This is a genomic window from Niastella caeni (genome assembly GCF_004834005.1).
Taxonomy (GTDB): domain Bacteria; phylum Bacteroidota; class Bacteroidia; order Chitinophagales; family Chitinophagaceae; genus Niastella; species Niastella caeni.
On sequence record NZ_STFF01000007.1, the window covers coordinates 1 to 115,343 of the forward strand.

The following is a 115,343-nucleotide window of genomic DNA, read 5'->3' on the forward strand; positions in this document are numbered from 1 at the left end:
CCCGGTATGAATGAAAATAGTAATATACTCTTTGATATTTCATAATAACAGAAATAAAAATGAAATATTGTGAGCGCCTCGCTTACTTTAGCCGCTTCTTTTCTTGTTAACCTAAGGATTGCCGTAATAGACATACGTAGCTTCTTTATCCCCTTCGCCAACACACATATATACTTATGCTATCATTTGAATCGTTCTGAGATACTTATTATAAAAATCTACTATTTTTATAAGATCCTCCCCTCATGGGGATCAGTGTAGCTAATCCCTCAGGCTATGCAATTTTCGCTGCTTTTATAGAAGAATACAACGATACGCAAAAAGGCGTGACATAGGTTAGTATGATCCTTATAACATTTCTTATGTTGAAATTTCCGTACCAGAAAACATCATAGCTGTTTATGCCATTTAACAAGCTTCCCACCACAATGGCCACCAGGATTGCCCTTTTAATATTCTTCTTAGTCATGCTTATAATTTTAAAGTACTGATAGTATTTGTATGGCGGCAATCGGAAATAGTATGTGTGTGATGTAATCAAATATAGAAAATGCCGAAGATTAAATTATGTCGGCTGCATGACAAACTGGTAGCCTAACGGTAGGGTAATGGCCTGGGTATTGCCTGAGAATTGCCTGAGAATTGCCTGGGAATTGCCTTACAGAAGTGGGATCCCAGGGCAATGCCTGGGGGATCTGCGTGCAGTAGGTAGGCCATTAAGCTACCTGTTTCGTACAATACCGGTACCATTACAGTACCATCTGCGACCTGAATAGACAGTTTTAGAACGGGCGAAGCTTTAGAATGGAATTTATGTCCGTTTCTGACGCCCTGCTGTCTGTCAATGCCTTTCAAATGTTGGTATTTTTGCTATAACAAACCTGGTTTATGGAAAAAATAGCGTTTATAGTACCCCCATTTGTTGAAATACTCGACCTGGCGGGTCCTGTGCAGGTGTTTACCGAAGCAAGGTTCTATGGTTTCGAAACTGAGCTTGAATTTTATTGTTTAGAAGAAGCCAGTGTAAGTTCATCAGGGCTTCCGTTTGGTAAAGTCAGTCATTTCAGTGAAGCTAATCTGTGTAACGGGGATTATCTATTTGTGCCGGGTATGGATTTTCAATATCTAAGCAGCCCTGCTTTCAAAACGCAGCATGCATTCTTTAATTGGCTGAAACAATGTTCCGATAAAGGCACTTTTATTTGTTCGGTCTGTAACGGCGCCTTCGCGTTAGGTTATGCGGGCTTACTGAAAAACACCGAGTGTACTACACATTGGAGAAGAATAGAAGCGCTTCAGCAGGCTTTCCCCGATGCAAAAGTACTAACGGATATTTTGTTCAAAAAAAGCAACAATGTATATACCAGCGCGGGCATCAGCGCCGGCATCGACCTTGCGCTGGCTATCATGGAAGAGTTGAAAGGCGCCTTGTTTACACATAAGGTGGCGCGCGGGCTGGTTGTTTACCACCGCAGAAGCCAGCACCATACACAGCAAAGTGTTTACCTCGATTACCGCAACCATATCAATCCAAACATACATATCGTACAGGATCATCTTATTGAGCATCTCGCCGATGAAAACTCCATTGAAGACCTGGCGAAGATGGTTGCCATGAGCCCGAGAAACCTGAGCCGCGTGTTTAAAGAAAAGACCGGTACCACTATACTCGAATATCTGACGCTTTTGAGACTGGAACTGGCAAGGACCATGCTTAATAATCCTAATTTCACTATTGAATATATCGCATCACGCTGCGGTTTCAAAACAGCCAGGCAGCTTCAGCGGATCTTAAAAAACAATTCACAACATTGAAGCGGCATATAAACTACAGACTAATGAAAAAGTATTTGCTTTTAGTCCTTCTTAATTGTGCGATTACCTGTTACTGTCAGAAAATTCCCTGGAAAATAGCTGAACCGGAAGCACAGGGGATGAGCTCGCTGACACTAGCCAATGGTATCAGGGAGTTACAACAGGCCGGCACAAATATCCATAGCCTTTTAATCATCAGGAACAACCATGTGGTGCTCGATGCGGCTTTCTACCCTTACCGGCAACAGTATGCGCATGATATGGCGTCGGTTACAAAAAGTGTTCTATCGCTCCTGATCGGAATTGCAATTGACAATGGGTTTATCAGGAGTGAACAAGATCCGGTTATTAATTATTTTCCAGGGCATACCATAAAAAACAGCGTGCTTAAAAACCTGGCCATAAAAGACCTGGTGAATATGGCATCGGGTTTCCAATGCAGTTGGGCCAATGGAGAAAAAGAACTGGAGCAGATGCAGGACCAGGCTGACTGGGCCGGGTTTATGCTTGATCTTCCTTTCTCTTCAAAACCAGGGGAAAAATTCTCTTACTGCAGCGGTAATTTCTACCTGCTCGCAGAGATATTGCAAAGGGCAACGAAAATGAAGAGCCACGATTTCGCCAGGAAATACCTGTTCAATGTACTGCAGTTTGGTAAAACATACTGGGATGAAAACAAAAAAGGCGTCAATCATGGCTGGGGCGATCTTTATCTGCTTCCTTATGATATGGCTAAGATTGGCTCTTTGTTATTGCAGGAAGGAAAATGGAACGGGAAACAGGTTGTTTCAGCGGGATGGATACAAAAGATTAAACCCTTGTATTATATAAAAGGCACTGAGTCGTATGGTTATGGCTGGTGGCTCGACAGCGAGAGCCCAAATGAAATACAGGCTATGGGAAGAGGCGGGCAGCGCATGTTCGTGCTGAAGGACAAAAATGTGATTATCGTGACCACAGGCGGCGGATTTGATGCCGGAGAAATGGACAACCTGGTTGAGAATGCCATTGCAGCCTATAAACCGGATGAGAACCATTATGCTGAATTACTGCAGCGGGTAAAGCAGATCCAGATGCCTGACACGGGTAGCAACCACGAAAACAATTTTTCACCAGGCATGCTCAATAAAACTTTCCGGCTTGAAAAAAATGACCTCGAGATAACTGCTTTCCGGTTCGAAAAGGGCAGTAAGGATTATTATCTTATTCTTGACCTTGAAGATGGCGGAAAACAAAAACTGGCCATGGGAATGGGTAACCGATATGTGATCTCCCGCGAACATCTGTTTGGTTTACCCGTTGCGCTAAGAAGTTCCTGGCAAAAGGATAAACTTCATGTTGAATATAATAGCCTCTCCGGCATTAACCTGTACAGATTTACTTTCGTTTTTGATAACGACAGTGTTGATTTCAAAGCCGACGATATAACCAATAAGCGAAAGATATCTCTAAAAGGCAGAGCTACCAATTAATTGATCGGCATGTTGTCGATGCAAAATAATGATTAATTCAAAAACGCTAGGCTACCTATTGGCAGCCTAGCGTTTATCATATAAGTGACTTAAATTAAAAAGCTTTATATGTGGTGTTAAATTGACCATCTTTAATAACTACACTGTCGGGGCCGCCAAATGCATTGTAGATTACGCCCTCAAATTTACCTGCCACCTTTTTATTAGTTTTATCTAATGTGGTAACAGTAACAGAACCATGTGATCTGCTATCGTTGCCACTGTAGAGTTTTGAGGTGGTAAATGTTGCCAGTTGCAGGTCTGCATGGTCAAAGTTAAGTTTGGTGTTTACTTTCGAGGTGTCAGGGAATGTAACATCCAGGAATACAGAGTCTCCTGGCAGGGTTTGTCCACCCACTACAGAGATATATCCATTATGAGACGTGCCCGTTACAACTCTTGGTTTAAAAGCATTACCGCCGATAGTAGCAGATAATGCAGCCGATGAACCGTTGTCATCTTTGTCTTTTTTACAACTGCTAATACCTATGGTTAATGCAGCAGCCATTACGGTTAATAATCCCAGTAAGCGTAAATTTTTGTTCTTCATACTTTGTTTTAGGAGTGATAAATGTTTTTGGGCTATAGAAACGAGGTAGGCTACCGTTTATTGTTACGGGTTATTGTTTTGCTGCCGGGTGTATTTGATATGCATATGCTAAACAGGGTGGCTTTCAAAGATCCTGACTGATAAAGTTTTTCAGGTGCGTGCACACTTTTTGGCAATAACAACGCGCTTATTGCCAAAAACTGCACAGTTATTGGTTTTGTGAAACGATCTAAAAAATTTTTATCATCTTATGGTGGTCAATTATTTCATTGTCTTTTTCCCAAAAAAAAATTTTTTTTGGAGCTGCCTCAACTGTTGAAGCAACCTTTTTTTCCGGCCCAGCGTAAACGGTGGTATTCACGATAAATTTCCCCAGGTATTCAATTATGGATTGTCCTATTTGCAACTCCACCATCATTGCAACAAAACACGCAATTGGAAATGAGCGCTCCGTGCTGCGGTGCGCACAGTGCAGCGCAGAGTTCCTGTTTCCCCAACTGGATGACGAAGCATTACAACAACTGTACTCTGAAAGCTATTATGCCGCATGGGGATTGAAAGGCGATGCCGACAATGAAGCTACGCGGCAAATGAAGATGGCTACATTTGCACTGCGCCTTGACCTGCTGGCCCGCCTGGGAAAGCAGGACCGCCTGCTAGACGTGGGCTGCGCCACAGGATACTTGCTGGAAGCCGCCCAGGCTCGCGGATGGACGCCTTACGGAGTTGAATATGCGGCATGGGCTGCCGCCATTGCGCAAAAGAAGTTCGGTCGAGAGGCCATCTTTAACGGCACGCTGGAACAATGCAATTTCCCGGAAAACTTTTTCAACGCCATCGTCATGTCGGACCTCATTGAGCATGTGCGTCGCCCGCAGGAAACACTGCTCAAAGCAAGGAAGTTGCTGAAAGACGAAGGTCTGCTGTTGATAGTTACACCAGATACCGCCGCATTGTCGAACCGCCTCATGGGCAAACGCTGGACACATTACAAACCGGAACATTTCTTTTATTTCAACCGCCGCTCATTTCAATACCTTGCCGACAAGGGCGGATGGGAAATAATTCACTATGAAAAAGCAGCCAAAGCGCTTAACATCGACTATTTCCATACTCAGTTCAATGTATATCCACATTGTCTACTGACGCCGCTGGTTAATACACTCCATGCCCTGCTGCCACGCAGCGCCGGGAGGCGCAATTTTTTCCTGTCTATTGGAGAGATGGTGCTGGTATTGAAAAAGAAGAAAGAATAAAATATTTTTGTAGTTTTTATCTTTATTTAAATCTTAACCCTAGGTCAATTTCCGCACTTGGGTTGAATAATAAGGAAATGCAACCGGTTCTGCTTAAGGCGTGAGGTGGTCACCATGGCAGCAATATGCCGGATAAGAGGAGTATGTGTGCATCTATGCTGTAACTATCCTGAAAATTCGATTTTTTTGCACTAAATTTATCTTGCATTAAACCAGCATTATCCTTCCTTCTCCTATCATTTAGTCACATCCCAACAACACATAATTTCCCGGTTAAGGTCTGATCACTCTATATGGCAGGCCCCAATATGCTATGTGCTCCCGCCCATCTATCCTGGAATTACCGATAATTAGTATGAGCAACAATTTAGACAGTACTATTTTAACAGGCTTTCAGCAAGGGGATGAGCGTGCCTTCCGGCGAATATTTGATCATTTTTATCCTGCCCTCTACAACTTTACCCAAAAGCTCACCGGCAACCATGAGGAAGCCAAGGATATTTCGCTTCACGCTTTTCAAAAGTTGTTTGAACGGTGTAAACTATTTGAGACCGTGCCCAACATCAAAGCGTTTTTATACATCACCTGCCGCAACAGAAGTCTGGACTACCTGTATGCCCAAAAAAGGCAGCAGGAAAAACAACAGGAAATGGCCCGTGAAATGAGCAATGATACCCTGTTGCGCTATGAATATGATATCATGGATGAACTGGTAGACAGACTCAATGCCGCCATTGAAAACCTGCCCGAAGAGAACCGGAAAATTTTCAAGCTGCTTTATTATGAACAGATGACGCCTGCGGAAATTGCAGACCTGCTCCGTATTTCCGTGCAAACCGTTTATACGCAAAGGTCCAGGGCGATCAGGGCCTTGCGCCTGATGCTCGCCGACAATTCGCTGTCTATAACCTGGTTATTGTATACTATTATCCATGTGAAATGAGTCAACCACTTTTTGACGGCTTGAAAATTTTTTTCAAATTTTTCCCATTCCTGTAATAATTCAGAAACATTGGATCGTTTCTAATAGTAAGAAACCATTTCCTGCCTGTTAATAACGATTATTCAAGCAAACTACATTAACCACTTATCTCTGATTGAATGGAAAAGATGAATGAGGTAATAAACCTGTTATATAAGCACATACGGGAGGAGCTGACTGGTGAAGAATCTATTCAATTACAAAATTGGGTGAATGAATCTGATGAAAACCGGAAGTTCTTTGATAAAGTAACCGACACAAAAAGGTTGCTGATCAATGCAAGGATCAAAAGCGATAACCTGGCAACGATTGATCTTGACGAGGCCTGGCAGGAGTTGAAGAAAATGGGATGGGAACAGCCGGCCGAACCAAAAGGAAAACTAAGGTCCTTTAACTGGCGCTGGTATGCCGCCGCAGCAGCGATAATGCTGCTGATTGCCGGTTACTGGTGGCTTGCACCACGCGATGCAAAGGAAAGTAAACCGGAAGTAGTACAGCACGAAACACCAAAAAACGACATTGAGCCAGGAAAATATAAAGCAATGCTAACGCTGTCAGATGGGCGAAAAATTGTGCTCGACAGCGCTATGAAGGGTGAGCTGGCAAAGCAAGGCAACACGGCTATTGTAAATAAAGATGGCCAGTTAGTGTATGATGTTTCAAAAGCCAATTCTAACGGTAGAAGTTTGGAAGGAGCCTTCAATACCCTCACCACCGTCAAAGGCGAAACATATGCAGCCATTCTTTCCGATGGAAGTAAAGTGTGGCTGAACTCCGGGTCCTCTATCCGGTATCCTGTGGTTTTTACCGGTGGGGAAAGAAAGGTGGAAATAACCGGTGAAGCTTATTTCGAAATAGCCAAAGATGCCTCAAAACCCTTTATGGTAACTGTGAAAGATCTGACTGTTCAGGTTTTAGGCACGCACTTTAATATTAATGCGTACGATGAAGAAGCAGCAATAAAGACAACGCTGCTGGAAGGAAGTGTAAGCGTACAGTTAAAAGCAAATAGTCAGAGATCAATAGTGATAAAGCCTGGTCAGCAGGCAATACGTACTACGCACGATCTTCGCCTGCCCGATGGAACTTCCCTGAAGGCTGGACTCACGACTTACGATTCTCCCAACCTTGAAGCAGTAATGGCCTGGAAAGAAGGGCGATTTTATTTTGACGGTGCTGATATAACAGAGATCATGCGACAACTGGAAAGATGGTATAATATTGAAGTAGTGTATGAAGGGCCAAAGCCCACGCATTTTTTTGGCGGAAAAATGGAACGTAACCTGAACCTCTCCCAGGTATTGCGGGCATTGGAATACGCGGGAGCAGCATTCAGGATTGAAGGGAGAAAGCTGATTGTAATTCAGTGATCAGCAAGATAATGAATGAAAATGCCAACTTCGCATTGACGGCAATGCAACAACAGCCTTATCCCGATAAAAGGGGATACAGATAATCCCTGATGATAAGAGAGGCCTTCCTTGAAAATTCATCATACCGGCTGCCATATAAAAAATAACCATGACTATTGAACCCATCCGCCGCAGTTGACCTTATTGCCTTTTTCCCTATTCCTCCCTTTGAGTGGGGAGGTTTAGGTGAAGGGCAGAAAAAAGCCGCCAGTGTTGGTACCACTGCCGGCTGTAAAAAGGTTGACGAAATAAAAACTTGTTGGAATCCTTATTTAATCACCTTTCAAACCGAAGGTATGCAATTTTTATGCAATTACCTGTCCATGTCTTCTTCCCTTACGGGAGCGAGAAAAAGAGGGCCTGGCAAACCAAAACGCTGCTTTAACCCCGGTATCGTAAGCCGGCAAATATTACTTACGATGAAACTCACTGCTATTTTATTAACTGTTGTCTTTCTGCAGGTAAAGGCCGATGGGTTATCCCAAACGGTTACTTTCTCCGGCAAAGATGTGCCGTTGAAACAGGTATTTACTGCTATAGAGAAGCAGACCGGATATATATTTTTTTACAACCTGGATATCTGGAAAGATGCAAAGCCGGTGACCATCAAGATCAAGAACATAATCATAGAGGAAGCGTTGAAGCTTGTATTGAGAAACCAGCCATTTACTTATATAATTGAGAATAGGACGATTATTATCAGGAAAAAGGAAACGAAAGTAGAAGAGCCAGGTGTCGATAATGCTTTATCGCCACCCGACCCAATTGAAGTGCGCGGTGTAATTACAGATGAAAATGGCGCACCGGCGCAGGGAGTTAATGTGATGGTGAAAGGAACGAGTAAGGGAACTACGACGAATTTAAAAGGGGAGTTTGTTTTGACGAATGTAGATGAGAATGCTGTGTTGCTCATAACATCGGTTGGGTATGACAGACAGGAGATAGCAATAAAAAACAAAACGCATATTACTACTCAATTAAAAGTGGCAGTGGGGAATTTGGATGAAATGCAGGTGATTGCGTATGGGACGACGACTAAGAGATTTGCGACCGGGAATATTGCGACGGTGAAAGCGAAGGATATAGAAATGCAGCCGGTGAATAACCCGTTGTTGGCGTTGCAGGGGAGGGTGCCGGGGTTGTTTATAACGCAGGCGAATGGATTGCCGGGAACCGGTGTGACGGTTCAAATTCAAGGACGAAATAGCATCGGAAGCGGTAACAATCCTTTATATATAATTGATGGAGTCCCCTATGCTTCTCAAATGTTGCCAACTGTATATGCACCCCAATTTGGCGGCTTTGGTGCTGGATCTCCATTTAACTTTATTAACCCTGCAGATATCGAAAGTATTGATATATTAAAGGATGCGGATGCCACTGCAATATATGGATCCCGCGCTGCCAATGGAGCAATTCTCATTACTACTAAGAAAGGAAAGGCTGGAAAAACAAAGGTTGATATTAATTTACAAAGCGGTGGAGGAAAGGTAACACGGAAATTAGACTTATTAAATACACCGCAGTATTTAGAAATGCGCAATGAAGCTTTGAAGAATGATGGTATTGCTTCTCCGTCAGCTTCTGATTATGATATCAACGGAGTATGGGATACAAATAAAAATACTGACTGGCAAAATACATTAATAGGTGGAACTGCTCATTATACTGATATACAAAGTTCAGTTTCAGGAGGTAATTCTAATATGCAATTTATAGTTGGAGCAGGGTATCACAAAGAGACGACTGTATTTCCTGGTAATCTTGCTGACCAAAAAGGTTCTCTTCATTTTAGTATAAATAATATTTCTACAAACCAGAAGTTCAGGATACAATTGTCAGGGAATTATTTAGTAGATAAAAACCAATTGTCAAGTACTGATCTAACCAGTTATGCAACAACGTTGCCGCCAAATGCTCCTCCATTGTATAATGAAGACGGCAGCCTTAATTGGATGCTCAACTCTAATGGTTCCTCTACCTGGAGGAATCCTCTTTCTTCTTTGTCTCAAACCTATGAAGGCAAGACAAATAATTTAATCAGCAATGCCATTATAAGTTACCGGGTTTTACCGGAATTAGATATTCGAAGCAGTTTTGGCTATACTAATTTACAAACAAATGAATTTCTTGGTTTTCCCCTTATTGCAGAGAGGCCTGAAGATCGACCGTTCTCTTCAAGATTCGCAACGTACACTAATGCTAAGATCAGCTCATGGATTATAGAACCGCAAGCGAATTATAAAAGAACTATCGGGAAAGCAAAACTTGATGTTCTGGTGGGAACTACCATTCACCAAAACAACAATAAAGGAGACGTTTTGGGAGGCAACGGTTATAATAGTGATGCGGTGTTGAAAGACATCCGTTCTGCATCAAGTGTTACAGTCAATTCCTCCGTAGCCTCAGTATATAAATACAATGCTTTATTTGGCCGTATTATTTTCAATTTTAAGGATAAATACATTTTAAATCTTACAGCTCGCAGGGATGGGAGCAGCCGGTTCGGATCGAGAAATCAGTTTCACAATTTCGGCTCGGTAGGTGTTGCCTGGATATTTACGCAGGAAGAGTTTATCCAAAAAAACTTATCTTTTTTTAGTTTTGGCAAGCTGAGAGGAAGCTTTGGTACTACAGGTAATGATCAAATTGGCGATTACCAATTCATGGATTTATTTAGTCCATACACTGATAACGTCGGTGTACCCTATCAAAATACGAGCAGTTTAACTGTTAATGGCTTGCCTAACCCTTATTTGGAATGGGAAGAAACCCGGAAATTGCAATTTGGAATTGATCTAGGTTGTTTGAAAGACAGGATACTTCTAACCGCTAATTACGTTCGCAATCGGTCTTCTAACCAGTTATTGGCATATAATTTACCGACAATTACTGGCTTTGGATCTATTATTGAAAATTTTCCAGCTACTGTTCAAAATTCAGCCTGGGAATTCTTGTTGAACGTTACGACTATAAAGGGAAGTAATATTACATGGAGCAGCAGCCTGAACCTGACCCTCCCTAAAAATAAATTAAAATCATTTCCCAATTTAGCCACATCAAATTATGCTAGTTCCTTGATTATAGGTCAACCCATTAATGTTCAAAAAGCTTTTCATTTATTGGGTGTAGATCCTGCGACAGGTGTTTATCAATTTGCAAACAAAGATGGAAGCGCTACATCATCGCCAGACTATTCAACCGATCGAACAGTCATAATCAATACTTTGCCAAAGTTCTATGGTGGATTCCAAAATAGCTTCAGGTACAAAGGTTTTCAACTGGATATACTATTTCAATTTGTAAAACAAATAGGTCCAAACTATAATTTTGGTTTCATATTGCCCACGGGATTCTCAGGATATAATCAACCAGTTTCTGTGTTGAACCGTTGGCAAAAGCCGGGAGATAACAGGCCTATTCAACGCTATAGCTCCGGTTTTAATTATTTCTCTCAACATTTTAATGCAAAATTAAATAGCGATGAGTCTTATTCAGATGCTTCTTACATAAGGCTTAAGAATGCTTCTCTATCCTGGCAATTGCCCGAGGCGTGGAGACGAAATATACATTTGCAGGATTGCAGATTGTATATACAGGGGCAAAATTTATTGACTATAACACATTTTAAAGGAATGGATCCTGAAAATCAAAGCACCACTTCACTACCACCGTTAAGGGTGTTGACAATTGGTTTTCAGGTAGTCTTGTAGGTATGATTTAAAAATAATGAATTATGCAATCAATATATAAAACTACAGACAAAAAAAGTTCTCTTTATTCAGGAGATCACTTTCTGAGTCGTTTCTACATCTTTTCAATAGCAACCGTGTTAATACTGGTGTTTGAATCAGGTTGTAAGAAATTAGTAGATGTAGATCCTCCAGATACCACTATCACAGGGTCAAGCGTGTATGCCTCAGATGCTACTGCAATAGCAGTGCTAACTGGAATTTATACAAGGTTGAGTTCAACAGCTAATTATGATGGAAATACTGGATTTACTACAATATCGCTATTCACTGCGTTGTCAGCCGATGAAATGGCACTTTTCGACCTTAATAATGCAAATTATCTTTCTTTTTATAGAAATTCATTGTCCGCTTCCGGCGCAGGTTCTGAATTCTGGCCCACTATATATTCCTATATTTTTACCTGTAATTCCGCGATCGAAGGATTGAAAAAGTCTACTACATTGGCCCCTGCTGTAAAACAGCAATTAACAGGAGAGGCCAAATTTATGAGAGCCTTTTTTTATTTTTATTTGATAAATCTTTATGGCGATGTACCACTGGTTCTAAATATTGATTATAAAGTAAATTCTTTGCTTTCCCGCATTCCAAAGGCTCAAGTTTATCAGCAGATCATCAATGATTTAAAAGAGGCACAGGATCTGCTTACTTCTGATTATGTAAAGGGAGACGTCATTAGCAAAACAACTGAAAGAGTAAGACCCAATAAATGGGCAGCTACTGCTTTACTTGCAAGAGCTTATTTATTTAATGGAGATTATATAAATGCTGAATCACAAGCTACTTCTGTTATCAACAATTCTTCAATGTATTCCTTAAGTACATTGCCTGATGTTTTTCTAAAAAACAGTAATGAAGCCATTTTGCAACTACAGCCAGTTTTTCCAGCAACTGTTGTTTCAAATACACATGATGCTGTTCAGTTTATTATTCCTGCAACTGGGCCAAGTAATAGCTGGCCAGTATATCTAAGTACAAGCCTTGTTAATAGTTTTGAATCAAGTGATCAGCGAAAAATAAATTGGGTAAGTAGTGTGATTATGGGAACCGACACTTTTTATTATCCATATAAATACAAAATGAATACTCCAAATGATCCAGTTACAGAATATCTTATGTTGCTAAGATTAGCAGAGCAATATTTTATCCGTGCCGAATCAAGGGCGAAGCAAAATAAGTTAAATGAGGCAATGAACGATCTGAATGTTATTCGCACAAGAGCTGGGCTTGCTAATACAACAGCCACTACTCAATCGGAGCTTATCATAGCTATACAACACGAACGGCAGGTGGAGTTGTTTATGGAGTTGGGACATCGCTGGCTCGATCTGAAAAGAATGAATGTGATAGATGCCGTAATGACTATAGTAACCCCAAAAAAAGGAGGGACATGGAGTACAAACTGGCAGTTGTATCCAATACCTGTTGGGGATATCCAAAAAGACCCTAACCTGATACAAAATGCGGGTTATTAGTTCTAAACAGTGATTAGTTTTTGATATTAGATTTTATTTATATAAAATTATTAGACCCATTGGTGCAACTCAAAAGCACAAAGTGTTTGCAGATGAAAAAGCAAATGAAGAAGTTATTATTCCTAGTAATGCCGATTTATTTAATTGGGAATGCTCAGAATAAAGGAATTCAATTTGAACAAGGATTAAATTGGCAGCAAATAAAAGAGAAAGCAAAGACAGAGAATAAATGCATTTTTGTAGATTGTTATGCTACATGGTGCGGACCTTGTAAATATATGGATAAGTACGTCTATGAAGACGAAAGCGTCGGAAGCTTTATAAATAGAAGATTCATTTCTGTGAAACTGCAGACGGATACTTCAAGGCAAGATAATGAGGAAGTGAAAAAGTGGTATTCAGATGCCCACACTTTTCAAAAGGAATATGTAATAACTGCCATTCCTGCGTATCTATTTTTTTCAGCGGATGGTAATATTATACACCGAGATATTGGCGTAAAGGAAGTTAGTGATTTTCTTATTACCATAAATCATGCATTAAATCCAGAAAAGCAATATTATACACAGTTAAAAGCTTATAAGCTAGGCAAAAAAGATTACTTATTGATGCCTTACCTCGCGCTGATGGCTAAAAGTTTTAATGATAATGAATTAGCTAATACCATTGCGCGTGATTATTTTACAAACTATCTCTTTACATTAAAAGAAAGCGAACTTTGTTCCAAGAAAAATATTGAGTTCATTTATAGTTTCAATCAAATATTAACCTCAGAAGATAAAGGATTTGATATATTTTTTCGGTACGGCTCGCAAATAGATGATACAATGAACTTTAAAGGTCTTTCACAAATGATTACAGATTACATAATTACCAAGGAGGAAATCGATCCTGTTATGGAGAATATTAATAAAAGTAAAACTTATCCGAGTTGGAGTCGTGTTACAAAAAGAATCAAAAGAAAATATGGAGTTATTTATGCAGAGCGAAATGTACTAAATGCAAAAGTGTCATTTTATGAAAAAATAAAAAGCTGGAAAGAATACTTAAAGTATGCTATAAAAAAGCAAGAGAAATCAGGTATTGACACAGCTAATGTGTCAAATGTTATTAATACGAATTATACTGCCTGGATGATATTTTTACATAGTAGTCATAAAAAGCAGATCAATATTGCAATCAAATGGATGGAGTCTTTAAATATGAGTACTACGAATCAAGCTGGATGGCTTGATACATATGCAAATTTGCTTTATAAAGCTGGTAGAGTGGAGGAAGCCCTTAAATGGGAAGAAAAAGCTTTAAGGATGGCTCCTACAGATAAAGATATAGAGGAGGCATTTGCGAAGATGAAAAAGGGTAAAAAGACGTGGTAATTGGAAAGTAAATTGAACTTTCCAGATATTCCTGTTTAATTTTTGTAAGTATCGCAAAAAGTATTGCCTAAATGCTTTTATTCTTCATTTTAGTGTTTCTGCTTACTTCGTTTTCTATTTTTTCAATAAGTTAATGAATCTGAATATTTTTTGACATGTACTTTTTAGAATTCAATATATAAAGTCAAAAAAAATAAATGCAATACTCTGCATAGTGGCAGTTTTTTGTTTAACTTATATAATTATGATATGAACTTACATTTAAAGGCAGACATGGAAATAACCGTTATAAAACCGTAAATACAATGAAGCTCTATTTTCTGACCTTTACATTTTTATTATTTATTTTGAACATATTTTGTCAGAACTATAAACAGGTAGTTAGTAAACCACCCCTTGACATTTCCGCTATAAAAAAGTGGCCCAAATTAGAAAGCCCTGCAATAAGTAACAATGGGAAATATATTCTCTACAGTATTATAAACCAACCAGTAGGCAAAAGAACTTTAGTAATACAAGCGGTGAACAATATTTGGAAAAGAGAAATTGTTAATGCTACGCCTATATTATTTACTCAAAATAGCCAAAAGCTTATTTTTAAAAGCAATGATACCCTGTATATTTTAAAACTTGAGACCAATACCTTAAATTTTATACCGGCAATCAATTCTTTTAAATGGACTCGGTCCCATAAAGGAGATTGGTTATCTTATCAGCAAATGTTCCAAAGTAATAAGTTAATTTTATGGAATTTGCTTACTGAAAAGCAACAAACCTTTGATTCCGTCTTTGACTATTCATTTGATAATAGAGGAAATGTATTATTGATTGAAACTAAAAGAATGCAGTATAACCTTTCAAGCATTTCTATACAGTTAGTGGGGCTGGTTGACAATAAAACATATGTGATTTGGAATGCTGACACAAAGTCCGGTGTAGAAACTAAATTTACGAACGTTACTTTTGATAATGATGGTAATCAACTGGCATTTATCGAACAAAAGCAAATTGATGGCCAATTCACTAATGCTATTTGGTATTATAAGAGGGGTATGGACAAAGCAGTGATGCGAATAAATAAACAGTCTTCAGGAATATCCCCAGATATGTTAATAGCTAACTCAACATTGAGATTTAGTGAAAATGGACGATGGATGTTTTTTCAATTACAAAAAGTGCATGAAAAACTAATTCAAGATCCAAATTTGGTAAAAGTAAATGTGTGGAGTTATAAAGATGTAATAATACAAACAGATCAGCAAAAAGAAGCGAACGAAAAAGCATATGATGCAGCTTTAAATGTACAGGATAATAATATTATTAAAATTACGCAGGGAGAAGAGAGAATTATAAAATCAAGAGGAGATTATGTTCTTATTGAAAATAGTGAAGTAGAAACAAAATTTTGGTGGGATCGTACTTTTAACTCTAATTATTTGTTTTCACTCAAAGATGGATCAAAAAGGTTTTTGGTAAATGGAACAAAAAATATTGGATATGCTTTCTCCTTTTCTCCAAACGAGAAGTTTCTCGTTTATTTTGATCAAAAGCTTAATAAATATTTTAGCTATGATTTGACTACAGAAAAAAAATATAATATTTCACTTTCTATCCCTTCAGAATTAGATAATGAATACATGAGGGAAACCGAAGGATTATTTTTTCCTGTGGGTATTGCAGGATGGTTTGAAAAAGATAGAGCCCTGCTTATTTATGATAATTATGATATTTGGCAGGTAGATCCAACTTCTAAAATGCCACCAATAAATATCACAAATGGGTATGGATTAAAAAATCATATAAAATTTAGATTAGTTAATGAACCAGAATTGGAGGGTAATGTTATTAAAAATAATGAATCACTACTCTTGACTGCCTTTAATGTTCAATTGAAAGATAATGGCTTTTTTCAGAAAACAATGGGCAAGGGAGGAAATCCTGAATTATTAACAATGGGGCAATTTTATTATTATGTAAATTTTTCACAGATACCCAATGGCATTCCTGGTGTAAGCACTATTGCTCCAATCAAAGCAAACGATTCACAAACCTGGATAGTAGAACGTATGGCAGCAAACGAAGCGCCAAATTATTTCCTTACACAGAATTTTAAAAGCTATACGCAAATAACCAATTTACAGCCGCATAAAAGTTATAACTGGCTCACTACTGAACTCATAGATTGGAAACAATTAGATGAGACTTTTTCTCAGGGTATTTTATATAAGCCAGAAAACTTTGACCCAGACAAAAAATACCCAATTATTTTTGAGTATTACGACCAAAGATCGTTTGCATTGAATGCATACTTACAACCAGAGCTAACTAGTGCGTCTATAAACATTCCCTGGTTTGTGAGCCATGGGTATTTGGTATTCAGACCGGATTTTCATTTTTCTATAGCCAGTACATCCGGAAAAACAAATGGCATGAATGCATATAATACTATAGTATCCTGTGCGAGATTTTTGGCAAATAAACCTTGGGTTGATTCTAGTAGGATGGCAATTAACGGGCATAGTTTCGGTGGAGGAATAACTAATTATTTGATTACACACACACAGATATTTGCAGCGGCCGCCGAAGCAGCCGGTGTAAGTGATGGTATTAGCTCTTACTTAGATGGAAACTATGGCGACAGGCAGGAAGGGACGGAAATTGGCCAGGGCCGTCGTGGAACAACTCCTTGGCAACGTCCGGATTTATATGAAACCGAAGTTCTTAGGGCAAACCAAGTTACCACGCCTTTGTTAATCATGCACAATAAAGCAGATTATGCAGTTCCCTGGATACAGGGAGTAGAAATGTTTATGGCATTACGCCGGCTTGGTAAGAAAGTCTGGATGCTTCAATATGATGATGAAGGCCATGTTTTAAGTGAAAAAGCTGCGGAAGATTATACCTTACGACTTACCCAGTTTTTTGATCATTATTTGAAAGGATATTTTCCTCCCAAATGGATGACGGAGGGTATTTCCGCGAGATTAAAAGGTATAGTAACGGGATATGAGTTGGATAAGAATGGGAAAAAAAATTGATAGAAATAATATTTGATTGAATTCTTAAAGTACTCTCATTAAGAAGGGCCAACCTTTCAATTGGCCCTTACATAGTGTCTGAACTAATGATAAATATTAAAACTCAGTACTTCTTGTATAAAACGTTGAGCATGCAGCATCATCGACTGTAGTTGCCGAAATTGCTGTCCCGTTGTTTGAGTTACTGGTAGTAAAGGTAACAAGTTGTACAGTGCATGTAGAACCGCCTCCTTTTGTATAAAGAATTGTAGATCCAGTACGATTATTTGCTTTAAAAGCTAAAGTTCCGCCTACTACTGTAAAAACAGTGATAGCTGTTAAGATAATTTTTACTTTTTTCATAATAAAAGTGCTTTTTAAATTAAAAAGCAAAATTTTTGTTATAAACAATTTGCCTACTCAGTTTTAGTGGTTTTCGGCTTCCCCACTTTGCCAGCTATATCAATCTAATAGATGAATATACTGGTCTTTATTCACGCTAGTTTTCCTCCGCCATGCATCAGCAAGGATTAAGCGCTGAGTGAATCTTCTTACTTTGTTCATCCCTCCATGGATTAGGATAAACTTTTTCAGATGCTTCATTGGCTGGCAATCCACTGTACCTTTGTTAAAGCTCTAGCGCTATATTATCGAAGCTTCAGCAAAGCAAGGCCGGCCAACAAAGGTTCGTCAATATCTGCATTGCCTGATCAGGACATCGCTTGTATTGTACACAACCTCTTATTTAAAAGCTATTTCTTTTATCACATCAGTACTAACTTTCCCAGTAAGCACTTGTTTTAACCGTTTGTCATTACTATAAATAGCTATATATGGTACTCGTTGTACTTTGAAGTAATTTCCGAAATCAAGATTATAGTCACATCCTAATGTTATATTTCGGTATTTTTTCAGTTTATAACGGTCATAATAAATTTTAATTTGCTCTAAAGGAAAGTGTGTAATGATGTAAAATTGAATATTTGCGAGTGATTTTATGTTTGTAACAATTTCTTCAGTTTCTGCACGGCAAATTGGACACTCTGGTGAAAAATAAAATATTACTATTGGCATTCCTTTCGGTATGTTGTTTGTGTTAAAATGAGCACCACTATCTAACAACAAAAGGTTAAATGAAGGCATAAGTTTTCCTTCCAATTTTGTTTTTTCACGTTTCTTGCTAAGGCAACTGGATAGACAGACTAAAATTATTAGAAGTGCTGTGTGTTTCATGCATGATCGTTTTAATAAAGATTCAGCATTCGACATTTCTTTCTATTAATGACAACTCTATATTGTGATGCCAATTTTTCACTTCCACTATTTTTTTATGCAGTGTTATCGCACCTATTCTACACAAAGGATTTTGTTAACATTTCGGAATCGTTATTTTTCTCTTCAGGTTGTATGCTTTTGACGTCAGACTTTGCAATTCCCATCCTTACCAAACAATCCACCAATAGTAAGGCAAATGTAGAGATCAACATTATTGGAAAGGCTAAGAATCTTAATGCTGCAGAGGATGCAAAGATGGTAAACCCTAAATTTATTAACCATACTGCACTAATTAAGATTATTCCTTTGCTGAATTGTATATTGCTTTGTAAACCATTCATTATTATAAAACCCAGCAAACTACACAAAAACATAACATTCATTACACCACTGAGAATAGAATAATAGTCAAGTATAGTCACCTTCATATTCTTCATGCGAGTGGTTACTTTATGACTTTTGTATCCAAACCAGGCTTTTGCAATGGGTGCTACATAATCTCTGCCAGAATTGTAAGCTTGAAAAAATTCTATAGGTGGTGCATAGTATTTATTAGCATTAGGCCACAGGAAATACCTGGCAAATTGCAACGGGTAATGCTTAATTAACCAAATGCCATAATCGGCATACAAAGGCCCCATACTGGCCCATCTTTTCATTTCATCAGCAGTGGAATCATTTTTAAACTGTATGTTCATATATTTATATAAAGGCAGCCCTGGCGACCACATATATACAGTGTTGGCTTGCAGCGCTTCGTGGGGATACTTATTCACATCACGGGTACTGTCGAAATAGGTACAAACCATTTTATCTAATACTTTAAATCTTGCTGGCACAGGCTTACGTTTGCCGCTTTCTACATATCGGTAAGCATACATAGCGTTATTGGTTAGTTGCCAGCCGCTGAAGGGGGAGTATTGCCAATAGCCGGTAAGTTTTTTGTATTTGTAGCTGGTATAACATACAAATAATCCACAGAACAACACAATTGAAGTTAAACTCACAATTTTTTTACGTAGCGAAAATGGAGAAAGCCATAATGTTAGCGCTGTGATAAAAGGATAGATTAGCGCATTATAACGAACAGTAAAAGCAACAATTAAAATCAATACATGCCATAAAATAAGACGCGTGGATGGTCTGTGAATGATCCACAGTAATAAAGTAACCCATATAAGACTAAGAGCTAAAAATAAACCATCGCTGGATATATGATTAGCCAGGTGCAAGAACAAAGGATTTACCACCATAAAACACACCAGAATGATCTGTAAGGTTTTCCCTGGGTTATAGAAATAAAACAGGGTGAACAAAAAGAATAAGGCGCTGCTTTGGATTAGTAAATATTGAAAAGCCACCAATGCAGTGTCAGAGCTAGTAAAAACACTGAAAAGGCGAAGAAATCTGGGATAACCAACTGGGTATGTATAGATATCTAAATTATAATATGCAATCTTTAAATAATCGAAAGAGTCATCATGGATAAAACTAGCATATGGGTATAGATACTTAAACACTGCAAACTGGATTATGATAGCGCCTGCTGCCAGCAATAGAATGATTTGGTTACGGCGGTTGTTGAACAGAAATTCTTTAAATGAATATTGTGTGCCTAATAAAGTGTTATTGTCAGTCATAGAAATGCATTGCTTTTATCTTAAAGTTGTATCGGAGTATTTTATTTCCTTGCCGAGGAAAAGGTATGTCACACCGCTCTCTCGCGGCAGTTAGGTGTGGTACATCGGATTATTACTTGGTTATTAATCAATGAATACTTCACCACACACCAAACCGCCCTACACCCATCTTTCCACCCAATCTTCTTCCCCTCCGCAAATGTTCTCCCATAATAACTAATGCCCACCTCATAGATCCTTATCCCTGGTACCATCGCAATCTTTGCCGTCACTTCAGGCTCGAATCCAAAACGTTTTTCCTTCAAGCAAATCCTTTGAATAATATCCGTCCTGAACATCTTATAGCCCGTCTCCATATCTGTAAGGTTAAGGTTGGTAAACAGGTTGCTTAAGAACGTAAGGAACCGGTTGCCGATGCTATGCCAGAAGAACAGGATGCGGTGTGGATTGCCGCCCATAAAACGTGAGCCATAAACCACATCTGCCGAGCCAAGTACAATGGGTTTCAAGAGTGTATTGTACTCGCCCGGATCGTATTCAAGATCGGCATCCTGTACCAACAGGTATTCGCCGGTTGCCTGGGCAATACCTGTGTGGATAGCCGCACCCTTTCCCTGGTTTACATCGTGCCTGATATATTTGAAATAGTTGATCGAAATGGTAGCTGCATTTGCGATATAATTTTGTATCACAGTTCCTGTGTTGTCTGTAGAACAATCGTTTACAATGATCACTTCCTTTTCAATATTCCTGATGAGCTTTACCTGATTGATGCGGTCAAGTATCAATGCTATTGTTTTTTCTTCGTTATAAGCCGGTATAATAATGGATAGCCGGTGAATGCCTACTGCTGCCGGACTTCCATTTTGTATGACCATGCCTGTCAACACATTTTCCTGCGAAGCAGTGTCACCCTGGCTTTGTGACATTAAGTTGTTGTTTTGATCTATCATGCTTGACATAATCTATCTTTTATCAATTAGGGGAATTCAGATCTTATTCATCGACCGGCGTATTTGTCTTTCCAATAGTACTCCGGTGAAAGCAAGTAGTATAAACAGGCTATTAAATATCAGATGCCCCTGCCAGGATAGCAATGAAATAACCCCTCCACAACTACAGGGCAGTTCTTTATTGAATGTCATGATAGCGCCAATATATACAGTGAATGCAATCATCAGGGCAAGTGAAGCGTATAATCCCTTCAATCGCCAACGGGGAATTATTAATAATGCCGATACCAGAAATTCAGTTAGTGGCAACGACCAGGCTATAAAAGGCGCTATGGGTTTTAAAAGGGGTGATTCGGCTATCTGTTCTTTAAAAACAGCATACTCCATCAGTTTGCTTATTCCTGTGTATAAGAAAAGTATGATAAACAGAAGCGCGATAATTTCTACGATTGTAGATCTTGATAGCCAGGTGAACGAGATAATTCTCGTTACGGTGTTCCGATTTTGAATGGTTCTACCTTCCATTGTTGAATGGTTGATAATGTTTAATGGTTTATGATCGACTGCACCCGACAACAGAGCTGGTGATGGATGTAGCGATCATCCTTTATTCGACAATTTTATATCGATATCGCATCACTGACCCTCGATTTAGTTTATTAAAAAAATTGTCTCACCAGCCTGTGGGCCGGGTAATACTCCGCCAACCTTTTGCCTATCGGCGGAGTGGTTTTTACAGTCGTTTCAGTTTGGAATATTATTTACAGATCTCTTCCCTTTAGTCATTTAATATTTACCGTATTTGCCCCGGCTAAAAAGCTACGGCGTACCGGCTGAAACCTTATCCATAAAATCTTTGTATTGCCTATATCATAAAACAGGTTACTAAAGGATCAAGCAATAAATAGTAATCACGGAAAGCACTTTGGATATTTACTTATCTTTCTTCATTCATCCTACACGCAAGGTACACTCATAAAATACGCCGTTCTGGTCAAAGTATACGCCATTCCGGTTTTTCGTGTACATGGTTGGTTTATGTTGTGATGTTTGTTGAATGCATAGAGGAATTCTTTTTACGCCATTCCAGTGGTGACATGCCTGTTGTCTTTTTAAATTGCTTTTCCAGGCTCTTAACGTCATAGCCAACATGATAAGCTATGCACTTAACAGATTCGTCTGTGCCTGCCAGCAACTCTTTTGCTTTTGCAATACGAATGCTCACCTGGTATTCATAAATAGGAATTTGATAAACGCATATAAAGCCCTTGCGTAATTTACTTTCATTAATGTAGAAACGATTGGCTAACTGTGCCTGTGTGTAGCGGTATTTATAATCTTTCTCTAAAAGATCTTTCACTTTTTGGAGCATTTCAAGATCTGATGGTGATAGCCTCATGAGAATAAGGTTTTGATAAAGGTTTACCTGTCGCAGAAATTCCTGCGATGGCCAACTACCATTACTAAATACCATGCGAAATATTTTTATAGGAACGCATTTTGGTCGAGAGGTAATTGTTACATGCTAGTGACTGCTATCCAATAAATGTGGACTTGAAAGATATTTGTCGTAATAAAAAGAGATGGCTACAAATTATGGTAAATGGTTCTTTTGATATTTCCGGGGACAAATTACCGTGGCAACCATTCCATGTGCAAGTTAAAACGAACCAGGCCGCAATGCAAATGCATCTTATATGAGTTTAGTCCTTTTTTATATGACTTTAGGGCAAAGAATAAAGGTGATGACTATTTAACTGGTTCCATATTTTTTTTGCCAGGCCTGTGGCGACATATTCTTTACCTTTTTGAATGCATTGCTGAAATTGTTTTGATTGCTATATCCGCATAAAGCGGCAATTTCTTTTTTGGTCATTTTTGCCGCTAAAAGCATTTCACACGCAGCGTCAATTCTTTTCAGTTTCTGGTATTCACTTATTTTTTTCCCATATTGTTGCTTGAAACACTTTTGCAGGTCTTTCCTGTTTACACGCTGCCTTACAGCATGCTCATTTACGGTTATCCATGCAAGCGGATGCCTGTCAATATATTCCTTTATTTCAACAGTGGCTTTAAGCACGTAAATACTGAAACGCTCTTCGCAGTTCACGACTATAGTATGTTTAACTTACAAAATCAGGTTCCCGAAGCTTCAAAGGGATAGAACTATGTTGTATAGATAGTAAGTAAAGGTTGTTGTAAAATAGCGGTTATCTTATTTATCGCCTATAGATAATTGGTGCCCATCAGATGAAATAAATTTACCTATTGCAAAGGAATCCATTAAATTTTATAAATATTCCTATGTAAATGAATGTTAGCAAATCATCTGCATCGTTATAACGAAGGTATCTCTACGAAAAAGGGCCTTTAAGTCATATTTTGTTTACGAAAACGGGAATGCAGATATATAAGATTGAGTAAATGCCGCGCTTTTAGAACTGCCCAGGTCTCTGTTCTTTACCCCCTGCGAAACGAAAAATACTGTTCCTGCTTAGCGGCTGATATTTTTATCCTTACATATACCTTTTTTTAACTAACTTAGATGAGGATCTTTATCCTTCCTACTCATTGACAAACTTCCTGATCAAGATTCTATCCTTAATAACGTAAGCTGTTTTTATGGCTGAAATACGTTTAACTGATATACGACGGGGTTTGGGTCATACCAACCGGAAGGATGCATGGTGGGCGCGTCCACTGCTCATCTTTATTTGTCTCACCATTTTCCTCATTTACGTAACCTGGGCTGCATTCCAGGGCAACCATTACACATTTGGCCCTTATCTTTCGCCGCTTTATTCGCCCGAACTTTTCGGTGATTCAACGCATAGTTGGTTTGGTGCAAAACCCGGCTGGTGGCCCGGGCAATTACACTGGTCGCCTGCATTGTTGGTATTATGGGCGCCAGGAATATTTCGTTTAACCTGTTATTATTATCGGGGCGCGTATTATAAATCATTTTGGGCAGATCCGCCTGCCTGTACAGTTACGGAACCGCGTAAAAAGTATCTGGGTGAAAATTCGTTTCCGTTGATCATTCAAAATATACATCGTTACTTTCTTTATCTCGCCTTATTCTTTTTGCTTTTTCTTTCCTATGATGTTTGGAAGGCGCTGTGGTTTATGCCGCCTGGGGCAACTGATACTGATGAAAGATCATTTGGCATTGGTATTGGCACATTGGTGCTGGCCATCAATGTGGTTTTACTGGGTGGTTATACATTGGGGTGTCATTCTTTGCGTCACCTGGTGGGTGGGTTTATGGACCGTCTTTCCGGGGCTCCCATCCGTGGCAGGGCATACCAGTGCGTAAGCTGTTTAAACAGGCGACATATGTTGTGGGCATGGATGAGCTTATTCTGGGTTATGTTTTCAGATATCTATATCCGCTTGTGCTCTATGGGTGTGTGGAATGATTTTAGAATTTTATAGCAATATTATTTTTCATGTCATCATTCGATACATACAATTACGATGTACTGGTTATCGGTGCGGGTGGCGCAGGTTTGCGCGCTGCCATAGAAGCCACTGCCAATGGCGTTTCTGTGGCATTGATCTGCAAATCCTTACTGGGAAAGGCGCACACCGTTATGGCAGAGGGTGGCATTGCCGCCGCATTATCAAACGTTGATGAGCGAGATAACTGGCGGGTACATTTTGCTGATACCATGCGCGGCGGTCAATATTTGAACGATTGGCGCATGGCGGAACTGCATGCCAAAGAAGCACCTGATCGTGTGCGGGAGTTAGAGGCATGGGGAGCGCTGTTCGACAGAACTAAAGATGGCCGCATATTACAGCGGAATTTTGGCGGGCATAAATATCCTCGACTGGCGCATGTTGGCGACCGTACCGGATTGGAAATGATCCGTACGCTACAGGACCACGGCATTCACCAGGGCATAGATGTTCATATGGAATGCACCATTATCAATCTGCTGAAAGATGGTGAAAGGGTAGCAGGGGCGTTGGGTTACGAACGGGAAAAAGGACAGTTTAAATTATTTCGTGCTAAAGCGATCGTAATTGCTACTGGTGGCATTGGCCGCGCCTATAAAATTACCAGTAACAGCTGGGAGTATACGGGCGATGGCCATTCCCTGGCATACCATGCTGGTGCAGAACTGATGGATATGGAGTTTGTACAATTTCATCCAACCGGTATGGTGTGGCCGCCCAGTGTTCGCGGCATCCTTGTAACGGAAGGCGTTCGGGGCGAAGGTGGAATTTTGCTCAACAGGGAGCATAAGCGATTTATGTTCAATGAAATTCCTGAATTATATCGTCTGCAGACTGCCGACAACGAAGAAGAAGGCTGGAAATATACACAGGGCGACCGCCTCGCAAAACGGCCACCGGAATTGCTCACGCGCGATCATGTAGCGCGTTGCATCGTTCGTGAAATTAAAGAAGGAAGAGGCAGCCCGCACAACGGTGTATTTCTTGATATCTCCTGGATCAAAACCAAAATTCCCAATGCCGCTGAGCACATAAAGAAAAAACTGCCCAGCATGTATCATCAGTTTAAAAAGCTGGCAGATATCGATATCACCAAAGAGGCTATGGAAGTGGGCCCCACTACGCATTACATGATGGGTGGTATCCGGGTAAATGCCGATACACAAATGTCAACGGTGCCTGGTTTGTTTGCCGCAGGTGAAGCGGCCGCTGGTTTACATGGCGCCAACCGGTTGGGTGGTAACTCGCTGTCAGACCTGCTTGTCTTCGGTAAACGGGCGGGTGAATTTGCAGCCCGGTTTGCAAAAGAAAACAGCCAGGGTGTAATTGATGATCGCAAAGTGGAAGCATTCGTGCAGCAGGCATTGGAACCATTTGAGCGAACTGCCGGCGATAATCCTTTCCAGGTGCAATACGACCTGCAGGATGCAATGCAGGACCTGGTTGGTATTGTTCGCAAGGAAGATGAACTGGTGAAGGCGATGCATGAATTGAAAAAACTGCGGGAACGTTTCAGTAAAGTGCGGGTGATTGGTAACAGGGAATATAATACCGGCTGGCATACTGCGCTTGACCTGCAACATTTATTAACCGTTTCGGAAGCAATCACCAGGGCGGCCATCGAACGAAAAGAAAGCAGGGGAGCGCATTTTCGGGAAGACCACCCGCAAAAAGACGAGCATTCAGGTAACTGTAACCTTATTATTGTGAAAGGAGAAGACGGACAGATGCTGGTAAAGCGTATGCCCCTTCGGGATATGCGACCGGACCTTATACAGATCATTGATGAGATGAAATGATATTATAATGAAAGCCGATTTTCAAATATGGCGCGGCAATGCTTCGGGTGGAAAATTCGAAACCTATTCCACTGAAATTGCTGAAGGCATGGTGGTGCTCGACGCAGTGCATCAGATCCAGGCAGCGCATGCCAATGATCTGGCAGTACGCTGGAATTGTAAAGCTGGTAAATGCGGCTCCTGCTCGGCTGAGATCAATGGCATACCCAAACTCATGTGCATGACCCGCCTCAGCGAACTTCCGCTCAATAAACCGGTCCTGTTGCAACCTATGAAGGCGTTTCCATTGATCAAAGACCTGGTAACGGATGTTTCCTGGAATTTCACTGTAAAGAAAAAAATAAAAAAATTCAAGCCTCGTCCGCCCGATGCACAAGACGGCACCTGGCGCATGTTACAACAGGATATTGACCGGGTGCAGGAATTTCGCAAATGCATAGAATGTTTTTTGTGCCAGGATGTGTGTCATGTGCTGCGTGAGCATCAGCTTCATGCTGCATTCATCGGTCCGCGGTTTTTAGTTCATGTTGCTGCACTGGAAATGCATCCGCTCGATATAGAGGACCGGGTGGAAGAATTAAAGAAAGCAAATGGGATTGGCTATTGTAATATCACCAAATGCTGCACTACCGTTTGCCCTGAAGATATTACAATTACTGACAATGCCATTATTCCGCTGAAGGAACGGGTGGCTGACAGGTTTTATGATCCTTTGAAAAAATTATTCAGGATTTTTCGATCAATCAATAAATAATAAGCCATGTTTCATATTAAACGTATCGCCCGGGAAAGTATTCCGGCGGCTCTTGAAAAAGCAGAACGCTACCGGCTGCTTGGTGAACCTGGGCTGGCTGAAAGCATCTGTCTCGACATACTGGATGCAGATCCACAAGATGCCAAAGCTATTATTGTTCTGCTCCTGGCAATAACAGATCAATTCGGCGCTTCTTCATCGGGCGGTGTTGAACGGGCGCGTAAATTACTGCCCCGCCTTCAAAATGAGTATGAAAAAAATTACTATGCAGGTATCATCTGTGAACGGGAGGGGTTGTCCATTTTTAACCAGGGAATGAAAGGCGGTCAATTTGCTGTTTATGAATGGCTAACGGAAGCGATGGAATTCTTTGAGAAGGCGGAAGCGCTTCGTCCACCCGGTAACGATGATGCTTTGCTGCGGTGGAACACCTGTGCCCGTCTTATCATGAGCCATCAGTTGGAACCAATAAACGAAAAATATATTGAACCGCCGCTAGAATGAGTACACTTCAATAGGTAACATTCGCTGTACAGTTGGGTTATTACTTCTATACCGAATTCCATTCAGAGTGGCCGGAATTCCTCCTGTTTTCGGTTGAATACTTAATTATTCGATTATGCATGCCGTTATGCGGATAATTGAAATAAATTTACGGTACTCGCATATTTACCATTACAAAGTTTCAGCATTCATGTGAATGCTTTTCTTATTTTCTAACATAAAACTTATGCTATGAAGATTGTAGTCATTGGTCTGGTTGTCAATTTTCTTTCATTATTTAACTCCTTTGGGCAAGAGGCGCCGCCCTATTCACAATGCGGGGGTATTGGCTGGACCGGCCCAAAGATTTGTACAGCCGGCTTTGCCTGTACCGGGATAAACGAATATTTTCATATGTGCCTGCCAGGTGGATAATAAAACAGCCGTTCGATCATACCGGGCGGCTGTCTTAATTATATTTTGCCTCACCTCCTGAACTTTCCATTGCATGAAAACCTTATTCGTTTTGCCTGTATTCTTTTTGCTGATCGCTTCCTGCCGCCACAGCGGCATTCATTACGAAAACGGCACAATTGAAGAAGTGTTCGCCAGGGCGCTGAAAGAGAATAAAAAGGTGTTTGTACTTATCAGCAATTCTGATTGCGGGCAGTGCGACTTATTTAAAAAAAAGCTGGGTACGGAAACCGCTACTGCCCGGATACTTGCAGCCGATTATCTATGTTATTACGCGGATGTATTGGATTCCGGACAAAAGAACATCGCCCAAATCGTCAAATGCCCTTCTTATCCTTTTCCTTATTTCTTCGATAAGAACGGTAACCTTGAAGCCTTTGGTTTTCCCAATAGTAAAGATTATGATATCAGCGACCTGTCCCGGATAGGAATAGACGAGTACAAATTCCGCGAACTATTCCGTTTGCCTGTTACTACAACTGCCTACAAGCAGCTTGTTTCACATAACCTGCAGGCGTACTTGTTAATGCATCAGGGTCAGTCAGATCCGCGTCTTATCGATTCTGCTTATCGCCTCGCTGCCGCATCGATGGATATTGCGATATATCCATATAATATATACATGGTTCATACCCTCGGTAAGCGGGTTACACATCCCTCCTTGCCGCAACATCCGATCCTGGCCCATCCTCCATATACAAAATCCGATCAATTGATTTATGGTAAATTACTGGAAGGCATTCCTTTCAGTTCCCTATTGGCCGATAGCCTGCTTCCCACAACAAAGGCCGTAAATGGCATCACCTATGCATTTGAAAAGGATATTCGTGAATGTGGGGATATTCCGCTGGGAACCGATTATGATTTCCGCTTTTTATTTAAGAATACGGGCACGAAGGAGCTCATTATTGCCAATGCCGAACATTCCTGTTCCTGTATCGAGCTTCAATGGCCCAAACGCCCCATTGCTCCCGGGCAAACCGGCTTCATTACCGGTGTATTTCACGCCGGTGAAAAGGGAAAATTCAAGAAAGAGATCTATGTTCATACGCCTTCCCCACAGGTGCCGATGAAAATTATTACATTAACCGGAGTCGTACGCTAAGCTACTCCCAAAACATGATTATGAAAAAACAGTCACAACAATTACCGCTTACCATTTTCGGAATGGTTATCCTGTCTTTTTTAACTCTTTTTATCGCCGTATGCAATAAAAAGAATGCTTTTGCCACTACAGAGGAAACTCTTCAAACAACCCTGGCTCAGGACCAGGGGGAAATATTTACAGGTCATACTTATATAAAGGTGAGTGAAAACAACGAAGTGCTGATCATGCAAATTAAAAATGATCCGGCGATCGTTGAGAATATTTTTGTGCTCGCTCTTGAGAAAAAGGATCTAATTACCATCCAGCCGGGTGATCTGGGGCTGTCAAGCGTCATTTATTATAGAGACAAAAGAGCTGTGGTATTGCATTCCTCCAAAAGCAACAATCTGCATTTCCTTGGTTTAAGGGAAACAGCTTCGGGCATAAAAATGGAGCGCCTTAAAGCGGATCATACATTGAAAAACGAAATGCGGTCTGCGGTCCTGGGCTACGGTCTGTCAATGATGAAGGGAAAATGGGACGCCAAAACCCTGCTGAACACTAATAAGAAATATATTTTTAATCTCATTGCCCTTGCCGATCGGTCGGGAAGGACGCTAACGCCTGCTCAAAGGGAAGCCGTTACCGAGGACATTGCGTCTGGCTGCACTTCGGGCGGCCCAGGTTCGTCCAGTTGTAGCATTTCTGAGCCATTACCACCACAGAGCTGTTCCGTTACCTGCGGTTCAGGCTATTATGCCTGTTGTCAGTCCAGTACAGTTTCCTGTAACTGTGTGGCTAATAGTACTAACCCGGGCGACGATGATGATGATCATCCCGCTCTTCCCCGGTGGGCACAGTGCGGCGGCCTGGGTTATAACGGGCCTGGCAATTGCGCTGCACCCTATAGCTGTGTCTATGTAAATGATTTCTTTTCTCAATGCCAGTAACAGCATTCAGGTTATTGCCGTAAATTTACAGATTGTAATTGTTTGTGGCGCTGCATGCCCCCTGCCTGTAACGTCACAAACAATTTTTATATAATCTCTATTTACCCAACCTTATGTCCATAGAGAAATTCCTTATCCCTCACCGTGATACCATTCACGTGGTTGATTATTCGTCTATCCTTTTTTTTAAATCCGATAACTGTTATACCCACGTGTTCCTGGCAGGTGGGGCGCAATTTGTGCTGGTGAAGTCCCTTTCAAAGCTTGAAAAAGAGATCAACAGCCCACGCTTTATTCGCATCAGCCAGTCGTTCCTGGTAAACAGGCATTTTATTACCAGCATTCATAAAAAGAAGAAATCTATTTTACTTGAGCAGCAGCACGTTCTGCCTTTTACCATTTCCATTAAAACCCTGCTCCACCGGATGGTGGGATGAGCGCCCTGGTATACAGTGAAGTTATTTTCTATATAGTCTAAGCGCAGGTTTATACAACATCACGGCTGTTCCGTTCGTTTCGGCCTTTAATCTGAAGCGTATGTTTATTGGGCTTTTGGGAAACTCATTAACAATATTAACTGTAGTAGCCTTCAATTCATACGTTAATGAGTTTGACGTGAGTAAGGTATTCCGGCAGGACCTTCTTTTACACATCCGTAAAAAGACACACTTGCCATAACCAGCAGGGTTATGTACGGTTTAATTTTCATTTGTGGGTAATTGATTGAGTTTATAGTCCAGTAAAATTAAAACGTTTACAACTGACCTGCCGGTGAACTTTATATCTGTGTTGTTTTGGGGAATATCTGCGTTGTTTTAGCCAATAAGTGCGTAGGGAACTTATGAAAATAATTGGGGAAGCACCATTTTTACGTAAAAGCATAGTGAAAATAATTATTGCCAAATGTCGAAGCCATTGAATTTCAAATGAATACAATCAGGTATGCCTGGTATTTCCGCCTGCCGGCCCATAAAAACGGCCAACAAATGCGTACTTCTTTTGATCCTCCGCCTATTTACTGCAATTTTGCACCCGAATGGTGCAGATAGGTAATATACAACTCCCGGATTTTCCCCTGCTGCTCGCGCCCATGGAGGATGTGAGCGATCCGCCTTTTCGCGTGGTTTGTAAAGCCAATGGCGCTGACCTGGTGTTCACAGAATTTATTTCCAGCGAAGGACTCATTCGCGATGCCATCAGGTGCCGCAGAAAGCTGGATATTTTCGATGAAGAACGCCCCACCGGCATTCAGCTTTTTGGCGGCGACGAAGCGCGTATGGCCATGGCGGCAAAGATCGTGGATGTTACCCAGCCTGAGCTGCTGGATATTAATTTCGGTTGCCCGGTTAAAGGCATTGTGGCGCAGGGCGCCGGTGCAGGGGTGTTGAAAGATGTGTCGCTCATGGTACGGCTCACCGAAGCCTGTGTAAAGTCGACCAACTTACCGGTAACCGTGAAAACGCGCCTGGGTTGGGATGATGCTACTAAAAATATTGAAGAAGTGGCCGAGCGCCTGCAGGATGTAGGCATTAAAGCGCTCACTATTCACGGGCGCACGCGTTGTCAGTTGTACAAGGGAGAAGCAGACTGGAGCCTCATTGCCAAAGTAAAGAACAACCCGCGCATACATATTCCTGTTTTCGGGAACGGAGATATAAACAGTCCGCAAAAAGCATTGGAGTACAAAAACCGGTATGGTGTCGATGGCATTATGATCGGCCGCGCCGTTATCGGTTATCCCTGGCTATTCAGGGAAATACGTCACTTCCTGCAAACGGGAGAACAATTACCGGCGCCTGGCGTGGATGAACGCATTACAGTGTGTAAACAACAGCTTCATAAATCGCTGCAATGGAAAGGTCCGGTTGCCGGCGTGTACAGCATGCGCAAGCAATACTTTCAATACCTGAAAGGCCTGCCGGGCATCAAAGATTACCGGTCGCGATTGGTAACGCTTACTGAACCGGATGAAATTATCAATGTGCTGGATGAAATTTTACTTCAGTATAATGGCTTTGAAATGGAAAGAACACCTATTGAACTGGTGAACTATCATGAGAATTGTCCGTTGTAAATAAAATACCCGTGCCACGGTTTTGAACCATTACACGGTTTGCTAACGCAACCGTTTGCATAAGCTGAAACATACAATGACAATCGGGTCAACGGATCGGCTACCCGCGGGTAAATAAAAAATTGTCTTAATTACGTTTTAATAATATAGCCCTTATACCAGGATAGTTTATTATTAAAATAAGCTAATATTGCAGGTAACCATACTCTGCTATATTGTCGACCTTCCCCAATATTAATACCGCGCCTGAGCGGATCGCCGAGGAAGCTTCGCTGGTTCGTGCCGCTGCTGATGGAGACCAGGTTGCTTATGGCCGCTTGTACAGTTTTTATTATCCTCAATTATATTCTTCTATTGCTTTCATGGCGAAGTCGCATGAAGATGCACAGGAGATCATTCATGAAACTTTTCTGAAGATCTGGAAAGCCAAAGAAGCGCTTCTATTGATAAAATCATTTGAGGATTATGCCTATACGCTGGCAAAGAATTTACTGTTCAATCATTTAAAGAGAAAAAAAATAGGCCAGCGGGTGATACAGTTGCTTTCTGATCAATCAATAAAAAATACCGGGCCTGCTCCCGACCAGGACTATTTATACAAGCAATATTATCAAACGGCCATTCATGCTATTAATCAATTGTCTGAACAAAAGCGACGCATCTTTCTCATGCGCACACAGGAGGGGATGAGTTTGGGTGAGATAGCCGAAGCAATGGGGATCAGTATTTCTGCAGTAAAAAAACATTTATATGCAGCCTTCGAATCGGTGAAAGAAGCGTTGCGGCAAAGCACAGGCGACGTGCTGCTTTTTCTGCTTTTATATTTTTATTAAAAAAATTTCGTCAGCAGGGTATCCATTTCATTACTGCGATTGTCAGTAACAAGCCGAATATATGGAAGATGCAAAAATCATAGCGTTGTTGGAAGGGTATGAAGCGGGTACGCTTACCGATGAGGAGGCCATTGCCTTCTTTCAATGGTATAGTGAGGCCGGCATGGACAATTTCCAGCGTATATATGCTCAAAGTAATATAAGTGCAGAACAGCGTTCAACTGATCCTGTTATGCCGAACGATTTCAGAATACAATTGGAAGAGGCCATCCGTAATTATGAAGCAGAACAACGGCAACAGGCAGCGCGACCTGTTGCCTTTTTCCGTACCTGGCGCCTGGCATGGGCGGCCGCCATTCTGTTATTTATTGGCGTGGGCGCCTACATCTATTTTCAGAACCGGCCACCCGATTCTCCTGCAATTGTAAATAATAACCAGCCTGCCAACGATGCAGCACCAGGTACCACCAAAGCCGTATTGACCCTGGCTGATGGCAGCCGTATTATTATCGACAGCACGCAATCGGGCAAGCTGGCAGTGCAGGGGCAAACCACCGTGCAGCGGGAACAGGGGAGCATTTCATATAACGGCACCGACCCGTCTAATAATTCAGGTACACAATCCGTTCTCTATAATACATTGACCACTAATCGCGGAGAACAATCGCCGCCTCTTGTTTTATCTGATGGCACTAAAGTATGGCTCAATGCCATGTCTTCTATTCGCTTTCCTGTTGCTTTTACCGGTAATACGCGCAATGTAACCATCATGGGTGAAGCCTATTTCGAAGTGGCGAAGAACCCGGCCATGCCCTTTCACGTAACCGTAAATGATATGGATGTGGAAGTGTTGGGCACACAATTCAATATCAATTCATATGCTGATGAGCCGGATGTGAGAACGACATTGATCGAAGGTGCAGTGCGGATCGTGAATGGTCAAAGGTCAATGGTCAATAAAATTCAGGAGGTAATACTTCGCCCGGGCGAACAAGCTATTGCCCACTCACCACTCAACACTCACCATTCAGCATTTACCATTAACCATTCACCAAACATAGACCAGGTAATGGCCTGGAAACGCGGCCTGTTCGATTTTAATCATGCCAGCCTGCAAACCGTTTTACGGCAATTGTCGAGGTGGTACGACATAGATGTACAATTTGAAGGTACTATACCCAACCGGTCCTTTCGAGGCAAGATCACCCGTGACCTGAAGCTTTCGCAGGTGATCAACATTTTGCAGGACCTGGATGTCAAATTCAGGATAGAAGGAAAAAAATTGATTGTCTCGCCATAATGCACTTTATACTACCTATAAACCTTTTTCCATAATGCTTTCGGGTATCTAAACAAGAACCGGATTCCGTTGGCGCGGAACCCGGCGAAAGTTTGGGTAACCATGTTTTAAGAAAGTCCCGGCAGGACTGCTTGCTCCCGATGTTTCGGGAGGGTCAACATTCTATCACCCAAACCATGCAAATCTATGCATTTTAATGGCTTTGCCCGCCGAATCCGCCAGTTGGCGGAGAAAGGAAGGGTTCTTTTTTGCCGGCCTGTCTGTAAGAGACGCCACGGCATCACCAAAACTTTGTTAGTGATGAAACTAACATCCATCCTTATGTTGGGCGCTTGTATGCAGGTAGCTGCCCGGGTACATTCTCAAACCGTCACTTATTCGGGTAAGAATGTACCGCTTGAAAAAATTTTTACCGTTGTGGAGAAACAGACAGGGTATGTGTTTTTCTACGACGAGGCTATTCTGAAAGATGCACAACCGGTGTCTATCAGGGCTGAAAATTATTCCCTCACCTTATTCCTTAGCTGTGTGCTGAATGGCCAGCCACTTAAGTATTCGCTGCAGAACAAAACGATCATCATTTCCCGTAAAGAAGTAATAGCGCCGCCTGTGAGCGACACTGCTGTTCGTCCGGCGGCTCAGCCTATGCTGGACGGCATTGTGATGGATATGAACGGGATGCCGCTTGCAGGCGCATCCGTCTCCATTAAGGAAACAGGGAAGAACACCATCACCAATGGAAGAGGTGCTTTTTCTATTCCCATGCCTGCTGCGAAAAGCAAGGTCGTCGTCAGCTATGTTGGGTATACTACCCGCGAAGTAGTATTGGATGAGGGCCAACAGCAAATGCTGATACAATTGTCTGTAGCAGTGAATGTGCTCGATGAAGAAGTGGTGGAAGCGTATGGAAGGACCAGCAAACGGCTGGCCGTGGGCAACATCGTGAAAGTATCGGGAGAAGATATTCAGAAGCAACCGGTGATGAACCCTTTGCTGGCGCTCAATGGCCGGGTGCCCGGTGTGCTGGTCACGCCAACAAGCGGTTACCTCAGCGCTCCGGTGAAAGTAGAAATACGAGGCCGCAATACCATAGACCCTAACCTGGTTTCAGACCCGCTGTATGTTATTGACGGGATGCCGCTTTCCATTCTCGATATCACTACCAATGCCGGCATTAAGAGCACTTATGAAAATGGTTCAACCGGTTTTGTGCAGGCGGGTATTCTTTCCAATACCAAAGGACAAAGCCCGCTGTTCAACATCAATCCGGCAGATATCGAAAGCATCTCGGTGTTAAAAGATGCAGCGGCTACTGCCATCTATGGTTCCCGCGGCGCCAATGGCGTTATTCTCATCACCACAAAAAGAGCGAAACCAGGCAGAACACAACTTAATGTCAATGTACAGCAATCGGTAAGTATGGCGCCCCGTCGCTGGGACCTGCTCAGGACGCCCGAATACCTGCAAATGCGCAAGGAAGCCCTGAAGAACGATGGCAATCCGCTTTCCATTGCGTTTATGCCTGAGTTAGCCTGGGATTCCACCCGGTATACCGACTGGCAAAAAGAATTGTTGGGCGTGGCAAAAAGTACAGAGGCGTCGATGCGGTTATCGGGTGGCGATCGCAATACTTCTTTCAGTATTGGCGCCGGCTTTACCAATAGCCAGGAAATTACCATGCATGATGGAAAGAACCAGCGCTTCAATGTTTCATCAGTCATCACTCACCGTAGCTCTGATCAGAAATTAATGGTTGACCTGCGTGCCTTATATTCCTATACGCAGGTGAGAGCGATCACTTCACCTACAGTATCTACGCTGCCTCCCAACACCCCGTCAATTTTCAATAACAAAGGCGAGTTGAACTATGCAGATTGGAATGCAGCGGGGCTGACACTCACTGCATATCCCTTTTCGGACCTATTGAAGCCATCTGTTGCCCGGGTAAACTTTATCAATGCCAGCCTGGGGTTAAGCTATGTTTTTACCAAAGGGTTAACCTTCAGAGTAAATGGCGGTTACAATAATGCGCAAACGAACAATGAATATTATAATCCGATCGCTTCACAAAATCCTGCGCTGAACCCGACTGGCGCCGCCAGTTTTGGCATTTCCGGTATCAATAACTGGAATGTAGAGCCGCAGGTGAACTATTCAACTTATGTTGGGAGTGGCCGGCTGGAAGTTATGGCCGGCGGTACCTGGCAAAGCTCAAGCACCCAGGGAACTACCATGGCCGGGTATGGTTATACCAACGATGCTTTGCTCAGGTCTATTTCCAATGCCCCGCTTATGTCGAGCGGCACTACCGTTGCAAAGAAAAAATATGCGAGTGTGCATGGACGGATCAATTATAACTGGCAGAATAAATACATCCTTGAACTTGCCGGAAACCGCGATGGGTCTTCCAACTTCGGTCCGGGCCGGCAATTCGGTAATTTCTGGTCGGCCGGCGCCGGCTGGATCGCTTCAGAAGAAGAATGGCTGCAACCGCTATTACCTTCATGGTGGAGTTACCTGAAACTGAATGCCAGTTATGGGGTAACAGGATTGGATTACGGGGGTGCTTACCAATATATTTCCGAGTGGAAAGCAATACGTACCATCCCGATGTACAATGGCATATTACCTATGACGCCGGTACATGCCGTGAACCAGGATTACCAATGGCAGGAAAATAAAAAGATAAACGTTGATCTGTCAATGGGTTTTCTGAAAGACAGGATCACCTTTACGGCTACCTGGTACCGCAACCGCTGCAACAACCAGTTGACTGATATTCCCACACCTGTTTATACCGGCTTTCCTTCAGTAGTTGGTAATTCACCGGCCAATGTAGAGAACAGCGGCTGGGAAGGAAGCCTGAATGCCCAGGTGATAGACAATAAGAAGTTCTCCTGGCGGCTTGGTTTTAATATCGGGGTGAACCGGAATAAGCTGCTTGATTATCCCGATTTTCAATTCTCGCCTTTTTATACTACCCAGAAAATTGGCAGATCACTGAATACGAAATACCTGTTCCATTACCTGGGTATCAATCCACAGAATGGCCGTCGTGCGGTAGAGGATTATAATCATGATGGCGTTATTACCCGAAACGGAGGTGCGCCGCCTGCAACAGGCGCCGATGACCGGTATATAGCCATTGACCCCACGCCAAAATACAGTGGCGGCATTTCGAGCGAGTTCACCTACAAACGCTTCGTGTTAAGCATGTTCCTGAATTTCAAAAAGCAATCAGGATTGATACCTTATACCAACTCTGCAGGTATCATGGGTAATATTCCTGCCTATATATACAATGATCACTGGCAGCAGCCGGGCGATATAACAACCTATCCGCGTTTTACAACTACAGTCACCAACGCGGATTCCTGGTTCACCCAATCAGATGGCGCGTATCAGGATGCTTCTTTTATCCGCTGTAACAATCTGTCGCTGGGATATTCATTACCTGATGCCGCCTGTAAAAAACTGCATGTGCAGGGCATCACTTTCTCGGCGAACATGTCGAACGTTTTTACCATTACCCGGTATAAAGGCATCGATCCCGAAACTGCATTCGGCATATTGCCGCAACCAAGGATCATTGCCGGTAAGCTCTCTTTTAATTTTTAATTCTATTGTTATGCATATTCATAAAAGATCGATCGTGTTGGCAGGTTTCAGTCTGGTAATGGGCGCAGGCCTGTTATCCTGCAAAAAAATGGTTACTGTACCGCTACCGGTCAATAGCATTACTTCTGAAGAAATGTTTAAGACCGATGCACAGGCAATGACCTCCATGGCCGGTGTATACACGCAAATGGTGAATGGGTCGCTGAACTTCAGCAATGGATATACGACCATGCTGACGGGTATGTCGGCAGACGAACTGTTTTACTTTGGAGCAGCCGATGCGAACATGGCCGGTTTTGCGCCCAACCAGTTATTAGAAACAAATAGTTATACCAGTGCGGTATGGGCGAGCAGCTATAAAACCATTTACAATGCCAACTCCGTGATTGAAGGCATTGCCGCTTCTGAATCCAGCTCATTGTCTGATAGTGTGCGGAAGCAACTCACGGCGGAAGCTAAATTCATCAGGGCTTTCTGTTATTTCTATCTCACCAATTTGTTTGGTGATGTGCCACTGGTGAAAACGGTAGACTTCAATAAAACGAGGTACATGAGCAGAACACCAGTTAATGAAGTGTATGATCAAATTATAGAAGACCTGACAGAAGCGCAAGAACTGTTATCTGCCGATTATGCTATAAGCGGCGCTGCCAAAGAAAGGATCCTGCCCACCCAATGGGCGGCCACTGCTTTGCTGGCCCGGGTGTACCTGTTCAAAGGAGAATATGCGAACGCTGCCGAACAGGCATCTGCGGTTATCGCCAATACTTCGTTGTTTAGCCTGGAAGCTGATCCGCTCAATGTATTCCTGATCAAAAGCAGGGAAGCCATCTGGCAAATGAAACAGGGAACAACCGACGCCGGCTACAAGAACAGCACTCCGGAAGGGTTTAACTTCCTTCCCAATTCAACAACTGGTGTTGTGAGGTATTGCCTCACGCCTGAACTGCTCAACACCTTTGAAACCGGCGACCGCCGCCGTACGGCCTGGGTGAGCCGCACCACCACCGTAGCATCCGGGTATAACTATTATCCACATAAATACAAGCTCGGACCGAGCACCTTTAGCAACAACCCATCCACCGAATATTACATGATGCTGCGTTTGGCAGAAATGTATTTGATACGGGCGGAAGCAGCCGCCAATGGCGCCGGTGGAATTGCTGCGGCCATTGCCGACCTGAATGTGATCCGTAACCGAGCCAATGTACCGGCCCTGCCAACTACATTAGCGCAGGCGCAGGTGATAACAGCGGTTGCCCGTGAACGGCAGGTAGAATTGTTTGCAGAGTGGGGGCATCGCTGGTTCGACCTCAAGCGCACCAACAAAGCGCACGATGTGCTGAGTGCTATGAGCAGTAAACAACCCTGGGCCGGCGATTACCAGTTGTTGTATCCCATACCGCCGTTTGAGATCCAGGTGAATCCGAGGTTGGTGCAGAATGCGGAATATTGAATACAGCCTAAAGCTTAAAGCTGTAAGCCAAAAGCCAAAAGGCGAAGGCCGAGGTCCCGAAAGTAAATGTATTTGTATGCTGCTTACAGCTTATACGGCTTATAGCTTTTCCCCGTAGCATAATATTCAAAAAAGCAACAATGAAACACATTATAACGATACTTACAATTCTCATAATAGCCTCTTGTAGTAAAGAGCAAACCTTCTCCGGTACGGCGTCGCTGACGCTCATCAATGCAGTACCCAACAGCACGCCTTCGCTGGTCACCAATTTCAGCGGCACCGATCCTATTAACTACCGGAATGCCTTAAAGCTGGAGTATGGCAAAGCAGATAAAGGCCAACTGAACTTATCCTATACCGGCGAACAACGGCTGGCTATTTACAAATATCCCGATACCAATGCGCATAATGCGCCTTTGTACGATCTCACCCTGCACCTGCAGGTGGGCGCCACTTATACGTTGTTCCTTACCGGTACATTAACTGTACCTGATACAATGTTCACGATAGATAACCCGCCTTATCACCCCATCAGCGACAGCAGCCTGGGAATACGCTTTGTAAACCTGATGGCCGGCAGTGTTCCCGTTAGTGTAAACCTGGCCGGAAGGGCACATGGTTCCGAAGCAAACAATCTTTCTTATAAAAGCATGACCGGGTTTACCAATTATGCTGCAACGGCCGGTATAAGCAAGTATACGTTTGAATTCAGGAATACGGCTACCGGCGCCCTGATCAGCAGCCTTGATGTGGGGGATATAAATAAAGCCTCGTTCAATGCACGGCGTTACCGGAATTTCACGCTGGCCCTGATCGGTTCGCCCGGCGACCCCACCACCCATAAGGCGATGTTGATTGAAACCTTTACATCACTCAATTAAATAAGCATACAAGTTCCTGTAATGGGAGCTGACCCAAAGAAGATCGATGGTTTAATGGCTTGATGGCTAATGGCCGGCAATCCGACATTTTTTTAATTAAATCTTATTATGCCTGGTATTTTAAAAATTGAAGGGCTTTCGCACCGGTACAGCAGTGCCTGGGCCATCCGTGATATTAATATTGAAATTGATCAGTATGGCGCTATTGGTTTGCTGGGCGCTAACGGCGCCGGCAAATCTACTACCATGAACATCATCTGCGGTGTGTTGAATCAAACTGCAGGTAATGTGTATATACATGGCATGGATATTCGTAAAGAACCCGAACTGGCCAAACGCGAGATCGGCTTTCTGCCCCAGGAACCACCATTGTATACCGACCTCACCATTGATGAGTACCTTACCTATTGTGCGCAATTGCGATTAATGCCAAAGGAGAAAATTAAAAATGCAGTGAGTGAAGTGAAGGAACGTTGCGGCATTGCGCATTTCAGTACGCGGTTGATCCGCAACCTCTCGGGCGGTTATCGCCAGCGGGTAGGTATCGCCCAGTCTATCATTCATAAGCCCCGGCTTGTGGTAATGGATGAACCGGCGAACGGATTAGACCCCAACCAGCTAATAGAAGTACGCAAGCTGATTAAGGAAATTGCGCAGGACCATGTGGTGCTGATCTCTTCACACATTCTTTCCGAGATCCATTTGATGTGTAAACAGGTGATCATGATCGATGCAGGCAGAATTGTTTTCTCCGACTCCATGAGCGCTTTCAACGATTATATACAACCGCACAGCCTGGTGATGCGGGTGGAAGAGCCGCCTGCCATGCCTGAATTGCTGGCCGTGCCCGGCGTAAGCAAAGTAGAATTTCTTACTGACCGGCAAATACGTGTTTACTTCGAAAATGAAGAAGTGGCGGAACGACTGGTAGCTGCCAGTGTACAAAACAAATGGCGCTTACGGGAGATCACTTTAGATAAAGGCCTGCTCGATGACGTATTTAAACAATTATCCACCAAATCGTGAAACGGCAAATGGCAAACCCCGACTTCATCGGGGCAGGCTGTGAAAAAAATTGAAGCTCGCAGTTGCTTTTTTGCACTTCACTTCTCATCCCGTAAATTTTACTTAATGAAGATGATCAATAAGATAGCGAAGACCGAACTCCGTAACCTTTTTTATTCCCCCGTAGCCTGGTTCCTGGCGATTGCTTTTATGGTGCAGTGCGCCTGGTTTTATACCAACGCTTTGCAGTACATGGCCCGTTGGCAGGATGTGATGCAGCGCAATAACCCGAAGTTCAAAGACTGGGGACAGGTGTCCTTAACAATGAACGTTTTTTTGAGTACGGATGGGATCTTCTCTCATGCGTTGGAGAACTTATTCTTATTTGTTCCATTGCTCTGCATGGGCCTCATCAGCCGGGAGATCAATAATGGCACCATCAAATTGTTGTATTCCTCCCCGGTGAAGCTGCGCGGGATCGTATTGGGAAAATTTCTGGCCATTATGCTGTATAACCTGTTGTTGTTGGGCATTATGGGCATTTTCATGGTGACCGGCGCCTGTAATATACAATCGGTGGATTTCGGGATGCTGTTATCTGCCGCGCTGGGTTTTTATCTGTTAGTATGCGCTTATTCGGCTATCGGTTTGTTTATGTCGAGCCTTACTACTTACCAGATCGTATCGGCGATCGGTAGTTTTGTGCTCATTTTCATATTAACCCGTATCGGCGCACTGTGGCAAAAGTTTGATCTCGTACGCGACCTCACCTATTTTCTTTCCTTATCGGGCCGTACCGAAAAATTGCTGAAGGGAATGATCACCTCGCGGGATATTATCTACTTTGTTGCCATCGTTTATATGTTCCTGTCATTCACCCTGCTTAAATTAAAGGGAACGCGGGAGTCGAAACCATGGTATATTAAAGCCAGGGGTTATGTTGCTGTAATAGCCATTACATTACTGGTAGGTTATGTTACCTCACGTGCCGCCTATACCATCTATTGGGATGCTACAGCCCGGAAAGCCCACACCATCCATCCGCGTTCACAGGCGGTGATCAAAGAACTGGGCAAAGAGCCGCTGGAAGTAACCCTGTATACCAACCTGCTGGGCGCCGGTGCTTCGCGCGGGTTTCCGGAGAGCCGGAATATCTATTTGTCAGAGGTATGGGACAAATATGTTCGGTTCAAGCCCGACATAAAATTCAACTACGTGTATTACTACGATTATGACCGCACCATCGACGAAGGCACATTGCTCAGGGCCTTTCCCAAAAAAACGACCAAACAAATGGCCGAACAGATGGCGGAAGGGCAGGATGAAAATTTCTCCCGGTTTCAATCACCTGCCGAAATGCGTAAAACAATCAACCTGTTGCCGGAGAAATACCGCCTGGTGATGCAGTTGAAGTATAAAGGCAGAACTACTTTTTTGCGAACCTTTGACGACAATGTATTCTGGCCCGCAGAACAACAGGTGGCTGCTGCCATTAAACGCCTGGTAAATGCCCGCCTGCCCAAAATATTGTTTATAACCGGCGACCTGGAACGTTCTATCTATAAAAAAGGCGAACGGGAATACCGGATGCATTCCATAGCAAAGGAGAACCGTTTCTCCCTGCTCAACCTGGGATTTGACGCAGACACGATCGCTTTGAATAAAACGAATATTCCGTCAAATACGACTGCGCTGGTGCTGGCCGACCCCAAGACCAATTTGAGCGATAGCGCTATCGCGAAGATCAGGCAGTATATTGATGATGGCGGCAATATGCTGATATTGGGTGAACCCGGAAAAGCGCAGGTGTTGAATCCCTTGCTGCAGCAACTGGGCGTTCAACTGATGGAAGGCACCCTGATACAACCGAGCAAAGATGAAATGCCGCATATGGTGACGCCTTATGTAACGAATGTAGCTGGCAACCTGGCGGAAGAGCAGGTATTCCTGCACATGAAAGCATCCGGCGACAGTTTGAAGGTACTGATGCCGGGCGCTACCGCCATGGCCTACGCTAAACAGGGACCGTTTGCCGTGAATCCTTTGCTGAAAACACTGGGCGGGGAAACCTGGTTAAAAGCGGGGACACTGGTAACAGATTCCGTACCACCGGTATATAATGAAAAGGAAGGAGATATAAAAGGGTCATTTGCCACCGCACTGGCATTGACCCGCCAGATCAACAACCGGCAGCAACGGATTGTCGTTTGCAGTGATGCCGATTTTATGAGTAACCTCAGAAACAATGAATCGTTTATGGGCCGGGCATTTTATAGCTGGCTGAGCGAAGGTGCTTTTCCGATCTATACACCCCGCGACGATCCAAAGGACAACAGATTAAACATCTCCAGTGCCGGTGCAAAAACACTGCGGGTAGTGTTCGTTTGGATCCTGCCCGCACTGGTATTGCTGTTTGGTTCCATCTTATTGATCCGTAGAAAAAGAAAATAAACAGGAGGAAACATGATCCTATACACCGATGAGCAAACGATTGCTGACCTCGGCATATTTGGCAGGCGCCACCGCGAGGGCATCTTCGACCTGTATAACCGTACGCAGACCCGGGGCGGGGAATCGATCCTGAAAGATATGTTCCTGCATCCGTTGAGCAGCAGGGAAGCGATCAGCCACCGAAGCAGCATCATTGAGCATTTTAGCCGGTTGAACAGCGCCTTTCCCTTCGACGCCGCCCTGATAGATGCCACTGAGAAATATATAAAGGAACCGGGTGAACAGGGAAGCCGTGCCCGTAACCAGCGTGCCCTGAGCGATAAAGACATTCAGTTGGGCGTGCTGTCTGTAATAGCGATCATTCAGCGAAGCAAGGAATTTGTTGAAGGAGATGCGGTGAAAGGAATTACGGCCTATGCAACGGACCGCCTTGCTATTAGCGCATTGACCGGCGATGCGGCTTTTGAACCTGCGTTTCGGGAGAAAAGCAATAATAAGCTATCTTATACGGCCGTTGCCGCCTATGACGTATTGTTCAGGGAACGGGAACGTGGTAAAATTGAAGAATTGCTTCGATACATCTATAACCTCGACGCTTACCTGTCAGTTGCCAAAGTAGCGAAGGAACGAAAATTTGTTTTTCCCAAAGCCCTCGATAAAGGTACAGGTGTATTGAACCTGGAAGGCGTATACCACCCCGCATTACAGCAACCGGTGGGCAATAACCTGTTCATGCATACAGGTCAGCAGGTGATCTTTTTAACTGGCGCAAACATGGCGGGCAAATCAACCTTTTTGCGGTCGGTGAGCACGGCGGTATACGTAGCGCATATGGGTTTTCCCGTGGCGGCTACTGCCATGGAGTTTTCGGTGATGGATGGAATGTATACCACCATCAACCTGCCCGATAATTTAGGCATAGGCGCGAGCCATTTTTATGCAGAAGTACTGCGTGTAAAAAAGGTGGCCACGGAATTGAGCCAGGGAAAATCGCTGTTCATTGTTTTTGATGAACTGTTCCGGGGCACGAATGTAAAGGATGCACAGGAAGCAACGGTTGCCGTTTCCCGGGCCTTTGCCGGAAGAAAAACCAGTAAGTTCATTATTTCGTCGCACATTGTTGAAGCCGGCGAAGCATTGAAGCAGAACAACCATATCGGTTTCTATTACCTGCCTACGCGCATGAACGGCCACCAGCCTGAGTATACTTATACCTTACAGCAAGGCATCACCGATGACCGGCATGGTATGATCATTATCAGAAAGGAGGGTATATTAGATATGCTGAAAAATCCCAAATCATAAATTCCAAATTCCAAATAAATCGCAAATCACAAATTCCCGAAATCTCAAAATCTCCAGATCCAAATGAACTTTCACATAGATACGCAAACGCTGGAAGAGCTGAACCTGCTGGGTAAATACAGGCAGGGTTCCATTTACAGCCTGTTTTACCAGGTAAGAACAAGAGGGGGCGAGCAGTTGCTGGATAACCTGTTTCACCATCCGCTCACCAATGCGGAAGCCATCAATGCGCGCAGCAGCATCCTGCAATTCTTTCAGCAGGCCGATCTGTTGTTCCCCTTCGATGTGCAGGAGATCGGCATGATGCGGGAATACCTTGATACTGCGGCAGGCAATAATACGCTGGCAACACTGGGCGGTACCGTTATAAAAAAACTGTTGGCTGGTTTAACCCGCGATGAACGGTATAAAGGCCTTGTACAGGGGGTACAGGCAACGATCGGTACCCTGAACAAATGCTGGTTATTCCTGCAGCAAATGCAACCGCCGGCGGGCGCGTGGCATACACGGGTGCAAGAGGTTCGGGAACTTTTGAGCGACCCGCGGCTGGAGCGTTTGCGCAATATAGATATCTATAAATCCCTATCGGTAAAAATCCTGGCTTATTACGATCACCTGTTAAAGAATGATCTGAACGATGCTATGGAACGCCTGCTGGCGTTCATTTACGAACTGGATGTGTATGTCTCTGTGAGCGACGTAGCGCGTACAAGAGGGTTTACCTATGCAAAGGCGTACCCGCCGGAGAAAAATATTTTAGAGGCTACCGGGTTGTATCATCCTTCCCTGAAACAGGCTGTTGGCAATTCTATCACTATGGGCCAGGAAAGTAACGTGTTGTTCCTGACCGGGGCTAATATGGCCGGTAAATCAACCTGGATGAAATCCGTAGGTATTGCTGTTTACCTGGCGCATATGGGCTTTCCCGTTGCAGCAGCCAGTATGTATTTCTCGGTACGCGATGGATTGTATTCTTCCATCAACGTGGCAGATAACATCAGCCTTGGATACAGTCATTTTTATGCAGAAGTGGTACGGGTAAAGCAGGCTGCAGAGGCGGTGAGCAGTGGCAAAAGATTATTGGTGATGTTCGATGAGCTGTTCAAAGGCACCAATGTGAAAGATGCATATGATGGCACGCTGGCCGTTACGGAAGCCTTTGCCGGTTATACGGCCTGCCTGTTCATTGTGTCAACGCATATCATTGAAGTGGGGGAGGTGTTACAACAGCATGCCAATGTTCATTGTACGTATATGCCTACGGTTATGGAAGGGTCGATCCCCCGGTATACTTACCAGTTGCAGGAAGGTATTACCGAAGACCGCCAGGGTATGTTGATCATTCAGAATGAGGGAATACTGGAACTGATAGAAGCCTGAAACAATACCCGTGTCACGGTTTAAAACCGTGGCACGGGTATCTGGTATTTTACTTACTGTTCTGCAGATTAATATCAACCCGCAACGCTTTTAATCCGCTTACTCCTTGTAGTTCCTCCAACTCCAGAGATTCCATCCCGGGCAATAGCAAATTCTTGCTTTGCAGGAATAGGATATATTCCTGGTATTCCTGCGCCTCTTTAGGGTTGCTGTATACCAGGGCTATTTTCCCGGGTTGCGTTAACCGTTCATTCGTACCATAAATATGTACTTTGTCTAAACGTTTCTTCATGATCTCGTAGCGGATGTTATACGAGCCCTCCACATCAAAACGCCTTTCGTCTTTGCGGAAACTGATACTGATGGGTTGACTATGGATCAATATCAGTTGCGTAGTTTGCAGGGGAACCTGCAGGGAAGGTATTAATGCGTGGGTGATGCGGGCAATTTCTGCCATGGAACTCAATTGCCATAGCCTGATGTTCTTCAGGTAAAGCATATTGAATTCGTTTTTCGGCGCAATCGACTGTCCGATGTAAATGGTATACTCAACCCCATCGGTTTTATACTTTTCAAAATAATGCGGGTAAGATTGCTGCATGAGCTCTTCCTGCTTTTCGAAACTTTGCAGCACCGCATTGTTAATGGTAATGAGAGAATTTTCATACTCATTCCGGTTGCGATACAAATAACCGTTATAATCATTGACCATGTTTACGTAGCTGGTAATTATTTCCCGCGACTGGGGATGACTGCTTTGCAGGTGTTGCAGCACCGGGGTTACTTCTTTCTCAAAAAATTCATTGATGCGTACTTCATCTTCAGCAGCCAGTCCATTTTCTATAGCCTGCCGGAAAGTAAAGTTCTTGAATTTCAATCCTTCCAGTAAAGGCAAATGCAGGCGGCTTTGCAGTTTGTCAAATATATCATCTACCAGGTCAATGTGTTCTTTCAGGTCTTTCTGAATAGCCCGGCTTCTTTCAATAGATGAGTTACGAATGTCAATAGCGCCATACAACGGGTATACATTGTCGAACACCACATTCCCGGTGATACTGGCTGTTTCTTCTTTATGTTCATTGTGCATGTACTCCCAGGCCACTTCGGCAAACTTCCATTCAACAGCCGGTTGTAATGCGGTGAATTTTTCTTTGATGATCTTTTCAATGCGATTATTAAAGGAGTCCCTGTTCTTCAACAGCGCCAGTGATAACAACGGCATGGCAGTTTCAATCCTGTTCATAACATCCTGGTTCAGTTGGCCGGGTATGGGAGAAGCGAGTTCCAGCACACCTAATAAACCGTCATTATTTTGAATAGGGTAAATTATATAACTTCTTACACCTTCATCTAAAAGGACTTTTGTAAATGGCGCCACTTCAAGTACATGTTCATCGAGCACAGAAAGGGCGATGGGCTCGGGGTGCTCGCTGAAAAATTCCACGCTCATTTGGTAAGCTGCTAGGCTATCGGCATCGGTCGATTTCCATTTTTTTCCGAGCAGGCCATGCTGCGTGCAGGTTTCATCCAGCACAAACCGGTTATTGAGTTGTACAAATGGCGTAAGCCCCACTTCTACTTCATTCAGTTCAACCAGGGCGTGAATATTTTTTTTCAACCCCTGTACAATAGATGTATCGCAGCTGTCGTGCGCCAGCAATATTTTCTTAATAGCATCCAGCGATTCCTGTATGGTGAAGTCCTCACCGATCCATACGCCAAATCCTTCGGCTTCAAAAAGTTCAAGCGGCATTTTTTCCAGTTGCCGGTCAAGGTCTAAAATGCGCAGAGAGTTTAAGCAAACAGCGCAATCCTGTATCTGGGGGAGCGTTCCTTTGAGCGTAATATCAATAAACCGGCGATCGTACCGTAATTTGTAATAGCGTCTCATGCCGGTGGTCTTATCTACTATCGGATATACCAGGTGGGGGTCTTCATTCAATTTAATATTGTAGAATTTCTCCAGTATATGCTCATAGATGAGCGCGCATTGCGCCTGTTTTAAATATTCAACCGTTACATTGTCGGGCAGTAAAAAATGTTCTTCGGTTTCATCGACGAATAATTTCCTGAAGGGCTGAGAATAATTGAAAATGGAAAACTCATAAGGCAGGCCCATGGTGAACATATTTTTTTCCTGGTCGCTTACCACCGGAAAAAGCGTAGTGCCCAGCAATTCAAGCAGGTCATGGTTTTCTTCCAGTAAATGCATATCTGTGATCGGCTCCAGCAGGGCCGGCACTTCTTCAAATCTTTCAATCAGGTAAGCATATATTCTTGATCTGGTATCGGAGGTGCCTTGTAATTTATCTTTTAAGTAATTAACAAAGGGACGAAAGGAGATCTTGCTGTCGATAGATAAGCTGTCATCAAAACTTTCACTACTCGCTGCAAGTATTTTCAGGTTGTTCACAGCCTGAAAGGCAGGCGCAATCGTATCCAGCATAACGCAGTATTTAGGAGTGAGTAAAATAATTGGCTACCTATAAAGTTAGGAATAAACTAAGGTTTTATCGCCAATGTATTTTACTTCTATTTTGCTGGTGAAACGCTGAGTACGTACCTGCTACACCATTCTACCCATGAAAGGATCTGTTTTACCTGGTTCACCGGTTTCAACGCGGCCGGCATATCTTTTCTCAAATAACTGATTGCCTTTTAGTTTAATGGAAAAGTCGTACCAGCCATAGCTTTTGGCGGTATTGATGGTGATCGCATTCTTTACTTTTTTTCCCGCAGGGATGGTAATGCTTTGCGCCGGATTTTTATATGCATTGTCTGTTATTTCAAAGACAACGGGTTGTGTGCCGGTATTGTTTGCCCAGATAACCACATTACCGGTATGCTGGCCTTTGGCATCTGTTTCATAGGCACATAATAACATAACCTGCGGATCGTTCGGCGTGCCCAAAAATTCACGAAAGAAACCATTGGGACCATACACCAGTAAATGATAGGTATTGTTCTCAAAATCGTTCAATTGCCATTTGGGTTGTATGTAGCGTCCCTGTTCCACGGCGTAGGCCCAGTTTTGCATCTCCTGTTGCTGGTATTTACCGGGTGCGTAAATATGAAAAGGCGAACCGGCCGATCGTTCCCCAAAGCTCTTGCCTGCTCTGAGGATGATCTCCACTGTTTTTTTATCGGCAGACAAGATACAATCAGCATCCAGATCATAGGGCAGGGCACAGGCGTTGCGGATGCCTTTTTCCTGCTGTGGCATGAAAGGCGATTGCCAGGGTGCTTTATTGATGGCTGCTATTTCTTTTGCTGTCAGCTTTTTAAAGTTCGATGGCAGTTTTTTGAATTGGGCTTTATGAATGCCTTCTATAAATTCATCTCTTTCCAGAAATTCGGGAAGCGTGATCTTCTCGCCATTATAAGGTCTGAATACAGAAGTAAGATCACCGCAAACCGTACGACGCCATTTACTGATGTTGGTTTCCTCAATTTTCTTTCCTGTTTTGTGCAATAGAAATGTTTCCAGGAATTGCAGTGAGGAAGTATGATCGAACACTTGTGAGTTTACCCAGCCGCCACGCGTCCAGGGCGAAGCTACAACCATGGGTACCCGGTAGCCCAGGCCGATAGAGCTTTCGCGTGCGAACTCTTTAATGGATTGTTGTTTTTCATTCACTACATATTCCACGCCGGTATCAACGCCGGAAGAGGTGAAACCGGTTGACGCATTATGCGGATGTGGCGCTACAAAGGGCGGCAGGTGATCATAGTAGCCATCGTTTTCATCGTAGGTTAAAATGAAGATCGTTTTCTTCCATACTTCGGGGTTCTGCGTTAATATATCCAGTACTTCGCTGATATACCACACGCCGAACCAGGCTGCAGAGGGATGATCGGAAAAGTTTTCCGGCGCAACGATCCATGAAACGGTTGGCAGTTTACCGTTTTTAACATCTTCACGGAACTGGTGCAGCACATCGCCCTTCGGCGCTTTCATTTCGCGTTCCTTATTGCCGTCTTTATACTTTATTGTAGTAAGCTCATGATAGTTGGGGTCGTTCTTATTGGTATCAAACGCCTTTTCATGCAGGTTCTTTTCCCGGGCGGTGAGCCGTTCATAATTTGCTGCGGTATATTTTATTTGATCTGCTTCAACGATCTTGAGTTGCGCCTTCAGCTTTTCAATCCTTTTCTTCACTTGCTCAGCATCCGTACCGGCTGCCAGGCTTTGCTCCTGCTTTTTGATCTCTTCTGCAAGCAGGGCGGCTGCTTTGGGCAGGTTCTTTATATATGCCGGATGGAATTTTACCTGGTATTGCGTGAAATATTCCAGCGGGTTGTCGCCGAAATTAGCCAGCCAGCCATCTTCTTCTCCTTCAAATCCTACGCCCACACTCAATTCATTCTGGTACACTTTCCAGGATATGCCATTGTCTTCCAATCGCTCAGGATAGGTTGTCCAGTTTACCATAGTGTCGTAATCGGCGTCTTCGTTCCAAACATTGGCCGGCACGTTCTCATCCTGTTTTTCGCGAATGGTGCCGCTCCAGAAATACAGGCGGTTGGGCGTGGTGCCGGTAAGGGCAGAACAAAAATTATGATCGCAAACAGTGAAGGCATCGGCCAGGGCGTAATAGAACGGAATATCTTCCCGGGTATGGAAACCCAGGGTCAAAGGCATAGCCTTGTAATCTTTGTTGCCGGAAGGTTTGGCCTCCAGCCATTTGTCGTACCGGCCGTTGTTCCGGGCATCAACCTGGTTGGACCAGGAGTGGGGGAGGGAGTTCATCCACGTGGCTTTGGTGTTGTGAATATCAAGCTGGAAAGGCGCATAGGTTTCGCCCTCGTTATTGGTTTGCAGCCAAACCAGGTTTTTATTGGGTAACCGGATAGCCCGCGGGTCGTTAAAGCCACGTACGCCTTGTAATGAGCCGTATGCATGATCGAACGACCGGTTCTCCTGCATCAGGAATACGACATGCTCTGCGTCTTTCCAGGTGCTGCCCGCGTCGGGATCAATGGCCAGCGCTTTGGCAATGGCGGGGGGTAACAATTGCATAAGGCCGGCGCCGCCGGAAATCAGGGATGCTTTTTTAAGGAATTCTCTACGGGTATCCATTGGTTGTAATAATTGTATGCCCGATAAAAGTAATGGTTAATAACATATCAGCTATAGACCCACAAAAAATTAAACAGATGTTAATAAAGGTTTAACCGATTTTCTCTTCCCGGGGGCCACCCTAACGATTGGTCCGCCCATAAGTTGTTCACCTTTTAAAATTATTGCACAGTATTTGCAAAGTATAAAAAGTAGCAGTCCGTATAAGATATTTTTGAAAACACCAAACAGGAATACCATGACTATATTTTACATTTTATAGAACTGCTTAACCCACCAGCCCTTCTCCATAATATACGTCCTGAGCGAAGTCGAAGCACGTCCTGAGCGAAGTCGAAGCACGTCCTGAGCGAAGTCGAAGGATCCCAACCTACACCGGTCTGAAAGCCTGGTATTCCGCTAATTCGTTAACCGTTAACCTATGAAAGGGAATTTTACCTCTTTTGTATTAGTATTGCTATGTCTATTCCAGAAGGCTACCAGCCAGATCGTGAATCGTGAATCGTCAATCGGGAGTGCCACGAATTCGGGAAGTTCGAATAATATCAGCCAGTTCGAATTAAAGAACCACAAACCACAAACTTCAAACCACAACCCGGTCAAGGCGCTGCAAGCCGAAACTTGTCCCACCAATATTGACTTTGAATCCGGCTCCTTTAATAACTGGCGATGTTACATAGGAGAAACAGACGTTCAAAATAATAAGAATGTAATAAATGTAACGGCCTCATCGCCTGTAACCGGCAGGCATACCCTATTAGTAAAAGCAGCAGGTGCCACGCTTGACCCGTATGGTGGATTTCCCATTAACCCGCCCGATGGCAGTGGATATGCCGTAAAACTGGGCAACGATGATATTAATAAAGAGGCGGAACGTATTGTATATGAATTTACCGTTCCGGCCAATGCGAAAGATGCGTCCATTACTTACCGGTACGCAGTGGTGTTTGAGGACCCGGGTCATGTGGCAAACGAACAACCCCGGTTTATTGCCCGCATGCTCGATGTGCAATCCAATACTTACCTGCCTTGTGCTTCCAACGAATACATTGCCACGGCATCGCTGCCTGGTTTTCAAACATCGCCGGTTGATGGTACGGTTAAGTTTAAGCCCTGGTCGTCGGCATTCCTTAACCTGGATGCCTATGCCGGCAAAACCTTGCAACTGGAGTTTACTACCGCCGACTGCACCCAGGGCGGTCACTGGGGATATGCTTATGTTGATGTGGGAGAATGCAATGTATCTGCGATTGCTCATTTTGAATGTAATCCGATGGTGGCCACCTTTACCGGTCCGGCCGGTTTCCAGGAATATAAATGGTTCGATGATAATTTCACTAAAGAACTGGGAACGGGTGAAGTCCTTGTGATCGATCCTGCGCCACCAATTAATAATGTGAATGTTGTGGTTGTACCCTTTAATGGTTTTGGTTGCAGTGATACGCTGCAGGCGTCTGTGTATCCTATATTGCCATTGGCCAATGCAGGACCGGATACTGTAGTTTGTCCTGATCATCCGATAACCATTGGTTCGCCGGCTGCCAGCGGATTCACCTATGCATGGTCACCGGCGAACTTTTTATCAGACTCCCTGGTTGCCCAACCTGTAGGCAGACCGCCACAGCCAGCCACCTATGTGGTTACCGTTACCAGCATCGAGAGCGGATGTATTGATAAGGACACAATAAACCTGACCGTATTTCAACCAATTGAAATAACGGTTTCGCCTGATCAAACAATTTGCGAAGGACAAATGGTGAACCTGCAGGCGCAGGGAGCCGCAGTAACGTATGCGTGGTCACCGGGGCAGGGGTTAAGCCGCTCCAATATTGCTAACCCGGTGGCAGCACCGAAAACGACCACTAACTACCAGGTAATTGGTTTCGATGGCCACCAGTGTTTTACAGATACCGGTTTTATAAAGGTGATCGTAAATCCGAAGCCGCAAGTAGATGTAGGCCCGGATGTGGCGTTGGCTACCGGAAGTACGCACACCTTCGCTCCCAAAACTCAGAATGGTCCTATTGTATCGTGGCAATGGTCGCCTGGCGCTGATCTCAGTTGTACTTCCTGCTCAACACCGGTGGCTACTGTCAAAAAAAATACGACGTATTATGCCAGGGTCACCAATGAAAATGGTTGTGTAGGTGTTGATTCCATGAACATCAGACCATTTTGTTTGAGCACACAGGTGTTTATCCCGAATGCTTTTTCACCTGATGGCGATGGCATGAATGATGTTTTCATGGTGCGCGGCAAAGGGGTGGCACTGGTGCGTTCATTCAGGGTTTTCTCCCGCTGGGGTGAACTGGTTTTTGAAAAAACAAACTTCTCGCCGAACGATCCTGCCTTTGGCTGGGACGGAAGAATACGCGGCGCTACCGGCCCGGCGGAAGTATATGTTTACATTGCTGAGGTGGTTTGTGAGAATGACCTTATCAATACGTATAAAGGGAATGTTACGCTCTTAAAGTAGCACTGGGTTCAAAGCTGAAAGCCTAAAGCCGTGCGCCCATGATATAAGCTGTAAGATTTAAGCTGTAAGCTGTAAGCTATAAGCTGTAAGCAAATACAGGGAACAACGCTAAAAAGCTCGTAAACCCAACCATAGACCACAAACAACAAACCACAAACTTTATGCACCGATCTGTACCCTATTGTTTTTTTATATATCTGTTGTTTCATTCAGTAATAATGAAGGCGCAGGATATTCATTTTTCCCAGTTCTACGAATTCCCCATCTTACGCAACCCGGCGCTGGCGGGTATTTTCTCCGGCAATTTCCGGTTATCGGCTGCCTACCGCAATCAATGGCAAAGCGTCACGGTCCCTTATCGCACCATGGGCATGAGTGGTGAATGTAAATTGTTGCGGGGTTTTTCAACAGGTGATTTTATTACGGCCGGAATACAGGCTACCAATGATGTGGCCGGTGATTCAAAATTGCAACGCACCCAGGTGCTGCCGGTTATTAATTATCACAAATTATTGAATGAAGATAAAACCAGTTTTATTTCCCTTGCTTTTATGGGTGGGGTTGTAAGTCAACGTTTTGATGCCAGCAAATTGCAGTTCGACGATCAGTATGTGAATGGGGCGTACAGCGCTTCCAATGCAACCCGGCAACAATTTGGCAATACCGGTTTAACTTATTGGGATGGTTCTGTTGGTGTAAGTTTTAAAACAAGCCTTAGCAATAACATCAATATGTATATTGGTGGCGGAGTATTTCATATAACGGAACCACGGGTTGCGTTTACAAAAGAGTACGATGTGCGGTTGAACAGAAAGTGGGGTTTGAACGGTGGGTTATCTGCATGGATCAACGATATGGACAAGATCGTTTTTTATGCCGATTATTTTATGCAGGGCGGAAACCGAATGATCCAGTGCGGTGGGTTGTATTCGCATAGCTTTGATGAAAAAGGAGATGAAGCGGCCTTATCTATAGCAGTCGGCGGTACATTTCGTTGGAATGATGCATTTATTCCCATTATAAAATTATATACCCATCAGTTAGGTATTGGTTTAAGTTATGATGTTAATATAAGCAAGCTCACCACGGCATCCCAGTTCAGGGGCGGTTTTGAATTGTCGTTATCTTATATCGGTTTATGGCAACGACTGGCCGAAAGTTTAGAGAAAGTGGAGTGTCCGATAAAGATATGGTAAAGGTTAGCCAAAAGCTGCAAGCTGCAAGCTATAAGCTGCAAGCAGAAAACTGATGGCTTTTGTATTTGCTTATGGCTTAAAGCTTACGGCTTAAAGCTGTTTTTGCAAATTTTTCCTGCCCGGTTATGTAATTCTTTCAGCCCCCGCATCCAGCAATAAACAACTGTACGTGAAACAACTGCTATTGTTATTGCTATTCCATGCGTTTGCTTACACGCAGGAAGTAACCCCTCTGTTGTCGACCGATTACCTGGCGTTGATCAGTAAAGATAGCCTGCGGTTAAAAAATTTCTGGCCCGATACCATAAATAGTATCCAGCTATCTCCCCTGATGATGCATCGCGATTATTACGGTTTTCGTGTAGGTAAGATCAGCATTCATAACGGTATGTTGAATATTGAACCGTATAATGAAAAGGCGCTGCAATTAGGCGGCCAGTTCAGTACCCGGGTAGAAATAAAACGGATCAACCAGCTACCAGCGCTGCAAACACAATATGTGCAGGGACGATCGCAGAACGGCGCATTGGCCTGGCGCGGTGCAGAAACCGGTGATATGTTCAGTTACGGACCGGCTATAAATTCACTGGAGTATGATGGCAGCAATTATGCCTATGATGCGCAGGGTAAACTGGTGCCTGTTGGTACGGGCAATGGCACTGCTGCCAACGTTTACAATAACAACATTTTCAGAACGGCTTCTTTGTTATCACAGGCTTTACGCATACAGGGCCGGTATATGGCAGGTGGCGAACCATTAGTGAACGGGACAATCAAATTGGGACAATCGAGGGAGAACACCTTTATTAAGTATAATAAAAATACCTCCCGTAATATTTCGACCTCCCTGGAAACCACTATAAAAAAGCTGAGCATTACCGGTGGTTATACTTTTTTACAGGATGAGTTTTCTAACCCGAACAGGAATGGATTTTTGAACCGCGTTTACCAGGATGCTATATTGAGCCCGATCAGTTTTGACAATGCGCAAAATACGCGCATTGCGGGAATGCAACCCGCATATGGTGCTGAAGCTGATAATCCCATGTATTTATTGACAGATAATGGAAATCGATTTTTACAGACACATCGTACCGGTAGTTTGATGGTGGAGTATAAACAAAAGTCATTCAGGTATAAGATCACGCAATCGATAGAAAAGCTGTACCAGAATAACCGGGAAGGATATAAACCGGGAAGTGCTTTCTTTCCAAATGGAATAGCTATTGACCGTACAAAAAAGAATGTAAATTATTTGCTGGAAGGCAATGCCTCCTATTATGTAAAGTTCAATGATTATCATTTCTCCGGTAAGGTCAGTGCGCACTATAGTTATACGAACAACCGGTCTGCCATCGATTATAGTCCCAATGCCGCTTATCGTTACCAGCGTTCAGCACATGATGCGTCGCTTACCTGGTTCGCCAAATACGAACGTAGCTATACGGAGGTCGGCCTTTATCTTACCAATAAGTTATACGCTTCCAACACGGCAACCGTTAATAATTATTTTTTACCTAACATATCAGCTTTTGTATTCGACGATGATTTTTTAAACCTGGAAAATATCTCCGCAAGGCTCAGCGTCGCTTATAACCGGTTTAATAATGAATTAGCGGTTGGGCGGTCTTTTTCGCAAAACAGCCTGTTGCAATATTCAACGCAGCAGGCATTCGGTTTTTTTCCGGTAACAGAAGTGAACAGTTTTGATAACCTGGAACCGGTGCGCCATAGTGAATGGACAAGCCGCATAGAGCTTAAATACAAATATCGCGTTACGTTGTATGGTGAACTGTTCAGCAGGAAAACAGGGAACGATGTTTTTCCCGTTTTTGAAAATGGTAACCTGGTGCTGAAAAATATAGCTGATCATCGCAACAACGGGCTTGAACTGGGCTTAACGTTGAATCAAGGCAAAATGGATTTTTATACAGAGAACTCGCTTTCCTTTTTTGCCAACAATATCAAAGTAACTGACGTAAAAGACGGATATGACTTTACCCCTTTGGCCGGGTTCAGCAATGTGCATACGGCTATTGTGAAAGGAGCGGCCCTGGGCAGTATAACAGGCACCAGTTACCAGCGTGATGCCAATAACAATGTATTGATTGGCAGCGATGGTTTTCCGCTGGCAAATGCCACCCCAAAAGTGATCGGCAATCCCATCCCTGATTTTATAGTTAAACTGAACAACGCCGTAGATGGAGAAATTTTTACGTGGACCTCTATTGGGAATGGAAAAAGGGTGGGCAGATGTGGAACGGTACGCAGGCAGTATTGGATTATTATGGACGGTCAGCTACTTCAGCAGCGGACAGAAATATTACGGGTTTTGTATTTACCGGTGTGCTGCAGGATAAACAGCCCAATAACATCCCCGTATCTTTTTATGATGTTACGCTGCCTGTGGAGCACAATCGCTGGACGCGGTATGGACATAGTGGTGTTGGAGAAGAATACATTCAGCGGGCTGATGTATTGCGATTGAACACCATAAATATAAGTTATAAACTAAGTCTTAGGAAATACATCCAGCAGCTGTCGTTCTCGCTCTATGCCAACAACCTGGTATTGTATTCGGCTTACAAAGGCGCTGATCCTAATCAGTTATTGTACGATCAATCCAATGCCAACGGCCTCGACTTTTTTAATCTGCCTTCTACTAAAACTTTCGGTTGTAATATTTCCATTCAATTCTAACAATATGCGAAACACCGTAAAAAGCTACCTGCTGCTTCTGGCATTGATCTGTTTGTATCCGGTTACAGGTACAGGACAAAGTCTTGATTATGCAAGCTCCAAAGAGAAAGTATATATACAAACGAGCCACGTTTATTTTAAGCCGGGCGAAACAATGTATTTCAAGGTATACGTGGTAAAAGCCAATACGCAAACCCCTTCGTTCCTGAGCACTGCGGTATATACCGAGATCATTGGCCCATCGGGCAATGTGGTGCAAAAATTAAATTACGGGGTGGAGAACGGCTATGCGGAGGGGTCATTTAGCTTTGATGAACAGGCGCCAGGCGGTGTTTATAAGATCAGGGCATTCACTACGTGGATGCGGAATGAGGAAGAACATACTTTTTTCGTAAAAGAGATCACCCTGTTAAAAGTAATAACGCCCAGGTTATTGATGAAACTGGATTTTCCTGAAAAAGGATATGGCGGCGGAGATGAAGTAAAGGCCGATTTCTCTATGCGTAACCTCAATGATCAGCCGGTAAGGAATTATCCGGCCACGTACAAAGTATCTATTGATGGCGCCATCGTGCAAACCAACACCTTTACAACAGATGATGAAGGAAAGGCGCAGCTCCGTTTTTTTCTTCCCGGAACATTAAATACTACAGATGGATTATTAAACATCACCATTCAGTACGATTCCTATACAGAAGCAATTTCAAGAAGCATTCCTATTGTTCTCAATAAGATCGATCTGCAATTTATGCCTGAAGGGGGAACGCTGGTGCAGGAAATACCCTCACAAATAGCATTTAAGGCAGTTAATGAGCATGGCAAACCAGTAGATGTAAAGGGAGAAGTGCTGGACAGCCGCGGGAATAAAGTCGCTTCCTTTGACAGTTATCGCTTTGGGATGGGGAAATTTTTGTTCACGCCGCAAAAAGGCCAAACCTATACAGCGAAAATAATTACCCCGGCCAATGTTTCACAACAGTTTGCCTTGCCGCAGGCTTCGGTAAAGGGCATCGTTATGAATATATCAAACGCCAGTAATCAGTTGGTAGCGAAGCTTACAACTACTGATAAAAGAGAAGTGACACTTGTTGGGCAAACAAAGAATACCACCTGGTTCACGAAGAAAATAGTATTGCAGCGGGGAGAAAATAGTGTTGCTATAGACGATAGTAAACCTCCGGCAGGGATCACCCAATTTACTTTGTATACCAACGACCTGCCGGTGGCCGAACGGTTGATCTTTCTGAACGAGAACAAAAATCTTCAGGTAAGTATTACTACCAGCAAACCAAAGTATTTGCCCAGGGAGAAAGTTTCGCTTACTATAAAAACACTCGATGAAAAAGGCAATCCCGTTCCTTCCAATTTATCGCTGGCAGTATTGGATGATAAGTTATGGTCATTTGCCGATGATAAGCAGGACCATATTCTGTCCTGGTTATTGATGAGCTCAGAATTAAAAGGAAAAATTGAAGAGCCTGCATTCTATTTTAAAAAGGATGAGCCAAAAGCTTTACCAGCGCTTGACCTGGTTATGCTCACACATGGGTACCGGTATTTTGATTACATTGAATCAGTAGAAAAGCAGGGCGCCTTATCCTATATGCCCGATGAGCAAAATATTGTAAGCGGTACTATTGTGAATGCACAAAAGCAACCTGTAAAGGGATCTGTTTTCCTTGTTCATGCTGTAACAGGTGGTAAAGCCATTCAATACAATACCACAGAAGATGGCCTGTTCTTTTTTTCACAGCTTACACCCAACAGCATTTATTACTTATTTGCCCATGCCGCTAATAAAACAGAGAAAGTAACAATACAGGTAACACAAAATGGCCTGGGGTATAACCCGCTTAAGAACAGGGAACATGCACTACTGGCATCCCTTAAAAAGGGTTGGCAAATGGAAGTGCCAATGGCGGGCGTTGCTTTGCCAGATCAGGCGCCTGCAATGGCCCGGGAGATGAAAATTGAGAACAGCGTTGGATATTTTGATAAGTCAAAAGTGAACCGGCTGGAAGATGTAGTGGTCATTGGATTTGGCGCGGCGAGAAAACAGCATTTGACAGGAAGCGTTGCCACTATAAAAGGAAATGAAATAAGCCAGGTGAATATTGCTACTGCATTACAGGGGAGGGTAGCCGGATTGTATATAACAAAGCAGGCCAACCCGATGGATGCTGAAAAGGTGATGATCCGGGGCGCCCGGTCATTAGCAAGTAATATAGATCCGCTGATCGTATTGGATGGCGTACCGATGGAGTTATACCGGTTAAATGCATTGAATGCCGGCGATATAGAATCGGTCACTGTTATGAAAGATGCGGCTGCAACAGCATTATATGGAAGTCGGGCGGCATATGGAGTGATTATCGTAGAGACTAAAAAATTCAGGACCGGCAGCATACGGTTTACTTTCCCGGATAAGTATCATTATGCTTCTCAATCAGTGAAAACAGCCAACGGGCCAGTATTTTCAGTGGCCAGGCGGTTTTATGCGCCTAAATATTACTCAACGGAACCGCAGGAACGAACCGATTTCAGAGAGACCATTTTTTGGAACCCGGTCATTCAGACAGATAAGCAGGGAACAGCCACGGTTGAGTTTTATAATTCAGATGCATCTACCACATTCAGGGCCATTGCTGAAGGCATTGGCTATAATGGAAAAGCCGGAAGAACGGAATATACGTATATCACGCAAAATGCGATGACTGTGGATGCAAAGATTCCTCCCTGTTTAACGGTGGGTGATTATGCGCTTCTTCCACTGGTAATAAAAAATAACCACATCCAGGATCTGCAGGTGCGGGTAAAAATATCATTGCCGCTCACCATGCAATCCGTTTTTTTACCAACTTCCCTCCTGTTGCCGGCCGACAGCTCGCAGCAACTATTGATCCCGGTAAAGGCAATTGCGCCCACTAACGGGAACATACAATTTATTGTAGAGACCGATCTGAAAACAGAAACGATCAAATTGCCTATAACGGCTGTGGAAAAAGGCTTCCCGGTAATAGAAACTTTTTCAGGAAACAGGAACGGCAAACATGAATTTACCATAAGCAAAGTAATGCCCGGCAGCCTGCGCACCAACCTGAAACTATTTAAAAACCTGGAAGGACAACTGCTGGATGGCATTGAGTCGATGCTGCGGGAGCCATATGGTTGTTTTGAACAAACCTCATCCTGTACCTATCCGAATATTTATATCCTGAAATACCTGCGCGAGTCGGGAAGATCAAATCCGGATATTGAAAAGAAAGCGCTCGGGTACATAGAGAGGGGGTATAAACGACTAATTGGGTTTGAAACAAAGAAGAATGGGTTTGAATGGTTCGGCAATACGCCACCGCATGAAGCATTAACGGCATACGGTTTATTGGAATTTACCGATATGCAGGAATTCATCCAGGTAGATAAACGAATGCTGGAACGCACCAAACAGTTTTTGTTGGACCGCCGCGACGGTAATGGTTCTTTTAACCTGGCTTCTGGTGGATATGACCGCTTTGCTTCGGTACCCAATAAAATTGCGCACATCTATATTGTTTATGCCTTGACCCAGGCGGGTATTGGCAAAGAGATTGAACGCGAATATGCAGCCGCCGTTAAAAAGGCATTGGAAAGCAATGATGGGTACCTATTGGCCATGATGGCCCTGGCTGCTTCCAATATGAAGCAGGAAAATGATTTCAGGCTGTTGATGAATGCATTAAATGCCAGGTCACAAAAATCGAACCTGTCATCTGAAACAAGTGTGGTTAACTCCCGGGATGCATCGTTGCGCGTTGAAACAGCTTCGCTTTATGCGTTGGCATTAATGCGTGAATCGTCGGCCGATCTGAATGCCGTAGCCAACCTTATTTCAAGAATACTGGCTGAAAAATCCTATTATGGTTATGGGTCAACACAGGCTACCGTACTGGCTTTGCAAGCTATAGTTACTTATGCAAAACTCTCCGGCCGCATGGCGGAAAACCCGCAGATCACCTTTACCATGAATGATACCATGGCTGTTGCTGAAAGCGATCTAAGCGCAACGGTGCATGAAGGAAGGAATGTATTTGCGGTACAATACGGAAGCCGGAACGCCATTCCATATAACCTGGAAGTAGCGTATAACACCTTTACGCCGCCCAACAGCCCTAAAGCAGAATTGACATTGGCTACCAGGTTAGCCGATTCACTGACAAGGGTAGGGGAAACCGTGCGCATGGACATTGAGGTGGCCAATGAAAAATCCGTATTACAGCCCATGGCGATAGCTAAAATCGGCATTCCCGCCGGGTTGGCGCTACAACCCTGGCAACTGAAAGAGTTGAAAGAAACGAACCAGGTGGCCTATTATGAGATCTTCGACAATTACCTGGTGTTATACTGGATGGGATTTGCCGGCAATGAAACCAAAAAGATAAAGCTCGATCTTAAAGCAGAAATAGCGGGCTCGTACAAAGGAAAGGCCAGCAATACTTACCTGTACTATACACCCGAGTACAAAAACTGGAACGATGGGGTTGAAGTGACAATTGAAGCGCATGATTAGAATTAAAAGCGGGTTGACCAAAACGGTGAGGATTATTGCTTTTGGATTGTTTGATGGCTCAATTGCTTGATGGTTGATCGTTGAAAAATTAGGTTTATGAGTATTCGCAGGAACCCCGAATGGCTGCAGGCCCAGCCATTTCAGCCATTAAACCATCAAACCATCTAGCATCACTTAGTCATGGAAAAGAAAACGGGACTGCACTTTTTGGTCAGTCCCGTTTTTATCTGTTTAAACTGTAATTATAAAAGTTTGGTTGAAAACTTCCACACCTCGTCGGTATAACCGCTGATCAGGACCAATTGAGTAGGACTGATCGCTTTAATATTCCAGATGCGTTGCTGATTTTCTATGGTTACAATGATTGATTTATTACCAGGGCCAAAAACCCATTTACCACTTTCTGTAACTTTTAGAGATTGTGCTTCATAGTCGCCATTCATTTTAAAATGTGCGTAGGCGCCTTTTATCAGTTTGCTTGCCATTTTAACCTGTGCTTCTGATCTGCCTGGCACTTCACGCCTGTTTAAAAACCATTTTTTACAGAACTGGCTCTTCGTAACGCTTACCGTTTTTATAACAGGAAGGGGTTGCTCAACATTGTCAGATTCGCTAATGCTTGTTCTGGTTAAAATAAAGGAACCTTCACCCAGGGTTAAGATAAGCTGGTCGTTATTCAGGCCAATAATTTGTGATTCATTCGAATGTCCTTTGTATGAGGTTAATCTTACTTTATTTGTTGATCCGTTCCGGCTCCATATTCCTTCATCATTATTGTTCATCACAAAAGCTTTGTAATGATTGTTTGCTTTAAAGTAAAGGGTCATGCCGCCGAAATACTCTTTGGCTATTTTTAAGGTAGTTGAATCGTACTTTTGTTTATTGTAAACATCGTGATATTTCCATTTCCCAACCAGCGAATCAATTTTCTGGGCTTCAACGGATAGAGATAAACCAATAGGAATGAGGAAAAGGAAGCTAAGTTTTTTCATGTTTGTGGTTTGTACGGTTCCCGGCTCTAATCCATATTTTGGATATTTACCATAACGCTGGTTAGGGTCGGGTAATTGCACTTTCAGGGTAAATTTTGCAGGGGAAGATAGTAACTTTGTGTCACCGTTGCAAGTGAAAGCTAAAACCGCTTGAATTTATGGCGGCAGGAACGCGTTGGTTGTACTTTCTACAATGAAAATGACCGCGTTAATAATTTTTTTTAGGTTCTTACACAATAAATTACAGGGTCTTTTGTTGACGGAGCTCTCCTGGTAGCCATATATACCGAAAGAGGGGACTTATTACCTGATCAGCACAGTTGTTCCCCGCTTGAATACCTTTTCTCCCGTATCGATCAATGTATATCGCAATGACCAAACGTATACGCCAATAGATTGTAACTGGCCATTGATGCGGCCATCCCATTTATTTGCCCAGTTGGTAGTGTGAAATACTACTTGTCCATACCGGTTATATATGTAAAATTCAAGATTTGTCGCCTTCCAGGCATTGAGTGGATACAGGTTGTCGTTTTTGCCGTCGCCATTCGGTGTAAATGCGTTTGGCACTGTAATGAAACAACTGTTTACCACTTTCATTTGATGTGCTGCGGTATCAAAGCAATGTATGTTGTTCTCCACAATCAGGCGGATGGTATAGTATTTTGACCGGTCGGTAGTTGGGTTGGGATAAGTTTCAGGCAGGGGATTTTGTAAAGTACTGGTATTGCCATTCCCGAAATTCCAGTTCCAGGAAATGATCTTGCCAATACTGCTGTCGGTAAAAACAGCTTTGTCTTCCGGGCATAATATTTCAGGGAATCCAAATGCGGCATTCAGTTCATTATCGAGCAAAACGGTGGTTGTAGCGCTGTCTTTACACACTCCATTAGATACCTGCAGGCTTATCTGTTTTGGACCAAAAGTGGAAAAAATATAAGCAGGGTTCTGCAGCGTACTGCGGGCTTCATTATTAAAATTCCAGTTCCATTGGTTTATGCTGTTGGCGGCATTGTGAAAAAAATTTACAGTATCAGCTTTACAACCATACAATAGCTGATAGGTGAAATCGGCGTTTACAGTGTCTTTGGTAGCAAAGGGCAGGGCAGGGCCTGCCGGCGTTTGCTGACCGCATTCATCAATAACAGTATTGCCATCGGTACCAGGCTTCATTTGGATCTGGTAATTGCCTGCCGTTTGAATGGGTGCCGAAAGTTGAACGATGATAGAAGTGGTGACGCCATTTACGCAATTTCCGGAAGCGCCGGTGATGCTAACAGGTGTTGAACCAGTGATGGTGAAATCACTGCCATTGGCAGCAATGGAATTACAGTTTATTGGCCTGCGGAAAACCAGTTCCAGTTTATCGGGTGCACAACCAACAGGTTTAATACTGTCCATGGGAGTAGGCATAACAGGATCAACGACGATCGAAATAACGTTACCCGCGGGTACATTACGATCGCAGTTATCCAGCAGGGTATTGCCATCCTGCCCGTTTTGCATGGTAATGGTGTAAGTGCCGGGAGGTAAGGCATTGCTCATGGTCAATACCACCGTGTCCATATCAAAACTATTGCTGCAACCAACACCGGTAGCTGCTACAATTGTGGCCGCGGCCGGCGTTAAAGTAAATTCACTGCCATTGGTTGACAGACTGTTGCATTTCATTTTTTTGTTCATCCTGATGGTTACGGTAACGCCACCGCAACCTGCCCAGCTTTTTTCTATTTTAGGCAGCAACGGGTCTGTGATAACACCTGTACCGCCACCGAAAGATAATTTGTACCCGCTTTGTGAATTGGTATAATGGCTTACCAGTAACAGGTAGGTATGCCCCTGTTGAATGGTGGGCATGGTACTGAATGCATTTTTTTTATCATTGGGGTCTGAAGCGCATTGTATAAAATTTACACCTGCATTGGAAGCGCCGGTTAAGCCTGACGTACCAGCCCAGTTACCGGTTACGATCAGTGAAGTATTGGTAAATACTTCCTCGGGGTTATGACCGGTTATATCGTATAACATCCAGTCATAGTCGTCGTTCAGATTATTTGGCGTGATCAAAAATCCTAATGTACCGGTTTGATAACAGGTGAAACGGTACCAGTATGGGTTTTTATCGCCATATGCATTGCCATCACCCGTACAACCGGGAACCGTAAGCGTATGGGTCATGCAAATGGGTACATTTGTTTGGGAGAAGGTATCTACACCGCACACGGGAAAGGCTGTTGAAGGAAGTTGCCCCAGGCTTGTGCAGTTTTGCGCGGCAAGTTGGTTGCTCAATAGCAACACTACAAGCAGCACGAAATATCTCATACGCATAAGTAGATTGACCAAAAAAGATATTGCAACGTTGCAGCCGGATGAAATATTGAGCACAGGTTGGTTGATTAATTACAGATTTTTTATTACCATAACGGCGGTGGTTCAAAAGCGGGATTCATAACAAATCTACAAAGCTTCTGTAAGAATTGCTCCGGAAAGCCTGCTATTTTTAGGCAGCCATGATCGCATTTTTTTCATTTCCTGCCTTCCTGATAAGCCATTCTGTGAAAATTAAATTTGGTACAAAGCCCAGCCAGGCTACGATCATATAAGCATCCAGCGGACGCAGGTGGAAGAGGGCAATCAGCAACCACTTCCAGGCACGCAAGGTTAATGCAGACAGCGTTAAGGCGTAACTGCGCATCATCCATTCCTTATGTGCTTTAAATTGCCTGGCCATGGCCGATTGCCATGCTTTGGCTGTGGTAACCATCCATAAGATGGCTAACGTAGTAAATGCTATTCTTGAAGAAATTCCACCATTCGCCAGTAATGCCATAATGAATGAGGCTGGGCCTGTTATAAATAAAATATCAATAACATATAATTTGCCAATAACACGATGCAATTTTTTGTAATGCGCGAGCAGGTACCCCGAAAATTGCGTAAACCCGGCTATTAACACAAACATGGAAGAAAACACATGTACAAAAAAAGCGATGCGCCAGGGAAGAATGTCAATATAATCCTGTTTGATCTGTAAAAAAGCAGCGTCTGTGCGAATGGGTATGTATTGCAGGGTTATTTCAAGCATCAGGGCCGAAAAAAAAGCCAGCAGTAATAATAACCCGTAATTACCGTATGCACGCATGGCAATAAAAGTAATAAATAGCTGTTTGTTTGTCAACCCATTTCATTAAACCGGGAAAATGTTTATTTTGGTTTTTTTAAATCACCAATAATGACCCCTAAAACACTGATCTTTTTAACCCTTACCGTTGTTGGCAGTTTGGCTGCCTGCAAAGAAAAACCTGCTGCTAAACCGGCTAAGAGCGGTACTGCACAAGCGCTTTCGCAACCTGTTTCTTCCATAACCGGCAGTTGGGTTGGTTCATTTGTACCCGACGAAGAAGTGATCATCGTGGATAAAAATGGAGATTCATTTCCTGCAACGCCTAATAAAATAACCATGTTCATTTCAGAACTGGAAGATGGTAACATCAAAGGATATAGCGTGTGTGCCGGAAATGAACGACCTTTTACCGGCAGTTATGAAGAGGAAGGTGGAAAAATCAAAGCTTCGCTGCAGGAGCCGGGTGATAACAAATACGATGGTATTTTTGACCTGGTGATCTCGAAGAGTGATCGTACCATCACCGGCAAATGGACGCCGTTTAACAAGGCTATTGCGGGCCGCCATTATATCCTGGAAAGAAAGAATTTTAAATATAACACCGCACTTGGAAGATATCCTAAAGCGTCTGCGCAGTTATTGACCGCAGATGATGTCAATAATATGTATAAAGAAGAGTTGCGGTATATGCGTAATGAAATATATGCGCGGCATGGTTATTCGTTCAAGCTAAGAGATATTCGTCAGGAATTTGATGGGCAGGACTGGTACATACCCGTTTCAACCGACGTACGGAAGAAATTGTCGGCCATTGAAGTGAAGAACGAAAAGCTGATCAAGAATTTTGAAAAGTACGCTGAAGAGTCTTATGATGATTATGGGAGATAGATGAGTTCCAGGTTCCAGGTTACAGGTTCCAGGTTTTTGTATTCCTTGTAACCTGAAACCTGCAACTTGTAACTTGAATTTCAACTCACCACTCACTTTAATAACATTTAGGGATAGTTACTTTTAACCTGCAGCCGGAGCCGGGTGAAGATTGTAATTCAACCGTGCCGCTATACAACAAGGTCCTATCGTAAATATTTCGCAAACCAATCCCTTTTGTTTTTTTCAGAGGATCGAATCCTGCGCCGTCGTCGTGAACGATGAGATCAACTGAATGGGCATTGCATATTAACTGAACAACAACATTGTTTGCCTTACTGTATTGAATGGTGTTTTTTAATTGCTCCTGTAAGATCCTGTACAGTGCGGTTTTTTTACCTTCAGAGAGACCTTCAGTGGCTTGCTTGTCGTACAGAAAGCGAATGTTGAACTTGCAGGTCATTTTTACATCCTTTACCAGTTCATGGATACTTTCGGCCAGTGTCTTTTCTTTTAGCTTTGGAAGCACCATTTCCCTTGAGATGGCCTGTATATCGGTAATAGCCATATTGATCGAGTCCATTACTTTTTTGGCTATTACCTTATTCGAGGCTTCTGATGGTTTTAAAAGCCCCAGGTATAATTTAGCGACCAGTAAAAGCTGGTTGATATTATCATGTAACTCCTGCCCAAGGCGTGTCCGTTCTTTTTCCTGGGTATCAATTATGGATTTTGCAATTGCTTTCTGATGTTTGATCTTTTCCTGCATTAACTGGTTTTCCAGTTCTTTTATTTCTGTAAGGTCAAGAATGGAACCGATGATCTTTACCGCTTTCTCTCCTTCGTATACAACAATACCCCGGTCACGTACGGTTCTATAAGAGCCATTGGTATTTTTAAGCCGGTATTCCCATTGCCAGCTGGGTAGTTTATTATGCAGGATCTGATTGGCGCTTGATTCAATGCGGTCGCGGTCATCGGGATGAATTCGATTGTACCACCAGGTAAATCCTATTGTTTCTATTTCACTGGAACCAATGAGGTCTATCAGCGCCTTGCTTCTGAATACCACGTCGGTTTGCAGGTCCCATTCCCAGATGGCTTCCGTTGTAACCTGGGTTAAACGGATAAGGCGTTCATTGGCGCGCGCTATTTCTTCATGAACATTGTAGCCGAAGGTGATGTCAAGCGCTTCACCGCCCAGCAGTTGTTTATTTGAATTATTAGGGACCTTGAATATGTTAACCAGGAAATAGATGTTGGTGCCGCCTGCCAGCGGATGTTTGTAGATCTTTTTATGCGCAATGCCGGTTGCCAGTACATTACGATGCTCTTTTTCGAAAATATTTTTAAAGAACGGCGGGATTACATCCACCGCTTTTTTATTCAGGTCATTTTCCGTTAATCCCAAAAAGCGACGGAAAGCCGGGTTGGCAAAGATGAGCCGTTCCTGGTCATCAATTAACCAGGTCATTGCCGAAGTGGTGTTTAAGAATTCTTTTTGAAACAGCTCTTTGTCATGGGGCTTTTGCTCTGTTGGGGGTGGAATCTCTTTAATTAGGGAAACAAAAGAAAAGGGTACGGATCCGGTGTCATCAAAGAGTGGAAAGAAGGTGAAATGTAACCATTTGCTTTCAGGGCAATCTGCATGCATTTTAATCACCTGTTCATAAGCCTTGCCTGAAAGCAAGGTTTTCATAGGAAGGGTATCTTCCATAGATATTGGATCTGTAAATATTTTTAAGGAACTACACAAGTCTGCTAGCGTTACATTATTTAGCAGGCTTCCAGGAACAGTGTTTAATAAAATTGCGGCTCTGTTATTGGCATCGATCACATTCCCACGGTTGTCCAGAACGAGAATGCCTTCGGTTGGTGTATTAGCCAATTCATGAGAACCATTTTTATTGGTTGGTTTTTCGTTGTTTGTTTTGTGGCCTATGCAAATAAATAACCCTGGTTTTTCATTAGTTGTTTTTAACCTTACAACGTTCCAGTCTGCTTTATGAACAGAACTGTTTAAAAGGTCCATTTTTAAATAGGAGGGGGTTGCGGCAAAACCAGCTTTAAGCAGGGCCGCTTTTAAATTTTTGGCGCCAACAGGTGATAAAAAGTTGAAGAAAAGGTTTTTTGGTGAAATGGTGTTTTCAATATGAATACAATCGGCCAGTTCATCATTGGCACATTGAATTACACCGCGTTCATTTATCACGACGAAGTAATAATCTTTCTTAGTTCCTGCAATCGCTATTTTATCTTCGTTGGGCATACGGGCGACGGGGTTTAAGTTTTCACCTGGTAACCATTGAAGGGTTATTCAGTTCGTTCTGGTTTTGTATTTCTTTACAGATCATTGATGTTTTGTTTTCGATTTCTTCAAAATCCATTGATTTATCAAAAAAGTGATCAGCTCCGGTCGACAGACAAATCTGTTTATAATATTCATCGGCATGGTTACTGATCATCCATACTTTGGTACCAGGATAGCTGCTTCTGATCAGTTTCAATAATTCAATACCGCTTTTGCCGGGCATATTGATATCCAGTAATGCTAAATGGACTTTGGTTTTTATAAGCCAGTTAACGGCCTCTTCATAATTGCAGGCTTGTAAAACAGGATGAAGGTTTCGATCGTTGAGAAAGCAGGTAACGCGTTGTCTGAATTTGACGGAATCGTCAACAACCAACACAGTGAATTTATCGCTACCCATAATCAAGGCTTTCTACCAAATTTAACATATTAACTTGCCTTTAATAAATAGTGCAGTATATGTTTATTTTGTAATTATTCCACCGTTCTCCGTGTAGTATAAATTCGACACTGCAAAAAAACGGTTGCCTGGTTTAAATGTTGTATAAAATACAATTTTTATAATAAACGTTTAAATAACTTTTATACTGTTTGGTTATCATCGGTTTATTACAGTTTTAAATTAAATATGATCGTTTAAATAAGCTTTTTTTCCAGTGCATAGCGAGTGAGATCGGCATTGGTTTTAAGGCCCATCTTACCCAGAATGCGGGACCGGTATGTACTAATTGTAGTGGTGCTTAAAGAAAGACCTTCCGCTATTTCAGACACCGATTTGCCGGCTGCCAGTAATTTGAAGACATCAAATTCCCTGTCTGAAAGTCGTTTATAGGGCTCAGGTTGCGTTTCTTCCTCCAGTTGGCTGGCCAGGGTTTCCGCCAGCGACGGCGTAATATATTTCTTGCCCGTAAGCACCCGCCTTACTGCTTTTACCAGCTCTTCATGGGCCAGGTCTTTACTGCAATAGCCGGAAGCACCTGCTTTTAAGGCACGGATGGCATATTGTTCCTCCGGATGCATGCTCAAAATAAGCACCGGCAAACGAGGATGGGAGAGCCGGATCTGATGCAATGCTTCCAGGCCGCTTCGTCCGGGCATTGAAATATCGCTGATAATTACATCCCATTTGCCATCATTGGCTTTTTGCAGTAATTCTTCAGCATTAGAACATTCTTCTATTTCGCCAAAAGGATATTCATCCAATAAGATCTGTTTCAGTCCTTTTCGAACTATCGCATGATCATCGGCAACCAGTACTTTCATGGTCGGGTTATTTTTCAATCATTTTTGCAGCCCGTAACACCTTGTGTTCTCAGGGCATTTTATATTTATTAATACTATCCTGGATCAGCTTGTTTTAACGGACCATAAACGGATTATCAGCTATTTTGTTGATCCATTTGTGATTCAGCCATACCATTCAATTGCACGGAGTGCTAATTACAATAGTAGTGCCTTCTCCTGCTTTACTGTTTATTTCGAACCGGCCTGCCATCATTAACGTACGCTCTTTCATTCCCAGCAATCCCAATGTTTTTTTGGCGTCCAGTGTATTCATATCAAAACCAATTCCGTCATCTTGTATCGTTAAGATTATTGTATCATTTTCTAAATGCATTTTGCTGTAAACATTTTTCGCCATTGCGTGGCGGCCAATATTGGTCAATGCTTCCTGGTATATTCTGAAAAGGGACGTGGCCACTGAAGTAGCAACAGGCAAGTGGGAAATGGTTGATTCGAAACTGATTTTAATACCTGACCTGTTTTCAAATTCCTTGCTTTGCCATTCTATGGCTTCAATAAGTCCCAGATCGTCAAGCATACTAGGTCGTAGGTCGGTAGCAATCCGCCGGACCGTTTTAATGGTTTCATTCAATAGCTGAAGGGTGTCGCTTGTTTTCTGCAGAACCGTGGCGTCTTTATATTTTTGTAGCTTTTGATGAAGCCAGGAAATATCCATTTTTAAAATGGTAAGGTGTTGGCCCAGCTCGTCATGTATTTCCCGGGCAATGCTGGTACGCTCAGTTTCCCGGATGTTTAAAAGGTGATCTGAAAGTTCGCGTAACTGAACGGTGGTTTTTCTGTATTCCCGGATAGCTTCCAGTTTTTCTGTTATATCAACTGCCAGTATCAGCCGCGAGATCTTATCGTTGTAAACAAAATCATGTGAGTAAACTTCCACGTCAATGATGGTACCGTTCTTTTTTATGTGCCTGAATAAACCCATACTCACCAGCCCGGAACTTATGGTATGAACCTTTTTATAGAATATTTTATAGTCCTCTTCAGGGCGAATGTCAAGCGCACGCAATTGAAGGAACTCCTGTTTTGAATAACCATATGAAGTAATGGCTGCTTCATTTACATCCAGGAAGTAAAAGGTTTGCAGGTCCATTACAAACATGGGCAAGGGGCTTTGTTGAAAAAGCAGGCGATGCCTTTCTTCGCTTTGCGCCAGAGCCAGTTCCGTTTTTTTCTGTTTGGTAATATCGCGCATAAAAGAAAGGATCCGGTCATCATCTATTTGTTGCAACACACATTCGGCATAATACGTTGAGCCATCCTTTGACCGCATCTTTTTCTCCCACAAGATCTTTTCACCTGATTCCAAAGCGGCTTTTTCAGGCATTTGCTGACGCAGCTCTTCAAAATGCAAAAGATCCGTCAGGTTTAACTGCGTCAATTCCTGCCGGGTGTATCCTGTTAAATGGCAGGCTTTTATATTAGCATCGAGGCAATAGAATTTTTTATTGAAAACAATGATCGCATCGCCGTACTGTTCAACCGGCCAATAGTATGCTGCTTCGCTGTGTAGTATTGCGCCTCCTGTTGATTCAGCATATAAACCGTTGCCTGTTGCTGAGCGTGCGCCAATTCTATTATTTTGATCAATTGGTTTGAAAATAAATAAATAGCCGCCGCTAATAGATTCGGCGTCAATGGTATGCCGGGTAATATGAACTTGTATTTTTTTGCCTTCGCTATTTACAAATGGTATTGTCCCTTGTGTAAATGCGGTGTTTTTTAGTGGGAGCGACTGGCTGTTTGTTTCTGAAGAGGGAGTCAGGAAAGATATATCGAAACCCAGTATATCGTGAAGTCTGTGATTAAATAAAGCAGCGGCTGCTTCGTTACATGACGTAATAATGAAGCTGTTATCGGTATATACGGCAGCTTCGCTAATGTACTGTATGAACAGTTGGTTGGTGGTACTATTGGGTATCTCGTTTTCCATTTGCTTAATGGGGTACATAATCATGCAGCACACACTTACAAACTTTTCATAGAAAACGATTCGAGAACAAGATTAACTTTTTATTTTTAGATTACCATAAGTTAATGCAGAATTGTTAGTAACTAGTTTTACTTCCTTGAAAAAATTAAAAATGTCATAAAGACGTTATTTCTGCAGGATACATGAAAACCTTTAGTTCTATAAAGTGATAACATTGGTTCGCCACTTTATGGCTGCCGGATATTTTTAATCGCTTAAATACTGAATTACCTTCGTTGTAATGATTCTTGCCATATAGCCATTCCTCACCCTCAATCATCCTGGTCAAACCTGTTTAAACCTCGGCCTTTATAAGGGATATTGCACTATTTTGATTTTTGTGCTGCAACTCTTTTCTATATCTGTAAAGCGGCATAGAAAGTATTCTAATTTATATAATTATGAAGAGTTTAGGTATCAAGGTAGCGTTGATTGATGATTCTCCTATTATCAGGAACTGTATGCAGGATATTATATCATTGTGGGGATATGTTGTTGTGCTGGAAGCGGTTAATGGAAAAGATCTGTTCAGGAAATTAACTAAAGCCAATGCCCCGGATATTTGTATTACAGACATTAATATGCCGGAAATGAATGGATATGAGACCATCGCCGTGCTGAAAGAAAAATGGCCTGAAATAAAGATCATCGCTTTTTCAATAGCAAATAATAAAAAAGATGAAGAACGGGCTTTAGCCGCTGGCGCCCATGCATTTGTTTCAAAGCTTAGTTCCATTACCGTATTGCAAAAAGTATTGCAAAGTATGAAGCAGCCTGCCAAAAGTGGATATAAGTAAGCTGGCAATTCAGGCTCTCCCCCTATCTGCGCTTCGAAATCTCTCCATCAAGATCTACAGCTAACATATTGCGGCAAAATAAACAGGTGTTGGTCAACAATTGCCATGTAGAAGAATGAATTCCCACCTTTTAAACTTTTACGAAAACAAACCTTCTTATTACGTTTATGCCTGTTTGAATTTATACGTGGTTCATCCTGTATTCACTTCAAAAAATGCGGCGCCCGGAGGGCTACAGTTTGGATATATGTTAAAAACCACCATTGCTGATAAAAGAGGCAGCACCACCAGGGCCGCTTTTGGTACTGCTATTTAACAACCTGAAGATATAGGGCGTTGCTTAAATAGAATTAAACAAATAGATGAAAGGAGAAAATGCATCGGGGAGGCCTTTGTTTTTATCTTCGAAGTGTTTGAGGTTTTCCACATTTTATCCCTATACCTGGTTGGGTGCTAATAAATCATATAACGAGGCGTTACGTAAAAAAGGCATAGTATTTGAAATTATTACAAGTTCGCCTGTGCGGTATTCCGGAAAGCCGTTGACATTGTACCGAAAGAATTTGTTCCGGAATATGTAAGAATCAATCACAAATCATTCTCTTTCTGATATCCTGTACCGTATCAGGCTGTACAATGTTCCCAATATATTTATTCTTTTATACTATATATACCAATATATGTTACAAGCGCTTCCATATCACTTGAAAGTTCGTGATCATTTTGCTCAACAAACAAAGACATGGAATTTCTTTGCGGCGGTAAAAACGAAAGAGGAGCAGTTGGCTCAGTACAAAACAGAATTGTTAAAAAATACTTACAAATTTGACGTTGCAGCCGACGCCGGTATTTATGAAAAAGTTAATAAAGCTAAAAATAAATTGGGGTTAGAGCAATTGCCCGTAACCGTATACCAGGCTCAATACACCGATGAAATGAACGCCAGCATAGTTTTCCTTAACAATGAAGCGCATATTGTTTTCAGCGGTCGCATAACACAATTGTTAGATGAAGATGAACTGCTGGCAATACTGGCGCATGAGCTTACCCATATAAAATTGTACAGTATGTTACAGGGTGAGCTGGAAACTGCAGAGCGTATTATTATGGCAATTGCGGGTAACTACAACAGTGATGCTGCTTATTACGAAACAGCGCGTTTATATAGATTATACACTGAAATATTTTGCGACCGGGGCGCCTATACGGTTGTGGAAGATACCAGGCCGGTTATTACCTCCCTGGTTAAGATTGCAACCGGTTTAGATAAAGTAAGTGCGGAAAGCTATACCAATCAGGCCGATGAAATTTTTTCAACTGCCAGCGGCGTTAAAGCAGCTACCGTCTCACACCCCGAAAATTTTATCAGGGCCAGGGCCCTTCAGCTTTGGCATGAAAAAAAGGAAGCCGCTGAAGATGAAATAATAAAAATGATCGAGGGTATGACCGACCTGGACCAACTGGATGTATTTAAGCAAAAAGAGCTTTTGCAGTTAACCAAAAAGTTTATGCAACTGTTGTTAAAGCCAAACTGGTTTAGAAGTACATTGGTGACCAGCCTGGCCAAACAATATTTTGCCGATTTTTCCTACGATGATACTGTTATACTGGATGAAGAGCTTATAGAATCAATAGGTGAATCTCATACCAGCATCAGGGATTACCTGGGATATATTATGCTCGATTTTGCATTGGTTGATGGAGAACTGGAACAAATTCCTTTTGGCTGGGCTTTTCAGTTTGCGGAAAGCATACAATTAAAAGACGTTTTTGACGCCATTGTTAAAAAAGAGTTACAACTGAGCGACAAAAAACTGCAGCAGCACAAACAAAAAACAATGTCTGCCTGGTATAAAATAAAAGAAGGTGAAAGGGAACAGGTATATGAAAGCGAATTTGAAAATTTGAAAATGAGCCAGTTTGAAAATGGCGGCTCATAAGTAAACCGGTGTTACCCATTTTCAAATTTTTAAATTATTTAAATTTCAAATTGTTTTTATGTCAATACAGGTTCAATCATTCAGGCAATTTCTGAAAACGGCTTTTAATAATGGAGACTATGCTACAGATGATGTAATTGCATTTGTGCTGCCTTTGTGTAAAGAAGTGATCGGCTTTCATGAAGCCGGGCTGGTAGCTCCATTTGAGAATGAACATGCACTGTTCATCTCAGACAACCGGCTGGACGTTGATGAAAGAGCGGCCCACAAACCCATGAATGCTATTGGGAAAGTAATTGCCTTGTTTGAAAAAAATAAAGCCCGTCATTTTGAGGTGATGGGCAATGCAAGGCCTGATATTGATATAGATGACAGCGCACTGTCAGTAGAGAACGTACATATACATTTGAATGGTAATGAAACTTTATCGTTCCCTGCGTTTATTCCTGGTTACAGATGTTTTGAAATGACCCTGGGCCACCATGATGAGCTGACCGATATTTTTTGCCTTGGTTGCGTATTGGGCAGTATGGCATTGGGTCTGAATTTGTTTGAAGAGAAAGACCTGGCCTTATTTGCAAAATACCGCAGCAATCCTATACTATATAATCATCGCATTCATCCTACCATTAGTGCGCTGATTGCAGAAATGACGGAGTTGAGCAGGCAAAAGCGTGTGCAGGACCTGTATGATATTGTAAACCGCTTACAACACTACCGGGACTATGATGCAGAAAAGCAAACCGATCTGAGTAATATTGCCGGTTGGATCAATAAATCTTTAACCAACCGGAACCAGCTTATATTAAACAAGTTGCGCAACCGGTTATTCGATACCAGCAGGCGTAACCGCTTGTTATATTATAAACCGAATATGCGGTTTGTAAATTTAACAGTAAGCAGCGTGCCCATGGTGCTGCATTACCAAAGCATTCGTCCTGAATTATTATTTACCTGGAATAAAGAAATTTCTGACCGCGTAATTGGGATGAAAGAAATTGTGCTGAACAAATACCTGCGGTTTGAAGATCATTTGTATTTACCTTCTTCTCTCGATAAAATACGAATTGAAGCACAACGCGACATCCAGGAATACGGCTTTAGCCAGTTGAAGCTGGTTATTGTGTATTTGAACTGGCATAACCTGAAAGAGGACCCCGATGAACGCATTCAAAGTCCTTTGTTATTGGTGCCAGCCGAAATAAAAAAGAACAAAAAATTAAAAGAAGATCATTTCGTATTAAAGATAACTGATAACGTGGCTGAAGTAAATCCGGTTTTGGCCAGTTATCTGAAAGAATTATATGGTATTGAATTGCCCGATTTTGTAGACCTGGATGAAATGACGCCCGAGCAATTCTATCAACTGCTGAAAAGCCAGATTGATGCCGCCAACCAGGGGATCGTGCTGAATTATATTCAAAAACCCCGCATCAGGCTGGTGCACAATGTAGCCAAGCAAACTGTAACTAATTTTAAAAAACGGTTACAACGTACCGGCAAGCAGTTGAGCAATTACAAAGATGTTGGGTACAGCTATCAGCAAGAGCAATACAAACCGTTGGGGCTTGAAATATTCAAGCAACGGGTTGAGCCGAAGCGTGGTTTCCTGGAGTCTTTAGGCCATGAAGACGCCAGGATTACCCCTTCGCAATTGACGGAAAGCGTTCCCGACAAAAGAAGGCCGTTGTTTGAGCTTTCAGAAAGCGAGGGCAATCCCTATAGCTGGGATTTTGATATGTGTAACATTGTATTGGGCAATTTCAATTATAAGAAAATGAGCCTGGTGCGGGATTACAATTTTGTGATCGATAACCAGGTCCCCAATGAGGTGTTTGAGCAATTGTTCAGCAGCAAGCCCAAGCCAACCAGCGCAACAACACAAAACTGGAATAGCACGGATGACTGGTATCATGTTATTACAGCAGATCCTACACAAACAAAAGCTATATTAAAAAGCAGGGATAAAGAAAGTTATATCATCCAGGGACCTCCGGGTACGGGTAAAAGCCAAACGATCACCAACCTCATTGCCGATTTTGCCGCCCGTGGTCATAGTATCTTGTTTGTTTGCGAAAAGCGGGCAGCGCTGGATGTAGTGTATCATCGCCTGAAGCAACAGGGGCTCGATGAGTTATGTTGTTACATTCACGACAGCCTGGGCGACAAAAAAGAGTTTATCAGGAACCTGAAAGAGACCTATGAAGACTTTACCAAAAATAAAATGGACCTGGAAAGGATCCAGTTGAGCCGGGAAGCATTATTAAAACAAACCAATGAGCAGCTGGAACTGTTGAAACAGTTTCACGCTACGCATACTGCAATTCCTGAGCAGGCGGGGATCGAATTCAGGAAATTGCTGGAACGGGTGGTGGAATTGAAAGATCACCTGGTAACCCGCTCGGTACGGGAAGTGGATGCATTACCGCATTATAAGGAATGGCTGGAATTTGGCAACGTTATTCAGCAGTTGAGCAATGCGCTTGAAGAAACAGGTGCAGAACCAACATTTGCAGAACATCCCTTCAGTAAAATAAATGAGAACATTTTCAACAACGAAAATCCGCATGTAGTATTAGAAAACCTGTTAACGCACAGCCGTAATTTGCTCACGGATATTACCTCGGTAGTGAAAGAGAATAATATTCCGCCTGAGCATACCAACCGGTTGGAGCAGATTAAAAATTTAGTGCAGGTTGCTATTGTTTTAAACCCGCTGGCTGAAACGGATAATCTGCCTCTGGTAGATGAAGGGAATGAATCGGCCCGGAAATTCGATAAAGGCGTTCATTTGTACAAACAGCAGCAACAGCATTATGAACAGATCCGCGAACGGAACAAGAACTGGAAAACCAGGCTGAGTGAACAGGATATGCTGGCTGCCATTCCATTGGCTGCCAAGTATGAACAATCTTTCTTAAACTTCCTGAATAGTAAATGGAACCGGCTTAAAAATAAGATCGATGAATGTTATGATTTTTCGCAACATGCGGTACATCCCGGTTATGTGACTGTATTGCAGCAACTGAAAGAAGAATACGATGCTGCCAATATGGTGGCTATGGAAAGACATTTTCTACAGCAGCAATATAAAGTTGATAACGTTGATCTGACCCATTTAAGCATCGAACGAATCAGGGCCAGAAAGGATGATAAAGAAATAGATTATTTACTGCATCATGCGGAGGCAAACCAATTGGTAATGCGGTTGAGCAAGTTAAATCACAACATGCAAAAACTGCAATCACAGTTACAGCAGTGTTTAAACGAGTACGATACAAAACCGGTAAACGACATTTACGACGAGTTGGAAAGCATAAGCATGAACGCAGAAAGCCTGCGTGATCTGTTACCCGCTTTGCGTGAATATTCTGAGTTGCCCGAATCGGTGAAAGATGTGTTGAGAAAAGTACCGGTTACGCCGTTACAGGCAGAAGCCGGCATGGCGAATAAAACGCTATCGCACATTTACCAGTACAACAAAGTATTTGCCAATACCGATATGCATGCAATCGAAAAAGCGGTTCGGCAAATACAGCATTGTTACAAACAATTGCTGAAAGTAAATGCCGATTACATCCGGGCTGCGGTAAGGCAACGGTTCCTGAATAATGTTGAATTAAGCAATATAGCCAGCAGCCAGTTATCGCCGGAGCAACGGGAATTTAAAAAGAATTATACGGAGGGCCGGAAGATCCTGGAAAACGAATTCAATAAAAGCATTCGGTTCAAGAGTATCCGCGAACTGTCGGCCAAAGAAAGCGGATTTGTTTTGAAAGACCTCAAATCGGTTTGGCTCATGAGCCCGTTAAGTGTAAGTGACAGCTTGCCGGTAGATATTGGATTTTTTGATGTGGTGATCTTCGATGAAGCCAGTCAGATCACGCTCGAAGAGGGTATTCCGGCATTGTATCGCGCCAAACAAACGATCATCGTTGGCGATGATAAACAAATGCCGCCTACCAATTTCTTTACCGTGCGAACTGAAGATCCTGATGACCTGGAGGTATATAATGACGAAAATGAGGATGAATTATTAAGTAACGATGCAGACAGCCTGTTGGTGCAGGGCGCCAGAAAGTTGAATAATGTAATGTTGGGGTGGCATTACAGAAGCCGCTTTGAAACGTTGATCAGCTTTAGTAATCACGCTTTTTATGAAGCGAACCTGCTCACCATTCCCGACAAAACCATTCATCATACCGAAAAGAAATCAATTGAAATAACCAAGCCGCAGGAAGCAGTTAAACATGCCGATGCATTATTTGACCGCAGTATCAGTTTCCATTTTCTGCCCAATAGTGTATACGAGAAGCGTATAAATACCGACGAAGCAGATTATATAGCACACCTGGTGAAAACATTGCTTCAACGGAAAATAAAAGAAAGCATAGGGATTGTTGCATTCAGCCAGGAACAACAGGAAGCTATTGAAAATGCATTGACCAATCTGGCTTCCAAAGACAAAGATTTTGAGCAGCAGTTGGAAGATGCCTGGAGCCGCACGGAAGAGGACCAGTTCACCGGCTTGTTTGTAAAGAACCTTGAGAATGTACAGGGCGATGAGCGCGACATTATAATTATGAGCGTATGCTACGGATTCGACTCCCGCAGAAAGATGATCATGAATTTTGGGCCCATTAACAAGAAAGGTGGCGAGAAAAGATTGAATGTAATTTTTAGCCGCGCTAAAAAGCATATGGCGGTGGTGAGCAGCATCCGGCATAATCACATTACCAATGAGTATAATGAAGGCGCCAATTATTTTAAACGCTTTTTACAGTATTCAGAACTGGTAAGTTGCGGCGATATGAAATCGGCCCGTACCATATTAGATAGCCTGGTGCTGCATAAAAAGGATAGATCGAGGTCAAAAGGAGATAACATTATTCTGCAACAGATCAGGGAACAGCTTGAAAAGAAAGGATATGAAGTAGCGGAACAGGTAGGGCAATCTGATTTTAAATGTTCGCTGGCGGTAAAAGCCAGGCCAGGTGATACCACCTATAGCCTGAGTATTTTGCTGGATGATGACCGGCATTACAAGAATGAAAACCTGTTGGAGCAATATTATCAGCGTCCGGCCATTTTGCAAACGTTTAACTGGCGTACCATTAATGTGTTTGCAAAAGACTGGTTAAGCCAACCCGATAAAGTGCTGGAACAAATAATAAAACGATTGCACCAGGAGCCAGGGCAGGAGGACGAGAAAGTTACGGAAGCTGTGGTTACAAACGAACCGGCAAATGCAGCCGGGCAACCGGAAAGCGTAACGAGTATTCCTGCTGTTAAAACTGAAACGCCAGCGGCAGCCACTCCTTATGATCATTTAACGTTTCACCGGCTTATTAATGCCGAGGGGGAAACCAGCCGGTTCTGGGAAGCAGCGCTTGATGGTTGTAAATTGATCGTGCGTTATGGAAGAGTGGGTACAAAAGGACAGGTGCACGTAAAGACCTTTGGCAAAGAAACTACGGCCCAACTGGAAAAGGATAAGTTGATCAAAGAGAAAGCCAATAAGGGATACAAAGCAACATGGCTTTAAGAGCGGAGATCCAAAGGGTGGAGCCTGTATTCCTTTTTTATTTCTTATTAATTTTTCATTCCTCATTTTTTAAGGGAATGGAAACTTCCAGCCGGCATCCTTTACCGGGTGCCGAAATAATTCGAACTGAGCCGTTATAGGTTTCAACGCGGTTCAGAATGTTAGTAATACCTACACCGTTGCGTGACTGGCTTGGGTTAAAGCCTATGCCATTGTCTTCAATGCAAAGGACCACGGATGCATTTGTATTGTGTAGCTTTATTATTGCTTTTGGGGCCTTTGCATGCCGGATGATGTTGGTTAGCTGTTCCTGTATAATACGATATAAGGTCTCTTTAATATTGTCAGGAATAAGCGTTTCATTCAACCCGTGCGTATCCAGGTAAACAGGTTGTTGCTGCAGGATATTGTCGATCGTTTTTTGTATTTCTGTTTGCAGACTCGTTTCTGCAAACCTTGGCAAAACCAGCCGGTGCGACAGGTTACGAATTTCGCGGATAACTTCTTCAATATTCTCTTTGCATCTTTCAATCGTGTTCTTTTCCTCGTCATAATTTTCAAGGCTATATTCAAGCTGCAATTTTACAGCGGCCAGTATCTGGTTAATGTTGTCGTGTAATTCTCTTCCCAGTTCATTTCTTTCATTCTCCTGGGTTTTTATCATTAACTGGTTAATTACTTTCTGTTGTTCTAATTTGTTTTTACGTACAGCTTCATTGGTTATTTCTTCGGCAGTAATGTCTTTCAATGTGGCTATAAGACCAACCGGCCTATTTTTTTCATCCCTGGCAAAAGTAACTGTCGATAAAAGGTGGAATTGCTGCTTATCTTTTCTGGTAAAAACAACCTTACCCTGCCAGCTACCTGTTTGTTGTAAGATCTGCAAAGCGGCTTCCGGGGAATCGTTGATGTATTCGTATTGTATAACCTCCATGAAAGGACTGCCTGCCACATCTTTCGACCTGATGCCAAAAACCTGTTCTGCTTTCTTGTTGATGTAAACGATGCGCAGGTCCATATCAGTAAAGATCACGGCATCGCTGATATGGTCGAGCAATACGCTGTTTTGTACATGCATTGTATTGCTATTGGTTTTGGTATTAACCTGGCGGAATTGAAGCGCGATGTTTGGCTTTTTAGGGTAGTAGTAATTCATAGTCATGCAGTTTGTTTGGTGCATAGGGATTTTGAGATTTTACGAAATATACTTTTAGGACCAGGTAAGTGTGTACATGTAAATTTAACGTGGGAATGCGTATTTATAATATGACATTGCTCATATAGATGACTGATTATGAGAAGAAGTTGTTTTGGATCAATTGCCACATAAGGATCTCTGTTATCTTTTTTACTTCATCATTCAATTAGGGATATACGAAGTGGTAGAACTAGTGGAAATACGGGAGGGTTGTTAAGTGTTTGCCTGTACGCATCCGGTCTGTTAAAAACGACCTGCATCAAACAAAAGTATTCAATTATCGCTTTTAAGCAGTAATTGCATGATCTCAATCAATTGAAATTGATCAAAAACAATTTTTGGGTTTTCCTCTTGCTTTAAATCAAGTGTTATTAGTAAGTACAAACTCTTAAAAACAACAAAAGCTCCAGGCGGAGCTTTTGTTGTTTTTATGTCGGGTGAAAAATCTCAATTATTCTTCGGGATAACATACCCATTAAAAGAAATAGGCTGCCGGTTGTAACTGGTAACAATAACATTGGCGGTGCCATTATCGAAAATGTTCAATGTAAGTTGTCGCGGGTCCTGCAGGTCTTTCGGGGTGATGATCACATCCCATCCGCCTTTCTTTCTATTGGTAACCGAATATTGAAAATCTGTTGAGGTGAACCGAAGCGGACCTTCGACAGGATTCAACGGTGCTGTATAGGCACGGCCAAAATAAGGTAAATCGCTGACGATCGTATCTTTCGATACCCGCAAATCAAAATCAGTTGTTAGTTGCCGGCTACTTCCTGACGCCGGTAATGCGGTTTGGGCTTTGAAAACATAATTCCTGGCTTCTACGATCTCTTTTATCTGGGCGGTCTTTTTGGCCTTTTTATGTTGCGCCAGCCCCGCTCCGGGAAATAACGTAACGGGTATTACCAACAGTAACAGTAGGTTTCTGTTTATTACTTCATTTTTCATAAAACACACTGTTTTGTTCTATATAAAGAACGCCAGGGTGTTATAAATTGTTTGTTAAAATCGAATACAGAAGCAGGGAAGGGTAGAACCGGCTTATATAAAGCTTCTTATGATAAGCCCGATCATTATTGAAAAAGAGAAGCTCATTAATGTTCCAATTAAAATATACTCAGCTTCTTTACGGGCTTCATTTCCTTTAATATCGTTAAATCGAAGGATCGACTTGGCGGCAATTAAAAAACCGATGCCTTCAAAATGGCTGCTGATAACGAAGGTAAATACCAGGATGCGTTCAAAAATACCAATCCATTTTCCGGCTTCATTCAGGCTTACAGATGAGCGCACGCTGTTTTCCTCCGCTTCGCGACGCCATTTTTGGGTAGCGCTGGCCATTAATAATGATAACGGAAAGGTAACCAGCAAATATCCAACACCAATAGCCCATGCTTTTTGGCTATGCATTACCGATACCCAGTTTTGGGGCAACCAACCTGCCGGCGCTACAAATAAACACCATAAAACAAACAGCGTAAGAATATGAGCAACCTGGTCTATAATAAAGTAAACCGCCTTTTCGGGTTGATTTAGTTTCCACAGGTCAATAACGTAGTGCGTGAACATAACCAGCAGAGGAATGATCCATAAGTCCCAGCGGGGTGCAAACAGGTAAACGAGTATACCATGGATTGCGCAGTGCAGATAAAGCATCCAGGAGCGGGCTTTCAATCGTTGCTTATGGCGCACCATAGAGCGTGTTTGTAATATAAAATCGCCCAGGAGGTGGGCGAAGAGCCATTGAAATAAGGTTACCATAGTTAAAATGCTTAAGGCCGCTTTAGGCTTAACGCTACAACCGTACCGGCTTTCTTTGCCTTCTGCTGCATTCTCGGTGTTTCAGTAAAGTAAAGCCGGCAAAAAAATTTTGAGTTGGCGTTAAGCGTTTCGCGTTGAGCGTTCGGCCTTAAATATAAATTAAACCGTTGGGATAACCGATTCAAAACGGGTGAGAATTTTATTAACAACCGACCAGCCTGCACCCTGAAGGCGATAGTATACCGCCGGTTGTTTAATTTTTAATTTTTGGGCTATGGCATCCTGGGTAAGGTCTTGTAGTTGCAGGTAAATAGCTTCGGCCTGTTGAATTGACCAGTGTTGAATAAGATAATCGAGTGAAGAACTATGCACCTGCCATTCGCTGGTAAATTCTTCGTTGCCGGCAATGCTGATCAATTCCCCGCTTTTTACGAGTGTATCGAGGTAGGGGCCAGATGCCTGGAAAGCCGACCCATCGGAAGTGATCACCTGTTTGCTTCTAAAGCTTATTTCTCCCACTCCAATGGCCAGCCGCATTTTAAATGCATACTGTATTAAATAACTGTGTAATAAAAGGGTTATTCGCAATGCTGCTAAACGATTGCTGGTAAGTATCGCCTGTATGCTGTCGCCGCGATATTGCTCTACTTCAAGATCGGGCCATTTCTGAACCGACTCGTAAATAAATATATCGAGTACATGTTGCAGCTTTTTACGGGCTCCCGGTTTCAAATAAGATGAGCCGACTACATCTCCACTGATTACTATAGCTTTTTTTTCCGCAGCCATAACCCTGACCTGATTTTTACAAATATAAGCCTATAGCCTTATAAATACAAATTATAAGCCTATAGACTTATATTTAGCAATTATAAGCCTGTAGGCTTATAATATAGGATTATAAGTTTAAGGGCTTATACTGTGTTATATAAGTTCTTAATCTTATAATTGGCTGTAAGCCAGGCATATGTAAAGTATTACCCGTTGTATTGTATGGTAAAACAAAAACCCTCCGTTCCTGATAGCTATCAGAACGGAGGGTTTTTTATATGCGAATGTAAACGCTTGCTGAAATTCTATACAGGTGAAATTAATACCTGTAGTGTTCCGGCTTGAACGGTCCTTCTTTGGGTATGCCCAGGTAAGAAGCCTGTTCATTGGTGAGTTCATCCAACTGCACACCAATTTTTTTCAGGTGCAGGCGGGCAACTTTCTCATCCAGGTGTTTAGGCAGAACGTATACTTTATTTTCGTAATTCTTGTGATTTGTCCACAGTTCCAATTGCGCCAGCGTTTGGTTGGTAAATGAGTTACTCATTACAAAGCTGGGGTGACCTGTAGCGCAACCGAGGTTCACTAAGCGGCCTTCTGCCAGCAAAATGATCTCTTTACCATCTATGCTATACAAATCAACCTGAGGTTTAATGGTGTCTTTGGTATTTCCGTAATTATTGTTCAACCAGGCTACATCAATTTCAATATCAAAGTGGCCGATGTTACAAACAATGGCTTTATCTTTCATCGCCTTGAAATGGGCGCCGGTGATCAGGTCGCGGCAACCGGAAGCGGTAACGATAATATCGGCTTCTTTCACAGCGTCGATCATCTTCTTAACTTCAAAGCCATCCATAGCCGCCTGTAAAGCGCATATAGGATCTATTTCGGTAACAATAACTCTACAACCTGCACCAGCCAGTGAAGCTGCAGAACCTTTACCTACGTCGCCATAACCGCCAACGACAGCCACTTTACCAGCCAGCATTACATCGGTAGCGCGGCGAATGGCATCAACCAGGCTTTCTTTACAACCGTATTTATTATCAAATTTCGATTTGGTAACTGAATCGTTTACATTGAAGGCCGGGATAGGCAAAGTGCCTTTGGCCATTCTTTCGTAAAGACGGTGAACACCGGTAGTGGTTTCTTCGCTCAAACCACGGATATGTTGAACCAGTTCAGGGTATTTATCAAACACAATGTTGGTAAGGTCGCCACCGTCATCGAGGATCATATTCAGCGGACGGTCAGCGCCACCAAAGAACAATGTTTGTTCAATACACCAGTCAGCTTCTTCAATAGTTTGGCCTTTCCAGGCATATACGCCAATACCGGCAGCAGCAATAGCAGCAGCGGCATGATCTTGCGTTGAGAAGATGTTGCAGGAGCTCCATTTAACCTCGGCGCCTAATGCTACCAGGGTTTCAATGAGCACCGCAGTTTGAATGGTCATATGCAAACAACCGGCAACGCGGGCGCCTTTTAAAGGTTGTGAAGGACCATACTCAGCACGTAACGCCATTAAACCCGGCATTTCAGCTTCTGCAAGGCGAATCTCTTTACGACCCCATTCTGCAAGGCTAATATCTTTTACCTTATAGGGAAGTGAAAAATCAATGTTTTTAGTGATAGTAGACATATCTGTTTGAATGTTTATTTTCGGCGGCAAAGCTACAATATATGAATGAAACTCACGGCAATTGTGAAATTGAGTGATAGTGAAGCGGTTATACCGTCTTTTTGGTAAGGTCGGCTACCGTTTTCTTTTCCAGGATGCGCAGGTTGGCATCCCGTACCAGCACCATCATATCATGTAACCCGCACTGCTTTTCGTCGCAGTTCTTACAGCGCTCGTAAAAGTACAGGCTTACGCAGGGCAACATGGCAATAGGGCCATCTATCAGGCGAACAATTTTGGCCAGGGAAACCTCCTTCGGCGATGCTTTAAAGAAGTAGCCACCGCCTTTTCCCTTTTTACTGTCTAGTATGCCGGCTTTTTTTAGCTCCAGCAGGATGTTCTCCAGGAACTTCAGGGGGATGCGTTTCTTTTTGGAAATTTCAGCAATGAGAATGGGTTCATTTTCTTTTTTGTCAGCCATGTACATCAAGGCCTTAAAGGCATACTGGGCTTTCTTGGATAGCATGTATTTTCAGTTTAAAACACGAAAATGGCCCTTCGGCCTACCTGCGGGTAGGCAGGCTTAGCTCAGGGCTATAAGGCCGTAAGATAAAATAATTTATTTATCATCCGCTATCTTAAATGGAAGGCAGAGCGCTTAAGGAAAAACGCCAAATGCTGAACCCGGAAGGCGGAACGCAAAACGCTTTATGCCGAAATAAAAGCCAGCCAGCCTGCTGCGGCAGTCGTAAAACGCAGAAACCGGCTTTAGGCTTTAAGCCTTGAGCGTTAAGCATTCTCATCTAATGTTTACCAGCTTATGTTCATAGGCATATTTAATAAGCCCGATAACGCTATTGGTTTTGGTTTTGCGGAAAATGTTCTTGCGGTGGGTTTCAACAGTGCGTTCGCTGATGAACAATCTTTCAGCGATCTGTTTATTACTGTATTCCTGCTCTATGAGGCGGATCACTTCCAGTTCCCGTTCGGTAAGGTGGCTGGTTTCGGGCGTTACTTTTCTGAGACGAACAGCAGGAGTCGGTTTTTCCTTCAACGATTTATCGTTTGTGTAAATGTGCTCTATCATGTTTTCGAGTTCTTTGGTTAATGTATGTTTATCTGTGTTTTTTAAAATATAGCCGGTTAATGTACCTTCTTCAATCATTGTGTTTACAATGTTGTTCTGCCCTTTTTCGAACAGGGCAACCATTTTTACCCGGGGAAACAGCTCTTTTACCTGGTTGGCCAGTTCATGACCGTTCCTGTATAACATGGTTATATCGGCAAATAGTATGTCTACAGGCGTACAGGCCATCTGACGAAGTAATTCCTGGGGGTTGGTAGTAATAATAACGGCTTTGAAATATTCATGTTTGTGTAGCATCGACAGTACTCCGTCGATAACCGTCTGGTGATCTTCTGCAATAGCCATTCGAATCTTTTTTCGTTTCATGTTTGGCAGGTTAAACATTCAGCCGATAATGGTTATATGGCTTCATTTTCACACGCAGACTTTTCTACCCCAGGCCCTTATATATAATTATATCAAATCTTCTGCCACTGCCGCAAACAGGGTCATGAATAGAAGTAACAGGAATAAAAGCAGTTGAAACGGATTGTATAGAGGGATAATCGAATGTTGTTTTTCCAAATCCAGCAATGTGTACTGAAGCAGGATAGGTATATACAAGGCAAGGATGATCCGGTTTGAGACAGTTCATGCAGGCAGTAGTTTGGTAAATCTTACCTAAAATTTACCAAATTACCCGCCAGAAAAGAACAATTAATATAAAAATTGAGGAATATCAAATTATGCCTAAAATTAACAGGAGCCATTCAGCAGCTATGCTAATTAAATTCTGACGCTTTTTTTATGCTTTTTATTACTAGAAATAATTATTTCAGGAATTGCCTCGTCAGAAAGTTGTTTTTTGTTTTACCTAAAACAAATAACCCCGCACCTGCGGGGTTATTTAAGCATATATGCATTTTAATTTATTTGTTCGGCCGGCTATAAACCCAGTACGTCGCTCATACTGTAAATGCCCTTTTTATTTTGAAGAAATTCAGCAGCTAAAACGGCCCCGGTAGCAAACCCTTTACGGTTATGGGCGGTATGTTTTATTTCAATGTCATCGATGTCTGAAGTATAGGTAATGGAATGTGTGCCCGGCGCCGGATCAATGCGCTCACTGATGATCTGCAGGTCTTCCGGGTTATTGCTTGCCTCATTGACCCATTGTTTCTTTTGCCTTATCGACTTCAATATTCCTTCTGCCAGGGTAATGGCAGTGCCGCTGGGCGCATCTTTCTTTTGGGTATGGTGGATCTCTGTGAGCGATACATTATACTCCCTATGGGGTGCTATCAGTTCGGCCAGCTTTTTATTGATGGCGAAGAAAATATTTACCCCTACGCTAAAGTTACTGGCATACAGCAGCGCGCCATTTTGTTTATTACAGAAGGCTTTGGCTTCATCAAAACGTTGCAACCAGCCGGTTGAACCGCTAACAACAGGTACGCCTGCCTGCAGGCATTTAATTACATTATCGAAAGCCACTTCGGGACCGGTGAATTCAATAGCAACATCGGCCTTTCGGATGTTTTCGATGGTATTGTCCTCAATATTTTCAATTCCTACTTTTAAAACTATTTCATGGCCACGTTGTAATGCAATTTCTTCAATGGCATGACCCATTTTACCGTACCCGATTAAAGCAATTTTCATCTCTTTGCAATTATTTTAACTTGAAACTTTTCAGCGCGCTAAGGTATTGCTTTTGACCGATTATCAGCGAACTTAAACAGGATGCTTACGCCTATGGCCTGGTTGGGTAGTATGGCCGGCCTTACCTGCATTGCCAGGTTGTCGCTTACATTAAAGCCTTTCAGGTGAGCGTCTACAGTGGCATCCACCACATTCAATCCCCAGAACAGCAGGGTGAATAAAATGGAGTAGTCCATGTTTTTGCGGAACTCATTCCGGTAATTCAGCAGGGAGTTTGTTTTGGTGCCATCTACCAGTGGTAATAATGAAGAATGTACATCAGCCAGAGCATCGGTATACTCCTGGGTAGTGTGGTCCATTTCGGCTACTTTCAACGCATACCGGGTGCGGTTATACCAGGTTTTGTTATCAAAGAAAGTGTAAACCGGTATACCAATAGCGGCGTATACGATGGGAACTTTCCAGTATTTTTTATTGTAGATCTGGCCAAGACCGGGAAGAACAGCAGAATAAATAGCAGCCTTACGGGGAGAAAAGGTGCGCTTGCCGGTGGAATCCCGCCAGCCTCTTGCCTTCATTACCTTTGAGCTGGCTTCTATTTTACCAGTAGTATCTTTTACTATGAGGCTATCTTTCTGCTGCGACAAGGCCAGCATAGGTAATATCAGGATAAGCGCAATAACAAAGAAAACATTCTTCATGCAGGCGAACTTAAGCCGAGACACCGATCTGATCTAAGATCTTATTCAGTTCCTGGATTGAATAATATTCAATCGAAATTGCTCCGTGTCCGTTTTTGTTATGATTTAATTTAACCTTGGTACTGAAATGTGATGCTAAGTTATCTTCAATTTTTTTGTACGCCGGAGGCAGAGAGCTTTTTACCGATTCTTTAACACCGGCAGCGGTACCGCTCTTGTACATTTTACGAACCAGGTCCTCTGTTTGGCGAACCGATAAACTACGGCTCCTGATCTCGTTAAATATGAATAATTGTTTGTCTACGGTATCTACATTGATCAATGCGCGGGCGTGGCCCATGCTGATATCGCTTTTACGAACTGCCACCTGAATATCCGGTGGTAATTTCAACAAACGGATATAGTTCGCAACAGTACTTCTTTCCTTGCCCATCCGTTCAGCTACCTGTTCCTGTGTGTAGTTCAGCTCTTCCATCATACGTTTATAGCTCAACGCAATTTCAACCGCATTCAGGTCTTCACGTTGCAGGTTTTCGAGCAGGGCCAGTTCCAGCAGTTCCTGGTCGTTGGCCTGGCGGATATAAGCCGGTACGTCTTTTAAGCCGGCAATTTTGGAAGCGCGCCAGCGGCGTTCGCCCGAAATAAGGCGGTATTTACCGCCAGCACCTAATTGTGAAACGGTAATGGGTTGCACAATGTCGTGCAACTTTATAGAAGAAGCCAGTTCCTGCAGCGCCTGCTCATCGAAATCATGACGTGGCTGCCGCGGGTTGGGCTCTATTTGGTCAATGGGAATACGCAATATGGCAGTAACCGTTTGGGCAACTTCCTGTTTCAGGCTGCCGGATGCGTTTTTCAGATCTGAATCGATATTCTGCAACAGGGAACGGATTCCCTTACCCAGCGCGTCTTTATTTTGTTTGGGGTTGGTCATTGATTGTATATGGTGGTTTGTTATTCTAATATACGCTCTTCCTGCTTAATCTTCGTCATATCGTTCTTTTGCAGGATCTCTTTGGCCAGGTTCAGATAGTTGACGGCCCCTTTACTTTGACCATCATACAAAATCACCGGTTTTCCAACGCTGGGCGCCTCGCTGATGCGGGCATTACGGTGGATAATTGTATCAAACACCATTTCATCAAAATGCTTGCGCACCTCATTCACCACCTGGTTACACAGGCGCAAACGGCCGTCGTACATGGTCATTAAAATACCTTCAATGGCCAGCTCAGGATTTAAACGGCTTTGCACGATCTTAATTGTGTTCAATAATTTGCCAAGACCTTCCAATGCAAAAAACTCTGCCTGTACCGGAACCATCACCGAATCGGCGGCGGTAAGGGCGTTCACAGTGATCAAACCCAGTGATGGAGAACAATCGATGATAATGAAATCATACAGCTCTTTCACCGGCTCCAGTAAACTTTTTAATACACTTTCCCGGTTGGGGTAATTGATCATTTCAATTTCAGCACCCACCAGGTCAATGTGCGACGGAATGATATCCAGGTTGGGAATCTCCGATTTTAAGATCACATCCTTCATGGGGGTACTGCTTACCATGCAGTCGTACAAACTCGTCTGAATATTGTGCAGATCAAAACCCACGCCGCTGGTACTATTAGCCTGCGGATCGGCATCTACCAATAATGTTTTGAACTCCAGAACGGCCAGGCTGGCCGCCAGGTTAATAGCGGAAGTAGTTTTCCCAACTCCCCCTTTTTGATTGGCTACTCCAATTACTCGGCCCATAGTGATTAGTTACCTTCCTGCCTGCTTTGCCTTCACGTTTCACGATCAGCCCGGCAGGTCGTTGGATTTTTTTTTAATTGGTTTCACTTAATTCGGCTCATTATGCCTTCGTAAAAACACGAAAAAACAGCACAGTCAATCCGTCTTTTCCGGTTCTTAAACCGTAGAAAAGGCAAATTTCGGTGACAATATACTTATTTACCGCATTCAATACAGTTCACAAGCCCGATAGTGAATAAAATTGTATTAACTCAACAATAAAAAGCATCCCCCAAAAAATGGAGGATGCCCATATTGGATCGCAAAATTATTACATTAGGCTTATTATCAGCATTTAATGTTTTAATATTTTAAAAGCGGCTATTTTTCGTGGTTTCAGGTAAGAACCGTGCGAAAAACCACCTAACCGGCTGGTTAATATCCTATGAATTATTCAATGGTTTGATGGTTTGATTGTTGGCCGGCTGAATTTTCGAAATGTTCCCAATTTGTCAGCATGCCGAAAATGGAAACCCAACCATCGAGCCATCAAACAATTAAACCATATCCCTGGTTTCACCAACCTTCAGCAGGTGAAGCACTGCGCTGGTATCGGCAAAAGCTTTCTTTGCTTTTTCATGGTCAATTTTAATAAAACCGAACGTATCGTAATGAACGCCGATGATCTGCTGGCATTTGATCATTTTCGCGCATTGCACTGCATCTGCTACGTCCATGGTAAAGTTGTCGCCAATAGGCAGAACGGCAAAATTCAACTCTGCCCAGGTTGGTATCAATTGCATATCGAGGGTGAGCGCCGTATCGCCGCTGTAATAAAAATTGCCTTCTTCTGAATACACGATAAACCCGAACGGATTGCCGCCATATGTGCCATCGGGTAAACCTGATGAGTGTTGGGCAACCACGCACTTCACGGTAAAATTGCCAAAATTCCATTTACCACCGGTGTTCATCGGGTGCACGTTGGTTATTTGCTGCCTGCCCAGCCATTCGTAAATTTCCCAACTGCAAATTACTTTGGCGCCCGTACGGCTTGCGATGCGAACGCAATCGGCAATATGATCGGCATGGCCATGCGATATTAAGATGTAATCGGCCTGAATGGCGTCTACATCAATTACTTTATTCGCCAAATCATTGGGCGTAATAAAAGGATCGAATAACAGTTTTGTACCTTTGATCTCAACAGAGAAGCAGGAGTGACCGTAATAAGTGAAATGCATCTGATTAGTTTTTAGTTCAGCGTGATCAATTGTGCCTTAAGCCTGCAAACATACAAACTAACAAAAAAACAAGAACGCAGAACCTGCAGAAGAGTTCAACGTTATTTAAATTACAATGAGTGACATTTATACCATCGTTTCCGGAACCAACAGACCGGGCAGCAATACAGAGAAGATAGCGAGGCATTATCAGCAGGTATTGAAATCAAAAAATATTACCCCGCATTTTATTACGTTGGAAGGATGGAAATACATTGATAAAACCCCTGAGTTCGTTCAATTAGAGAACGACATTCTGATCCCTACCAATAAATTCATATTTATTTCTCCTGAATATAATGGCAGTATCCCCGGCGTGTTAAAGCTTATGTTCGATATTTCTGATTACAAAAAAACATGGTGGGGAAAGAAAGCCCTGCTAACCGGAGTAGCCACTGGCCGTGGTGGTAATTTGCGCGGTCTTGAACATTTAACAAGCATTTTACATTACCTGAAAGTGGTGGTGCACCCCAATAAACTGCCCATTTCTTCGGTTGATAAAATGATGCACGGGACCGGGGAAATTCACGATGCCTTTACGTTGCGCGCCATTGAAACGCAGATTTCTGAATTTATACAATTTTAATGAAGGTGGTTCGTCTTCCGGTGTAATAGGAGACAATGACTCCTAAAAACGAACACATTCAATTAAACGAACATATGCGTAATTCAGGTTTTTTCTTTTTCCTGCTGGGGATAATGGCGTTGCTGGATATTTATATTTTTCAGGCTTTACAGGTCGTTTTGCCTACTTCAACAAAAGCCCGGCTGGCCGTAATAATCGGGTATTGGGTTATTTCCATATCGGCTATTATTATCTTCTTATTAATGCCTTACGTCAACTTCGACGCGTGGCCCAGGTGGATGGCCACCTACGTTCGGGCTATCGTGATCGGGTTGTTTGTTTCAAAGGTCATTGCAGCCTTGTTTTTTGCTGTGGATGATGTTCGCCGGGGTGGAACCTGGCTGGTGAGCAAGGTTGCTCAAAGGCCTGCCGCCGCAGTTGCCCAGGCTGGGGATGGAATTACCCGTTCTGCGTTTCTAAGCTGGATGGGACTGGCCGTAGGTGGAACTATTTTCGGAACGCTGGTGTACGGGTTCGGCAACAAATACCGCTACCAGGTGAACCGGATGCGAATGAGCTTTAAAAACCTGCCTGCCGCTTTTAAAGGCATGCGCATCGTGCATATCTCCGACATCCATTCGGGTAGTTTTATGGATAAAGAGGCTGTTGAGAAGGGCGTAAAAAAGATTTTAAAAGAAAAACCCGATATGATCCTGTTTACGGGCGACCTGGTGAACGACCGGGCCACCGAAATGACAGATTACATTGACGTGTTCAGCAAGCTGAATGCACCGCTGGGTGTTTATTCAACCCTGGGCAACCACGATTATGGCGATTATGTTCGCTGGGACAGCCATGAAGCTAAAAAGGAGAACCTGGAGCAATTGAAACAGGTGCATAAACAAATGGGCTGGCGGTTGCTGATGAATGAGCATGTGGTGTTGGAAAAGGGTGAAGACCGTATTGCCCTGCTGGGCATCGAGAACTGGAGCGCCAAAGGCAATTTTGGGCGCTATGGAAAAATGGAAGAGGCGTATCCCGGTTCGGAACAATATCCGTTCAAGATCCTCATGAGCCACGATCCCAGCCATTGGGATGCGGAAGTGCGTTCTAAATATGCCGATATCGATCTAACGCTCGCCGGTCATACGCACGGGATGCAATTCGGGTTAGAACTACCCGGTTTTCGATGGAGCCCTGTACAATACATGTATAAGCAATGGGCCGGGTTGTATGAATCGGGCGACCAGAAGTTATACGTGAACCGGGGATATGGTTTTATTGGTTATCCCGGAAGAGTAGGGATATTGCCGGAAATTACTGTGATTGAGTTATCATAGCCACGGTTTATGGTTTGTAGTTTATGGTTCTTTTATTCGGGAAACCTGATTTTATTTCAGAGGGCTCAAAGCCCTACAACAACGATAAATAAAAACCAGAAACCAGAAACCAAAAACCAGAGACCAATAAAAAAGGACCGCCAACTTACATTGACAGTCCTGACTGTAAAGCAGGTTTTTTAAGGGCTTTCAGAAGCAGGTACTTGTGATTTCTGTAGTCAGGCCTTAACCGTGCAAATGGGCATGATTACGGATTACCATACAGGTTACGGATCTCAATGCATTCCAAAATAAAGGATGGTTGTGTTTAGGGTTAAAGTACGATGGGGTAAGGAGGACCAGCTAAAATGCTATTTGCTACTACGGTCTGGGTTGTTATAGATGAAAAGCTGTTTACGCGCTGCGGGCCTTCGTAAACCATTTTAGCCAGCCCCCTTGTTCAAAGTGCTTAAATCAGAACTTAACCATTGAAATCTTTAGGGTTATTACAATGCCAGAGGCATTTCTACGGTAAAGGGACAAGGGATGCTCTACGGTGTCAGGGATTAGGGGAAAAAAACTATATAAAATAAACTACTTGCGTATTCATTTCATAGTTAGTTTCAGTAGGTTTTTTTCGTATTGACCACACAAAAATACGCTGCGGAAACCCCCTTTTCCGGTTCCTTTCGGTGAATCGGGGAAATGTATAGCCGAATGATTTGAATTTTCCGGTAAACGGAATAAGCTAGTAGTAAGTGCAAGTAGCGAGTGGGTGAAGGCAAAAGAGAAAATAGCGAGTCTTGAACAGAAGCCCTGCTGGCTATTAACTGCTGGCAATTCACTTTTCCTTACTAGCCACTAGCTACTCACTATTTGCTGACCCTCAAAAAACCTTAACATTCAATAGTTGATTCACTTCCTGTAACAACAAATGCTTGTAGTCGTGCAACTTGTCGAACTCGCTGGAAAGGGTGGAAGGAGCCGTGTTTTTCTTTGCCAGTTTTTCCAGTTTTTCGAGCTGCTGAAAAAATGGCGTGTTTTTACCCAGAATGGAAACTGTAGATTGAATGTGATGGGAGAGCGTAGCCACCTGGCGGGCGTCTTTTTGATCGATTGCATTTTTGAGCGCTTCCATTTCGCCGGGGAATTGTTTCAGGAATTGCTTGATGATGGTTTTCAAAAAATCACTGCTGCCCATCACCATATCCTGTAAAAAGTTCAGGTCAACATAATGCAGGTCGTTTTTAAGCGATTCAATATTCGCACTGCGTTCGTTGGAGAGGTATCTTGTAAGCAGGGTATATAATTCCCTTTCATGAATAGGTTTTGAAATGTAATCGTTCATCCCATGGCTTAAACATTTTTCCCGCTCCCCGGCCAGTGCATGGGCCGTCATGGCAATAACGGGAATATCGCTTTTCAATTCTTTACGTATAGCCTGGGCCGTGGCATAGCCATCCATCAACGGCATTTGAATATCCAGTAATACCAGGTCGAAATTTTCGCGTTGCAACCATTCAATGGCTTTGGTGCCGTTATCAGCCAGTTCAAAATTCACTTTCCAGCTTTGGAAGGTAAATTTTATCAATAGCTGGTTCATGGCATTGTCTTCTACTACCAGCACCCTGGCATCGGGGAAGGCGCCGGCGCTGATCTCTGTTTTTTCCGACAGGGAAGCGGTCATTGCCTCGCCAACGGGCATCAATGAATATTCAATTTCAAAAATGAATTCGGTGCCTTTGCCCGGATCACTGTCAACCTGTATATTTCCCCCTTGCAAATGCACCAGGTTCCTTACAATGGAAAGCCCCAGACCGGTTCCGCCATATTTGCGTGTGGTATCGGTTTCCCCCTGTTGAAAGCGTTCAAAGATCGCATCCAGTTTATCGGTTGAAATGCCAATGCCGCTGTCTTTAACCGAAAACCGCAATCGGATGTAATCGTTTTTTTGCTTCAGGGTGGTGATGTTAATAGAAATGCCGCCTTTTTGCGTAAACTTAATGGCATTGCTGATCAGGTTCACCAGAATTTGTGTAAGCCGCACTGCATCGCCCGTGAGTGTATCGGGGATGTTATCCTGGATGTAAAGAGAAAATGATAAATTCTTTTCCCTGGCTCTATGATAGAACATGGTTTCAATAGAACTGCAAAGCCCCCGCAAGCTGAATGGATTTTTTTCTATGCGTAACATCCCTGCTTCTATTTTTGAAATATCCAGAATGTCGTTGATAATGGTAAGCAGGTTTTCACTGGCCGATTGGATCAGATTGACAAACTGGTGTTGTTCTTCCTGCAGATTTGTTTTTTGTAACAGGTTGGTAAAACCAATGACAGAATTGATAGGCGTTCTTATTTCATGGCTCATGTTGGCCAGGAATTGTTCTTTTACATTGGCCGACTCAATGGCCTGTTGCCGGGCTTCTTTTAATGCCGATTCAACCTTTTGTTGTTCGGTAATATCATAAATGGTGGAGCGGCTTGAAAGGTAATTTCCGCTGGCATCATAAATGGCAACAGAATTCAATACTACCGGAAATGTTTTGCCTGTTTTCGTGCGCATGATCAGGCGGCGTTCCTTGATAGAGCCTGTTTTTTTAAAGTTGGGGAAGTTTTCCCTGACGCTTTTGGCGGTTTCTTCTTCCAGCACATCGTAAATAAATAATTTGCCTATCACTTCTTCCCGCGTATAACCCAGCCATTTTAATTCAGTATCGTTTATGGCAATTATGCGGGCATCGCCGTCAATAGAGTGGTAACCGCAAGGGGCATTGTTGTACAGGTCCTGAATTTCGGCAGAGATCTTTTCTATATTATGACGGGCTTCTGTTTCGTTATCATTTGCCTGTTTCAGTTCTTTAACCAAATGATGCATTCGCGTTAAATGGCGGATCACCAGCAGTGATAAGATGACTATACCAGATAATCCGAGTATGGTCAATAGCCGGCTGATGATTAAAATGATGAAGGTGCGTTTCCTGTTCTGTAGAATACCGGTCTGCAACTGATCGTATAATTCTTTCTCCAGTTGCATGGAAAGTTCGGTGATACTGTCGCGTAAAATAATACCTGCTTTACTGGAGATCCTTTTTTCCGCCTGCGCTTTACCAAAACGGGTATATACATCAATGATCTCATTATTGATCAGGATCCTTTTTTCTATCAGCGCGGCCAGGTGGGTAAAGGAAGCCTGGTTGTACTGGTTTTTTGAAGCTTTTTGTAAGCCAGCCAGTTGATTCATCAATAAATTGAGTGTATCCTGGGCGCCTGCAATAAAGTTACTGTCGCCGGTTATTACAAATCCGCGTACCCGGCTTTCAGTAAGAATTACATTTTTAACTATGTTCTGGAGCTGGTTATGTAAATGGAATGATTCAATGGCTTCAAGGCTGGCTGAGCGGGATTTACTAATTATCCGCTCGGTGTTGAATTGAAGTATAATGCCAGCTGCTATAAAAGCCACCGAGAAGGCAATACTGTATAGAATAAGCCTGTTAGGTTTAATGTTTCTTTTCATGGTAACTGATGCTACCTCAGTAACCTGACCTTAACCTGGGAACGGATGCTGTTGCTAACCTAATCGCTACTTTGCGCTCAATGGAACAAGTGACAAAAGCCGAAAATGGTGTCACTGTCGCATGCGCTTGTACATAAACAAATGCAATTTAATATAAACTTACAATAACTTTATTTTCTGGATCAATTTACTGCGATAACTTTCGGCTACAGGTATGGGGGTATTGAGGATATTAACAACGCCGTCTTCAATGGAATCGATTTTATCGAGCGATATGATATAACTACGATGAACACGCATCAGCCGGCCTGAATTGATCTTTTCTTCAATCGCTTTAAGCGTTGAATGTACAATATGCCATTGCGTTTCGGTACGTATTTTCACATAATCACCCATAGCTTCTATCCATAGTATTTCTTCCAGCCGTAATTTTTTAAGCATATTGTTATCCCTGATAAAAAGATAATCATCGGCCGCTGATGTAACTTCCGTATCGTTCCGCAGCAGTATATCCCGCACTTTTTCCACTGCCTGCATCAGACGGGGCAGGCTCACTGGTTTTATCAGGTAATCCACCACATTCAGGTCAAAAGCCTCTACCGCGTACTGCTTCTGGGAAGTGGTGAGAATGGCAAGGGTTTGTTTGGGCAATATTTTCAACAAATCAATGCCGGTCATTCCCGGCATTTCTATGTCTAAAAGAACCAGATTAGGCGGATTGGCCGTAATATTGCGGTGGGCTTCCATCGCGTCTTTACATTCGCCAGTGACCTGTAACCTTCCGGTTTGCAGCGCCAATTGACGTAAAGTGAGCCTCGACAAATCGTTATCGTCCACTATCAAACAGGTTATCATAGCGTAATGGTCGTAATAAATAGTTAAGGTAATTTAAGTTAGCAAAAAATTAGTAATGATTAAACCGGCTACAATTTTTTTTATCTCATATTCGTTGTTCAGTGCATCATGTGCCGCCGGGTGTACTTCCACCAGCCGGATAATTAGCAAACGTATGAAGAAATTGCTCGTTCTTCTTGTTTTCACGGTTGCTATGCAACCTTCTTTTTCCCAAAACGGGGGAAAGCTGGATTCATTATTTGCAAAAGGCGACACAACGGCTGTGCTTGACTCATTACTAAAAGACTTTGACCTTTATTTGGATAGTTTAACAGGCCGAAAAAGTTTCTTTACCGTAAATACGGGCATCGGTACCGGTTTTTTTAGTTTTAACGACCGCAATACCGTAACTGTTAACACCGAAAAGAAGCTTATTTTCTCGCCTTCGGTAGGGTATTTTCATAAATCAGGATTGGGTATTGCTGCTTCGGCTTATGCGTTGTTGAATAACGGAATAAATTTTTACCAGTACTCGTTCAGTCCGTCCTTTGACTGTATAAAAAACAGTTTTTCAGCCGGCGTCGCATATACAAGGTACCTGACCAAGGATTCGCTTGATTTTTACACTACACCTATCCAGAATGAATTGTTTGCCTATTTTTCTTATAAGAAGTGGTGGGTACGGCCAACCCTCAGCCTGAGTTACGGGTGGGGTAGTAAAGCAGAATATGAAAAAAGGGAAGCTACCCGTTTTGCGCGATTGCTGGAGCAGCGTGACCGCTATTACGTGATCATAAAGAATGTAACCTCGGTGCGTGATTTTTCAGCTACCATTTCGGTACGTAAAGATATTGACTGGTATAGTGTATTTAGCAAAGCGGATAATATAACGTTAACGCCTATTGCCATGTTGAATGCCGGTACCCAAAACTATGGTTTTAACACTTCCTATTCTTATAACTTTTCGCCGGTACGCGCTAATTCGTTGCCCAGTAATAACGATATATCAGATAATACGCAATTTGCGCTGCAATCTGCCTGTTTGGCCATCCGGGGAAGTTATTTAAAAGGTAGGTTCCTGTTGCAATCGCAGGTGTTGTTCGATTATTTCTTACAGGATCTGGAGGGTTCCGGTTCAAAGTTGAACACCGTTTATTCCATAACAGCAGGTTTAAGTTTCTAATCATTGATTTTTAGGCATTTCTTCACTTAGCTGTTAAGGGAAATTAACAGCCATGGTTGAACCTTGGCATATAAGTTGAAATTCTATAGGTGAACCATAAATAACAGAATATGAAACTAAAATCCCTGGCTTTATTAACAATTGCTTCAACTCTGACTACAATGACTTTTGCACAAGGATTTCATGTTGGTGCAAAAGCCGGTGCTAATATTTTCAAAGTAGACGGATCATCAATGAAAGATGAATTTAGTTTTGGATATAATCTGGGCGCATTTGCCGAATTGGGCATCAGTGACAAAGTAGCTATACAACCCGAGGTAATGTGGAACCAAACTAACTTCCGCACCGGTTCCAAATTCAGTGATATATATCCGGGAGGAACTAACGACGTAAAAGGAAAGCTGAATTATATAAGCATTCCTATTTTATTAAATTACAATGTGGCCAAGTTCTTCACATTGCAGGCAGGTCCGCAATTTGGTATCCTGCTCGATCAGGACAAAAGTCTTTTTCAAAATGGTCAGGACGCCTTTAAAAAGGGTGACTTCTCTATGCTGGGAGGCGTACAATTAAATATCGGTGCGCTTAAAGTAGGCGGCCGTTATGTAGTAGGTTTGGCAAATATTAATGATATTGATAATAAAGAAAAATGGAAGAACCAGGGATTCCAGGTTTTTCTGGGCACAAGGATATTATAACCAAATCCCCCCATATAAAAAGCCCTCTCGTTAACCGGGAGGGCTTTTCTCTTACTTTCTACTTCTGCTACCTAATATCAACTTTCTGCCTTCATTTTCTTCCACGCATTGATCAAACCATTGGTAGATGAGTCGTGTTTGCTGACGGGTTTGTCGTCCTGCAGTTCGGGCAAAATATTATTAGCGAGCTGTTTTCCTAATTCAACGCCCCACTGATCAAAGCTGAATATATTCCAGATAACACCCTGCACAAAGATCTTATGCTCGTATAAAGCGATCAACTGGCCTAATGTATAGGGAGTGATCTTTTTTACCAGGATAGAATTGGTTGGCCGGTTGCCGGTAAATACTTTAAATGGCACCAACGCATCTATTTCTTCGGTTGATTTTCCTGCTTTTACCAGTTCCGCTTCAGCTTCTTCTGCTGTTTTTCCATTCATCAACGCTTCTGTTTGTGCAAAGAAGTTCGATAACAGTTTGGCATGATGATCACCAATAGGATTGTGGCTTACGGCCGGTGCAATAAAATCACAGGGGATCAGCAACGTACCCTGGTGTATCAGTTGGTAAAACGCATGCTGGCCATTGGTGCCGGGTTCGCCCCAGATAACAGGCCCGGTATTGTACCGAACGTTTTTGCCTTTGCGATCAACGCTTTTTCCATTGCTTTCCATATTGCCTTGTTGAAAATAAGCGGCAAAGCGATGCAGGTATTGATCGTACGGTAAAATGGCTTCTGTTTGGCTGTCGAAGAAGTTCGTATACCAAAGGCCAATAAGCGCCATAATAACCGGTATATTTCCCTCGAAAGGTGTTTTGCGGAAATGATTATCTGTTGAATGCGCGCCTTTTAACAACGATTCAAAATGCTCGTAACCTACGGTTAACGCAATAGATAAACCAATTGCGCTCCATAAAGAATAACGGCCGCCCACCCAGTCCCAGAATTCGAACATATTGGCTTTGTCGATGCCAAACTTCACCACTTCTTTTTCATTGGTGCTAAGCGCCACAAAATGCTTGGCGATATAACTTTCATCACCGGCTGCTTCCAGGAACCATTGCCGTGCGGTATGGGCATTGGTCATGGTTTCCTGCGTGGTAAATGTTTTGGAAGCGATCAGGAAAAGGGTTTCCTGCGGATTTACTTTCCTGAGCGTTTCGGCAATATGTGTGGCGTCGACATTCGATACGAAGTAAACCTCGATATCTTTTTTCCAGTATGGTTTCAGCGCTTCGGTAACCATATAAGGGCCCAGGTCGCTGCCGCCAATACCGATGTTAACAATGTACTTTATTTTATTTCCGGTGTAACCTGTCCATTCACCGCTGTGAATGCGATTACAGAACTGTTTCATTTGCTGTAATACCTGTTGCACCTGGGGTATAACGTTTTTACCCAGGGCGTATACCGGTTCATTGCCCATATTACGCAGGGCGGTATGTAACACAGATCTGCCTTCAGTTTCATTGATCGCTTCACCATTGAACATTGCTTCAATGGCTTCGGGCAATTTGCATTCATTCGCCAGGTCTATCAGCAATGAAAGGGTTTTGGCGTTAATGCGGTTCTTGGAATAATCGAATAATATATCTTCAAACGAAATAGAGAAGTTCCTGAATCTGTCCGGATCATCGGCAAACAGCTCACGCAGGTGGGTTTCGGAAATCTTTTTATAATGGCGTTCCAGCTTTTCCCATGCATCAGTTTGGTGGGGCTTAATCTTTGGTAACATACGTCTATGAATTAGCTTCAAAAATAAATGTTTCTAAGTTCTTAGTTGTAAAGTTCCTGGTGTTAAGTTTCAGGTTACCGGTTACCAGTTACCGGGTTCCAGGTTTCAGGTTACAGTTTCAGGTTACAGGAAAACGAAACTGTATTTGCCCTTTCCACCGGTTATGTTCTCAGTGAATCGGCGATCAGCAGTCGTGAAACCGCTGCGCGTTACACGCTAGGTAAACAGGCCAAAGGTCACAAGTTTAAATTGAGTATCGTTTCAATGACATACTCCACCATTTTCGGTGCAATATTCAAATGCAGCACCATCCGCACCTGGGTAGGAGAGATGGGAATAACCAGGATGTTCTTTTCTTTTAACGCCGCCGCTACCTGGGCGGGTTGAAACGGGGGTTGTACCTCAAAGATGATGATGTTGGTTTCAACGGGTAATATACCTGCCGTAAACGTAGTCTTAATAAGATTGGCTGCAATTTCTTTTGCATGTTCATGGTCCTGCTGCAACCTGATTATATTATTCTTCAAAGCATATACACCACAGGCAGCCATAAAACCAGCCTGTCGCATACCTCCGCCAAATACTTTCCGTACCCGGCGTGCCTTTTTAATAAAAGCCTGGTTGCCTATTAAGATGCTTCCTATGGGGCAGCCCAACCCTTTATTTAAACAAACCGAGATGCTATTGAATAAAGCGCCGTATTCTTTGGGTGATTCATTACGGGCTACTATGGCATTGAACAAGCGGGCGCCGTCGAGGTGCAGTGAAAGATCATGGTTGTCACACACCGTACGAATGTGTTGTATCTCCTGTATATCATAACAACTACCACCCCCGCGGTTCGAGGTATTTTCAAGACATACCAACGACGTGTGTGCTTTATGTACATCATCGGGATTAATTGCAGCTGCTACCTGTTCAGCAGTAATGCGTCCGCGGTTACCGGGTAATAACCGCGATTGCACGCCTGAATTAAATGCCATACCTCCGCCTTCATATTGGTAAACATGCGCAGTTTGATCACAGATCACTTCATCACCAGGTTGTGTATGTACTTTAATGGCTATCTGGTTGCTCATAGTACCGGTAGGACAATACAACGCAGCTTCCATCCCGAATAATTCTGCCGCCATTGCTTCCAGCGTATTTACGGTGGGGTCTTCGCCAAATACATCATCGCCAACGGGCGCTCGCAATAAAGCATCAATCATCTCTGATGTTGGTTGGGTTACCGTATCTGATCGCAAATCAACTATCATAGTAAATATCGAATAATGAATGTTAAATGTAAAGACCAATAGGCAATTTGCAAAAAATGGGCTAAAGACGTAAAACGGCAAACGTGAAAGCAAAACAATTTCAGCAGGCGGCACCGGCAACTGGTAACCGGTACCCTGAAACCTGAAACCTGTAAAATTATCCTATCATCACAATATTTTTTTTTAACATCTAATTAAACTTCCATGCAAACCAGCCATCAAAAAAGCGCACTTTACCACAACAATAATTTTTACACTTTAAAAGTATAACCATGAAATGTAGAATTTCAGCAGCTATTGCTATGCTCTTTCTGATGACTTTATCGATCGTTTCCTGTAAAAAGGATAACAGTGCCCAAACCCCCGTAAGCGATACGGAAGCACAAACCATTAGCCAGGAAGATGCCGCCGCGGAAGGCGAGTACGATGATATTACTGAAATGGGTTTGGCTACCGGCGCCGATATGGAAGGCGGTGCTATTGATAACGGTCGCATGGAAACCAATGGCAATACTGCCCGTATCCGTCTTGATCTGTTCCTGAACCTGCAATTAAAATTAGGGCCCTGTGTTACCGTTACTGCTGAACCTAACGACACTACCTTTCCAAAAACAGTTACTATAAATTATGGCGATGGTTGTATCTGCCGCGATGGTAAATTCAGAAAAGGTACTGTGGTATTATACTTTTCTGCACCACTTCGCAAACCAGGCTCTGTGCTCACCATTACATTAAAAGATTACTATGTAAACCGGGCTCATATCGAAGGCGTGAAAACCATTACCAATCTCAGTGCTAACGGAGCTGTAAAATATTCAGTGAAAATTGAAGGTGGTAAAGTAACCTGGCCTAACGGTAGAGGATTTACTTATGCTGGCACTAAAACCGTTACGCAAATTGAAGGCGCTGCAACCCTCAACTGTGCAGATGATGTATACTCAATTGAAGTACGTACACAGATAAAATATGCCAATGGTGTTACCGTTACAAAGAATACTGAAACGCCGCTGATAAAACCCGTAGCCTGCCATTGGATCGTGAAGGGGATTTTGAAGATCACCATCAATGACCGGGTACTGTATGTTGATTTTGGAGCCGGCGGCGGTTGCGATAATAAAGCATTATTAACCTGGGCTAACGGACAAATAGAGATTAATTTGTAAGAAGCTACAAAAGCTGAAAGCCAAAAGCAATACAAGCCTTCCGCGCATTGCGAAACAATCTACAAACAAAAAATTATAAACCACAAACAAGAAAGCCTTCCCGAAAAGCGGGAGGGTTTTTTGTTTGCCTGCAGGTTATTGCCACTCCAAATTTCAATATACAATAACCAATAAGCTTATACCATTTCCATCCAGGTATGATCGGCCAGCAGCTTTACCATTGCTACAAATCGTTTATATGGACCCGCCCCGCCGCCCCATTCTTTGGGACTTACCATAGATAAAAGGTAACTGCCATCGGCTTTCTCATATACGTAATAGGTATGCCCGATTACAGGGGTAAAACTCAGTTTTGCGCCATAAATAAGGAGGGATAATTCTTTGCGCTTCTGAATTTCCTGCGCCTGCAATGCCAGTAACTCTATTTGTTTTCTGATCTGCTCCAACTGCATGTTGGTTTGTTCTTCCATAGCCGTAAGGGCCTTGTGACGGATAACGCCTTCTTCGGTTGGTTTTATAACAGCGCCGGAAACAGAAGCAGAATAAGGTAATACGCTCAACTGCTTATGATAGTACTCAACGTTGGTATAAGGCTGTAACTGCGGAGTTGTTCCCTTTTGGGTTATTCGCAAATAACCATTCGGCATTATTTCATGGGCGATATGCAACACCTGTTCGTGCTGGCGGTAAAATACCGTTTCAAAGGAGATGCCGTCAATAAATGTCGTTTTTATCGTTTCTGCCACTTCGGGGTTTTCGAACGTGTGCTCCTGCCCGTCAGGCATAATGGTATATTGGCTTTCAAAAGCCTGGTTTTCGAGCGTTACCCAGTTCATGGTAATGGAAAGGAGACGCTCATTTTCTATGGCTTCCATTTTATAAATGCCCGACCGTGGCCGTTCGCCAAATTCATACGTGCCTTTTTCGGGAAACAATTGCCAGCTTGCTAAAAAGTTATATGCCTGTACCATATTTATTAATGCCGGTTATACCATATTCGGTTGAGTGCAAAAATAGGCAACAGGCCGACAAACAAAAAACCCCGATCGCCAGTTGGCAGACGGGGTTTTAAAAATAATTTTATTACGTCTTAGATCGCATCAAAAACCACCAGCAGTGCAAATATTACACCAGGGATCCAGAAGAGTAAGGTAAGGATCAGGCTGATCCAGAACCTTGAGTTCACTTCTTCTTCTTTCAGGTAAACAGCCAGTGGGGGTAACAAGATAGCCAGGATAGCCAGTAATACCTGGTCGGTTTCTGCAGCACGACCAGCCCGTTTGTCCGCCTTGTAGTCTTTCAATAATTTCTTAGCTTCTTTGATCCGTGTTTTACGCTCATGTCTCGACAGGTTCTTAAATTCATCAACGGCGGAAGTCACTGTCGCTGGTGCTGGTTCAGTTTTGGTAGTATTGTCTGCAGGTAAAGCAGCAGCCAGTACTGGAGTGGTGCAAACAGAAACCATTACCAGTAAGGTCAGGAATCGGGTAGTGATCTTTTTCATAATATCTAATTTGGTAAACAAATATAGTGAGGAATCTTTCAGATTGATACATCACATGCAATTAAAAGACCAGATAATGTTAACCGTACAGTAAGTAACGGTTACTTCCTGCCTGGCAATATCAAATAAACCCCATAATATCCCTGATCCGCTTACATTTGTTTTGAAAACAGGTTGGATGGATTATATGGTTTGAGCAATCGGGCAATAAGGTTATATATGACAGTTAGGGCAAAATGGCGTTCGCCTGAAATAAATGATTATTATTGCAATTACAATTTTGTAGAAAATTTTTACCATGGCTGGCATAAGCAAATATTTTAGAAAGGAAGGAGCAATGCAAGCGGCGGCAGCGGCATTCTGGCAATGGTTTGTCGAAAATGAGCATCGGTTCAGGGAGCTTGAAAAGAATGATTCTGATCAGGCTTTGTCGTTTTTGGAGGAACTGATCCAGCAAATGCAACCGTTTAATCCTTACCTTAAAGCATTGGCTGGCCCAGATAGTAGCGGTAATTATGAACTGATCATTACTTCCGATGGCGATATCGCTTTGTTCAGTAAGGTGGAAGAATTAATAAAATCAGCGCCGCCCGTTCCGCATTGGGTGTTTACTGCACATAAACCAGCCCTTGGCTTTGAAGGCATTAGTATAGACCTGTATGGGCTTCAGTTTACTACCACCACCACCAGCTTTTATCCTATAGTTCAGGAAAACTATCCCGATGAAGTAAATATTGTGCTCACCCATACCGAGTATACAAAGGATCTGGACGATCATTTTCAGGCAGGTGGTATGATCTATCTTGAAAACGGGCTGGGGGAGGTGAACACCGCCACCAAAATAGACAATTATGAAACCGGTCCTTTGCCCGCGGGAGACCGGGATATAGAAATAATTCCAATTTCGAAGCTGAATGAATATCTGAATTGGCGGGAAAAGGAGTTCGTGGAAAAATACGAATCCGTTCCGGCCGAACGACCCGACACATTTCATTTATTTGAGGCCGAAGACAAAGAGGGTAGAAAGATGCTGTTGGCCGTTAATATGGATTGCAGGTATTGGGACATGAAGCCGGCGTATTCGTGGTTATTACAGGTGAATATAAACTATACCGGCGATGAAAACGGTTTCCCGTTCGAAGAACAATTGATCGAATTGCAAACCCTGGAAGAAGAGATGTTTAACCTGTTGCCTGGCGATCGCGCCATTCTTGCCGGAAATAAAACATACGACAATTGTAAGAATATTTATTTTTATGTAAGCGAATACAAAACCACAGCTGCTTTATTGAACCAGTATGTAGAAAGCAGGGAAACACCGTATGAGATCCTGTTTTTTATAAGAAGGGATAAATACTGGCGAACCATGGAGCAGTATTTTAATTTGCCCACCGAAGATTGAGCCGTACCGGGTTCTCTTATTCTGCAAAAAAGGTTTTGGCCTGTGAGAAGCGGTTAGGTGGCGATATACAGTTGCAGGCAGGTGTAGGTACATGAACTATTTTTGTTATAGATTGATGGGGCAATATTTTGATATGTATTAGATAGTATGGATTAGAACAATGATATTTGTGTGCTTTTCACGTTTTAGTAATATTCAATTTCCTTAGAACAACACGATAGTAGCTGTATGCACGCCTTGCGCCTGGATTTATTGAAATATTGGTTATTCATAAAATCCATTGGGGTCACCCCCGATATGGAGGAGTATGAAAAAAGGAAAATGAGCATTTTTAACCAGCTTAATTTCCTGGGGATCATTACAGGCATTGTTGTACCACTCATTGGCATTTTTTTCAATGACCACCTGCCGCCGCTGGCCTGGTTCATTGCAGGCTCTCCACTGGCCATTAGCGTTATTGTACTTTGGTTGAACCACGAAAAGTATTACGAACACGCACGACTGGTGTATTTCAGTTTATATCCCATAGCCACCTGCCTGGTTTACCTCGGTAAAGTGGATGTGGGTGTTGAATTGTTTTTTGTATTGTACGGGGTTTTATCGGTATTCTTTTTACAACAGGTCATTCATATCATATTTGCGTTCAGCTTATCGGTTGCCTGTTACTTTTTTGCCTGCATTGTGCCGCACGATTTTTATTTCAAACTGGTGACCGTCAATTATTACTTCTATGTATTCAATCACCTTACGGCCATCTCCTTCATTTTTTACGCGATATATTTTATCAAGCAGGAAAATACCGGTTACCATTTTAGCCTGTTAAGTAAGTCGGAAGAATTGCACCGCCGCAGTATTGAAAGCGAGCTGCAGAAGCAGGAGATAGCGCAAAAAGCCCATTTGCTGGAAGAGCAAACCGCCAAGCTCACCGAACTAAATCAGCTAAAGAACAAACTGTTCTCCGTAATTGCGCATGACCTGAAAACGCCTATGTATGCATTGCGCAACCTGTTCAATAATATGCACTCCAGTGAAATGCCGGTAAAGGAAATGAAAGCATTGCTGCCCGGTATTGTGAATGAAATGAATTATACCACCAACCTCATGGAAAACCTGTTGCAATGGGCCAAATCGCAAATGGAGAACTCGTCTTTGCAGCCTGAGGTGCTTGATATTGAAACCATGATCAGCCGGGTATTGCAGTTGTTACACTGGCAGGCCAGCAACAAACGCATTCACCTGGAATCGCAGATTGAAGAACCCCTGTTTTGTTATGCCGATAAAGAAATGGTGAACCTGGTTTTGCGTAACCTGTTATCTAACGCCATAAAGTTTACCCCTGAAAACGGGCATGTGCGGGTAGGCGCTACAGAACGCGCTTCCTGTGTTGAGATCTTTGTTCAGGACGATGGCGTGGGCATCAGTACCGAACGGCAGCAACAACTTTTTGGCGATATATTCTATACCACTAAAGGAACCAATTCAGAAACCGGCACTGGTTTAGGTCTTAAGCTCTGTAAAGATTTCCTGGAAAAGAATGGCGGCCGTATAGCTGTGCAAAGCCAGCCAGGCAAAGGCAGCATCTTTACTGTTACTTTACCACGCTTTGGTGGAGAGGCCGGCCCGAGGGTTTCAATGGGCAATGGGCAATAATCAAATACAGGCTATAAGCTGCAAGCAGAAAACTTATGGCTTTGGTATTTGCTTTTACGGCTTAAAACTTACGGCTGTTTTCCTTCAGCTACTTTTTTACTTAAATATTCTATTAAAGAACTCCTGCATGTCCCGCCAGGAGGCGCTATCAGCCGCCGCATTATAAGCAATAGGGATATTAAATTGTTTGCCTACTTCTGTTGCTTTGGGATTGGTAAACGCATGTACAGCGCCGGGATATGCCTTGAAAGTATAATCAGCCTGTATAGAATCCATTTGTTTTTTAAACTGGTCCACTTCTTCCTTTTTTACGAACGGGTCATCAGCGCCATGGCATACCAGTATTTTTGCTTTCAACAGATCTTTATTGGCCGGCGTACCCAATAAGCTGCCATGAAAGCTCACCACCCCTTTAAAAGGCTCGCCTAACCGGGCTGCGTTCAACACCATGCCGCCCCCAAAGCAATAACCAATAGCAGCTATTTTGGAGGTATCTGTTTGCATATAACTTTTCAGGGCAACCAATGCGGCATCTATCCGCGCTTTTGCTTTTTCGGGATTGGTATAGAAAGGAGTAGCCAGTTTACCGGCAGTAGAAGGGGAGTCGGTTGTCAGGCCATTGCCATACATATCCATGGCCATAGCTATGTAACCTAATTTAGCCAGTTCCCGCGCCCGCATTTTAGGGTAATCGTTCAAGCCCCACCATTCATGAATAACCAGTATGGCCGGGCGTTTGGTATCCACGCTGGTATCATAGGCTACAAACCCGTCCATGGTAATGTCATCACCGCCATAACTGATGTTCATTTCTTTGATCCCCGGCTTTTTGGTTTCGGCTTCCTTACCGGTTTGCTTTGATGACTGGTCATTGCAGGAAACAATAGCAGCTACGGCAATAAACAAATAAACGTAACCCAATTTGTGTTTCATAACCTTATGATTTTAGCTTCTGGTAAATCAATGAATGATGACTATGAAGGTCGGGAAAAAGTTGGAAAATGAACACGGCCCTTTTGTTAACGCATCAGGTTGTTGTCTTTTCATAGATGCCGGTTTCCAACATAATATGTCCTTCTTTTAAGTTCTTATGCAGGTTATTTAATTTTTCGAGGGCGGTATCGCCCATCAATAAATGCAGTCCCAATGCGGGCAAACCCTTTTTCGAAATTCTATTAAGCAGGTTGTTGAAGAAAGCGATCCCTTTTCCGGTGTCGTCCTTTACCTGTATGCGTTGCAGGCCGGTATCGTGTAACAACATATGTAGTTGTTGTGAAGTGATCAAATAACTCATCGATGCACCGGCAGCCCAGGGAACGGGGAAATATATGGGCAGTTGATCATTGCTGAGGATATCGTAATAAATAAAACGGCCGCCAGCCGTTAACACGCGTTCTATTTCTGCATAAAATGTTTTTTTATCGGCAATATTCATTTGCACGTGTTGTGTTAATACAACATCAAAACTGTTGTTATTGAAAGGCAATGCCAACGCGCTGCCCTGTACAAACCGGGTGCTGTGTTGTAAACCCGTTAACGCTGATAATTGCCGGGCGGTGCGTATGTAGTCGGCAGTTATATCTATGCCGGTTACATCGCAGCCGTATTCATCTGCCAGCATCCGGCAGGCGCCGCCCAGGCCGCAACCCACATCTAATATGCGCATGGCGGGTTGCAGGCCGGCTGCAGCCGCCAGTTCGTGCGATACCTCCTGTCCGCGTACATGAAACTCATCTATAGCCGCTATAACCTTCCTGCTGACGTTTCCGGCCGGGATGCCGGCATTGTCAAGCGCCTGCAGAATAGCCTCGTATAAGCGCTCATATGCGTAATGGGATGCTATTTCGGGTTCATTGTTCATACAGTGTCTAAGTTAATAAGTTTATAGAGTTGATAAAGGAAAGCATATGGATAGTTGTGAGTTTTGAAATCAGGGTATCCATGTCAACTTGTTAACGTGTCAACTTTTCAACTATCTTTACGGCATGACACAAGAAAAAATAAACGATATGAGGTCCCGCCTTGGTGGACTGAGGAGGTTTCTTTGACGTCGACAATCGTCAGTACAAAGTAAATGAAGAGAAACAACTTTCCCTTTCGCCCGGTTTTTGGGACGATAACAAACGGGCCACTGAAATCCTGAAAAGCATTAAGCTGAACGAATTCTGGATCAAACTCTACGACCAGACAAAAGCGGCCGTAGAGGATTTTGTTGTGTTGTTTGATTTCTGGAAAGCCGGCGAAGCCAGCGAAGAAGAAACCAAACAGGCTTATGAAAAAGCCTTGCAGCAAATAGATGAAGCCGAATTCAAGAGCACCCTTAACCAGCCGGAAGACGAACTGCCGGGCGTACTGCAGATAAACAGCGGCGCCGGTGGAACGGAGAGCCAGGACTGGGCCGAAATGCTGGCGCGTATGTACCGCATGTATGGCGAAAAACAGGGCTGGCAGGTAACCGAGCTCGACTGGCAGGAGGGCGATGGCGCTGGTATTAAAAGCGCTACACTGCAGTTTGACGGCCCGTTTGCCTATGGCTTTTTAAAGGCTGAAAGCGGCGTTCACCGCCTGGTGCGCATTTCTCCTTTCGATAGCAATGCACGCCGGCATACGTCCTTTGCCTCGGTATTTGCCTATCCGCTGGTTGATGACAGCATAGAAGTGGCCGTAAACCCCGCCGACCTGGAATGGGAGTTTTACCGAAGCGGTGGCAAGGGTGGACAGAACGTGAACAAGGTTGAAACGGCTGTGCGTTTAAAGCACCATCCCAGCGGTATTGTGGTGGAATGCCAGAAAGCCCGTACGCAGGGAGAAAACCGCGAAATGGCGCTCCAGATGCTTAAGAGCCGGTTGTATGAAGAGGAACTTCGCAAGCGGGAAGCGTTGAAGAATGCCACCAATGCGTCGAAGAAGAAGATAGAGTGGGGAAGCCAGATCCGCAGCTATGTATTCCATCCTTATAAAATGATCAAAGACCACCGCACCGATTTTGAAGTAGGAAATGTGCAACCGGTGATGGATGGGGAACTGGATGGTTTTATAAAAGCTTATCTGATGATGGAGGCGGGTGGTTAGTTTATGGTTTATGGTTTGTGGTTTGTGGTTTGTGGTTTGTGGTTTGTGGTTTCGTTGAATTTTCGAAACGGCCGATTAATTGTAACCCCCCTGAAATATGAAAAGGTGTATACCGCTTGTGCGGAATGCACCTTTTTAATTTTTGAAGCTGCCCCTTAAAGCTGCTGAAACGCGTTCGCAAATTTCAAAGCGCGGCAGCAACAACAAACCATAAACTACAAACAACAAACAGCAAAAAAAAATGCCCCGACGCGTCGGGGCATTTTTTTTTGAGTGTATTATCTCAGTACTGAGAACCCAGAAACTCATCACTGAGAACTCAGAAGAATTTTGCCTGCAGTTTCATAGATGAACTATGGCTGCAGGCAAAATATGAATACACCAATTAATATTTCCAGAGTAATTATAACCAATCCGGCATTACTCGAATATATACTTCAGTGATTACCTCATTGCAGTGTCGTTGCTGAGGCCTTGCGCATATAAAGAACCGGGTAATACGTTCCATATCAAAGACACCATACGGCGACGTTTGTCATCAGCCTTATAGTCTCTTACTCTGTCAGGATAAGGTAACTCCTCACCTTTACCCATCCACTTGATGTCGTAGTTGATGAGCTTAGGATTAGGAATAAGACCTTCGTTTATTTTGATAAGGTCAACCAGAAGGTTGGCAATAGATTTTGCTCTAAGTTCTGATAATTTAACATTCAACTCCTGGCGGGTAGGGTTGTTAGTTTTCATCTTGGCGAGCAGCGGCGAATACAAAGGAGATTCCTTCGCAATCGGCGTCTCGTCGGAGAAACCATAACATACAATTACCGCCACGAACCGTTGCCTTGGGTGGTCACCAAAGAACTTGATGATTCGCTGTACAATTGGCTCGATTGATTTTTTGGCCTCATCCTGTTTTTCAGGAGGAATACCAAACATACCAGCGGGGAAGAACGTCGCTGTTTCGAATGAAGAGAACGTGGAAATGTCGTAAAGGTCATTCAGAGATTTCAGGTCGGTCAACGCACTTTGAATGATTACGTTTGTGCGCTCAGCAAACTGAAGGATCTCTTCCCGTGAACCGGTTTTCTCCAGTTGAACCGCAACGGCGAGCTGGGTGTCGATTTTACGCTCGGCGTCTTTCAGGTTCCGGATGATCTCTTTACCGATGTCGGGATCCACTTCATAATTCTTAACTTTTTCAACTGTCAACGCGATGGCGCGCTGAGCTTCTTTCTTGACTAATTCAAGAGTTTCTTGTGTGGTTTTCGTCAGGCTTTGGACTTTTTGGCTGGTGCAAGCTGCAAACAGCATTGTCAGTCCTGAAACTACCGTGATTAATAGGCTACGAAGCATAAGAGTAAAGGTTTTTAATAAGCAGGACCAAAAGTGACCTGCTCCTTTGGTTTACTAATTGGCTTTTTCGGATTGGTTCTTAAATGGATACTTTTTGAAGTATCTATCTGACTTTTAACGGCAGATGCGCGAATATATTCTCTTTCTTTAACATTTTCTTTCTTTTTATTTGTCGCTGCCGGCTCAGAATACGCGTAAGAACTGTACGAATTGTAAGATTTACTATCCTCTTTTTTCGGGGCTACTTCATTTACGATTTCAGTAACCGGTGGAGGTTCAGCAATTTGCGAACTCACTTCCTGCCGGTTCTTCGCAGCCTTCGTAATTTCCGGATCTTTTTCGGTCACCGGAGTCCAGGAAATAGACGTAATATTCGCAGATGATGGTAGTTTTACCTTTAGTAGTTTTTCGATCGACTCATTTATCTCATTAATGTTGTCGTCTTTGATAAAGGCATATGACTTTATGCCCATTTCATTGAACCATTTACTCCAGATGGTTGTAAGCAGATTGTATTCCCCGGTCCAATCGTCTTTAGGATTTAATTCCAGCACAATCACTTTCAGATTGGGGAATCTTTTATTAACGGGTAACAAACCGTAATCGCCTTCTTTGAACCGGCTGTTCCAATCGGGGGCTTTTTTCAGATTGTTGATGATCTGTGCGCAGGAAGTATAGCGGTTGTTACGGGAAGCGCGGCCTTGCAGGCTTTCAAAATCCATATATCCATCTGTAAGGATGAAAAGGGTATTCTGCGCATCTTTCTCCAGATCATCCTGCAGGTCTTCATTGAAGTATTTCCAAATGTCGGCGCCTGCGTAAGAAGTACTGTTATTACTGATCACCGCCTTCTTATAGATCTGTGGCAACAAGGTGCTGAAGTTCTTTTCTGTTTCTTCCAGCATCTTTGCCTTTTGCTCGGGCTGTGCCGATGCCAATGTAAGGCGAAGATTACCAGCCAGGTCGTACACATCGCTTGAGGTAGTTCGCTGTGGAGCTACCATCAACTTCATTTTGTCGTTTACGGTAAAATATAACCTGGTGGGATCTTTTGCATTCAGCTTCGATTTGAAAGCGGCGTAGATCGATTGAATGACCTGTATATCTTTTGGGA

At 43.1% G+C, this 115,343-nt stretch carries 85 protein-coding genes (1 of these 85 running past the window's edge); 44 read left to right on the top strand and 41 right to left on the bottom strand.

The window, feature by feature from the left end; translation table 11 throughout:
• Nucleotides 1-274: 274 nt before the first annotated feature.
• Nucleotides 275-469 (bottom strand): nitrate/nitrite transporter NrtS, encoded by a 195-nt coding sequence (gene nrtS, locus FAM09_RS22285; RefSeq protein WP_136579373.1) that lies wholly within the window; start codon nt 467-469, stop codon nt 275-277.
• Nucleotides 470-888: 419 nt separating this feature from the next.
• Between nrtS and FAM09_RS22290 the strand changes: the two genes are divergently transcribed.
• Together FAM09_RS22290 and FAM09_RS22295 are read left to right on the top strand one after the other, a co-directional pair.
• Nucleotides 889-1,815, top strand: a complete 927-nt coding sequence (locus FAM09_RS22290; protein WP_136579374.1) for a GlxA family transcriptional regulator — start codon at nt 889-891, stop codon at nt 1,813-1,815.
• Between the two features lie 23 nt (nt 1,816-1,838).
• On the top strand, nt 1,839-3,287 hold the full coding sequence (locus FAM09_RS22295) for a serine hydrolase domain-containing protein (protein ID WP_136579375.1): 1,449 nt from the start codon (nt 1,839-1,841) through the stop codon (nt 3,285-3,287).
• A gap of 94 nt (nt 3,288-3,381) precedes the next feature.
• On the opposite strand, the gene FAM09_RS22300 is transcribed toward FAM09_RS22295, so the two are convergent.
• A complete protein-coding gene (locus FAM09_RS22300; RefSeq protein WP_136579376.1) occupies nt 3,382-3,876 on the bottom strand; it encodes a DUF6252 family protein in 495 nt (164 codons plus the stop codon).
• 452 nt (nt 3,877-4,328) lie between these two features.
• On the opposite strand from FAM09_RS22300, the gene FAM09_RS22305 reads away from it, so the two are divergent.
• From FAM09_RS22305 to FAM09_RS22335, 7 genes are all read left to right on the top strand, one after another.
• Complete coding sequence (locus FAM09_RS22305) at nt 4,329-5,132, top strand: class I SAM-dependent methyltransferase (RefSeq protein ID WP_166437233.1); 804 nt, start codon at nt 4,329-4,331, stop codon at nt 5,130-5,132.
• A gap of 355 nt (nt 5,133-5,487) precedes the next feature.
• A complete protein-coding gene (locus FAM09_RS22310; protein WP_166437234.1) occupies nt 5,488-6,075 on the top strand; it encodes an RNA polymerase sigma factor in 588 nt (195 codons plus the stop codon).
• A 158-nt stretch (nt 6,076-6,233) separates the two neighbouring features.
• Nucleotides 6,234-7,484 (top strand): FecR family protein, encoded by a 1,251-nt coding sequence (locus FAM09_RS22315; RefSeq protein WP_136579379.1) that lies wholly within the window; start codon nt 6,234-6,236, stop codon nt 7,482-7,484.
• Nucleotides 7,485-7,642: 158 nt separating this feature from the next.
• Nucleotides 7,643-11,239, top strand: a complete 3,597-nt coding sequence (locus FAM09_RS22320) for a SusC/RagA family TonB-linked outer membrane protein (protein WP_136579380.1) — start codon at nt 7,643-7,645, stop codon at nt 11,237-11,239.
• A 23-nt stretch (nt 11,240-11,262) separates the two neighbouring features.
• Complete coding sequence (locus FAM09_RS22325) at nt 11,263-12,753, top strand: RagB/SusD family nutrient uptake outer membrane protein (protein WP_136579381.1); 1,491 nt, start codon at nt 11,263-11,265, stop codon at nt 12,751-12,753.
• Nucleotides 12,754-12,845: 92 nt separating this feature from the next.
• Nucleotides 12,846-14,129, top strand: a complete 1,284-nt coding sequence (locus FAM09_RS22330; RefSeq protein WP_136579382.1) for a thioredoxin family protein — start codon at nt 12,846-12,848, stop codon at nt 14,127-14,129.
• A 305-nt stretch (nt 14,130-14,434) separates the two neighbouring features.
• Entirely contained in the window at nt 14,435-17,167 is a 2,733-nt protein-coding gene (locus tag FAM09_RS22335) for an alpha/beta hydrolase family protein (protein WP_136579383.1), read from the top strand.
• 96 nt (nt 17,168-17,263) lie between these two features.
• Here FAM09_RS22335 and FAM09_RS22340 read toward each other — a convergent pair whose 3' ends face one another.
• The 7 genes from FAM09_RS22340 to FAM09_RS22370 all read right to left on the bottom strand — a co-directional run bounded on the left by FAM09_RS22340 (nt 17,264) and on the right by FAM09_RS22370 (nt 23,124).
• On the bottom strand, nt 17,264-17,509 hold the full coding sequence (locus FAM09_RS22340) for a hypothetical protein (protein ID WP_136579384.1): 246 nt from the start codon (nt 17,507-17,509) through the stop codon (nt 17,264-17,266).
• Between the two features lie 378 nt (nt 17,510-17,887).
• Entirely contained in the window at nt 17,888-18,379 is a 492-nt protein-coding gene (locus FAM09_RS22345) for a TlpA family protein disulfide reductase (RefSeq protein WP_166437235.1), read from the bottom strand.
• A gap of 119 nt (nt 18,380-18,498) precedes the next feature.
• Nucleotides 18,499-20,061 carry a hypothetical protein gene (locus FAM09_RS22350; RefSeq protein WP_136579386.1) on the bottom strand — a complete coding sequence of 521 codons (1,563 nt, stop codon included), beginning with the start codon at nt 20,059-20,061 and terminating at the stop codon, nt 18,499-18,501.
• Nucleotides 20,062-20,129: 68 nt separating this feature from the next.
• A complete protein-coding gene (locus FAM09_RS22355) occupies nt 20,130-21,023 on the bottom strand; it encodes a glycosyltransferase family 2 protein (protein ID WP_243751755.1) in 894 nt (297 codons plus the stop codon).
• A gap of 27 nt (nt 21,024-21,050) precedes the next feature.
• Entirely contained in the window at nt 21,051-21,524 is a 474-nt protein-coding gene (locus tag FAM09_RS22360; protein ID WP_394347827.1) for a MauE/DoxX family redox-associated membrane protein, read from the bottom strand.
• A gap of 526 nt (nt 21,525-22,050) precedes the next feature.
• Entirely contained in the window at nt 22,051-22,413 is a 363-nt protein-coding gene (locus FAM09_RS22365; protein WP_166437236.1) for a helix-turn-helix domain-containing protein, read from the bottom strand.
• A 354-nt stretch (nt 22,414-22,767) separates the two neighbouring features.
• On the bottom strand, nt 22,768-23,124 hold the full coding sequence (locus FAM09_RS22370; RefSeq protein WP_166437237.1) for a helix-turn-helix domain-containing protein: 357 nt from the start codon (nt 23,122-23,124) through the stop codon (nt 22,768-22,770).
• Between the two features lie 512 nt (nt 23,125-23,636).
• On the opposite strand from FAM09_RS22370, the gene FAM09_RS22375 reads away from it, so the two are divergent.
• From FAM09_RS22375 to FAM09_RS22390, 4 genes are read left to right on the top strand one after another with little or no spacing between them, the layout of a single operon-like run.
• Nucleotides 23,637-24,449, top strand: coding sequence for a succinate dehydrogenase (locus tag FAM09_RS22375; protein WP_136579390.1), 813 nt, complete (start codon nt 23,637-23,639; stop codon nt 24,447-24,449).
• Between the two features lie 14 nt (nt 24,450-24,463).
• Nucleotides 24,464-26,275, top strand: coding sequence for a fumarate reductase/succinate dehydrogenase flavoprotein subunit (locus tag FAM09_RS22380; RefSeq protein WP_136579391.1), 1,812 nt, complete (start codon nt 24,464-24,466; stop codon nt 26,273-26,275).
• A gap of 7 nt (nt 26,276-26,282) precedes the next feature.
• Nucleotides 26,283-27,029 carry a succinate dehydrogenase/fumarate reductase iron-sulfur subunit gene (locus FAM09_RS22385; RefSeq protein ID WP_208025636.1) on the top strand — a complete coding sequence of 249 codons (747 nt, stop codon included), beginning with the start codon at nt 26,283-26,285 and terminating at the stop codon, nt 27,027-27,029.
• 6 nt (nt 27,030-27,035) lie between these two features.
• Nucleotides 27,036-27,533: a hypothetical protein gene (locus FAM09_RS22390; protein WP_136579393.1), complete on the top strand. Its 498-nt coding sequence runs from the start codon at nt 27,036-27,038 to the stop codon at nt 27,531-27,533.
• A gap of 309 nt (nt 27,534-27,842) precedes the next feature.
• On the opposite strand, the gene FAM09_RS31310 is transcribed toward FAM09_RS22390, so the two are convergent.
• Nucleotides 27,843-28,022 (bottom strand): hypothetical protein, encoded by a 180-nt coding sequence (locus tag FAM09_RS31310; protein ID WP_243751756.1) that lies wholly within the window; start codon nt 28,020-28,022, stop codon nt 27,843-27,845.
• On the opposite strand from FAM09_RS31310, the gene FAM09_RS22400 reads away from it, so the two are divergent.
• From FAM09_RS22400 to FAM09_RS22460, 13 genes are all read left to right on the top strand, one after another.
• On the top strand, nt 28,021-29,091 hold the full coding sequence (locus FAM09_RS22400; RefSeq protein ID WP_136579395.1) for a DUF1573 domain-containing protein: 1,071 nt from the start codon (nt 28,021-28,023) through the stop codon (nt 29,089-29,091). The genes FAM09_RS31310 and FAM09_RS22400 overlap by 2 nt on opposite strands.
• Before the next feature lie 20 nt (nt 29,092-29,111).
• Nucleotides 29,112-30,023 (top strand): hypothetical protein, encoded by a 912-nt coding sequence (locus tag FAM09_RS22405; RefSeq protein WP_166437238.1) that lies wholly within the window; start codon nt 29,112-29,114, stop codon nt 30,021-30,023.
• Nucleotides 30,024-30,136: 113 nt separating this feature from the next.
• Nucleotides 30,137-30,460, top strand: coding sequence for a LytR/AlgR family response regulator transcription factor (locus FAM09_RS22410; protein WP_136579397.1), 324 nt, complete (start codon nt 30,137-30,139; stop codon nt 30,458-30,460).
• Between the two features lie 599 nt (nt 30,461-31,059).
• On the top strand, nt 31,060-32,097 hold the full coding sequence (dusB, locus tag FAM09_RS22415; protein WP_136579398.1) for a tRNA dihydrouridine synthase DusB: 1,038 nt from the start codon (nt 31,060-31,062) through the stop codon (nt 32,095-32,097).
• A gap of 215 nt (nt 32,098-32,312) precedes the next feature.
• Complete coding sequence (locus FAM09_RS22420; RefSeq protein WP_166437239.1) at nt 32,313-32,930, top strand: RNA polymerase sigma factor; 618 nt, start codon at nt 32,313-32,315, stop codon at nt 32,928-32,930.
• Between the two features lie 61 nt (nt 32,931-32,991).
• Nucleotides 32,992-34,230: a FecR family protein gene (locus FAM09_RS22425; RefSeq protein WP_136579400.1), complete on the top strand. Its 1,239-nt coding sequence runs from the start codon at nt 32,992-32,994 to the stop codon at nt 34,228-34,230.
• Nucleotides 34,231-34,530: 300 nt separating this feature from the next.
• A complete protein-coding gene (locus FAM09_RS22430; RefSeq protein ID WP_166437240.1) occupies nt 34,531-37,848 on the top strand; it encodes a SusC/RagA family TonB-linked outer membrane protein in 3,318 nt (1,105 codons plus the stop codon).
• 10 nt (nt 37,849-37,858) lie between these two features.
• The gene (locus FAM09_RS22435) at nt 37,859-39,304 is read left to right on the top strand and encodes a RagB/SusD family nutrient uptake outer membrane protein (protein ID WP_136579402.1); all 1,446 of its coding nucleotides are present in this window, start codon (nt 37,859-37,861) and stop codon (nt 39,302-39,304) included.
• Between the two features lie 140 nt (nt 39,305-39,444).
• Entirely contained in the window at nt 39,445-40,188 is a 744-nt protein-coding gene (locus tag FAM09_RS22440; RefSeq protein WP_136579403.1) for a DUF4397 domain-containing protein, read from the top strand.
• 108 nt (nt 40,189-40,296) lie between these two features.
• Complete coding sequence (locus FAM09_RS22445; RefSeq protein WP_208025637.1) at nt 40,297-41,214, top strand: ABC transporter ATP-binding protein; 918 nt, start codon at nt 40,297-40,299, stop codon at nt 41,212-41,214.
• Nucleotides 41,215-41,319: 105 nt separating this feature from the next.
• A complete protein-coding gene (locus FAM09_RS22450; protein WP_136579405.1) occupies nt 41,320-43,644 on the top strand; it encodes a Gldg family protein in 2,325 nt (774 codons plus the stop codon).
• A gap of 12 nt (nt 43,645-43,656) precedes the next feature.
• Nucleotides 43,657-44,949, top strand: coding sequence for a MutS-related protein (locus tag FAM09_RS22455; RefSeq protein ID WP_136579406.1), 1,293 nt, complete (start codon nt 43,657-43,659; stop codon nt 44,947-44,949).
• Between the two features lie 63 nt (nt 44,950-45,012).
• Nucleotides 45,013-46,329, top strand: a complete 1,317-nt coding sequence (locus FAM09_RS22460; RefSeq protein WP_136579407.1) for a MutS-related protein — start codon at nt 45,013-45,015, stop codon at nt 46,327-46,329.
• A 49-nt stretch (nt 46,330-46,378) separates the two neighbouring features.
• On the opposite strand, the gene FAM09_RS22465 is transcribed toward FAM09_RS22460, so the two are convergent.
• On the bottom strand, nt 46,379-48,775 hold the full coding sequence (locus FAM09_RS22465) for a GAF domain-containing protein (RefSeq protein ID WP_136579408.1): 2,397 nt from the start codon (nt 48,773-48,775) through the stop codon (nt 46,379-46,381).
• A gap of 120 nt (nt 48,776-48,895) precedes the next feature.
• Nucleotides 48,896-51,409, bottom strand: coding sequence for a phosphocholine-specific phospholipase C (locus tag FAM09_RS22470; protein WP_136579409.1), 2,514 nt, complete (start codon nt 51,407-51,409; stop codon nt 48,896-48,898).
• 421 nt (nt 51,410-51,830) lie between these two features.
• On the opposite strand from FAM09_RS22470, the gene FAM09_RS22475 reads away from it, so the two are divergent.
• From FAM09_RS22475 to FAM09_RS22490, 5 genes are all read left to right on the top strand, one after another.
• Entirely contained in the window at nt 51,831-53,885 is a 2,055-nt protein-coding gene (locus FAM09_RS22475) for a gliding motility-associated C-terminal domain-containing protein (RefSeq protein ID WP_136579410.1), read from the top strand.
• A 161-nt stretch (nt 53,886-54,046) separates the two neighbouring features.
• Nucleotides 54,047-55,081 (top strand): PorP/SprF family type IX secretion system membrane protein, encoded by a 1,035-nt coding sequence (locus FAM09_RS22480; RefSeq protein ID WP_136579411.1) that lies wholly within the window; start codon nt 54,047-54,049, stop codon nt 55,079-55,081.
• A 169-nt stretch (nt 55,082-55,250) separates the two neighbouring features.
• Nucleotides 55,251-57,569, top strand: coding sequence for a TonB-dependent receptor (locus FAM09_RS22485; RefSeq protein ID WP_136579412.1), 2,319 nt, complete (start codon nt 55,251-55,253; stop codon nt 57,567-57,569).
• Entirely contained in the window at nt 57,566-57,781 is a 216-nt protein-coding gene (locus FAM09_RS30930; protein ID WP_166437241.1) for a hypothetical protein, read from the top strand. Before FAM09_RS22485 ends, FAM09_RS30930 begins: the two co-directional genes overlap by 4 nt.
• Nucleotides 57,782-57,785: 4 nt before the next feature.
• Nucleotides 57,786-62,327 (top strand): TonB-dependent receptor plug domain-containing protein, encoded by a 4,542-nt coding sequence (locus FAM09_RS22490; protein ID WP_166437242.1) that lies wholly within the window; start codon nt 57,786-57,788, stop codon nt 62,325-62,327.
• A 242-nt stretch (nt 62,328-62,569) separates the two neighbouring features.
• On the opposite strand, the gene FAM09_RS22495 is transcribed toward FAM09_RS22490, so the two are convergent.
• The 3 genes from FAM09_RS22495 to FAM09_RS22505 form a co-directional block, all read right to left on the bottom strand.
• Nucleotides 62,570-63,319: a hypothetical protein gene (locus tag FAM09_RS22495; RefSeq protein ID WP_136579414.1), complete on the bottom strand. Its 750-nt coding sequence runs from the start codon at nt 63,317-63,319 to the stop codon at nt 62,570-62,572.
• 303 nt (nt 63,320-63,622) lie between these two features.
• Nucleotides 63,623-65,641, bottom strand: a complete 2,019-nt coding sequence (locus tag FAM09_RS22500) for a T9SS type B sorting domain-containing protein (protein ID WP_243751757.1) — start codon at nt 65,639-65,641, stop codon at nt 63,623-63,625.
• A gap of 178 nt (nt 65,642-65,819) precedes the next feature.
• Complete coding sequence (locus tag FAM09_RS22505; protein ID WP_136579416.1) at nt 65,820-66,497, bottom strand: DUF2306 domain-containing protein; 678 nt, start codon at nt 66,495-66,497, stop codon at nt 65,820-65,822.
• Between the two features lie 54 nt (nt 66,498-66,551).
• On the opposite strand from FAM09_RS22505, the gene FAM09_RS22510 reads away from it, so the two are divergent.
• A complete protein-coding gene (locus FAM09_RS22510; RefSeq protein ID WP_136579417.1) occupies nt 66,552-67,331 on the top strand; it encodes a YARHG domain-containing protein in 780 nt (259 codons plus the stop codon).
• A gap of 97 nt (nt 67,332-67,428) precedes the next feature.
• Here FAM09_RS22510 and FAM09_RS22515 read toward each other — a convergent pair whose 3' ends face one another.
• The 4 genes from FAM09_RS22515 to FAM09_RS22530 all read right to left on the bottom strand — a co-directional run bounded on the left by FAM09_RS22515 (nt 67,429) and on the right by FAM09_RS22530 (nt 72,856).
• Complete coding sequence (locus tag FAM09_RS22515; protein ID WP_136579418.1) at nt 67,429-69,579, bottom strand: PAS domain-containing sensor histidine kinase; 2,151 nt, start codon at nt 69,577-69,579, stop codon at nt 67,429-67,431.
• 22 nt (nt 69,580-69,601) lie between these two features.
• Nucleotides 69,602-70,021, bottom strand: coding sequence for a response regulator (locus FAM09_RS22520; RefSeq protein WP_136579419.1), 420 nt, complete (start codon nt 70,019-70,021; stop codon nt 69,602-69,604).
• 236 nt (nt 70,022-70,257) lie between these two features.
• Complete coding sequence (locus tag FAM09_RS22525) at nt 70,258-70,884, bottom strand: response regulator (RefSeq protein ID WP_136579420.1); 627 nt, start codon at nt 70,882-70,884, stop codon at nt 70,258-70,260.
• Nucleotides 70,885-71,041: 157 nt separating this feature from the next.
• Entirely contained in the window at nt 71,042-72,856 is a 1,815-nt protein-coding gene (locus FAM09_RS22530) for a sensor histidine kinase (RefSeq protein ID WP_166437243.1), read from the bottom strand.
• 440 nt (nt 72,857-73,296) lie between these two features.
• Between FAM09_RS22530 and FAM09_RS22535 the strand changes: the two genes are divergently transcribed.
• The 4 genes from FAM09_RS22535 to FAM09_RS22550 all read left to right on the top strand — a co-directional run bounded on the left by FAM09_RS22535 (nt 73,297) and on the right by FAM09_RS22550 (nt 81,177).
• Nucleotides 73,297-73,692 (top strand): response regulator, encoded by a 396-nt coding sequence (locus tag FAM09_RS22535; protein ID WP_136579422.1) that lies wholly within the window; start codon nt 73,297-73,299, stop codon nt 73,690-73,692.
• A 115-nt stretch (nt 73,693-73,807) separates the two neighbouring features.
• On the top strand, nt 73,808-74,008 hold the full coding sequence (locus FAM09_RS22540; RefSeq protein WP_136579423.1) for a hypothetical protein: 201 nt from the start codon (nt 73,808-73,810) through the stop codon (nt 74,006-74,008).
• Nucleotides 74,009-74,372: 364 nt separating this feature from the next.
• The gene (locus FAM09_RS22545) at nt 74,373-75,632 is read left to right on the top strand and encodes a M48 family metalloprotease (protein WP_136579424.1); all 1,260 of its coding nucleotides are present in this window, start codon (nt 74,373-74,375) and stop codon (nt 75,630-75,632) included.
• 58 nt (nt 75,633-75,690) lie between these two features.
• Nucleotides 75,691-81,177 (top strand): AAA domain-containing protein, encoded by a 5,487-nt coding sequence (locus FAM09_RS22550; RefSeq protein ID WP_136579425.1) that lies wholly within the window; start codon nt 75,691-75,693, stop codon nt 81,175-81,177.
• 55 nt (nt 81,178-81,232) lie between these two features.
• Here FAM09_RS22550 and FAM09_RS22555 read toward each other — a convergent pair whose 3' ends face one another.
• The 12 genes from FAM09_RS22555 to FAM09_RS22610 form a co-directional block, all read right to left on the bottom strand.
• A complete protein-coding gene (locus tag FAM09_RS22555; protein ID WP_166437244.1) occupies nt 81,233-82,333 on the bottom strand; it encodes a PAS domain-containing sensor histidine kinase in 1,101 nt (366 codons plus the stop codon).
• A 489-nt stretch (nt 82,334-82,822) separates the two neighbouring features.
• Complete coding sequence (locus tag FAM09_RS22560; RefSeq protein ID WP_136579427.1) at nt 82,823-83,323, bottom strand: DUF4251 domain-containing protein; 501 nt, start codon at nt 83,321-83,323, stop codon at nt 82,823-82,825.
• 93 nt (nt 83,324-83,416) lie between these two features.
• Entirely contained in the window at nt 83,417-84,136 is a 720-nt protein-coding gene (locus tag FAM09_RS22565) for a DUF3307 domain-containing protein (RefSeq protein WP_136579428.1), read from the bottom strand.
• Between the two features lie 159 nt (nt 84,137-84,295).
• A complete protein-coding gene (locus tag FAM09_RS22570; RefSeq protein ID WP_136579429.1) occupies nt 84,296-84,925 on the bottom strand; it encodes a hypothetical protein in 630 nt (209 codons plus the stop codon).
• Between the two features lie 301 nt (nt 84,926-85,226).
• Nucleotides 85,227-86,552 (bottom strand): adenosylhomocysteinase, encoded by a 1,326-nt coding sequence (gene ahcY / locus FAM09_RS22575; protein ID WP_136579430.1) that lies wholly within the window; start codon nt 86,550-86,552, stop codon nt 85,227-85,229.
• Nucleotides 86,553-86,640: 88 nt separating this feature from the next.
• On the bottom strand, nt 86,641-87,057 hold the full coding sequence (locus tag FAM09_RS22580) for an RrF2 family transcriptional regulator (RefSeq protein WP_136579431.1): 417 nt from the start codon (nt 87,055-87,057) through the stop codon (nt 86,641-86,643).
• Nucleotides 87,058-87,330: 273 nt separating this feature from the next.
• Entirely contained in the window at nt 87,331-87,984 is a 654-nt protein-coding gene (locus FAM09_RS22585; RefSeq protein WP_166437245.1) for a response regulator transcription factor, read from the bottom strand.
• Between the two features lie 558 nt (nt 87,985-88,542).
• A complete protein-coding gene (gene dapB, locus FAM09_RS22590; protein WP_136579433.1) occupies nt 88,543-89,259 on the bottom strand; it encodes a 4-hydroxy-tetrahydrodipicolinate reductase in 717 nt (238 codons plus the stop codon).
• A gap of 38 nt (nt 89,260-89,297) precedes the next feature.
• Nucleotides 89,298-89,960 (bottom strand): DUF5683 domain-containing protein, encoded by a 663-nt coding sequence (locus FAM09_RS22595; protein ID WP_136579434.1) that lies wholly within the window; start codon nt 89,958-89,960, stop codon nt 89,298-89,300.
• 10 nt (nt 89,961-89,970) lie between these two features.
• Complete coding sequence (locus tag FAM09_RS22600; protein WP_136579435.1) at nt 89,971-90,894, bottom strand: ParB/RepB/Spo0J family partition protein; 924 nt, start codon at nt 90,892-90,894, stop codon at nt 89,971-89,973.
• A gap of 20 nt (nt 90,895-90,914) precedes the next feature.
• Nucleotides 90,915-91,715 carry a ParA family protein gene (locus FAM09_RS22605; protein ID WP_136579436.1) on the bottom strand — a complete coding sequence of 267 codons (801 nt, stop codon included), beginning with the start codon at nt 91,713-91,715 and terminating at the stop codon, nt 90,915-90,917.
• A 536-nt stretch (nt 91,716-92,251) separates the two neighbouring features.
• Nucleotides 92,252-92,938 (bottom strand): metal-dependent hydrolase, encoded by a 687-nt coding sequence (locus FAM09_RS22610; RefSeq protein WP_136579437.1) that lies wholly within the window; start codon nt 92,936-92,938, stop codon nt 92,252-92,254.
• A 115-nt stretch (nt 92,939-93,053) separates the two neighbouring features.
• Here FAM09_RS22610 and FAM09_RS22615 point away from each other — a divergent pair, with 115 nt between their 5' ends.
• On the top strand, nt 93,054-93,563 hold the full coding sequence (locus FAM09_RS22615) for an NADPH-dependent FMN reductase (RefSeq protein ID WP_136579438.1): 510 nt from the start codon (nt 93,054-93,056) through the stop codon (nt 93,561-93,563).
• Between the two features lie 35 nt (nt 93,564-93,598).
• Nucleotides 93,599-94,882, top strand: coding sequence for a metallophosphoesterase (locus FAM09_RS22620; RefSeq protein ID WP_243751758.1), 1,284 nt, complete (start codon nt 93,599-93,601; stop codon nt 94,880-94,882).
• An 865-nt stretch (nt 94,883-95,747) separates the two neighbouring features.
• Here FAM09_RS22620 and FAM09_RS22625 read toward each other — a convergent pair.
• Together FAM09_RS22625 and FAM09_RS22630 are read right to left on the bottom strand one after the other, a co-directional pair.
• Complete coding sequence (locus FAM09_RS22625) at nt 95,748-98,378, bottom strand: ATP-binding protein (RefSeq protein WP_136579439.1); 2,631 nt, start codon at nt 98,376-98,378, stop codon at nt 95,748-95,750.
• Nucleotides 98,379-98,537: 159 nt separating this feature from the next.
• Complete coding sequence (locus FAM09_RS22630; RefSeq protein ID WP_243751759.1) at nt 98,538-99,215, bottom strand: LytR/AlgR family response regulator transcription factor; 678 nt, start codon at nt 99,213-99,215, stop codon at nt 98,538-98,540.
• Nucleotides 99,216-99,387: 172 nt separating this feature from the next.
• Here FAM09_RS22630 and FAM09_RS22635 point away from each other — a divergent pair, with 172 nt between their 5' ends.
• Complete coding sequence (locus FAM09_RS22635; protein ID WP_136579440.1) at nt 99,388-100,395, top strand: hypothetical protein; 1,008 nt, start codon at nt 99,388-99,390, stop codon at nt 100,393-100,395.
• A 110-nt stretch (nt 100,396-100,505) separates the two neighbouring features.
• On the top strand, nt 100,506-101,093 hold the full coding sequence (locus FAM09_RS22640) for a porin family protein (RefSeq protein ID WP_136579441.1): 588 nt from the start codon (nt 100,506-100,508) through the stop codon (nt 101,091-101,093).
• A gap of 77 nt (nt 101,094-101,170) precedes the next feature.
• Here FAM09_RS22640 and pgi read toward each other — a convergent pair whose 3' ends face one another.
• Together pgi and ltaE are read right to left on the bottom strand one after the other, a co-directional pair.
• Nucleotides 101,171-102,829 (bottom strand): glucose-6-phosphate isomerase, encoded by a 1,659-nt coding sequence (gene pgi / locus FAM09_RS22645; RefSeq protein ID WP_136579442.1) that lies wholly within the window; start codon nt 102,827-102,829, stop codon nt 101,171-101,173.
• A gap of 236 nt (nt 102,830-103,065) precedes the next feature.
• A complete protein-coding gene (ltaE, locus tag FAM09_RS22650) occupies nt 103,066-104,088 on the bottom strand; it encodes a low-specificity L-threonine aldolase (RefSeq protein WP_136579443.1) in 1,023 nt (340 codons plus the stop codon).
• 272 nt (nt 104,089-104,360) lie between these two features.
• Between ltaE and FAM09_RS22655 the strand changes: the two genes are divergently transcribed.
• Nucleotides 104,361-105,251 carry a hypothetical protein gene (locus tag FAM09_RS22655; protein WP_136579444.1) on the top strand — a complete coding sequence of 297 codons (891 nt, stop codon included), beginning with the start codon at nt 104,361-104,363 and terminating at the stop codon, nt 105,249-105,251.
• Nucleotides 105,252-105,427: 176 nt separating this feature from the next.
• Here the strand turns inward: FAM09_RS22655 and FAM09_RS31135 are convergent, their stop codons facing one another.
• Nucleotides 105,428-106,222, bottom strand: coding sequence for a DUF2452 domain-containing protein (locus tag FAM09_RS31135; protein ID WP_208025638.1), 795 nt, complete (start codon nt 106,220-106,222; stop codon nt 105,428-105,430).
• Between the two features lie 119 nt (nt 106,223-106,341).
• Nucleotides 106,342-106,755 (bottom strand): YqaE/Pmp3 family membrane protein, encoded by a 414-nt coding sequence (locus FAM09_RS22665; protein ID WP_208025639.1) that lies wholly within the window; start codon nt 106,753-106,755, stop codon nt 106,342-106,344.
• Between the two features lie 298 nt (nt 106,756-107,053).
• Here FAM09_RS22665 and FAM09_RS22670 point away from each other — a divergent pair, with 298 nt between their 5' ends.
• Nucleotides 107,054-108,157, top strand: a complete 1,104-nt coding sequence (locus FAM09_RS22670; protein WP_136579445.1) for a DUF695 domain-containing protein — start codon at nt 107,054-107,056, stop codon at nt 108,155-108,157.
• 321 nt (nt 108,158-108,478) lie between these two features.
• The gene (locus FAM09_RS22675) at nt 108,479-109,807 is read left to right on the top strand and encodes a sensor histidine kinase (protein WP_166437247.1); all 1,329 of its coding nucleotides are present in this window, start codon (nt 108,479-108,481) and stop codon (nt 109,805-109,807) included.
• A gap of 96 nt (nt 109,808-109,903) precedes the next feature.
• Here the strand turns inward: FAM09_RS22675 and FAM09_RS22680 are convergent, their stop codons facing one another.
• Together FAM09_RS22680 and FAM09_RS22685 are read right to left on the bottom strand one after the other, a co-directional pair.
• Nucleotides 109,904-110,740, bottom strand: a complete 837-nt coding sequence (locus tag FAM09_RS22680) for a dienelactone hydrolase family protein (protein WP_136579447.1) — start codon at nt 110,738-110,740, stop codon at nt 109,904-109,906.
• Between the two features lie 94 nt (nt 110,741-110,834).
• Nucleotides 110,835-111,668 carry a class I SAM-dependent methyltransferase gene (locus FAM09_RS22685; protein ID WP_136579448.1) on the bottom strand — a complete coding sequence of 278 codons (834 nt, stop codon included), beginning with the start codon at nt 111,666-111,668 and terminating at the stop codon, nt 110,835-110,837.
• A 124-nt stretch (nt 111,669-111,792) separates the two neighbouring features.
• Between FAM09_RS22685 and prfB the strand changes: the two genes are divergently transcribed.
• A protein-coding gene (gene prfB, locus FAM09_RS22690; protein WP_136579449.1) for a peptide chain release factor 2 occupies nt 111,793-112,879 on the top strand; the annotation gives its coding sequence in 2 pieces (ribosomal slippage) (nt 111,793-111,852 and nt 111,854-112,879; 1,086 coding nt in all).
• 444 nt (nt 112,880-113,323) lie between these two features.
• Here the strand turns inward: prfB and FAM09_RS22695 are convergent.
• Nucleotides 113,324-114,229, bottom strand: coding sequence for an OmpA family protein (locus tag FAM09_RS22695; RefSeq protein WP_136579450.1), 906 nt, complete (start codon nt 114,227-114,229; stop codon nt 113,324-113,326).
• 14 nt (nt 114,230-114,243) lie between these two features.
• Nucleotides 114,244-115,343, bottom strand: partial view of a hypothetical protein gene (locus tag FAM09_RS22700; protein WP_136579451.1) — the 3' portion only. It continues 172 nt past the right edge of the window; only the last 1,100 of its 1,272 coding nucleotides appear in the window; the start codon falls outside the window, past its right edge; the stop codon is at nt 114,244-114,246.

What these genes read in the sequence shown, in the direction of transcription:
- nrtS (WP_136579373.1), bottom strand. Translation starts at nt 469, where the DNA reads ATGACTAAGAAGAATATTAAAAGGGCAATCCTGGTGGCCATTGTGGTG.
- FAM09_RS22290 (WP_136579374.1), top strand. Translation starts at nt 889, where the DNA reads ATGGAAAAAATAGCGTTTATAGTACCCCCATTTGTTGAAATACTCGAC.
- FAM09_RS22295 (WP_136579375.1), top strand. Translation starts at nt 1,839, where the DNA reads ATGAAAAAGTATTTGCTTTTAGTCCTTCTTAATTGTGCGATTACCTGT.
- FAM09_RS22300 (WP_136579376.1), bottom strand. Translation starts at nt 3,876, where the DNA reads ATGAAGAACAAAAATTTACGCTTACTGGGATTATTAACCGTAATGGCT.
- FAM09_RS22310 (WP_166437234.1), top strand. Translation starts at nt 5,488, where the DNA reads ATGAGCAACAATTTAGACAGTACTATTTTAACAGGCTTTCAGCAAGGG.
- FAM09_RS22315 (WP_136579379.1), top strand. Translation starts at nt 6,234, where the DNA reads ATGGAAAAGATGAATGAGGTAATAAACCTGTTATATAAGCACATACGG.
- FAM09_RS22325 (WP_136579381.1), top strand. Translation starts at nt 11,263, where the DNA reads ATGCAATCAATATATAAAACTACAGACAAAAAAAGTTCTCTTTATTCA.
- FAM09_RS22330 (WP_136579382.1), top strand. Translation starts at nt 12,846, where the DNA reads ATGAAAAAGCAAATGAAGAAGTTATTATTCCTAGTAATGCCGATTTAT.
- FAM09_RS22335 (WP_136579383.1), top strand. Translation starts at nt 14,435, where the DNA reads ATGAAGCTCTATTTTCTGACCTTTACATTTTTATTATTTATTTTGAAC.
- FAM09_RS22340 (WP_136579384.1), bottom strand. Translation starts at nt 17,509, where the DNA reads ATGAAAAAAGTAAAAATTATCTTAACAGCTATCACTGTTTTTACAGTA.
- FAM09_RS22345 (WP_166437235.1), bottom strand. Translation starts at nt 18,379, where the DNA reads ATGAAACACACAGCACTTCTAATAATTTTAGTCTGTCTATCCAGTTGC.
- FAM09_RS22350 (WP_136579386.1), bottom strand. Translation starts at nt 20,061, where the DNA reads ATGACTGACAATAACACTTTATTAGGCACACAATATTCATTTAAAGAA.
- FAM09_RS22355 (WP_243751755.1), bottom strand. Translation starts at nt 21,023, where the DNA reads ATGTCAAGCATGATAGATCAAAACAACAACTTAATGTCACAAAGCCAG.
- FAM09_RS22365 (WP_166437236.1), bottom strand. Translation starts at nt 22,413, where the DNA reads ATGAGGCTATCACCATCAGATCTTGAAATGCTCCAAAAAGTGAAAGAT.
- FAM09_RS22375 (WP_136579390.1), top strand. Translation starts at nt 23,637, where the DNA reads ATGGCTGAAATACGTTTAACTGATATACGACGGGGTTTGGGTCATACC.
- FAM09_RS22380 (WP_136579391.1), top strand. Translation starts at nt 24,464, where the DNA reads ATGTCATCATTCGATACATACAATTACGATGTACTGGTTATCGGTGCG.
- FAM09_RS22385 (WP_208025636.1), top strand. Translation starts at nt 26,283, where the DNA reads ATGAAAGCCGATTTTCAAATATGGCGCGGCAATGCTTCGGGTGGAAAA.
- FAM09_RS22390 (WP_136579393.1), top strand. Translation starts at nt 27,036, where the DNA reads ATGTTTCATATTAAACGTATCGCCCGGGAAAGTATTCCGGCGGCTCTT.
- FAM09_RS22400 (WP_136579395.1), top strand. Translation starts at nt 28,021, where the DNA reads ATGAAAACCTTATTCGTTTTGCCTGTATTCTTTTTGCTGATCGCTTCC.
- FAM09_RS31310 (WP_243751756.1), bottom strand. Translation starts at nt 28,022, where the DNA reads ATGCAATGGAAAGTTCAGGAGGTGAGGCAAAATATAATTAAGACAGCC.
- FAM09_RS22405 (WP_166437238.1), top strand. Translation starts at nt 29,112, where the DNA reads ATGAAAAAACAGTCACAACAATTACCGCTTACCATTTTCGGAATGGTT.
- FAM09_RS22410 (WP_136579397.1), top strand. Translation starts at nt 30,137, where the DNA reads ATGTCCATAGAGAAATTCCTTATCCCTCACCGTGATACCATTCACGTG.
- dusB (WP_136579398.1), top strand. Translation starts at nt 31,060, where the DNA reads ATGGTGCAGATAGGTAATATACAACTCCCGGATTTTCCCCTGCTGCTC.
- FAM09_RS22425 (WP_136579400.1), top strand. Translation starts at nt 32,992, where the DNA reads ATGGAAGATGCAAAAATCATAGCGTTGTTGGAAGGGTATGAAGCGGGT.
- FAM09_RS22430 (WP_166437240.1), top strand. Translation starts at nt 34,531, where the DNA reads ATGAAACTAACATCCATCCTTATGTTGGGCGCTTGTATGCAGGTAGCT.
- FAM09_RS22435 (WP_136579402.1), top strand. Translation starts at nt 37,859, where the DNA reads ATGCATATTCATAAAAGATCGATCGTGTTGGCAGGTTTCAGTCTGGTA.
- FAM09_RS22440 (WP_136579403.1), top strand. Translation starts at nt 39,445, where the DNA reads ATGAAACACATTATAACGATACTTACAATTCTCATAATAGCCTCTTGT.
- FAM09_RS22445 (WP_208025637.1), top strand. Translation starts at nt 40,297, where the DNA reads ATGCCTGGTATTTTAAAAATTGAAGGGCTTTCGCACCGGTACAGCAGT.
- FAM09_RS22450 (WP_136579405.1), top strand. Translation starts at nt 41,320, where the DNA reads ATGAAGATGATCAATAAGATAGCGAAGACCGAACTCCGTAACCTTTTT.
- FAM09_RS22455 (WP_136579406.1), top strand. Translation starts at nt 43,657, where the DNA reads ATGATCCTATACACCGATGAGCAAACGATTGCTGACCTCGGCATATTT.
- FAM09_RS22460 (WP_136579407.1), top strand. Translation starts at nt 45,013, where the DNA reads ATGAACTTTCACATAGATACGCAAACGCTGGAAGAGCTGAACCTGCTG.
- FAM09_RS22465 (WP_136579408.1), bottom strand. Translation starts at nt 48,775, where the DNA reads ATGCTGGATACGATTGCGCCTGCCTTTCAGGCTGTGAACAACCTGAAA.
- FAM09_RS22470 (WP_136579409.1), bottom strand. Translation starts at nt 51,409, where the DNA reads ATGGATACCCGTAGAGAATTCCTTAAAAAAGCATCCCTGATTTCCGGC.
- FAM09_RS22475 (WP_136579410.1), top strand. Translation starts at nt 51,831, where the DNA reads ATGAAAGGGAATTTTACCTCTTTTGTATTAGTATTGCTATGTCTATTC.
- FAM09_RS22480 (WP_136579411.1), top strand. Translation starts at nt 54,047, where the DNA reads ATGCACCGATCTGTACCCTATTGTTTTTTTATATATCTGTTGTTTCAT.
- FAM09_RS22490 (WP_166437242.1), top strand. Translation starts at nt 57,786, where the DNA reads ATGCGAAACACCGTAAAAAGCTACCTGCTGCTTCTGGCATTGATCTGT.
- FAM09_RS22495 (WP_136579414.1), bottom strand. Translation starts at nt 63,319, where the DNA reads ATGAAAAAACTTAGCTTCCTTTTCCTCATTCCTATTGGTTTATCTCTA.
- FAM09_RS22500 (WP_243751757.1), bottom strand. Translation starts at nt 65,641, where the DNA reads ATGAGATATTTCGTGCTGCTTGTAGTGTTGCTATTGAGCAACCAACTT.
- FAM09_RS22510 (WP_136579417.1), top strand. Translation starts at nt 66,552, where the DNA reads ATGACCCCTAAAACACTGATCTTTTTAACCCTTACCGTTGTTGGCAGT.
- FAM09_RS22515 (WP_136579418.1), bottom strand. Translation starts at nt 69,579, where the DNA reads ATGCCCAACGAAGATAAAATAGCGATTGCAGGAACTAAGAAAGATTAT.
- FAM09_RS22520 (WP_136579419.1), bottom strand. Translation starts at nt 70,021, where the DNA reads ATGGGTAGCGATAAATTCACTGTGTTGGTTGTTGACGATTCCGTCAAA.
- FAM09_RS22525 (WP_136579420.1), bottom strand. Translation starts at nt 70,884, where the DNA reads ATGAAAGTACTGGTTGCCGATGATCATGCGATAGTTCGAAAAGGACTG.
- FAM09_RS22530 (WP_166437243.1), bottom strand. Translation starts at nt 72,856, where the DNA reads ATGGAAAACGAGATACCCAATAGTACCACCAACCAACTGTTCATACAG.
- FAM09_RS22535 (WP_136579422.1), top strand. Translation starts at nt 73,297, where the DNA reads ATGAAGAGTTTAGGTATCAAGGTAGCGTTGATTGATGATTCTCCTATT.
- FAM09_RS22540 (WP_136579423.1), top strand. Translation starts at nt 73,808, where the DNA reads ATGAATTCCCACCTTTTAAACTTTTACGAAAACAAACCTTCTTATTAC.
- FAM09_RS22545 (WP_136579424.1), top strand. Translation starts at nt 74,373, where the DNA reads ATGTTACAAGCGCTTCCATATCACTTGAAAGTTCGTGATCATTTTGCT.
- FAM09_RS22550 (WP_136579425.1), top strand. Translation starts at nt 75,691, where the DNA reads ATGTCAATACAGGTTCAATCATTCAGGCAATTTCTGAAAACGGCTTTT.
- FAM09_RS22555 (WP_166437244.1), bottom strand. Translation starts at nt 82,333, where the DNA reads ATGAATTACTACTACCCTAAAAAGCCAAACATCGCGCTTCAATTCCGC.
- FAM09_RS22560 (WP_136579427.1), bottom strand. Translation starts at nt 83,323, where the DNA reads ATGAAAAATGAAGTAATAAACAGAAACCTACTGTTACTGTTGGTAATA.
- FAM09_RS22565 (WP_136579428.1), bottom strand. Translation starts at nt 84,136, where the DNA reads ATGGTAACCTTATTTCAATGGCTCTTCGCCCACCTCCTGGGCGATTTT.
- FAM09_RS22570 (WP_136579429.1), bottom strand. Translation starts at nt 84,925, where the DNA reads ATGGCTGCGGAAAAAAAAGCTATAGTAATCAGTGGAGATGTAGTCGGC.
- ahcY (WP_136579430.1), bottom strand. Translation starts at nt 86,552, where the DNA reads ATGTCTACTATCACTAAAAACATTGATTTTTCACTTCCCTATAAGGTA.
- FAM09_RS22580 (WP_136579431.1), bottom strand. Translation starts at nt 87,057, where the DNA reads ATGCTATCCAAGAAAGCCCAGTATGCCTTTAAGGCCTTGATGTACATG.
- FAM09_RS22585 (WP_166437245.1), bottom strand. Translation starts at nt 87,984, where the DNA reads ATGAAACGAAAAAAGATTCGAATGGCTATTGCAGAAGATCACCAGACG.
- dapB (WP_136579433.1), bottom strand. Translation starts at nt 89,259, where the DNA reads ATGAAAATTGCTTTAATCGGGTACGGTAAAATGGGTCATGCCATTGAA.
- FAM09_RS22595 (WP_136579434.1), bottom strand. Translation starts at nt 89,960, where the DNA reads ATGAAGAATGTTTTCTTTGTTATTGCGCTTATCCTGATATTACCTATG.
- FAM09_RS22600 (WP_136579435.1), bottom strand. Translation starts at nt 90,894, where the DNA reads ATGACCAACCCCAAACAAAATAAAGACGCGCTGGGTAAGGGAATCCGT.
- FAM09_RS22605 (WP_136579436.1), bottom strand. Translation starts at nt 91,715, where the DNA reads ATGGGCCGAGTAATTGGAGTAGCCAATCAAAAAGGGGGAGTTGGGAAA.
- FAM09_RS22610 (WP_136579437.1), bottom strand. Translation starts at nt 92,938, where the DNA reads ATGCATTTCACTTATTACGGTCACTCCTGCTTCTCTGTTGAGATCAAA.
- FAM09_RS22615 (WP_136579438.1), top strand. Translation starts at nt 93,054, where the DNA reads ATGAGTGACATTTATACCATCGTTTCCGGAACCAACAGACCGGGCAGC.
- FAM09_RS22620 (WP_243751758.1), top strand. Translation starts at nt 93,599, where the DNA reads ATGACTCCTAAAAACGAACACATTCAATTAAACGAACATATGCGTAAT.
- FAM09_RS22625 (WP_136579439.1), bottom strand. Translation starts at nt 98,378, where the DNA reads ATGAAAAGAAACATTAAACCTAACAGGCTTATTCTATACAGTATTGCC.
- FAM09_RS22635 (WP_136579440.1), top strand. Translation starts at nt 99,388, where the DNA reads ATGAAGAAATTGCTCGTTCTTCTTGTTTTCACGGTTGCTATGCAACCT.
- FAM09_RS22640 (WP_136579441.1), top strand. Translation starts at nt 100,506, where the DNA reads ATGAAACTAAAATCCCTGGCTTTATTAACAATTGCTTCAACTCTGACT.
- pgi (WP_136579442.1), bottom strand. Translation starts at nt 102,829, where the DNA reads ATGTTACCAAAGATTAAGCCCCACCAAACTGATGCATGGGAAAAGCTG.
- ltaE (WP_136579443.1), bottom strand. Translation starts at nt 104,088, where the DNA reads ATGATAGTTGATTTGCGATCAGATACGGTAACCCAACCAACATCAGAG.
- FAM09_RS22655 (WP_136579444.1), top strand. Translation starts at nt 104,361, where the DNA reads ATGAAATGTAGAATTTCAGCAGCTATTGCTATGCTCTTTCTGATGACT.
- FAM09_RS31135 (WP_208025638.1), bottom strand. Translation starts at nt 106,222, where the DNA reads ATGGTACAGGCATATAACTTTTTAGCAAGCTGGCAATTGTTTCCCGAA.
- FAM09_RS22665 (WP_208025639.1), bottom strand. Translation starts at nt 106,755, where the DNA reads ATGAAAAAGATCACTACCCGATTCCTGACCTTACTGGTAATGGTTTCT.
- FAM09_RS22670 (WP_136579445.1), top strand. Translation starts at nt 107,054, where the DNA reads ATGGCTGGCATAAGCAAATATTTTAGAAAGGAAGGAGCAATGCAAGCG.
- FAM09_RS22675 (WP_166437247.1), top strand. Translation starts at nt 108,479, where the DNA reads ATGAGCATTTTTAACCAGCTTAATTTCCTGGGGATCATTACAGGCATT.
- FAM09_RS22680 (WP_136579447.1), bottom strand. Translation starts at nt 110,740, where the DNA reads ATGAAACACAAATTGGGTTACGTTTATTTGTTTATTGCCGTAGCTGCT.
- FAM09_RS22685 (WP_136579448.1), bottom strand. Translation starts at nt 111,668, where the DNA reads ATGAACAATGAACCCGAAATAGCATCCCATTACGCATATGAGCGCTTA.
- FAM09_RS22695 (WP_136579450.1), bottom strand. Translation starts at nt 114,229, where the DNA reads ATGCTTCGTAGCCTATTAATCACGGTAGTTTCAGGACTGACAATGCTG.